103 protein-coding genes, 2 tRNA genes, 1 pseudogene and 1 riboswitch (1 of these 107 running past the window's edge) are annotated in these 111,572 nt (G+C 73.5%); of the genes and pseudogenes, 63 read left to right on the top strand and 43 right to left on the bottom strand.

The features are described from left to right. Window positions 1-101 precede the first annotated feature (101 nt). The 3 genes from ACZ6O2_RS09235 to ACZ6O2_RS09245 all read left to right on the top strand — a co-directional run bounded on the left by ACZ6O2_RS09235 (window position 102) and on the right by ACZ6O2_RS09245 (window position 2,635). Window positions 102-452, top strand: coding sequence for a hypothetical protein (locus tag ACZ6O2_RS09235; RefSeq protein ID WP_466022517.1), 351 nt, complete (start codon window positions 102-104; stop codon window positions 450-452). 107 nt (window positions 453-559) lie between these two features. Then, window positions 560-1,180, top strand: coding sequence for a TetR/AcrR family transcriptional regulator (locus tag ACZ6O2_RS09240; protein WP_350702372.1), 621 nt, complete (start codon window positions 560-562; stop codon window positions 1,178-1,180). Window positions 1,181-1,267: 87 nt separating this feature from the next. Further along, entirely contained in the window at window positions 1,268-2,635 is a 1,368-nt protein-coding gene (locus ACZ6O2_RS09245) for an acetyl-CoA carboxylase biotin carboxylase subunit (protein WP_466022518.1), read from the top strand. 89 nt (window positions 2,636-2,724) lie between these two features. Here ACZ6O2_RS09245 and ACZ6O2_RS09250 read toward each other — a convergent pair whose 3' ends face one another. The 6 genes from ACZ6O2_RS09250 to ACZ6O2_RS09275 all read right to left on the bottom strand — a co-directional run bounded on the left by ACZ6O2_RS09250 (window position 2,725) and on the right by ACZ6O2_RS09275 (window position 8,250). Then, window positions 2,725-3,906 carry an ABC transporter permease gene (locus ACZ6O2_RS09250; protein ID WP_350702716.1) on the bottom strand — a complete coding sequence of 394 codons (1,182 nt, stop codon included), beginning with the start codon at window positions 3,904-3,906 and terminating at the stop codon, window positions 2,725-2,727. 68 nt (window positions 3,907-3,974) lie between these two features. Next, a complete protein-coding gene (locus tag ACZ6O2_RS09255) occupies window positions 3,975-4,670 on the bottom strand; it encodes an ABC transporter ATP-binding protein (protein WP_466022519.1) in 696 nt (231 codons plus the stop codon). Continuing rightward, window positions 4,667-5,785: a peptidoglycan-binding protein gene (locus ACZ6O2_RS09260; RefSeq protein WP_466022520.1), complete on the bottom strand. Its 1,119-nt coding sequence runs from the start codon at window positions 5,783-5,785 to the stop codon at window positions 4,667-4,669. The genes ACZ6O2_RS09255 and ACZ6O2_RS09260 overlap by 4 nt, the downstream gene beginning before the upstream one ends. Beyond that, window positions 5,782-6,405 carry a hypothetical protein gene (locus ACZ6O2_RS09265; RefSeq protein ID WP_466022521.1) on the bottom strand — a complete coding sequence of 208 codons (624 nt, stop codon included), beginning with the start codon at window positions 6,403-6,405 and terminating at the stop codon, window positions 5,782-5,784. The genes ACZ6O2_RS09260 and ACZ6O2_RS09265 overlap by 4 nt, the downstream gene beginning before the upstream one ends. Window positions 6,406-6,469: 64 nt before the next feature. Next, window positions 6,470-7,717, bottom strand: a complete 1,248-nt coding sequence (locus ACZ6O2_RS09270) for a beta propeller repeat protein (RefSeq protein WP_466022522.1) — start codon at window positions 7,715-7,717, stop codon at window positions 6,470-6,472. Then, a complete protein-coding gene (locus ACZ6O2_RS09275; RefSeq protein WP_466022523.1) occupies window positions 7,714-8,250 on the bottom strand; it encodes a SigE family RNA polymerase sigma factor in 537 nt (178 codons plus the stop codon). The genes ACZ6O2_RS09270 and ACZ6O2_RS09275 overlap by 4 nt, the downstream gene beginning before the upstream one ends. Before the next feature lie 207 nt (window positions 8,251-8,457). On the opposite strand from ACZ6O2_RS09275, the gene ACZ6O2_RS09280 reads away from it, so the two are divergent. The 4 genes and pseudogenes from ACZ6O2_RS09280 to ACZ6O2_RS09295 all read left to right on the top strand — a co-directional run. Beyond that, window positions 8,458-9,378 carry a hydroxymethylglutaryl-CoA lyase gene (locus tag ACZ6O2_RS09280; RefSeq protein WP_466022524.1) on the top strand — a complete coding sequence of 307 codons (921 nt, stop codon included), beginning with the start codon at window positions 8,458-8,460 and terminating at the stop codon, window positions 9,376-9,378. 212 nt (window positions 9,379-9,590) lie between these two features. After that, window positions 9,591-11,123: an acyl-CoA carboxylase subunit beta gene (locus tag ACZ6O2_RS09285; protein WP_466022525.1), complete on the top strand. Its 1,533-nt coding sequence runs from the start codon at window positions 9,591-9,593 to the stop codon at window positions 11,121-11,123. Window positions 11,124-11,223: 100 nt separating this feature from the next. Beyond that, window positions 11,224-12,378, top strand: a complete 1,155-nt coding sequence (locus ACZ6O2_RS09290; RefSeq protein WP_350702355.1) for an acyl-CoA dehydrogenase family protein — start codon at window positions 11,224-11,226, stop codon at window positions 12,376-12,378. A gap of 245 nt (window positions 12,379-12,623) precedes the next feature. Continuing rightward, a pseudogene (locus tag ACZ6O2_RS09295) lies at window positions 12,624-14,904 on the top strand (ATP-binding protein); the annotation flags it as partial. A gap of 623 nt (window positions 14,905-15,527) precedes the next feature. Here the strand turns inward: ACZ6O2_RS09295 and ACZ6O2_RS09300 are convergent. Beyond that, window positions 15,528-16,037: a MarR family winged helix-turn-helix transcriptional regulator gene (locus tag ACZ6O2_RS09300; protein ID WP_350702351.1), complete on the bottom strand. Its 510-nt coding sequence runs from the start codon at window positions 16,035-16,037 to the stop codon at window positions 15,528-15,530. 103 nt (window positions 16,038-16,140) lie between these two features. On the opposite strand from ACZ6O2_RS09300, the gene ACZ6O2_RS09305 reads away from it, so the two are divergent. Both ACZ6O2_RS09305 and ACZ6O2_RS09310 read left to right on the top strand, forming a co-directional pair. Then, on the top strand, window positions 16,141-16,722 hold the full coding sequence (locus tag ACZ6O2_RS09305; RefSeq protein WP_466022526.1) for a YceI family protein: 582 nt from the start codon (window positions 16,141-16,143) through the stop codon (window positions 16,720-16,722). Between the two features lie 304 nt (window positions 16,723-17,026). After that, the gene (locus tag ACZ6O2_RS09310; protein ID WP_466022527.1) at window positions 17,027-18,505 is read left to right on the top strand and encodes a glutamate-cysteine ligase family protein; all 1,479 of its coding nucleotides are present in this window, start codon (window positions 17,027-17,029) and stop codon (window positions 18,503-18,505) included. Between the two features lie 78 nt (window positions 18,506-18,583). Here the strand turns inward: ACZ6O2_RS09310 and ACZ6O2_RS09315 are convergent, their stop codons facing one another. Then, on the bottom strand, window positions 18,584-19,810 hold the full coding sequence (locus ACZ6O2_RS09315; protein ID WP_466022528.1) for a hypothetical protein: 1,227 nt from the start codon (window positions 19,808-19,810) through the stop codon (window positions 18,584-18,586). A gap of 123 nt (window positions 19,811-19,933) precedes the next feature. On the opposite strand from ACZ6O2_RS09315, the gene ACZ6O2_RS09320 reads away from it, so the two are divergent. Together ACZ6O2_RS09320 and ACZ6O2_RS09325 are read left to right on the top strand one after the other, a co-directional pair. Beyond that, window positions 19,934-20,614, top strand: a complete 681-nt coding sequence (locus ACZ6O2_RS09320) for a PASTA domain-containing protein (protein WP_350702344.1) — start codon at window positions 19,934-19,936, stop codon at window positions 20,612-20,614. A 179-nt stretch (window positions 20,615-20,793) separates the two neighbouring features. Continuing rightward, on the top strand, window positions 20,794-21,600 hold the full coding sequence (locus ACZ6O2_RS09325) for a PASTA domain-containing protein (RefSeq protein WP_466022529.1): 807 nt from the start codon (window positions 20,794-20,796) through the stop codon (window positions 21,598-21,600). Window positions 21,601-21,672: 72 nt separating this feature from the next. On the opposite strand, the gene ACZ6O2_RS09330 is transcribed toward ACZ6O2_RS09325, so the two are convergent. Continuing rightward, on the bottom strand, window positions 21,673-22,116 hold the full coding sequence (locus tag ACZ6O2_RS09330) for a hypothetical protein (protein ID WP_466022530.1): 444 nt from the start codon (window positions 22,114-22,116) through the stop codon (window positions 21,673-21,675). 98 nt (window positions 22,117-22,214) lie between these two features. After that, the gene (locus ACZ6O2_RS09335) at window positions 22,215-22,502 is read right to left on the bottom strand and encodes a hypothetical protein (protein ID WP_466022531.1); all 288 of its coding nucleotides are present in this window, start codon (window positions 22,500-22,502) and stop codon (window positions 22,215-22,217) included. A gap of 632 nt (window positions 22,503-23,134) precedes the next feature. Here ACZ6O2_RS09335 and ACZ6O2_RS09340 point away from each other — a divergent pair. The 3 genes from ACZ6O2_RS09340 (at window position 23,135) to ACZ6O2_RS09350 (ending at window position 24,809) form a co-directional block, all read left to right on the top strand. Further along, window positions 23,135-24,016, top strand: coding sequence for a helix-turn-helix domain-containing protein (locus ACZ6O2_RS09340; protein WP_350702337.1), 882 nt, complete (start codon window positions 23,135-23,137; stop codon window positions 24,014-24,016). Continuing rightward, the gene (locus ACZ6O2_RS09345) at window positions 23,986-24,207 is read left to right on the top strand and encodes a DUF397 domain-containing protein (protein WP_350702335.1); all 222 of its coding nucleotides are present in this window, start codon (window positions 23,986-23,988) and stop codon (window positions 24,205-24,207) included. The genes ACZ6O2_RS09340 and ACZ6O2_RS09345 overlap by 31 nt, the downstream gene beginning before the upstream one ends. A 197-nt stretch (window positions 24,208-24,404) precedes the next feature. Next, window positions 24,405-24,809 (top strand): hypothetical protein, encoded by a 405-nt coding sequence (locus ACZ6O2_RS09350; protein WP_350702333.1) that lies wholly within the window; start codon window positions 24,405-24,407, stop codon window positions 24,807-24,809. On the opposite strand, the gene ACZ6O2_RS09355 is transcribed toward ACZ6O2_RS09350, so the two are convergent. Continuing rightward, window positions 24,777-25,376: a hypothetical protein gene (locus ACZ6O2_RS09355; protein ID WP_466022532.1), complete on the bottom strand. Its 600-nt coding sequence runs from the start codon at window positions 25,374-25,376 to the stop codon at window positions 24,777-24,779. The two genes, ACZ6O2_RS09350 and ACZ6O2_RS09355, sit on opposite strands and share 33 nt — an antisense overlap. 214 nt (window positions 25,377-25,590) lie before the next feature. On the opposite strand from ACZ6O2_RS09355, the gene ACZ6O2_RS09360 reads away from it, so the two are divergent. Continuing rightward, window positions 25,591-27,450, top strand: coding sequence for a S8 family peptidase (locus ACZ6O2_RS09360; RefSeq protein ID WP_466022533.1), 1,860 nt, complete (start codon window positions 25,591-25,593; stop codon window positions 27,448-27,450). Window positions 27,451-27,528: 78 nt separating this feature from the next. Here the strand turns inward: ACZ6O2_RS09360 and ACZ6O2_RS09365 are convergent, their stop codons facing one another. From ACZ6O2_RS09365 to ACZ6O2_RS09375, 3 genes are all read right to left on the bottom strand, one after another. Next, on the bottom strand, window positions 27,529-28,335 hold the full coding sequence (locus tag ACZ6O2_RS09365; protein ID WP_466022534.1) for a WecB/TagA/CpsF family glycosyltransferase: 807 nt from the start codon (window positions 28,333-28,335) through the stop codon (window positions 27,529-27,531). Beyond that, window positions 28,332-29,405: an NAD-dependent epimerase/dehydratase family protein gene (locus ACZ6O2_RS09370; protein WP_350702325.1), complete on the bottom strand. Its 1,074-nt coding sequence runs from the start codon at window positions 29,403-29,405 to the stop codon at window positions 28,332-28,334. The genes ACZ6O2_RS09365 and ACZ6O2_RS09370 overlap by 4 nt, the downstream gene beginning before the upstream one ends. Before the next feature lie 108 nt (window positions 29,406-29,513). Next, window positions 29,514-29,599: transfer RNA gene (locus ACZ6O2_RS09375), tRNA-Leu, on the bottom strand. A gap of 226 nt (window positions 29,600-29,825) precedes the next feature. On the opposite strand from ACZ6O2_RS09375, the gene ACZ6O2_RS09380 reads away from it, so the two are divergent. The 8 genes from ACZ6O2_RS09380 to ACZ6O2_RS09415 all read left to right on the top strand — a co-directional run bounded on the left by ACZ6O2_RS09380 (window position 29,826) and on the right by ACZ6O2_RS09415 (window position 39,603). Then, complete coding sequence (locus ACZ6O2_RS09380) at window positions 29,826-30,614, top strand: FhaA domain-containing protein (protein ID WP_091100240.1); 789 nt, start codon at window positions 29,826-29,828, stop codon at window positions 30,612-30,614. Between the two features lie 6 nt (window positions 30,615-30,620). Next, window positions 30,621-31,106 carry an FHA domain-containing protein FhaB/FipA gene (locus tag ACZ6O2_RS09385; protein ID WP_111134465.1) on the top strand — a complete coding sequence of 162 codons (486 nt, stop codon included), beginning with the start codon at window positions 30,621-30,623 and terminating at the stop codon, window positions 31,104-31,106. After that, entirely contained in the window at window positions 31,103-32,533 is a 1,431-nt protein-coding gene (locus tag ACZ6O2_RS09390) for a PP2C family protein-serine/threonine phosphatase (RefSeq protein WP_466022535.1), read from the top strand. Before ACZ6O2_RS09385 ends, ACZ6O2_RS09390 begins: the two co-directional genes overlap by 4 nt. A gap of 28 nt (window positions 32,534-32,561) precedes the next feature. Next, on the top strand, window positions 32,562-34,052 hold the full coding sequence (locus ACZ6O2_RS09395; RefSeq protein WP_466022536.1) for an FtsW/RodA/SpoVE family cell cycle protein: 1,491 nt from the start codon (window positions 32,562-32,564) through the stop codon (window positions 34,050-34,052). Then, complete coding sequence (locus tag ACZ6O2_RS09400) at window positions 34,049-35,554, top strand: peptidoglycan D,D-transpeptidase FtsI family protein (protein WP_350702321.1); 1,506 nt, start codon at window positions 34,049-34,051, stop codon at window positions 35,552-35,554. Before ACZ6O2_RS09395 ends, ACZ6O2_RS09400 begins: the two co-directional genes overlap by 4 nt. Window position 35,555: 1 nt before the next feature. Next, entirely contained in the window at window positions 35,556-36,974 is a 1,419-nt protein-coding gene (locus tag ACZ6O2_RS09405) for a serine/threonine-protein kinase (RefSeq protein WP_466022537.1), read from the top strand. Beyond that, window positions 36,971-38,764: a Stk1 family PASTA domain-containing Ser/Thr kinase gene (gene pknB, locus ACZ6O2_RS09410; protein WP_466022538.1), complete on the top strand. Its 1,794-nt coding sequence runs from the start codon at window positions 36,971-36,973 to the stop codon at window positions 38,762-38,764. Before ACZ6O2_RS09405 ends, pknB begins: the two co-directional genes overlap by 4 nt. Window positions 38,765-38,907: 143 nt before the next feature. Then, the gene (locus ACZ6O2_RS09415; RefSeq protein WP_466022539.1) at window positions 38,908-39,603 is read left to right on the top strand and encodes a SanA/YdcF family protein; all 696 of its coding nucleotides are present in this window, start codon (window positions 38,908-38,910) and stop codon (window positions 39,601-39,603) included. A 57-nt stretch (window positions 39,604-39,660) separates the two neighbouring features. On the opposite strand, the gene ACZ6O2_RS09420 is transcribed toward ACZ6O2_RS09415, so the two are convergent. The 4 genes from ACZ6O2_RS09420 to ACZ6O2_RS09435 are packed head-to-tail and all read right to left on the bottom strand — an operon-like array spanning window position 39,661 to window position 43,294. Continuing rightward, window positions 39,661-40,311: an aminodeoxychorismate/anthranilate synthase component II gene (locus ACZ6O2_RS09420; protein WP_350702313.1), complete on the bottom strand. Its 651-nt coding sequence runs from the start codon at window positions 40,309-40,311 to the stop codon at window positions 39,661-39,663. A gap of 8 nt (window positions 40,312-40,319) precedes the next feature. Beyond that, complete coding sequence (locus ACZ6O2_RS09425; protein WP_466022540.1) at window positions 40,320-40,601, bottom strand: hypothetical protein; 282 nt, start codon at window positions 40,599-40,601, stop codon at window positions 40,320-40,322. A gap of 3 nt (window positions 40,602-40,604) precedes the next feature. Further along, the gene (locus ACZ6O2_RS09430; protein WP_466022541.1) at window positions 40,605-42,491 is read right to left on the bottom strand and encodes a class E sortase; all 1,887 of its coding nucleotides are present in this window, start codon (window positions 42,489-42,491) and stop codon (window positions 40,605-40,607) included. Next, a complete protein-coding gene (locus tag ACZ6O2_RS09435; protein WP_350702308.1) occupies window positions 42,488-43,294 on the bottom strand; it encodes a DUF881 domain-containing protein in 807 nt (268 codons plus the stop codon). The genes ACZ6O2_RS09430 and ACZ6O2_RS09435 overlap by 4 nt, the downstream gene beginning before the upstream one ends. 228 nt (window positions 43,295-43,522) lie before the next feature. Between ACZ6O2_RS09435 and ACZ6O2_RS09440 the strand changes: the two genes are divergently transcribed. From ACZ6O2_RS09440 to ACZ6O2_RS09460, 5 genes are all read left to right on the top strand, one after another. After that, a complete protein-coding gene (locus ACZ6O2_RS09440; RefSeq protein WP_350702307.1) occupies window positions 43,523-43,786 on the top strand; it encodes a cell division protein CrgA in 264 nt (87 codons plus the stop codon). 299 nt (window positions 43,787-44,085) lie between these two features. Next, window positions 44,086-46,281 (top strand): (Fe-S)-binding protein, encoded by a 2,196-nt coding sequence (locus ACZ6O2_RS09445; protein WP_350702305.1) that lies wholly within the window; start codon window positions 44,086-44,088, stop codon window positions 46,279-46,281. A 156-nt stretch (window positions 46,282-46,437) separates the two neighbouring features. Then, entirely contained in the window at window positions 46,438-47,751 is a 1,314-nt protein-coding gene (locus ACZ6O2_RS09450) for a hemolysin family protein (RefSeq protein WP_466022653.1), read from the top strand. After that, window positions 47,744-48,787 carry a hemolysin family protein gene (locus ACZ6O2_RS09455; RefSeq protein ID WP_466022542.1) on the top strand — a complete coding sequence of 348 codons (1,044 nt, stop codon included), beginning with the start codon at window positions 47,744-47,746 and terminating at the stop codon, window positions 48,785-48,787. The genes ACZ6O2_RS09450 and ACZ6O2_RS09455 overlap by 8 nt, the downstream gene beginning before the upstream one ends. Before the next feature lie 131 nt (window positions 48,788-48,918). Further along, the gene (locus ACZ6O2_RS09460; protein ID WP_350702301.1) at window positions 48,919-49,932 is read left to right on the top strand and encodes a C40 family peptidase; all 1,014 of its coding nucleotides are present in this window, start codon (window positions 48,919-48,921) and stop codon (window positions 49,930-49,932) included. 94 nt (window positions 49,933-50,026) lie between these two features. Here the strand turns inward: ACZ6O2_RS09460 and ACZ6O2_RS09465 are convergent, their stop codons facing one another. Then, a complete protein-coding gene (locus ACZ6O2_RS09465; RefSeq protein WP_466022543.1) occupies window positions 50,027-52,048 on the bottom strand; it encodes an N-acetylmuramoyl-L-alanine amidase in 2,022 nt (673 codons plus the stop codon). A 239-nt stretch (window positions 52,049-52,287) separates the two neighbouring features. After that, window positions 52,288-52,424, top strand: a riboswitch (cyclic di-AMP (ydaO/yuaA leader). A 12-nt stretch (window positions 52,425-52,436) separates the two neighbouring features. Here ACZ6O2_RS09465 and ACZ6O2_RS09470 point away from each other — a divergent pair. After that, window positions 52,437-53,477, top strand: coding sequence for a C40 family peptidase (locus ACZ6O2_RS09470; RefSeq protein ID WP_466022544.1), 1,041 nt, complete (start codon window positions 52,437-52,439; stop codon window positions 53,475-53,477). Between the two features lie 70 nt (window positions 53,478-53,547). Here ACZ6O2_RS09470 and dcd read toward each other — a convergent pair whose 3' ends face one another. Continuing rightward, window positions 53,548-54,126 carry a dCTP deaminase gene (dcd, locus tag ACZ6O2_RS09475; RefSeq protein WP_350683119.1) on the bottom strand — a complete coding sequence of 193 codons (579 nt, stop codon included), beginning with the start codon at window positions 54,124-54,126 and terminating at the stop codon, window positions 53,548-53,550. Between the two features lie 78 nt (window positions 54,127-54,204). Between dcd and ACZ6O2_RS09480 the strand changes: the two genes are divergently transcribed. Then, the gene (locus ACZ6O2_RS09480; RefSeq protein WP_466022545.1) at window positions 54,205-54,756 is read left to right on the top strand and encodes a pyridoxamine 5'-phosphate oxidase family protein; all 552 of its coding nucleotides are present in this window, start codon (window positions 54,205-54,207) and stop codon (window positions 54,754-54,756) included. Window positions 54,757-54,875: 119 nt separating this feature from the next. Here the strand turns inward: ACZ6O2_RS09480 and ACZ6O2_RS09485 are convergent, their stop codons facing one another. Next, window positions 54,876-55,859, bottom strand: a complete 984-nt coding sequence (locus ACZ6O2_RS09485) for a zinc metalloprotease (protein ID WP_350702295.1) — start codon at window positions 55,857-55,859, stop codon at window positions 54,876-54,878. 400 nt (window positions 55,860-56,259) lie between these two features. Here ACZ6O2_RS09485 and ACZ6O2_RS09490 point away from each other — a divergent pair. Continuing rightward, a tRNA-Gly gene (locus tag ACZ6O2_RS09490) sits at window positions 56,260-56,333 on the top strand. A gap of 72 nt (window positions 56,334-56,405) precedes the next feature. Next, on the top strand, window positions 56,406-56,687 hold the full coding sequence (locus ACZ6O2_RS09495; protein WP_466022546.1) for an e9imm peptide: 282 nt from the start codon (window positions 56,406-56,408) through the stop codon (window positions 56,685-56,687). 25 nt (window positions 56,688-56,712) lie between these two features. Here the strand turns inward: ACZ6O2_RS09495 and ACZ6O2_RS09500 are convergent, their stop codons facing one another. After that, window positions 56,713-57,288, bottom strand: coding sequence for a GNAT family N-acetyltransferase (locus tag ACZ6O2_RS09500; RefSeq protein ID WP_466022547.1), 576 nt, complete (start codon window positions 57,286-57,288; stop codon window positions 56,713-56,715). Between the two features lie 616 nt (window positions 57,289-57,904). On the opposite strand from ACZ6O2_RS09500, the gene ACZ6O2_RS09505 reads away from it, so the two are divergent. Then, the gene (locus ACZ6O2_RS09505) at window positions 57,905-58,459 is read left to right on the top strand and encodes a hypothetical protein (RefSeq protein WP_466022548.1); all 555 of its coding nucleotides are present in this window, start codon (window positions 57,905-57,907) and stop codon (window positions 58,457-58,459) included. A gap of 42 nt (window positions 58,460-58,501) precedes the next feature. Here ACZ6O2_RS09505 and ACZ6O2_RS09510 read toward each other — a convergent pair whose 3' ends face one another. Continuing rightward, a complete protein-coding gene (locus ACZ6O2_RS09510) occupies window positions 58,502-59,596 on the bottom strand; it encodes a hypothetical protein (RefSeq protein WP_466022549.1) in 1,095 nt (364 codons plus the stop codon). Between the two features lies 1 nt (window position 59,597). Then, the gene (locus ACZ6O2_RS09515; RefSeq protein WP_466022550.1) at window positions 59,598-61,940 is read right to left on the bottom strand and encodes a FlgD immunoglobulin-like domain containing protein; all 2,343 of its coding nucleotides are present in this window, start codon (window positions 61,938-61,940) and stop codon (window positions 59,598-59,600) included. A gap of 290 nt (window positions 61,941-62,230) precedes the next feature. Here ACZ6O2_RS09515 and ACZ6O2_RS09520 point away from each other — a divergent pair, with 290 nt between their 5' ends. Beyond that, entirely contained in the window at window positions 62,231-63,028 is a 798-nt protein-coding gene (locus tag ACZ6O2_RS09520) for a DUF4253 domain-containing protein (protein WP_466022551.1), read from the top strand. A 141-nt stretch (window positions 63,029-63,169) separates the two neighbouring features. Here the strand turns inward: ACZ6O2_RS09520 and ACZ6O2_RS09525 are convergent, their stop codons facing one another. After that, complete coding sequence (locus tag ACZ6O2_RS09525; RefSeq protein WP_466022552.1) at window positions 63,170-64,267, bottom strand: hypothetical protein; 1,098 nt, start codon at window positions 64,265-64,267, stop codon at window positions 63,170-63,172. 176 nt (window positions 64,268-64,443) lie between these two features. Continuing rightward, on the bottom strand, window positions 64,444-64,764 hold the full coding sequence (locus ACZ6O2_RS09530) for a PadR family transcriptional regulator (RefSeq protein ID WP_350702708.1): 321 nt from the start codon (window positions 64,762-64,764) through the stop codon (window positions 64,444-64,446). 95 nt (window positions 64,765-64,859) lie between these two features. Here ACZ6O2_RS09530 and ACZ6O2_RS09535 point away from each other — a divergent pair, with 95 nt between their 5' ends. Continuing rightward, window positions 64,860-65,741 (top strand): LLM class flavin-dependent oxidoreductase, encoded by an 882-nt coding sequence (locus tag ACZ6O2_RS09535; RefSeq protein WP_466022553.1) that lies wholly within the window; start codon window positions 64,860-64,862, stop codon window positions 65,739-65,741. An 18-nt stretch (window positions 65,742-65,759) separates the two neighbouring features. Here the strand turns inward: ACZ6O2_RS09535 and ACZ6O2_RS09540 are convergent, their stop codons facing one another. Next, window positions 65,760-66,191 (bottom strand): ASCH domain-containing protein, encoded by a 432-nt coding sequence (locus tag ACZ6O2_RS09540; protein ID WP_466022554.1) that lies wholly within the window; start codon window positions 66,189-66,191, stop codon window positions 65,760-65,762. 55 nt (window positions 66,192-66,246) lie between these two features. Between ACZ6O2_RS09540 and ACZ6O2_RS09545 the strand changes: the two genes are divergently transcribed. Then, window positions 66,247-66,483, top strand: a complete 237-nt coding sequence (locus tag ACZ6O2_RS09545) for a hypothetical protein (RefSeq protein WP_466022555.1) — start codon at window positions 66,247-66,249, stop codon at window positions 66,481-66,483. On the opposite strand, the gene ACZ6O2_RS09550 is transcribed toward ACZ6O2_RS09545, so the two are convergent. Continuing rightward, window positions 66,461-67,009 (bottom strand): phosphoribosyltransferase family protein, encoded by a 549-nt coding sequence (locus tag ACZ6O2_RS09550; RefSeq protein WP_350702277.1) that lies wholly within the window; start codon window positions 67,007-67,009, stop codon window positions 66,461-66,463. The genes ACZ6O2_RS09545 and ACZ6O2_RS09550 overlap by 23 nt on opposite strands. Before the next feature lie 196 nt (window positions 67,010-67,205). Here ACZ6O2_RS09550 and ACZ6O2_RS09555 point away from each other — a divergent pair, with 196 nt between their 5' ends. From ACZ6O2_RS09555 to ACZ6O2_RS09570, 4 genes are all read left to right on the top strand, one after another. After that, window positions 67,206-67,835: a septal ring lytic transglycosylase RlpA family protein gene (locus ACZ6O2_RS09555; protein ID WP_466022556.1), complete on the top strand. Its 630-nt coding sequence runs from the start codon at window positions 67,206-67,208 to the stop codon at window positions 67,833-67,835. Between the two features lie 100 nt (window positions 67,836-67,935). Continuing rightward, complete coding sequence (locus tag ACZ6O2_RS09560; RefSeq protein WP_357449935.1) at window positions 67,936-69,069, top strand: PP2C family protein-serine/threonine phosphatase; 1,134 nt, start codon at window positions 67,936-67,938, stop codon at window positions 69,067-69,069. 163 nt (window positions 69,070-69,232) lie between these two features. Continuing rightward, window positions 69,233-71,089: an acyl-CoA dehydrogenase gene (locus ACZ6O2_RS09565; RefSeq protein ID WP_466022557.1), complete on the top strand. Its 1,857-nt coding sequence runs from the start codon at window positions 69,233-69,235 to the stop codon at window positions 71,087-71,089. A gap of 649 nt (window positions 71,090-71,738) precedes the next feature. Further along, complete coding sequence (locus tag ACZ6O2_RS09570; protein WP_043961115.1) at window positions 71,739-72,008, top strand: DUF6458 family protein; 270 nt, start codon at window positions 71,739-71,741, stop codon at window positions 72,006-72,008. A 141-nt stretch (window positions 72,009-72,149) separates the two neighbouring features. Here ACZ6O2_RS09570 and ACZ6O2_RS09575 read toward each other — a convergent pair whose 3' ends face one another. Further along, on the bottom strand, window positions 72,150-72,686 hold the full coding sequence (locus ACZ6O2_RS09575) for a SixA phosphatase family protein (protein WP_350702269.1): 537 nt from the start codon (window positions 72,684-72,686) through the stop codon (window positions 72,150-72,152). Between the two features lie 114 nt (window positions 72,687-72,800). Here ACZ6O2_RS09575 and ACZ6O2_RS09580 point away from each other — a divergent pair, with 114 nt between their 5' ends. Then, entirely contained in the window at window positions 72,801-73,088 is a 288-nt protein-coding gene (locus ACZ6O2_RS09580; RefSeq protein WP_350702267.1) for a DUF6458 family protein, read from the top strand. Window positions 73,089-73,178: 90 nt separating this feature from the next. Here ACZ6O2_RS09580 and trhA read toward each other — a convergent pair whose 3' ends face one another. Continuing rightward, entirely contained in the window at window positions 73,179-73,856 is a 678-nt protein-coding gene (gene trhA, locus ACZ6O2_RS09585) for a PAQR family membrane homeostasis protein TrhA (protein WP_350702265.1), read from the bottom strand. Between the two features lie 106 nt (window positions 73,857-73,962). On the opposite strand from trhA, the gene ACZ6O2_RS09590 reads away from it, so the two are divergent. The 3 genes from ACZ6O2_RS09590 to ACZ6O2_RS09600 are packed head-to-tail and all read left to right on the top strand — an operon-like array spanning window position 73,963 to window position 76,170. After that, window positions 73,963-74,580, top strand: coding sequence for a 5-oxoprolinase subunit B family protein (locus ACZ6O2_RS09590; protein WP_466022558.1), 618 nt, complete (start codon window positions 73,963-73,965; stop codon window positions 74,578-74,580). Beyond that, window positions 74,577-75,437 (top strand): 5-oxoprolinase subunit C family protein, encoded by an 861-nt coding sequence (locus ACZ6O2_RS09595; protein WP_466022559.1) that lies wholly within the window; start codon window positions 74,577-74,579, stop codon window positions 75,435-75,437. Before ACZ6O2_RS09590 ends, ACZ6O2_RS09595 begins: the two co-directional genes overlap by 4 nt. Beyond that, entirely contained in the window at window positions 75,421-76,170 is a 750-nt protein-coding gene (locus tag ACZ6O2_RS09600; protein ID WP_363705987.1) for a LamB/YcsF family protein, read from the top strand. The genes ACZ6O2_RS09595 and ACZ6O2_RS09600 overlap by 17 nt, the downstream gene beginning before the upstream one ends. A gap of 54 nt (window positions 76,171-76,224) precedes the next feature. Here the strand turns inward: ACZ6O2_RS09600 and ACZ6O2_RS09605 are convergent, their stop codons facing one another. The 7 genes from ACZ6O2_RS09605 to ACZ6O2_RS09635 all read right to left on the bottom strand — a co-directional run bounded on the left by ACZ6O2_RS09605 (window position 76,225) and on the right by ACZ6O2_RS09635 (window position 86,552). Beyond that, window positions 76,225-78,057, bottom strand: a complete 1,833-nt coding sequence (locus ACZ6O2_RS09605) for an NHL domain-containing thioredoxin family protein (protein WP_466022560.1) — start codon at window positions 78,055-78,057, stop codon at window positions 76,225-76,227. A gap of 122 nt (window positions 78,058-78,179) precedes the next feature. Then, complete coding sequence (locus ACZ6O2_RS09610) at window positions 78,180-80,867, bottom strand: LppU/SCO3897 family protein (protein ID WP_466022561.1); 2,688 nt, start codon at window positions 80,865-80,867, stop codon at window positions 78,180-78,182. 346 nt (window positions 80,868-81,213) lie between these two features. Further along, window positions 81,214-81,351 carry a hypothetical protein gene (locus ACZ6O2_RS09615; protein WP_165947779.1) on the bottom strand — a complete coding sequence of 46 codons (138 nt, stop codon included), beginning with the start codon at window positions 81,349-81,351 and terminating at the stop codon, window positions 81,214-81,216. Between the two features lie 222 nt (window positions 81,352-81,573). Then, window positions 81,574-83,070: a dihydrolipoamide acetyltransferase family protein gene (locus ACZ6O2_RS09620; protein ID WP_466022654.1), complete on the bottom strand. Its 1,497-nt coding sequence runs from the start codon at window positions 83,068-83,070 to the stop codon at window positions 81,574-81,576. A gap of 5 nt (window positions 83,071-83,075) precedes the next feature. After that, window positions 83,076-84,065, bottom strand: a complete 990-nt coding sequence (locus ACZ6O2_RS09625; RefSeq protein ID WP_350702254.1) for an alpha-ketoacid dehydrogenase subunit beta — start codon at window positions 84,063-84,065, stop codon at window positions 83,076-83,078. Continuing rightward, the gene (gene pdhA / locus ACZ6O2_RS09630; RefSeq protein WP_350702252.1) at window positions 84,065-85,240 is read right to left on the bottom strand and encodes a pyruvate dehydrogenase (acetyl-transferring) E1 component subunit alpha; all 1,176 of its coding nucleotides are present in this window, start codon (window positions 85,238-85,240) and stop codon (window positions 84,065-84,067) included. Before pdhA ends, ACZ6O2_RS09625 begins: the two co-directional genes overlap by 1 nt. 796 nt (window positions 85,241-86,036) lie before the next feature. Next, window positions 86,037-86,552 (bottom strand): hypothetical protein, encoded by a 516-nt coding sequence (locus tag ACZ6O2_RS09635; RefSeq protein WP_466022562.1) that lies wholly within the window; start codon window positions 86,550-86,552, stop codon window positions 86,037-86,039. 247 nt (window positions 86,553-86,799) lie between these two features. Here ACZ6O2_RS09635 and ACZ6O2_RS09640 point away from each other — a divergent pair, with 247 nt between their 5' ends. Beyond that, the gene (locus ACZ6O2_RS09640) at window positions 86,800-87,390 is read left to right on the top strand and encodes a phosphatase PAP2 family protein (protein WP_466022563.1); all 591 of its coding nucleotides are present in this window, start codon (window positions 86,800-86,802) and stop codon (window positions 87,388-87,390) included. 118 nt (window positions 87,391-87,508) lie between these two features. On the opposite strand, the gene ACZ6O2_RS09645 is transcribed toward ACZ6O2_RS09640, so the two are convergent. The 3 genes from ACZ6O2_RS09645 to ACZ6O2_RS09655 all read right to left on the bottom strand — a co-directional run bounded on the left by ACZ6O2_RS09645 (window position 87,509) and on the right by ACZ6O2_RS09655 (window position 92,369). Beyond that, entirely contained in the window at window positions 87,509-88,732 is a 1,224-nt protein-coding gene (locus ACZ6O2_RS09645; protein ID WP_466022564.1) for a hypothetical protein, read from the bottom strand. Between the two features lie 113 nt (window positions 88,733-88,845). Continuing rightward, a complete protein-coding gene (locus ACZ6O2_RS09650) occupies window positions 88,846-90,531 on the bottom strand; it encodes a GTPase (protein ID WP_466022565.1) in 1,686 nt (561 codons plus the stop codon). Further along, the gene (locus ACZ6O2_RS09655) at window positions 90,528-92,369 is read right to left on the bottom strand and encodes an ABC transporter (RefSeq protein ID WP_466022566.1); all 1,842 of its coding nucleotides are present in this window, start codon (window positions 92,367-92,369) and stop codon (window positions 90,528-90,530) included. The genes ACZ6O2_RS09650 and ACZ6O2_RS09655 overlap by 4 nt, the downstream gene beginning before the upstream one ends. Before the next feature lie 220 nt (window positions 92,370-92,589). Between ACZ6O2_RS09655 and dnaK the strand changes: the two genes are divergently transcribed. The 5 genes from dnaK to ACZ6O2_RS09680 all read left to right on the top strand — a co-directional run bounded on the left by dnaK (window position 92,590) and on the right by ACZ6O2_RS09680 (window position 97,401). Beyond that, window positions 92,590-94,452, top strand: a complete 1,863-nt coding sequence (gene dnaK, locus ACZ6O2_RS09660; protein WP_350702240.1) for a molecular chaperone DnaK — start codon at window positions 92,590-92,592, stop codon at window positions 94,450-94,452. Between the two features lie 46 nt (window positions 94,453-94,498). Continuing rightward, window positions 94,499-95,233, top strand: coding sequence for a nucleotide exchange factor GrpE (grpE, locus tag ACZ6O2_RS09665; protein WP_466022567.1), 735 nt, complete (start codon window positions 94,499-94,501; stop codon window positions 95,231-95,233). Window positions 95,234-95,316: 83 nt separating this feature from the next. Then, window positions 95,317-96,510 carry a molecular chaperone DnaJ gene (dnaJ, locus tag ACZ6O2_RS09670; RefSeq protein ID WP_466022568.1) on the top strand — a complete coding sequence of 398 codons (1,194 nt, stop codon included), beginning with the start codon at window positions 95,317-95,319 and terminating at the stop codon, window positions 96,508-96,510. Between the two features lie 46 nt (window positions 96,511-96,556). Further along, window positions 96,557-96,997 carry a heat shock protein transcriptional repressor HspR gene (locus ACZ6O2_RS09675; protein WP_350682760.1) on the top strand — a complete coding sequence of 147 codons (441 nt, stop codon included), beginning with the start codon at window positions 96,557-96,559 and terminating at the stop codon, window positions 96,995-96,997. 194 nt (window positions 96,998-97,191) lie between these two features. Next, window positions 97,192-97,401, top strand: a complete 210-nt coding sequence (locus tag ACZ6O2_RS09680) for a hypothetical protein (protein WP_466022569.1) — start codon at window positions 97,192-97,194, stop codon at window positions 97,399-97,401. A gap of 215 nt (window positions 97,402-97,616) precedes the next feature. Here the strand turns inward: ACZ6O2_RS09680 and ACZ6O2_RS09685 are convergent, their stop codons facing one another. The 3 genes from ACZ6O2_RS09685 to ACZ6O2_RS09695 all read right to left on the bottom strand — a co-directional run bounded on the left by ACZ6O2_RS09685 (window position 97,617) and on the right by ACZ6O2_RS09695 (window position 99,941). Next, window positions 97,617-98,048 (bottom strand): hypothetical protein, encoded by a 432-nt coding sequence (locus ACZ6O2_RS09685; protein WP_350702233.1) that lies wholly within the window; start codon window positions 98,046-98,048, stop codon window positions 97,617-97,619. A gap of 179 nt (window positions 98,049-98,227) precedes the next feature. Beyond that, entirely contained in the window at window positions 98,228-99,433 is a 1,206-nt protein-coding gene (locus ACZ6O2_RS09690) for a cation:proton antiporter (protein ID WP_350702231.1), read from the bottom strand. 7 nt (window positions 99,434-99,440) lie between these two features. Continuing rightward, on the bottom strand, window positions 99,441-99,941 hold the full coding sequence (locus ACZ6O2_RS09695) for a cation:proton antiporter regulatory subunit (RefSeq protein WP_350702229.1): 501 nt from the start codon (window positions 99,939-99,941) through the stop codon (window positions 99,441-99,443). A gap of 234 nt (window positions 99,942-100,175) precedes the next feature. Between ACZ6O2_RS09695 and clpB the strand changes: the two genes are divergently transcribed. From clpB to ACZ6O2_RS09760, 13 genes are all read left to right on the top strand, one after another. Beyond that, window positions 100,176-102,767 carry an ATP-dependent chaperone ClpB gene (gene clpB / locus ACZ6O2_RS09700; RefSeq protein ID WP_350702227.1) on the top strand — a complete coding sequence of 864 codons (2,592 nt, stop codon included), beginning with the start codon at window positions 100,176-100,178 and terminating at the stop codon, window positions 102,765-102,767. 112 nt (window positions 102,768-102,879) lie between these two features. Then, window positions 102,880-103,257, top strand: coding sequence for a hypothetical protein (locus ACZ6O2_RS09705; RefSeq protein ID WP_350702225.1), 378 nt, complete (start codon window positions 102,880-102,882; stop codon window positions 103,255-103,257). A gap of 69 nt (window positions 103,258-103,326) precedes the next feature. After that, complete coding sequence (locus ACZ6O2_RS09710; RefSeq protein ID WP_466022570.1) at window positions 103,327-104,232, top strand: hypothetical protein; 906 nt, start codon at window positions 103,327-103,329, stop codon at window positions 104,230-104,232. A 105-nt stretch (window positions 104,233-104,337) separates the two neighbouring features. Beyond that, complete coding sequence (locus ACZ6O2_RS09715; protein WP_350702221.1) at window positions 104,338-104,961, top strand: DUF4178 domain-containing protein; 624 nt, start codon at window positions 104,338-104,340, stop codon at window positions 104,959-104,961. Further along, window positions 104,961-105,467, top strand: a complete 507-nt coding sequence (locus tag ACZ6O2_RS09720) for a DUF2617 family protein (protein ID WP_350702219.1) — start codon at window positions 104,961-104,963, stop codon at window positions 105,465-105,467. The genes ACZ6O2_RS09715 and ACZ6O2_RS09720 overlap by 1 nt, the downstream gene beginning before the upstream one ends. Next, the gene (locus tag ACZ6O2_RS09725) at window positions 105,464-105,889 is read left to right on the top strand and encodes a DUF4247 domain-containing protein (RefSeq protein ID WP_350702217.1); all 426 of its coding nucleotides are present in this window, start codon (window positions 105,464-105,466) and stop codon (window positions 105,887-105,889) included. Before ACZ6O2_RS09720 ends, ACZ6O2_RS09725 begins: the two co-directional genes overlap by 4 nt. A gap of 37 nt (window positions 105,890-105,926) precedes the next feature. Beyond that, complete coding sequence (locus ACZ6O2_RS09730; RefSeq protein ID WP_357449859.1) at window positions 105,927-106,349, top strand: DUF350 domain-containing protein; 423 nt, start codon at window positions 105,927-105,929, stop codon at window positions 106,347-106,349. Between the two features lie 65 nt (window positions 106,350-106,414). Beyond that, entirely contained in the window at window positions 106,415-107,176 is a 762-nt protein-coding gene (locus tag ACZ6O2_RS09735; RefSeq protein WP_466022655.1) for a hypothetical protein, read from the top strand. Then, window positions 107,173-108,741 (top strand): polyamine aminopropyltransferase, encoded by a 1,569-nt coding sequence (locus ACZ6O2_RS09740; protein ID WP_466022571.1) that lies wholly within the window; start codon window positions 107,173-107,175, stop codon window positions 108,739-108,741. The genes ACZ6O2_RS09735 and ACZ6O2_RS09740 overlap by 4 nt, the downstream gene beginning before the upstream one ends. A 127-nt stretch (window positions 108,742-108,868) precedes the next feature. After that, complete coding sequence (locus ACZ6O2_RS09745; protein ID WP_466022572.1) at window positions 108,869-109,717, top strand: hypothetical protein; 849 nt, start codon at window positions 108,869-108,871, stop codon at window positions 109,715-109,717. Between the two features lie 72 nt (window positions 109,718-109,789). Further along, the gene (locus tag ACZ6O2_RS09750) at window positions 109,790-110,494 is read left to right on the top strand and encodes a hypothetical protein (protein ID WP_466022573.1); all 705 of its coding nucleotides are present in this window, start codon (window positions 109,790-109,792) and stop codon (window positions 110,492-110,494) included. Further along, window positions 110,491-111,300: an SDR family NAD(P)-dependent oxidoreductase gene (locus ACZ6O2_RS09755; RefSeq protein WP_466022574.1), complete on the top strand. Its 810-nt coding sequence runs from the start codon at window positions 110,491-110,493 to the stop codon at window positions 111,298-111,300. The genes ACZ6O2_RS09750 and ACZ6O2_RS09755 overlap by 4 nt, the downstream gene beginning before the upstream one ends. Before the next feature lie 168 nt (window positions 111,301-111,468). Further along, window positions 111,469-111,572: the 5' portion of an orotate phosphoribosyltransferase gene (locus ACZ6O2_RS09760; RefSeq protein ID WP_350685601.1), read on the top strand. It continues 436 nt past the right edge of the window; the window shows 104 of its 540 coding nt (coding positions 1-104); it begins with the start codon at window positions 111,469-111,471; the stop codon falls past the right edge of the window.

A 111,572-nucleotide genomic window follows, 5' to 3' on the forward strand; every position in this document is an offset into this window, starting at 1 on the left:
GGGGGGTGGGGGGGGGTGACGGGTCGATTGTCCTGTGCATTGGTGGGTTGGGGGGGGGGGGGGGGGGGGCCCCCCCCCCCCCCCCCGACGAGCCGCCGCCGGTGACGTACGAGCTGGCCCTGGCGGCCGAGGTCGGGGCGCGGGTGCTGACCGCGGAGGGACGGGAGGCCGAGGCGTACGACCGGCTGGTCGGGGTGCCCACCCGGCTCCGGTCGATCGAGGCGTTCGGCGAGGCCGCGCAGGTGGAGGTCTTCACCGGCGAGCTGCTGCTGCGGCTGGAACGGCCGGCCGAGGCGGAGCGGCTGCTGCGCGAGGTGCTCGGCGGCCTGCCGGCCGGATCCCGCCCGGTGCAGCAGGCCGCCTGGCTGCTGGCCCGGGCGTTGGACCTGCTGGATCGCCCGGCCGAGGCCGCCGCCCTGCGGGCCGAGTACGACCTCGACCCCGAGCACTGACGGTCGCGCCGTCCGGGCCGGGTTTCCCCAGGTGCCCGGCCCGGACGGAGGCGACCGGTGGGTAACCGAGCCTCCACGCCGCCCGCGACTCGGTCTACGCTTGCCCGGTGACGGTCGAGCAGCAGGCACGCAGGGCGAGCGGCACCGCGGGGTCGGGCCGGCGTCGGTCCCGCAAGGACGAGATCCTGGAGATCGCGGTCGGCCTCTTCGCCTCCCGTGGCTACCACGGCGTCTCGATGGACGACATCGGCGCGGCCGCGGGGGTCACCGGCCCGGCGCTCTACCACCACTTCGCCGGCAAGGAGGCGATGCTGGTCGCCGCGCTGATCCCGGTCAGCGAGGAGCTGCTCGCCGGCGGTCAGCAACGCTCCGCCGGCCACCCCGACGACCCGCGCGGCGCGCTGGAGTCGCTGATCGACTTCCACGTCGAGTTCGCGCTGGCCAACCCGGCGGTGATCGCCCTGCACCTGCACGAGCTGGACCGTCTCCCCGACGAGCCCCGCCGCCGGATCCGCCGGCTCCAGCGGCTCTACGTCGAACAGTGGGTGACCGTGCTGACCGCGCTGCACCCGGGCATGCCCGACGGCGAGGCGCGGGTGCTGGCCCACGCCGCGTTCGGCCTGATGAACTCGACGCCGTTCCTCGGCGGCGAGGTGGACCGGCGCCGCCGGGCCGAGCTGCTGCGCGCGGCCACCCTGGCCGCCCTGCTGGCCCACCTCGAACGGTGACCCCGGGCGTCCCGGGGGCGACTCGTCAGTAACCGGGCGGCCGTGGTTACCTGGCACCCGTCCCGATCCCGGATGCTGGGAGGAATAATGATCGAGTCGCTGCTGGTCGCCAACCGGGGCGAGATCGCCCGCCGGATCATCCGTACCGCCAGGCGGCTCGGCGTCCGCGCGATCGCGGTGCACTCCGAGGCCGACGCCGGCCTGCCGTTCGTGGCCGAGGCCGACGAGGCGGTGTGCGTGGGCCCGGCGAACCCGGCCCAGAGCTACCGCAACGTCGAGGCCATCCTCGCCGCCGCCAAGTCGACCGGCGCGCAGGCCATCCACCCCGGCTACGGCTTCCTGTCGGAGAACGCCGACTTCGCCCGTACGGTCGAATCGAGCGGGCTGATCTGGGTCGGGCCCGGCGCGGACGCGATCACCGCGATGGGCGACAAGATCAACGCCCGGAACCTGATGGCGGCGGCCGGGGTGCCGGTCGCGCCCGGCACCACCGACCCGGCGGCCGATCTGGACGCGGCCGTGGCCGCGGCGGCGGAGATCGGCTACCCGGTGATGGTCAAGGCCGCGGCCGGCGGCGGCGGCATGGGCATGGGCGTGGCGAACGACGAGGCCGCGCTCCGCACGGAGTACGACAAGGTGCGCTCGTTCGCCGAGCGGATGTTCGGCGACGGCTCGGTGCTGATCGAGCGCTACTTCCCCCGGGTACGCCACGTCGAGGTGCAGATCCTCGGCCTGGCCGACGGCCGGGTGGTGGCCCTCGGCGAGCGGGAGTGCTCGGTGCAGCGGCGCAACCAGAAGCTGGTCGAGGAGTCGCCGTCGCCGGCGGTCTCGCCCGAGCTGCGGGAGCGCTTTCTGGCCGCCGCCGTACGCGCCGGCGAGGCGGTCGGCTACCGCAACGCGGGCACGGTGGAGTGCCTGCTGGTCCCGCGTGAGCGGGACCTCACGGGCGATGGCCCCGCGTCCGAGGAGTTCTTCTTCCTGGAGATGAACACGCGGCTCCAGGTCGAGCACCCGGTCACCGAGCTGGTCTACGGCGTCGACCTGGTCGAGGAGCAGTTGCGGGTGGCCGCCGGCCTGGCGCCGACCTTCGACCCGGACGCGCTCGCCCCGCGCGGGCACGCCATCGAGCTGCGGATCAACGCCGAGGACCCGAAGCGCTTCCTGCCCGGCCCCGGCGTGATCACCGCGTGGACGGAGCCGACCGGCGACGGCGTCCGCGTCGACTCGGGCTACGTCGCCGGCAACACGGTCACCCCGTTCTACGACAGCCTGATGGCGAAGCTGATCGTCAGCGGCGCCACCCGCGCCGAGGCGATCGAGCGGGCCCGCGCCGCGGTGGCCGCCTTCGAGCTGACCGGCCCGAAGTGCAACCTGCCCTTCTTCGCCGAGCTGCTGGAGAACGACGAGTTCCTCTCCGGCGACTACGACACCGGCATCGTCTCCCGCATGCGCTGACCGCGTCCGGCGCCGGGGAACCCGGTCGACGTGAGGTTGGTGGTGCGTCCCCTCCCGGATCGCACCGCCAACCTCATGATCGTGCTCCGTCAGGGGCCGGCCAGGGCCGTGGTGGGTGGGAGCCGGCTGGCGCGGATCGCCGGGTAGAGACCGGCGGCCGTACCGACCAGCACCGTCGCGCCCAGGCCGCCGGCCATCGCCCAGGCCGGCACCACCGTGGGCCACTGCCGGCTGTACGCGTACAGCGCGGTGATCCCCGCCCCGAGCAGGGTGCCGCCGATCCCACCGAGGACGGAGAGCAGCAGCGCCTCGGCGAGGAACTGGACACGGATCTGGCCCCGGGTGGCGCCCAGTGCCCGCCGTAGCCCCACCTCCGCCCGCCGTTGCAGGACGGAGATGACCATCGTGTTGGCGATGCCGACGCCGCCGACCAGGAGCGCGACGGCACCCAGCCCGAGCAGCAGCCCGTTCAGCGCGGTGTCGGTGGCCTGCCGGGCGGCCAGCGCGTCCGAGGGGCGGGACACGACCACCTCCTCCGGTGCCGGCGGGTTCGCGGTCCGTCCCAGCACCGCGCGCACCGCCGCGACCTGGCTCTCCGTGGTGCGGACGTAGACCCGGGTCGGCCGGCCGTCGAACTGGAGATAGGACCTCGCCGCCGGCCAGCCCACCAGTGCGGCCGAGTCCAGTTCCTCGGCCAGCGGCACGGGCGCGAGCACGCCGACCACGGTGAACCACTCGCCGCCCAGCCACACCCGGAGCCCGACTCTCGGCACGTCGAGCCGCCGCGCCGCGGTGGCGCCCAGGACGACCGTCGGGTACTCCGCGGTCGCGGCGGTGAACCAGGAACCGGAGTCGACCGTCGCGCCGACCGTGTCGAGCAGTTCCCGCTGCGCGGCGAACACCGCGATGCTGCCCGTCTGGCCGGGCGGCACCCGGTCGGTGCGGTAGACGGCCCGGTCGAGGGCACCCGTCGCGCCGACCGACTCCACCGGTCCGATCCGGGCGATCATGCCCACCGACTGCTCGGGCAGGACGGCCTTCTCCCCGGCCCGGGTCTTCCCCGGCGTCACGGTGAGCAGGTTGGTGCCGAGCCGGTCCAGGGTCCGGTCCAGCTCGGCCCGGCTGGAGGTGGAGATGCCGACCACGGCCAGCATCGCGGCGATGCCGATGGCGATGCCCAGGGCGGTGAGCGTGACCCGCAGCGGGTGGGTCCGAAGCCCGACGGAGCCCACCCGCGCGATGTCGGCCGGGGAGAGCCGACCCGGCCGCAGCTTCCCGGGCCCACCCGCACCGGCGGTCGGCGGGCTGGTGCCGCGCGTCCCGACGCCGGCGCGCCCGGTCACGCCGGCACCGCCGGTGTCCGGCCCGAATCGTGCACGACCCGACCGTCCCGCAGCACGACCCGGCGCGGCAGGCCGGCCGCGACCTGCTGGTCATGGGTGATGACCACGACGGTGGTGCCCTGCTCGTGCAGGCCGTGCAGCAGCGCCAGCACCGATGTGCCGGAGGCGGAGTCGAGGTTGCCGGTCGGCTCGTCGGCGAGCAGCACGGCCGGTTCCCCGACCACCGCCCGGGCGACGGCCACCCGCTGCCGCTCGCCCCCGGACAGCTCGTGCGGCCGGTGGTCGAGCCGGTGGCCGAGACCGACCCGCCGCAGCGCGGCCTCGGCGCGCCGCCGTCGCTGCCGCAGCGGTACGCCCGCGTAGAGCAACCCGTCGGCCACGTTGTCCAGCACCGGCATCCCGGCGGCCAGGTGGAACTGCTGGAACACGAAGCCGATCCGGGTGCCGCGCAGGGCGGACAGTTGCCGGTCGGTGAGAGCCGAGACGTCGTGCCGGTCGATCCGCACCGAGCCGGACGACGGCCGGTCGAGCGTGCCGATCAGGTGCAGCATGGTCGACTTGCCCGAGCCGGACGGACCGACGACGGCGACCAGTTCGCCGTACCCGATGCGCAGGTCGACCTCGCGCAGCGCGGTCACCCCGCCCGGATAGGTCCGGGAGACGCCCGTCAGCTCGATGACGTACCCGCTCATCCCGGCACCCCCACCAGCAGCCCCTCGGCCAGGCCATCGCCCTGCACCTCGACCCGTCCCTCGGCGAACAGCCCCGCCCGCACCGGCAGGATCCGGGTGCCGCCGGGCCCGGTGACCTCGACGCCGTAGCCGCCCTCGGCAAGGGCGAGCAGCGCGTCGACCGGAACGGTGAGCACCTTCTCGCGCTGCTGCGCGACGTACCGGACGTCGACCGGTGTGCCGGTCAGCCCGCCCAGCGCCCGCTGGTCGGCGACGGCGATGGTGACCTGGACGGTGGCCGAGCCGGTGCCGGGCCGCTCCGGATCGGCCGGCCCCTGACCGCCGGCCGGCGCGGTCGGCGGGGCCACCGTCCCGACCTTCCCGGCGATCGAGACGCCGGTCGGCAGGGTCACGGTGACCCTGGTGCCCTTCTTCGCCCAGGCCGCCTCGCCGGTGCCCGCGGACACCGTCACGACCCGGGTGCTGCCGGTGTACGCCAACACGGTGCCGGTCGCGCTCGCGCCGACGGGCACCAGATGCTGGGAGACGCGGAGCGTGCCGGGGGCGTAGACCACCCGCTCCCGGTCCACCGTGCCGGTGTCCGGTATCCCGAGGTCGTCCTGCCACCGTTTCACGGCGGCGGTGGTGCTCGCGGAGAAGGTGTCGTCGACGGTGAAGCCGCCGTACCCGAGGGCCGCGAGGTTGCGTTCGAACTGCCGCACGTCCGAGCCGCGCACACCGACGGTCAGCGGCCGGTACATCGGCAGGGCACCGTACAGCAGCACCACCGGTTGCTCGTCGGCGCGCAGCAGGGCCTCGCCCCGCCGGACCGTGGCCCCCACCTCGGGTAGCCAGGTCACCGTGCCGGCGGCGAGCGAGGCGAGCGGGGTGGCCGCGCCGTAGCCGAGTTCGCCGGCCAGCGCCACGGACCGGACCAGGGTCTGCCGGGTGATCGGGGCGGTGGCGGCGGGTCCGGTGCGGGCCGGCGTCGGGGTGTCGCCGTGGCCACCCAGGCCGAGGGTCGCCGCGCCGGCCAGCGCGAGCGTCACCAACACGAGACCGGCGCCGGCCGCGGCCCGGAGCCGCCGCCGTGGTCGGCGGCGGCTCACCTCGGTCGGGTCCATCGGGTCGCTCACCCGCGGCCGGTGGCGTTCGGGTCGGGCGTGGTCGACGGTTGACCGTGGAGCACCGGCTCACAGATCTGGCCGGCCCGGTACTGGGCCGCCGCCTGCTGCTCGCTGACCGTGGGGCCACCGCCGTTGTCGTTGTCCTGCGGCCAGTAGCCGTCCGGGCCCGGGTCGGGGAAGTCCGCGACCCCGTTCTCGCGCATGCACCTGGCGTACGCCCGCCGGTGCCCGACCTCCTCCGCGGTCAGCGCCGGCGGCTTCTCCTCCAGCTCGTCCGGGATCGGCACGCTGTACTTCGCGCAGGTCTTCTGGGCCTCCGTCCACTTCGGGTCGCCCTTCTTCGGGACCCCGGGCGCCCGCAGGTCGACCCTGCCCCGGGGATCCGGGTCCGGCACCTGGAAGCCCCGCTCGCGCAGGCAGGCGACCCACTGCCGCTGCGCCTCCACGTACTCGGCGACGACTCCGGTGGCGGCCGCCGACGTCGACGGCGGGGTGCCCGGGCCGCCCGCGGTGGCGACCGCCGGCGGCTGGTCCTCCGCGCCGCAGGCGGCGAGCGCGACGACCAACGCGGTGGCCCCGAGGCCGACGAACCACGACCGTCGACGGCGGGATGGCATGGAACGGATCACCTGTTTTCCTATCTTTCAGGGCGGAAGAGGGGTGCAGTGGGTCGCCCCTCTGGGGGTGTGGGTGCTAGCGGCGGGTCACCGGCGACCAGCGCCAGCCGTCGGTGGAGCCGTACAGGGTGCCGTCGGCGTCGTCGGAGGCGTAGAACCAGCCGTCCGGAGTACGGCGGACCGGTCCGGCGGTGGTCGGCAGGCCCACGAGTTCGACCGCCTGGTACGCGCCGCCGTCCCGGGCCGCCCAGTAGCGGCGGGCGTCGGCGTTCCGGCCGTTCACGAGCTGGAACAGCACGTGGGTGCCGTCGGCGGTCACGAACGACCCTTTCGTGGCCGGCTCGTCCGGCAGGTGGGCGTCGGTGAGCCGCTGCCACCGTTCGCCGGTGCCGTCGGTGCGGTAGACGGCCCGGGCATCGCCGCCGGTGGTCGCGGCGTACGTCGTCGCCGTCCCGGTCACCGCCAGCAGCGGCGCCTCGCACCTCTCCTCCGGGCAGGCCGGCGCGTCGGCGAAGACGTGGGTGGACCAACTGCGGCCGGCGTCCGCGCTCGTCGAGACGGCGGGACGGCCCGTCGCCGGGTCGGTGCCCGCGACCCGGAGGCGACCAGCCGACTTCTCGACCCGCAGCTCGTCCGTCCACATCGTCAGCGGCGGCTGCTCGGCCAGTGGCGCCACCGTGCGGGTCGCCGGATCCACGGCGTGCAGGGTGCACGGCGTTCCGACCTGCGGCGACCAGCAGATCGGTGCGCCACCGGCCGGCACCGCATCGGCGGTACCGGCGGACCGGGCGGCGGCCCAGGTGCGACCGCCGTCGAGGCTGGCCAGCAGGGTCCGGTCGGCGCCTGGCCGGTTGCGGGGCACGGCCGCGACGAGCGTGTCGGGACCGAGCACCGCCAGCGCGCTGACGGTGATCGGCGTACCCCGGTCGCTCCAGGTCCGGCCGCCGTCCGTGGAGCCCACCAGGGCGACGGTCTGCTTCTGCTGGCACGGTCCGCCGGTGCACGTCGACAGGGACAGGTACAGGTGGTTGCGGTCGACGGCACCGGACCACTGGATTCGCCGTCCGGACGCCGGATCGGGGTCCCCGGTCGGGGCGGTCCGGCCGGCGGCGGGTGGCCCGTCGACCGGCGCAGGTACCGGCGCCAGCAGGTTCACGGCGGCGACGGCGACCACGGTGAGGGCGGTGGCCCCGGCCACGGTCGTCGCCGCGAGCCGTCGACGGTGCCGGCGTCGGCCGGCGTCGTACACCTCGTCCGCCGTCAGCCGGCTCGGCCGCGCCGACGAGCCCGCGGCATCCTCGAAGAGCTCACGCAGTCCGGTCATGGCCTTCCCTCCATGGCGCAGGCGAGGCTCGGAACGGCGTCGCCGAGGAGCTGGCGGAGCGTCGCGAGGCCGCGCGCCGTCTGGCTCTTGACCGTGCCCTCGGAACACTTCAGCGCCGCGGCCGTCTCGGCCACGTCGAGCCCCTGGTAGAACCGGCAGATCAGGGTCACCCGCTGGCGCGGTGGCACCTGCCGCAGCGCCTGGGCGAACGCCACCCGGCGGGCCGCCGCCTCGGCGTCGTCGTCGGGACCGGCCACGTCGGGCGGCTCGGCGACGGTCCGCTCGCGGCGCCGCCACACCCGCCGGGTCTCCGACAGGTACGCCCGGATCAGGCAGGTGCGCACGTACGCGTCCACCGCCTGCGGGTCCCGGATCCGGTGCCAGTTCGCGGCGAGCCGGATGAAGGCGGCCTGCGCCAGATCCTCCGCCCAGTGCCAGTCGCCGCACATCAGGTAGGCGGTACGCCGCACCAGCTCACGCCGGGCCGCGAAGTACTCGCTGAACCGGCGCCGCTCCTCGTCCTCGTCGCGCATCCCGCTCCCTTCACCGATAGGTGCTCAGCGGGGGGCCGACCGGTTGCACGGGTGGCCGAAGTATTTCCGACGGCCGTCGGCGACGACGGTAGACCGACCATCGGGCGGCTCCCGGCGCGTACGGTGCGCCCCCTCGCGGGGAGCGGTGTGCGGGTGGGAGGCTGGACGAACCCACCACTGCACCACGTCACAGTGAGGTGACCCCTTATGACGGAACTGCCAGGCTCCGTGTCGATCCGGGAGGTCGGGCCGCGCGACGGGCTCCAGAACGAGGACCCGATCCCGACCGACGCCAAGGTGCGGCTGCTCGACGCCCTCTCGGGCACGGGCGTGCGGCGGATCGAGGCGGTCTCGTTCGTGCACCCGAAGGCGATCCCGCAGATGGCCGACGCCGACGAGGTGTGGCAGCGGGCCGCGAAGGCCGACGGGGTGCGCTACTCCGCGCTGGTGCCGAACACCCGGGGCGCGCAGCGCGCCCTCGCCGCCGGGTTCACCGAGATCGAGGTGGTGGTCTCCGCCAGCGACACGCACAACCGGCGCAACGTCAACCGCTCCACGGAAGAGTCGCTGGACGACATCGCCGAGCTGATCGACCTGCTGCACGGCGCCGGCGCGCAGGCCGAGGTGATCATCGCGACCAGCTTTGGCTGCCCGTACGAGGGGGACACCGACCCGGCCCGGGTGGCCGCCATCGTGGACCGGGTGGTCCGCGACGGCGCCGACCGCGTGGCGTTCGGCGACACCACCGGCATGGGTACGCCCCGCCGCGTCCGGGAGCTGCTGACCGCCGTACGCGACCGCAACGCCCAGATTCCCGTGCTGCTGCACTTCCACAACACCCGGGGCACCGCGCTGGCGAACATGCTCACCGCGCTGGAGCTGGGCGTGACCGAGTTCGACGCCAGCGTCGGCGGCCTCGGCGGCTGCCCGTACGCGCCGGGCGCCAGCGGCAACCTCGCCACGGAGGAGGCGGTGCACATGCTGCACGACATGGGCATCGACACCGGCATCGACCTGGCCGCCCTGATCGAGGTGGCGGAACTGGCCGAGCGCCTCGTCGGCCGTCAGCTCCCCTCCGGCGTCCTCCGCGCCGGCCCCCGCACCCGCCTGACCCCCCACCCCGCCTGACCCCCACCCCTCCTCCCCCCACCCTCACCCCGCCTGTCATAAGTCACGAATGCCGCAAAAACGGGGCCGAAAAGTGCAAGATCGCGGCGCGACGGGCCGGGGTGGGGTTGAGGGGTGTCGGGGGCGGGCCGATGCGCTAGCCTAACGATCGTTCAGGTCGGTTCGGTTGCCCACGAGGCGGCGGGCCACGGTGGCGGCGGTAGGGGGTCGGCGTGACGCTCGACGGTGAGGCTCTGGAGCAGCTGCGCAAGCGGGCCCGGGCCGGCGGTGCGGACAAGTACCACGCGGCGAACGCCGCCAAGGGCAAGCTCTTCGCCCGGGAGCGGGTCGCCCTCCTGGTGGACGAGGGCTCCTTCGTCGAGGACGGCCTCTACGCCAACGCGATGGCCGAGGGCCTGCCGGCCGACGGCGTGGTCACCGGCACCGCCACCATCGACGGCCGCCAGGTCTGCCTCATGGCGAACGACTCCACGGTCAAGGCCGGCAGCTGGGGCGCCCGGACCGTCGAGAAGATCATCCGGATCATCGAGCGGGCCTACTCCACCGGCGTGCCGATGGTCTACCTGGTCGACTCGGCCGGTGCCCGGATCACCGACCAGGTCGAGCTGTTCCCCGGCCGACGCGGCGCCGGGAAGATCTTCTGGAACCAGGTCCGCGCCTCCGGCTCGATCCCGCAGGTCTGCGCGCTGTTCGGGCCGAGCGCGGCCGGCGGGGCGTACATTCCGGCGTTCTGCGACGTGGTCGCGATGGTCGACGGCAACGCCAGCATGTACCTCGGCTCCGACCGGATGGTCGAGATGGTCACCGGGGAGAAGACCACCCTGGAGGCGATGGGCGGGGCCAAGGTGCACTGCGCCGAGTCGGGCGTCGGGCACTTCCTCTGCAAGACCGAGGCTGACGCGCTCGACGTGGTGAAGCGCTACCTGTCCTACCTCCCGGCCAACTGGACGCAGGTACCGCCGGCCGCCGAGGCGGTGCCGGCGCCGGAGAAGGCCGACCTCGCCGCGCTGGTGCCGGCGAGCGAGCGGCAGGCGTTCGACATGCGGCGGTACGTCAAGGGCCTGCTCGACGACGGCTCCTTCTTCGAGATCCAGGCGCTCTGGGCCAAGGAGCTGACCATCGGCTTCGGCCGGCTGAACGGCGAGGTCGTCGGCGTGGTCGGCAACAACTCCATGTTCAAGGGCGGGGTGCTCTTCGTCGACTCGGCCGACAAGGCGACCCGGTTCGTGCAGCTCTGCGACGCGTTCAACGTGCCGCTGCTCTTCCTCTCCGACGTGCCCGGGTTCATGGTCGGCAGCGCGGTGGAGAAGCAGGGCATCATCCGGCACGGCGCCAAGATGATCACCGCGATCTCCGAGGCCACCGTGCCGAAGATCTGCGTGGTGGTCCGCAAGGCGTACGGCGCCGGCCTGTACGCGATGGCCGGGCCCGGCTTCGAGCCGGACGCCACGATCGCGCTGCCCACCGCCAAGATCGCGGTGATGGGCGCCGAGGCGGCGGTCAACGCGGTCTACGCCAACAAGATCGCCGCGATCGCCGACGAGGCCGAGCGGGCCGCCTTCGTCGCCGCCAAGCGCGAGGAGTACGAGCGCGACATCGACATCGTCCGGCTCGCCAGCGAACTGGTGGTGGACGCGATCGTCGAGCCGCACGAGCTGCGCGCCGAGCTGACCCGCCGGTTCGCCGCCGCCCGCACCAAGGAGCGGCACTTCTCCCGGCGCCGGCACGGCGTCACCCCGGTCTGATCCCGCCGCTGGCCCCACCCGGCCGGCGCGGGACCGACCCGCACCAGCGACCCGTCCCGGCGTCACGAGCGCCCGGCGGCCCGTCACACAGGAGGAATCCATGGACTTCCGGCTCACCGAGGAGCAAGAGGCGCTGCGGGAGAGCGTGCGGGAATTCGCGCGCGAGGTGGTGGCCCCGGTCATCGCGGAGCACTACGAGAAGCACACCTTCCCGTACGAGGTGATCCGGCAGATGGGCAAGATGGGCCTGTTCGGGCTGCCCTTCGGCGAGGAGCACGGCGGCATGGGCGGCGACTACTTCGCGCTCTGCCTCGCCCTGGAGGAGCTGGCCCGGGTCGACTCCAGCGTGGCGATCACCCTGGAGGCGGCGGTGTCGCTGGGCGCGATGCCGATCTACCGTTTCGGCACCGAGGAGCAGAAGGCGCAGTGGCTGCCGAAGCTGCTCAGCGGCGAGGCGCTGGCCGGCTTCGGCCTCACGGAGCCCGGCTTCGGTTCGGACGCGGGCGGCACGCAGACGCGCGCGGTGCTCGACGAGGCCACGGGCGAGTGGGTGATCAACGGCTCGAAGGCGTTCATCACCAACTCGGGCACCGACATCACCGCCCTGGTCACCGTCACCGCGGTCACCGGCATCCGCCCGGACGGCGCCAAGGAGCTGTCCACCATCATCGTCCCCTCCGGCACCCCGGGCTTCAGCGTCGCGCCGGGCTACTCCAAGGTCGGCTGGACCGCCTCGGACACCCACGAGCTGACCTTCGACGACTGCCGGGTGCCGGCGGCCAACCTGCTCGGCGAGCGCGGCCGGGGCTTCGCCCAGTTCCTGCGCATCCTCGACGAGGGCCGGATCGCCATCGCCGCCCTGGCCGTGGGCCTCGCCCAGGGCTGCGTCGACGAGTCGATCAAGTATGCGAAGGAGCGCCAGGCGTTCGGCCAGCCGATCGGCAACTACCAGGCGATCCAGTTCAAGATCGCCGACATGGAGATGAAGGCGCACACGGCCCGGCTGGCCTACTACGACGCCGCCGCCCGGATGCTCGCTGGCGAGCCGTTCAAGCGGCAGGCCGCCATCGCCAAGCTGCACGCCAGCACCGTCGCCGTCGACAACGCCCGGGAGGCGACCCAGATCCACGGCGGCTACGGCTTCATGAACGAGTACCCGGTGGCGCGCTTCTGGCGTGACTCCAAGATCCTGGAGATCGGCGAGGGTACGTCCGAGGTGCAGCGCATGATCATCGCGCGCGACCTGGGCATGTGACGTCGCCGGGCCCGGCGGCGTCGGGCAGTCGAACCCCCGCCGCCGGCCCGGCCCCGCGCTTCCGGCGACCGGCCCCGGCGAGCCCCCGGCCCCGCGCCCCCGTCGACCGGCCCACGGCCGGACGCGGTCCCGCGCCACCGTCAACCGGCCCACGGCCGGGCCCGCTGTCGGATATCCGCACCGCAGCGTCGGCAGGGCGACGCTCGGCTGCCGCCGGTCGCACCCCGTCCGTACTCTTCCTGCCCATGACTCCGGTGCATGATCGTTCGCGGCATCCGGGCGGTCCTACCGGTTTGCCGGAGCTGTTGCGCGGGCACCGGCTCGCCGCCGGCCTCACCCAGGCCGAGCTGGCGGCCCGGGCCGGCGTCGGTGTCCGCACCGTCCGTGACCTGGAGCGGGGCCGGTCGTCCCGGCCGCAGCGCACCACCGTCGAGCTGCTCGTCGGCGCGCTGGAGCTGACCGGTGCCGCCCGGTCGGCGTTCCTCGCCGCCGCCCGGGGGCAGGCGCCGGCTGCGCCGCCGGTCGCCCCGGTCGGTGCCCCGCCGGCTCGCCTCGACGCCGACCAGCACGTCGGTACGCCGGTCGCGCTCCCGCTCCCGGTCGCGCTGATCGGCCGGGACACCGACCTCGCCGAGCTGGTCGGGCTGCTCACCGACGGGCGCGGTCCCCGGCTGGTGAGCCTGGTCGGGCTGGCCGGCGTCGGCAAGACCGCGCTCGCCCTGTCGGTGGCCCACGCGGTCGTCGACCAGTACCCCGGCGGGGCGGCCGGTGTGCTCATCGGCGAGGGCTCCGACGCCGCCGACGTGCTCGCCGCCTCCGTGGCCGTCTTCGGGGTCGGCCGGATGCCCGAGCTGGCCGCCCGACTCGACGGCCGGCCGGCGCTGCTGCTCGTGGACGCGGCCGAGCGGGCGCCCGATGCCGTCGCCGAGACGGTGCACCGGCTCGCCGGCGCGGTGCCGTCGCTGCGGGTGCTGGTCACCGGCCGGCACCCGGTGGGCCTGCCCGGGGAGCGGGTGTGGCCGGTCTCCCCGCTCGACGTACCCCCGCCGGGGAGCGAGCGGGCCGGCCCGTCGGCGCTGGCCGACTACCCCGCGGTGGCGCTGTTCACCGCCCGGCTCGCCCAGGTCCGCCGGGAGCCGCCCTGCCCGGCCGAGCTGCCCGCCCTGGCCGCGCTGGTACGCCGCCTCGGCGGCCTGCCGCTGGCCATCGAGCTGATGGCGGCCCGGGGCCGGATCCTCGACCTCACCGAGCTGCTCGACCGGTACGGGGACCGCGTCCTCGACCTGGCCACCTCGTCGGGGGCGGCCGAGCGTCCGGGCTGGGACACGGCGGAGCCGAGCCGCGTGGAGGGCCCCCGGGCGGCGGTGGCCGAGACGCTGCGGGACGCGGTGGCCACCAGCTACCGTCTCCTCGCCCCCGCCGAGCGGGCCGCGTTGCGCCGGCTCGCCGCCTTCGGCAACCGCTGGTCGGTCGAGCTGGCCGAGGAGGTGCTCGCCGACGACGCCGACCGGGACGGCAGGGTCGCGGTGGACCCGGTCCCGCTGCTGGACCGGTTCCTGGAACTCGGCCTGCTGAGCGTCCGGGGCACCGGGCCGTTCCGGTTCCGCCTGCTCGACGCCGTACGGGACTTCGCCGCCGAGCAGGCCACCGCCGGCGAGCTGACCGCGATCCGGCGTCGGCACGCCCGGGTCGTCGCGCGCCTGGTGGCCCGGACCGCGCCGGAGCTGGCGGGCGCCGATCTGCCGGCCGCGGTGCACCGGCTGGACGAGGTGAGCGGCGACATCAGCTCCGCCCTGGCGCACGCCGCCGTCGACGACCCGTTGACGGCGCTCCGGTTGGCGGCGGCGCTGTCCCGGTGGTGGCGCTTCCGGGGGCGGGACGTCCCCGGCCGGCAGTGGCTGCGCCGGCTGCTGGCGGATCCGCGTACCGCCGACGCCGACCCGGTGCTGCGGGCCTGGGCGTCCCTGGGGGTGGCCCGGCTCGCCGCCGAGCACGGCGCCGGGGCCGAGGAGGTGCCGGCGGCGCTGGCGGCGCTGGCCGCGTTCCGGGACGCCGGCGACGTCACCGGGGAGGTGGAGGCACGGGCGGTGCTCTGCGCGCTGCTGGTCGCCGTCGGCCGACACGACGAGGCGCGGGAGCAGGCCGAGGCGGTGCTCGCGCTGGCCGGCCGGGGCGGCCGGGTCCGGGACATGGCGGTGGCGCAGAACAACCTCGCCTGGCACGACGTCCGGGTCGGCGACCTTGCGGCGGCCCGCCGCCGGCTGGCAGCGGTCGACCGGCTCGCCGCCCAGTGCGGGGAGCAGTGGCTGCGGGTGCTCGCGCGGGCCAACCTCGCCGAGGTGTCCCGCCTGGAGGGCCGGTACGCCGACGCCGTCGACCAGGGCCGGCGGGTGCTGGCGGCGCTGGCCGACCTCGGCGACCCCGGCCACCGTCACCGGGTGCTCGGCACCGTGGGCCTGGCGCTGGCCCGGGACGGGCGCCCCACCGAGGCGGCCGAGGTGCTGGCCGCGCTGCGCCCGACCGCGACCCCGGTGTCGCCGCGTCTCGGGGAGGCCGGGTGGCCCGGGGGTGCCCGCCGGGCGCCGGTGCGCGGGACACGCCCCGAGGACGGGATCTGCGCGTTGATCGAGGGGAACCTGGCCCTGCGCCGGGGCGATCGCGAGCTGGCGGCGGAGTGGTTCGCCGCCGCCGCGGAGGCCGGCGCCGAGGGCCAGAACCGGCGCGACGTGGTGGAGGCGTTGGTGGGACTGGCCGCGAGCACGGCGGACCCCACCGTGCTGGACCGCCTCGACCGGGCCTGCCGACGCAGCGGCATCCGACTGCTGCCGCAGGAGGAGGAACTGCTCTACGCGCTGACGGCGGGCCGGCGCGGCGGCAGCCCCGCGACCACGTAGACCGGCCACGGCTGGCCGCGCCGTGGCCGGGAGTGGGTGTGCCCCGCGGAGCGGGCCGGGGGTGGCGCGGGCGACGAAGCCCCTCTTGCTACCCCTCGCTCGTCGCCCGCGCCGTCACCCCCCGGTGCGTCCCCACTGCCCGAAGACTAGCCACCGCGCGCTCGCGACTCCGTCCGGTTTGATCGACTATCTCCCGTGGGCGCGGCACTTCTGCCGCTCTTTCTGCCGGTGCCCGGTAGCGCCCTGATCGACCGGTCAGGCCGGGGCGGTCGCGCCGTCCCCGGTCGGGGCCGACTCGCTGCTCCCGGCGGTGGCGCCCGGGTGGACGGCGTCCCGCACCCGGCGCAGGCCGTCGAGCAGGGCGTCCAGCGCCGCCGGCTCGAGCTGGCCGGTGAACCACTGCTCGATGATCCGCAGGTGCCCGGGCATGGTCTCGTCGAGCCGCTGCATGCCGGCGGCCGTGACCACCGCGTACGAGCTGCGCCGGTCGGAGGGGCAGGCGCGCCGGGTGAGCAGGCCGTCGCGCTCCATCCGGTCGACCACCCGGGTGACCCCGCTCGTGGAGAGGGAGGTCTGCGCGGCCAGGTCGGTCATCCGCAGCTGGTTGCCCGGCGAGCGGGCGAGCCGGGTCAGCACCTCGAACTCGACGGGCGAGAGGCCGTGCTCCTCGAACTGGGCGGCGAACCGGGCCGACAGCCCGGCGTGCGCCTCGTAGAGCAGGCCGACGGCGGTGATCCGGGGATCGTCGAACGCGTTCTGGTTCACCTGTTCATCCTAGCAGTACTTGACACAAGGAATATTGCTGGCTCTATAGTTGCTGAAGCAGTCGTTGAGCAGCTCAATCAAGCTTCCACGGAGGGCAGTTTCCATGACCAGCAGCACCGCACCGGTTACCCGCGACTGGGACGGCCTCACCATCCCGAGTGCCGGCACCTACGCGCTGGACGCGGCGCACAGGCGCGTGGGCTTCGTCGCCCGGCACATGATGGTCAGCAAGGTACGCGGTGAATTCGCGGACGCCTCCGCCACCATCACCGTCGCCGACGACCCGCTGCAGTCCTCGGTGACCGCGACCATCCAGGCCGCCAGCATCAACACCAACCAGGCCGACCGGGACGCGCACCTGCGCAGCCCGGAGTTCCTGGACGCCGAGGCGTTCCCGACGCTGGAGTACCGCAGCACCGGCGTCAAGTCCCGCGACGGCAACGAGTTCGTCCTCTCGGGCGAGCTGACGGTCAAGGGCGTCACCCGCCCGGTCGACCTGGAGGTCGAGTTCGAGGGCGTCGGCCGCAGCCCGTTCGGTCAGGACATCTTCGGCTTCTCCGCCTCGACCGAAATCGACCGCGAGGAGTTCGGCCTGACCTGGAACGTCGCCCTGGAGACCGGCGGCGTGCTGGTCGGCAAGAAGATCAAGATCGAGATCGAGGGCGAGGCCGTCCGCCAGGCCTGATCCGCCGTACCGCAGCCGGGCCCGCGCCGCACCACGGCGCGGGCCCGACGTGTGTCCACGGGCAAGAGCCCGGCCGGTGCGATTTGTCACGACTCATTCGCGGCCCGGTCCGCGTAGCGGGCCGTACGGGCTGGGTAGAGATGCCGCCGGGAGCGTGCTTGCCGGCCGGTTGCGGCCGTCCCGGCCGCTGGACAGCCGGGTTCCGCCTCTGGTCCCGGCGAGGTCGGCGCTCTTACCGTGATGGTTCACCACGCGCATTCCGGGCCCGGCGCGGTCCCGACTGCGCCTCGCGCCGGGAGGAAACATGGGCAGGGACGTCGAGCAGGGCGCCTTCTCCCGGGAGGACCGGGTCCGTTACCGGCAGAAGGTCCGGCGGTGCCTGGACGTCTTCGCCCTGATGCTGGACGACTTCGGCTTCGACGCCGACCGCCCCATGACCGGGCTGGAGATCGAACTGAACCTGGTCGACTCGTCCGCCGAGCCGGCGATGCGCAACGACCAGATCCTCGCCGACATCGCCGATCCGCTCTTCCAGACCGAGCTGGGGCAGTTCAACCTGGAGCTGAACGCGCCACCCCGGCTGATCGAGGGGTCGGGCTTCGCCGACTACGAGCGGGACCTGCGCAGCAGCCTCACCCGGGCCGACGAGCGGGCGACCCGGTCGGACGCGAAGATCGTCCTGGTCGGCATCCTGCCGACCCTCACCGAGCGGCACCTGGTGGTGGACAACCTCTCCACCGACGAGCGCTACCGGGTGCTCAACGACCAGATCGTCGGCGCTCGCGGCGAGGACATCGAACTCGACATCCGGGGTGTCGAGCGGTTGCAGACCCACACCGACTCGATCGCCCCCGAAGCCGCCTGCACCAGCCTCCAGTTCCACCTCCAGGTCGCTCCGGACAGCTTCGCCGACTACTGGAACGCCTCCCAGGCCATCGCCGGGGTGCAGGTGGCCGTCGGGGCGAACTCGCCGTTCCTCTACGGCCGGCAACTCTGGGCGGAGACCCGGATCGCCCTGTTCGAGCAGGCCACCGACACCCGGCCGGACGAGCTGAAGGCCCAGGGCGTACGCCCTCGGGTCTGGTTCGGGGAACGCTGGATCACCTCGATCTTCGACCTGTTCGAGGAGAACGTCCGCTACTTCCCGCCGCTGCTGCCGATCTGCGAGGACGAGGACCCGGTCGAGGTGCTGCACGGCGGCGGCGTACCGGAGCTGGGCGAGCTGCGCCTGCACAACGGCACCGTCTACCGGTGGAACCGGCCGGTCTACGACATCATGAACGGCCGCCCACACCTGCGGGTGGAGAACCGGGTGCTGCCGGCCGGCCCGACCGTGGTCGACATGCTGGCCAACGCCGCCTTCTACTTCGGCCTGGCCCGGGGGCTGGCCGAGGCGGACCGGCCGATCTGGAGCCAGCTCACCTTCAGCTCGGCGGAGGAGAACTTCCACGCCGCCGCCCGGCGCGGCATGGACGCCGTCCTGCACTGGCCCCGCCTCGGCGAGGTGCCGGTGACCAAGCTGGTCCTGGACGTCCTGCTGCCCAAGGCCGCCGCCGGGCTGGACCGGTTCGGGGTGGCGCCGGCCGAACGCGACCGGCTGCTCGGCATCATCGAGCAGCGCTGCCGGACGGGCCGCAACGGCGCCGTCTGGCAGACCGAGGCGGTCTGGGCGGCCGAGCGGCACCGGGGCATGGACCGGGACGCCGCCCTGCACCACATGGTGCAGCGCTACGCCGAACTGCAACGCGGCAACGAGCCCGTGCACACCTGGCCGGTCGACTGACCGACCCGCCGTGGCGGGACCCGGGCGGCCCGGTGGTGGCACCGCTGCCCGGCACCCGTGAGGTCCGCCCGCACTCCCTCAGCGGGTGCGGTGGCCGGAGCGGGGACGGCCGCCGTCGGGCCCGCGATCCTCCGCGTCGGGGTCCAGGGACGCGACGGGCTGCCCGTCGGACGTCGGCACCGCCGGGTCCGCCCCGGAAGCCGGTGCGGCGGGTTCCCCGGTCGGCGCGGCCGGTTCCCCGGCCCGCTCCGGAACGTCGGACGTCGGGCGAAGGGCACCGGTGTCGACACGGGCCGGGGCGCCGCGCTCCTCCGACACCAGGTCACCGGGCACGACGGTCAGCTCGCCGGTGCGCTGCCGGGGCACCGCCACCGGGCCGCGCCCCGCGGCCCGCTGGGCGAGCGCGGCGACCAGGACGGAACCGCCGACCCCGACGATCACCGCGTACGGGGCGGTCAGGTGTGCCGACACCTGCTCCGGGCTGATCGCGGTCACCCTCGGCACCGCCAGGAAGTACGCGATCGCGACCAACAGGGGACCGGCAGCGCCCGAGGCGGCCGCCCCGACCCGCCGGTCGGCGTGCCGGGCGCTGCCCCGAGCGGCCAGAGTCCCGATCACCAGCGCGGAGCCGAGCGACAGCAGCGCCCCGGGCCAGTAGAAGTAGTCCCGGATCCAGAACCGTCCGTCGTCGGAGCTGAGCTGCCAGATGCCGAGTTGGGCGCTGGCCAGCCCGCGTCCGGCCAGCACCCCGTCGAGCACGGCGACCACGGCGAGCAGCCAGAGCCAGCCCACGGTGGCGATCACGTTGTTGGCGGCGGCCCGTGAGCGCAGGGCCCAGACGGCCGTCGACACCCCGACCAGGACGCCGACCGCCGCGTACGTGGCGGCGACGTTCCGGGGGGAGCCGGTGTCCGCCGCCACGGCCGTCCGCGCCGGCACGGCCACCAGCAGCACGGTGACCAGCGCGCCCACCCCGGCGGCCACGGCGAGCGCGACGTGCCGGAGGACGCTGCCGCCGGGCCCGGCGTCGGGCTCGACCGCCGTCGCGGCGTCGGGGGCGCCGCCGGGCACCGGGGCGCGGTCGCGCAGCCGCTGGGCGCACACCGCGCCGAAGACCGTCGAGGTGGCCGCGATCCAGGTGGCCCAGACGAGGCCGGCCACCCAGGCGGTCGCGCCGGCGGTGGCGTCCGCCGGTGCCCAGTTGATGATGCCCAGCCCGTAGCCGAAGCCCAGTTGGGCCGCGCCCGTGCCGGCAGCGACGCCGACCGCGACCGCGATCGATCCTCCCCAGCCACGTCTGGCCATGCCGGGGAGCGTAACGTCCCGTGCTCGGCGCGGCGAGTCGTCACGGTTCCGTCGGGGTGACCGCGGCCGCGTCGGGCTTGGCGGGGCCGGGTACGGTCGCCGGTGATCGAGGCGGTGGACGGCATGACGGACGGGTACACGGGCGAGGGCGCCGGCGCGCGGGACGACGCCGGGGCGGGCCGGACGACCACGCTGCTCGGCGGCGGGCTGGTCGTCGTGCTGCTCGCCGCCGTGGGCGCGACGGGTGGCTGGCTCCTGGCCGGCGAGAACGACGGACCCACCCCGCCGGACGCGGCGGCGGCCGCTGCGCCCACCGGCACCCGGAGCGCCGCCCACCCGACGCCGGGGCGGTCGACGTCGTCGCCGGCGCGGACGAGCGCGCCGACCCGCCCCGCCGGCCTGACGGTCCCCGAGGTGGTCGGGGAGGACTTCGCCGACGCCCGTGACGAGTTGCGTGAGCGGCGGCTGGGCTGGCGACTGGTCTTCCTGGGCGGCGCGGGGCGGACGGTGGAGCGCACCTCCCCGGCGGTCGGGACGCAGGTGCGGCCGGGGCGCACCGTGACGCTCTACGTGAGCGGTCCGGCCCCGGCCGCGACGGTGCCGGACGTGGTGGGCGACGACTGCGACGAGGCGGGGGACGACCTCGTCGACGAGGGCTTCTACCCGCAGTACGGTTCGGGCCGGACCGGCACCGTCACCCGCCAGGACCCGCCCGGCGACAGCACGGGCAGGTGGAACGACCAGGTGTCGATCTGGTGCGGTGCGGCACCGGCGGGCTCGGGCTCCGCCACCCCGACGCCGTGACGGAGCGTCCGGCACGCTGATCCCGGCCGATGGCCGTCCGGACCGCTAGGTTGGCGGTCAGGGGCCACGACGCCCGCCCGGGCCGGGAAGGGACGCGCGATGAGCGAGCGTCAGCGAGCGAATGATCGGCGCAGTGCGTTGGTGTCTCGTGTCGGCACGCAGCGGAGCGGAGTGCCGGCATGAGCGACGACCGCCCGGAACCGCCCGCCGGGGGACCCGACGACCGGACCCGCCCGCTGCCCCCGTCCGGCGACGCGCCCGCCGGGCCGGAGCCGGCCGACCGCACCCAGCGGCTGCCCGGCCCGAAGGGCCCTCCGCCCGCCGGGGGCGACGCCACCCGGTCGATGCCCGTCGACCGCGCCGCCCCGCTGGACCGTACGGCCGCCATGCCGCCCGAGCGGTCCGGCCCGGCGGCCTGGTCCGGGCGCGCGGAGGTGCCGCCGCCCCGGCCGGCGGATCCCCGCGAGGCCGCCGAGTGGTACGCCGAGGAGCCCGGCGGCCGGCGCTGGTGGCTGCCGATCCTGTGGGGGGTGGTCGTGCTGCTGCTGCTCGGCCTGCTCGGGGTCGGGCTGTGGCTGGCCCTCCAGTCCGCGGACGACGACGAACCGGCCGTCCCGGGCCTGTCGCCCTCCCCGTCGGTCACCCGCGCGTCGCCGACGACTCCCGCGCCGACCTCGGCCGTCCCGACCACCCCCTCTCCCTCCGCGCCGCCGACCACCTCGGCGGCGGCACAGGTGCCGATGCCGCCCGTGGTGAACCTGCCGCTGGCGACGGCGCAGGCGATCCTGGACGACCTCGGGCTGGGTCACCGGGTGGAGTACCAGGAGTCCGACCGCCCCGAGGGCACCGTGATCCGCACCGACCCGGAGGCCGGGGAGCTCGTCCCCGACGGGGATGAGGTCACCCTGGTGGTGTCCCGTGGCGCGCCCTCGCCGTCCGGCGGCGAACCCACGCCGACGACGGCCGGGCCGACCGCCACCAGGTGAGCCGTCGCTGACCGGGCTGCCCGGGACCGTCACCGCTCCGGGTGGTGCACGAACGAGTGGTGGCCGGCCGGATCACCACATCCGGCGTCTGGTTCCGACCAGGCCGAGCCCGGCCAGCGAGATGGCCAGACCGAAGACCCCGGACCAGAAGAGGGAACGGTGGACGTCGTCCGGCGACTGTCGGGCGGCCTCGGCGGTGCCGCCCGACGATCCGACCGGCACGTCGGTCCCGACCGCGGTTCCGGGCTCGTCGGCGGCGCCGAGTGTGCCCGCTCCGTCCGGGGAGTACGGGGAGTCGGAGGCATCCTGCCCGTCGTCGCCGTCCGACGGGTCATCGGCCACGGTGATCTCCGGTGCGGGGACCGGGGTGGTCAGCCGGGTGGTGGACGACAGGGCGGGGTCGCGGACCACGACCACCAGTGCCGTGGCGGCGCCGATCAGCGCCAGGATTCCGAAGGCGTAGGCGATGCGGGAGCGGTGGTGCCGCCGCGCGGCGGACTGATTGACCATGGCCATCCCAGGTTCGGGGTCCTGGACGCGCGGGGTGGAACCTGCCGGGGTGGGCGTACCTCATTCTATGGCGGGGCACGCCCCCCGGCTGCCGATCGCGGAGCTCAGCCCACCCGGAGCGGGGTGCGGGTGACGGGCCGGCGTGGTGCCCGCACGGCGTGCGTACGGGGCTCGGGAGCTGCCCGCAGCTGGCGCAGACCCTCCCGCTGGACGAAGATCGACCGCCGGTTGACCGCGTCCCCCGAAGCGTTCAACTCGTAGCCGTCGAGCCAGATCCAGCCGTCGTAGGTCGGCCAGTCGAGCACCCGGATGACCCGGAACGTGATGGGACTGAGGAACTGGACACTCGCCGCGCGAGTCACGTGCAGTACGTCACCGGAGCGGGGAAGCACATTGGCTCCTGGGGAGGGTCGGCCGGCGGACGGGCCGGCGGGAGCGGGTCGGGGGACGTCTCGGTGGCCGGCCACGGGGTCGTGCCCCTCGTGGACCGGTGGTGCGGGCGGTGGTGGTCGGGCCGTGCCCGCTGGTGGCGAACCGCCACCCGACCATCACCCGGCTGCTCCGGGTACCGCTCCCGCCGCCACAGCCAACTGGCGTGCAGCGGCGGGGTCATCAACCCGGGGCAGGTCTGGTTGTCGAAGGCCGGGCGGCCCCACCGGCGCGCGTCCCGTAGCCCGTGGGGTCACCACGGCGGGGGAGCGGACGGAGACGGTGAGTAACCCGTGCCATACGCACAGAGTGCATCAGCGACGTGCTTCATGCAAGTTGCACGTCGACTTTTGCCGATACGCGAGCGGCTCGCGCAGGCGACGCTTGAAGCCGTTCACGTATCGGCGGCACACTGGGATCCGGTTTCGCCCGTCGCGGCCGGCCGATGACCGGCACCACCCCCTCGCCGCGAACGACGCCCGCCGTTCGACGGTCGCGCCCCCGGCGGGCGACGGCAGCGGCGCGCGTGACGCGGAGGTGGGCCGGTGAAGGCCGACAGCCGGTGGTTCCGACCAGCGGACGGGGTGGTGAGGCCGTGAGCGAGCGGCGCAGCCCGACCATCCGGCGCCGCCGCCTGGGCGCGGAACTGCGGCGGCAGCGGGAGGCGGCCGGGATCACCATCGAGGTCGTCGCCGAGCAGTTGGAGTGCTCGGCGTCGAAGATCTCGCGGATCGAGACCGGTCACACGACGGCGACGCCGCGCGACGTGCGGGACATGCTCCGGATCTACGGGGTGGTGGGCGCCGAGAGCGACGAGTTGGTGCAGATCGCCCGGGAGGCGCGGCAGAAGGGCTGGTGGCACCCGTACAGCACGGTGCTGGTCGGCGCGTACGTCGGCCTGGAGGCCGCGGCCAGTTCGATCCGCGCGTACGAGCAGCAGGTGGTGCCCGGCCTGCTGGAGACCGAGGCGTACGCGAGCGCGATGATCCGCGCCGCGCGGCCGGACTTCACCCCTGACCAGGTCGCACAACGTGTCCGTGTCCGGCTCGGCCGTCAGTCGTTGCTGACACAGGATGATCCGGTCGATCTGTGGGTGGTGCTCGATGAGGCGGTGGTGAGCCGTCCGGTGGGTGGGGACGCGGTCATGCGTGACCAGCTCAACCGGCTGGTCGAGGTGGCGGAACTGCCGAACGTGACGCTGCAGATCCTGCCGTTCGAGGTGGGGGCGCACGCCGGTATGGACGGGACCTTCACGATCCTCAGCTTCCCCGAGCCCGGTGATCCGGATGTCGTGTACGCGGAGAACGCCACGGGTGGGCTCTTCCTGGAGAAGAGCGACGAACTGCAGAAGTACAGCTTCATCTTCGATCACGTCCGAGCGGCGGCCATTCGTCCGGAGGAGTCCATCGCACACATCGCGAAACTGGCAGAGGAGCCGTTGTGGAAATGGCGACCAAGGGGTTCCCCGTGGACCTGACGCAGGCAACGTGGTTCAAGAGCTCGAAGAGCGGGCCGAACTGTGACAACTGCGTGGAGGTGGCGTACGTGACGGGGGCGGTCGGCGTGCGGGACTCGAAGGACAAGACGGGTCCGGCCCTGGTCTTCGCCCCGGGCGACTGGCACGCCTTCGTCGCCGGCGCCAGGGGCGGCGGCTTCGGCCGGGACTGACGCGACCGGGAGGTGACGCGGTGTCCCCGTCCGGCGGGCAGCCGGGCGGGGGCATCGCCGTGCCCGCGTCCGGTCCGGCCGCGAAGAAGCCTGGACATCCCGTCGCCACATCGGGCCCGTGTCGTTGTACCCCTCGATACGGCGCTGGTCGACAACCCGCCGCACGAATCGGCAACCGAACGAGGCAGGCGAGACGGATGACGACGATCGGGTCAGACAACCTCACCAACGGGCCGGGCAAGCCGGAGCGCTTCGGGGGCAAGTACCGCGGGGCGCGCCGGGACACCGTCCTGACCGAGGTGGTGTCGACCGACACGGAGGTCGGTGGCCGGGAGGCCACGACGGCCGCGCCGGAGCAGGCGGGGCCGCTCTCCCTGCCGTCGCTGGATCCGAACCCGTTGACCGAGCCGTCGTTCCCGCCGGGCGGCTGGTCGATGGAGCCGACCGAGTCGCTGGCCGACCACCCGCTGCTCCGCGGGCTGCTGATGGAGCTGCCGCCGAAGGGCAGCGTCCCGCCGCCCGGATGGCTCGACCGCTGGTTCGAGGCGACCCGGGCGATCCTGGAGCTGCTATACGTGCAGGGCTCCGGCCGCTCGCGGTGACGCCGGCCGGGGCGGCGCGGCCCGCTCGGCGAGGCGGCTGTGCCGCAGCGCGTGGCGTACGCCGATGGCGGCGACCGCCAGCACCCCGACGGTGATCGCCGGCCCGGTCACCCCGGGCCCGAACAGCGGTTCCGGGGCGCTCGCCGCCGCCACCGCGGGCAGGATCGCCAGGCCCGTGACCTGTAACGGAAGCCCGACCAGCGGGTGCGCCGCGGCGGCCCGCAAGCCGTGCGGGGCCGGGGTCCCGGGCGCCGCGGCGAACGCCCCCGCGCCCGCCCGCAGCCGGCGCACCCGGCGCACGGTGCAGGCGGCGACGACGAGCACGGGCGCGGCGGCGAGGGTGAGGCCGGCGGCGGCCCGGTCCGCCGGGGTCGCGCCGGCGCTGGAGAGCCCGGCAACCAGCACGGCGGCCGTCAGGCCCAGGCCGGTCAGGGTCAGGGCGAGCAACCATCCGGTACGCCGGTGCAGGGCGTGGGCGCGGTCCAGCCGGGGCATCCCGTCCGCCAGCCAGCCGGCGGCGAGCCAGACGGTGGCCAGCGGCGCCAGCACGGTGAGGTGACTCTCCATGACGGAGAGCATTGCCCGTTCCCGACGCGCGCGAATCCGGGGCCGGCCCCCGTTCCTCCCGTAACGGCGTCCCGTAGGGGGCATCCTCCCGGTGTTATAGGGAAGTCGACATGTTTGTATCCCGATGGCTCCGCTCTACCCTCAGCTCGATCGGCACTCATCGATTATCGCCACGGACGTCGATGATCGGGTGTCGGTCGGAGGGAGGTAGAAGATGGGTCTTCCACGTAGGTCCCTACTCGTCGGGGTGGCCACCATGGCCATGGTGGCCACCGCCACGCCCGCCATGGCCGCCGAGCCCGTCGGCACGATCCGGGCCGCGGGCGGCGCCACGGCCGTGGCCGACAGCTACATCGTCGTCTTCAAGGACACCGCGGTCGCCCGTACCACCGTCGGTGACACCGCGCAACGGCTGGTCGGCCGGCACGGCGGCACGGTGGCCCGCACCTACGGCGCCGCGCTGCGCGGCTTCGAGGTCCGGGTCGGCGCCGGGGCCGCCGCCCGGATCGCCGCGGACCCCGCCGTGGCGTACGTCGAGCAGAACCACACCGTGTCGATCGCCGGCACCCAGACCAACCCACCGTCCTGGGGCCTGGACCGGATCGACCAGCGGGCACTGCCGCTGGACAGCTCCTACACGTACCCGAACACGGCGAGCAACGTGCACGCCTACATCATCGACACCGGCATCCGGTTCAGCCACAGCGACTTCGGCGGCCGGGCCACCTCCGGCTACGACGCCGTCGACGGGGGCTCGGCCGACGACTGCAACGGGCACGGCACGCACGTCGCCGGCACCGTCGGCGGCTCGGCGTACGGGGTGGCGAAGGGCGTCCAGCTGGTCGGCGTCCGCGTGCTCAACTGCCAGGGCAGCGGCACGAACGCCGGCGTCATCGCCGGTGTCGACTGGGTGACCCAGAACGCGGTCAAGCCGGCCGTGGCCAACATGAGCCTCGGCGGCGGCGCGAACAGCACGCTCGACACCGCCGTGCGGAACTCCATCAACTCGGGCGTGAGCTACGGCCTGGCGGCCGGCAACGACTCGGGTGGGAACGCCTGCAACACCTCGCCCGCCCGGACCGCCGAGGGCATCACCGTCGGCTCGACGACCAACACGGACGCCCGGTCCTCGTTCTCCAACATCGGCACCTGCCTGGACATCTTCGCGCCCGGCTCGTCGATCACCTCGGCGTGGTACACCAGTGACTCCGCCACCAACACGATCAGCGGCACCTCGATGGCGACGCCGCACGTGGTCGGCGCGGCGGCCCTGGTGGCCAGCGCCAACCCGTCCTGGACGCCGCAGCAGGTCCGCGACTACCTGGTGAACAACGCCACCAACAACGTGGTGGGCAACCCGGGCACCGGCTCGCCGAACAAGCTGCTCTACGTCGTCAACGACGACACCCCGCCGACCAACGACTTCTCCGTCTCGGTCTCGCCGACCTCCGGCTCGACCGCGCCGGGCGGCTCGGTGACCGCCACGGTGGCCACCGCCACCACCAACGGCTCGGCCCAGTCGGTGAGCCTCTCCGCGAGCGGGCTGCCGTCCGGGGCGACCGCCTCGTTCAGCCCGGCCACCGTCACCTCGGGCGGTTCCTCGACGCTCACCATCAGCACCTCGGCGAGCACGGCGCCCGGCACCTACACCGTGACGGTCACGGGCACGGCGGCCTCCGGCAGCAAGAGCGCCACCTACTCGCTGACCGTGACCGGCACCGGCGGCGGCTGCTCCGGCACCAACGGCACCGACGTCGCGATCCCGGACACCGGTGTCACGGTGAGCAGCTCGATCCCGATCTCCGGGTGCGCCCGCAACGCCTCGTCGGCCTCGACCGTCGCGGTGAACATCGTGCACACCTACCGCGGTGACCTCGTCGTCGACCTGGTCGCTCCGGACGGCTCGTCCTACCGGCTGAAGAACAGCAACATCTGGGACGGCGCGGACAACATCAACACCACCTACACGGCGAACCTGTCGAGCGAGGCGGCGAACGGCACCTGGCAGCTGCGGGTGCGGGACGTCTACGCCGGCGACAGCGGCTACATCAACACCTGGACCCTGACCCTCTAGCCGAGTGCAAGGAAGGGCCCCTTCTCATCGCCTTGCGCGACAGGGAAGGGGCCCTTCCTGACGCCTGCCGGTTCCGGGTCAGACGGCGAAGGTGGACGGCCGCTCGGCGGCCGGGGGCGGCGGGACCGCCTTCCACAGGCCGGTCTTCTGCCCGGCGAGCCGGGCCAGGTAGGCCGGGTTGAGGATCACGTACCGGCGCCACAGCCGCTTCGGCTCCAGGCCGAGGCGCCAGAACCACTCCAGGCCGGCCCGCTGCATCCACGGCGGCGGCTGGCGCAGCAGCCCGGCGTGGTAGTCGAAGGCCGCCCCGACCGCCATCAGCGGCATGTCCAGCAGCGGCCGCATGGCGTACGCGAAGACCTCCTGGCGCGGGCAGCCCAGCCCGACCAGGACGAGCCGGGCCCCGCTGGCCTTGATCCGGTCGGCGATCTCGACGTCCTCGCCCGGCTGCACCGCCCGGAACTTGGACGGCTCCACGCCGGCGATCTTGAGTGCCGGGAACATCCGCTCGAGCGCCGGGATGAGCTTCGCCAGGGTCTCCTCCGTCGAGCCGTAGAGGTAGACCGGGAGGCCCTCGTCGGCGAACCGGGAGAGCACGTGCAGGGTCAGCGTGGGCCCGTAGACCCGGTCGGTGAGCCCCGCGCCGTGCAGCACGTTGAGCGCCCAGCGCACCGGCTGGCCGTCGGGGGTGACCACGTCGAAGGAGTTCAGCCGGGCGTTGTGCGCCGGGTCCAGCACCCCGGTCATCACCCCGTGCACGGCCAGCGCCGTCAGCGCCAGCGGGCGGCGCTCCTGCGCGGCCGCCACCACCTGCTCGGTCGCCGCGGCGTAGTCGGTGGCGTCGACCAGGACGCCGAGGACGTTCCGCTTGCCCCTGGCGGTCATGCTGCCGGCACCCACTTGTCCACGTTGGCCTCGTAGATCTCGCGCATGATCATGGGAACGTCGTAGACCTGCTTCCATTCCGGGTAGTCGGCCTGGAACGCCTCGTTCGAGCCGATCCACCACTTGTGGTCGCCGATCCGGTTGGCCTCGACGTACTCGGTGACCATCTCCTGGCCGGTGATCTGCTCGGCCAGCGCGAACGCCTCCCGGTTGGAGGTGTTGGAGTGTCGGCCGCCGCCGAGGTTGTAGACCGCCGCGGAACGCGGGTTGCGGAAGAACGCCTCGAACGCGGAGACCACGTCCGAGCTGTGGATCGCGTCCCGCACCTGCTTGCCCTGGTAGCCGAAGATCTTGTACGTCCGGCGCTCCATGTTGGCGCGCATCACGTACCCGAGGAAGCCGTGCAGCTCGGTGGCCGAGTGCGCCGGCCCGGTCAGCGTCCCGCCCCGGAAGCAGGCCGTCCGCATGTCGAAGTAGCGGCCGTACTCCTGCACCATGACGTCGGCCGCGACCTTCGAGGCGCCGAAGATCGAGTGCAGGCAGCCGTCGATGGACATGTCCTCGCGGATGCCCTGCTCGTACGGGTGGCCCGGCTCGATCTCCCACCGGGTCTCCAGCTCGACCAGGGGCAGGCTGTTCGGCCGGTCGCCGTAGACCTTGTTGGTGGAGCAGTGGATCACTGGCGCCTCGATGCAGTGCTCGCGCACGTTCTGCAGGACGTTGAGCGTGCCGGCGGCGTTGACGTCGAAGTCGGTGAACGGGTCGCGCACGGCCCAGTCGTGCGACGGCTGGGCGGCGGTGTGGATCACCACGGCGACGGCGCCCGCGTACCGCTTGAAGAGCTTGCCCAGCGCGGCCCGGTCCCGGATGTCGATGCTGTGGTGCGAGTACGCGCTCCCCAGCTCGTCGGTCAGGCGCCGCACGTTCCAGGCGGTCGAAGCCTCCTCGCCGAAGAACTCCTGCCGCATGTCGTTGTCGATGCCGACGACGTCGAGACCGAGGCCGGCGAAGTGCCGGACCGCCTCGGAGCCGATCAGCCCGCCCGACCCGGTCACGAATGCGACACTCACACGCCACTCCTGGTCCTCGGAGGCAGAATCCATCGGAGCATAGCGTGACGTACGGCACGGCCCCGATACGCCGCGAGGGCTCCGCATCGCTGCGGAGCCCTCGCGTATTGGTGGGGAAGGGGGGAGTTGAACCCCCACGCCCTTTCGGGCACACGGACCTGAACCGTGCGCGTCTGCCATTCCGCCACTTCCCCGTGGCCTGACCTCGAACACTGTAGTCTGTGCCGGTCCTGCTGTCTCCAGCGGGCCCCGGACATCCTACGTTGTCCGTGATCGTTGCGTCGATCGGTTACCGTCCGTCGAGGCGGTACCGTTCTCGGCGGACGAAAGACTAGCACGACGACAACGGCCCCACCGAACGGGCCGCCGCCAGCCGGCCGAGCGGCGTGTGAGCTGCGGACGCTCCGGCCGGATACCATCATGTCCTCGGGACCCGAGGAGGAGCCGGTGAGCGTGCTGCAACGCTTCGAGAAGCGTCTGGAAGGCCTGGTCGAGGGAGCCTTCGCCAAGGTCTTCAAAGGGGTGGTCCACCCCGTGGAGATCCTCAACGCCATGCAGCGGGAGGCCGAGGCGCACAAGGCGATCCTGGCCGGTGGGCGCACGTTGGTGCCCAACCGCTACGTGATCGATCTCTCGCCCTACGACCACAGTCGGCTGGCGCCGTACGCTGCCGCGCTGGCCCAGGAGCTGGCCCAGTCGCAGGCGGAGTTCATCGGCGAGCAGGCCTGGACGGTCTACGGCGACGTGATCGTCGAGATCGAACGCGGCGAGGGGCTGGACACGGGCATGTTCCGGGTCACCGCCGAGGTCTACACCGGCGGCGAGGTCGCCCCGGTCTCCGCGCCCGGCTACGACGCCGGCCCGCCCGCCTACCCGGCGTACGACCAGGGCGGCGGCTACGGCCCCCCGCCCGGCCACGGCGGCAGCCGCAACGTGCGGCTGGTCTCCGGCGACGGGCGCACCTATCCCCTCCAGATGGGCTCGACCGTGATCGGCCGTGGCGACCAGGCCAACCTGCGCCTGCCCGACGTCGGCATCTCGCGGCGACACGCCCGGCTGGACTTCGACGGCGGCCAGGTCGTGCTGACCGACCTGGGGTCGACCAACGGCACGATGGTCAACGGCCAGCGGGTCTCCGCCGTCGCGCTCAACCCCGGCGACATGATCCAGCTCGGCACCACGACGCTGACCTTCCGCGTGGACGGCTGATCCGCCTTGCCGGAACTCGTCATCACCGTCGCCCGGTTCGGGTTCCTCATCCTGCTGTGGATCTTCGTGTTCACGGTGGTCGGCGTGATCCGCCGGGACCTGTTCGCGGGGGCCCGGTCGGGCCGGCTGGTGGCCGCCCCGCGGGCGGTCGGGGCCTCGCTCGGGCAGGCGGCGAAACCGGCGAAGGCGAAGCGGGGCAGGGCGGCGCACCAGCTCGTGGTCACCGCCGGTCAACTGGCGGGCACGCGGATCACCCTTGGTGAAGCGCAGATCACCATCGGCCGGGCCGAGGACTCCACCCTCGTCATCACCGACGACTACGCCTCGGCGCGGCACGCCCGGCTGGTGCCGCGCGACGGGCAGTGGTTCGTCGAGGATCTCGGCTCGACTAACGGCACCTACCTGGATCGCGCTAAGGTCACCGGACCAACCCCCGTCCCCCTCGGCGTGCCGATCCGGATCGGCCGCACTTCTCTCGAATTACGGCCATGACTCTGACCCTGCGCTATGCGGCCCACAGCGACCGCGGTCTGATCCGAGACGGTAACCAGGATTCCGTCTACGCCGGACCGCGGCTACTCGCCGTCGCCGACGGCATGGGCGGCATGGCCGCCGGTGACGTCGCCAGCAACATCGTCATCGGTGCCATGGCGCCGCTCGACGAGGACGTCCCGGGTGACGCCCTCGTCGACGCGCTGCGTTCGGCCGTGGGCACCGCCAACCAGCAGCTCCGCGACACCGTGGACGCCAACCCCCAGCTGGAGGGGATGGGCACCACGCTCACCGCCACCCTCTTCTCCGGCAGCAAGCTGGGCATGGTCCACATCGGCGACTCGCGGGCCTACCTCCTGCGCAACGGCGAGTTCGCGCAGATCACCAAGGACGACACGTACGTCCAGATGCTCGTCGACGAGGGCCGGATCAGCGCCGAGGAGGCGAGCAGCCACCCGCAGCGGTCGCTGCTCACCCGCGCGCTCGACGGCCGCGACATCGACCCGGAATACAGCGTCCGCCAGGTGCTGCCGGGCGACCGCTACCTGATCTGCAGCGACGGCCTCTCGGGCGTGGTCAGCGCCGACACGATCGCCGAGACCATGCGCGAGTACGCCGACCCCCAGCAGTGCGTGGAGCGGTTGGTGCAGCTCGCCCTGCGCGGCGGCGGGCCGGACAACATCACGGTGATCATCGCGGACGCCACCGACCAGGACATCGTCGAGGCGAGCCCGATCGTCGGCGGCGCCGCGGCCCGGGACCGGGGCATGGCGACCTCCGCCGACGTCTCCACCCCGGCCGCCCGCGCGTCGGCGCTCTCCGCCCCCCGGCCCCCCGCCCCCGAGGAGCCCGCGGCCGGCGACGACGACGAGCCGGAACGCCCGAAGCGCCGGCCGGTGCGCGCCGCCGCGACGACGCTGGCGCTGCTGGTGCTGCTCGGCGGGGCCGTCTTCGGCGGCTGGAGCTACACCCAGCGGCAGTACTACGTCGGGGCGACGGAGGAGGGCCAGGTCGCGGTGTTCCGGGGCATCCAGGGCGAGATCGCCGGGATGGACCTCTCCACCGTGCACTCCACCAGCCCGGCCGACCTGGACGACCTGACCCTGGCCGCCCAGGAGCAGGTGAAGCAGGGCATTCCGGCCAAGAGCGAGCCGGACGCCGAGCGTCGGCTGGCCGAGCTGACCAGCGACAGCCCGACGAACCCGAACCTGAAGCCGATCTGCCCGCCCAGCCCGAGCGCGGCGGCTGTCACCACGACACCGACGCCGACCGCCGGCCCGGCGACCCCGCCGCCGTCGGCCAGCGCGAGCCCGGCCGCCAGCGGCCGTCCGACCACGTCGGCCTCGCCGACCACCACACCCGACGCCCTGCCCTCCGACACCGTCTCGCCGACGCTCGACCCGGCCACCTGCCGGTCGCCGGAGTGAGTGTCGGCTTCGAATCCGAGGACGATCCGTGACCGCAGCGGCCACCCCGGCACCCTCGCCCGCCACCACGGGCGAGCAGCCCGGCGTGCGCCTGGCCCGGTCCCGGCGTAACGCCGAGCTGTCGCTGCTGCTGCTGGCCATGGTGCTGGTGGCCGCGTACGGGGCGATGGTCGAGGCGAAGGTGCTCGACACCGTCACCGCCGACTTCTGGATGCCGGCCGCCGCGCTCACCGCGGTCTTCCTCGGCCTGCACCTGGTGATCCGGTTCCTGGCGCCCTTCGCCGACCCCGCCCTGCTGCCGGCGGTCGCGCTGCTCAACGGCATCGGGGTGGGCTTCCTGCGCCGGCTCGACCTGGGCAACGCCGCCCCCGCGGAGCGGGCGGACCTGGCCGTCTTCGCTGGCGACGGTGGCCGGCAACTGGCCTGGACGCTTCTCTCGGTGATCCTCGCCGCCGGGCTGCTGGCCATCATGCGCGACCACCGGTCGGTCTCGCGCTACGCCTACACCCTGGGGCTGGCCGGCATCGTGCTGGTGATGATCCCGGCGGTGCTGCCCAGCCGGTTCTCCGAGATCAACGGCGCCAAGCTGTGGATCAGGATCGGCACCTACTCCATCCAGCCCGGCGAGTTCGCCAAGCTGGCGCTGCTGGTCTTCTTCGCCTACTACCTGGTGCGCAAGCGCGAGGTGCTCTCGCTGGCCAGCCGCCGGTTCCTCGGCATCGACTTCCCGCGCGGGCGGGACCTCGGCCCGGTGGTCGTGGTCTGGCTGATCAGCCTCCTGGTCCTCGTCTTCGAGAAGGACCTCGGCACGTCGCTGCTCTACTTCGGCATGTTCGTGGTGACGCTCTACATCGCCACCGAACGGGTCAGTTGGCTGCTCATCGGCCTGGTGCTCTTCTTCGGCGGCGCCTACCTGGCGTACGTCCTCGGCGACATCGTCGGCGGGCCGTTCGCCAACTTCTACCTGCGGGCGCAGATCTGGCTGGACCCGTTCGCCGACCCCTACGAGGACGGCTACCAGTTGGTCCAGGGTCTGCTCGCGCTCGGCACCGGCGGCCTGTTCGGCGCCGGCCCGGGCGGCGGCCAGCCCGGCCTGCTGCCCGAGGTGCAGAACGACTTCATCTTCGCCGGCCTCGGCGAGGAGATCGGGCTGTTCGGCCTCTCCGCGCTGCTCGTCGTCTACCTGCTGATCGTCGAGCGGGGGCTGCGGGCGGCGCTGGCGGTCCGCGACTCGTTCGGCAAGCTGCTGGCCGGCGGCCTGGCATTCACGCTCGGGCTCCAGGTCTTCGTGATCGTCGGCGGGATCAGCAAGCTCATCCCGCTGACCGGCCAGACCACCCCGTTCCTCTCCGCCGGTGGCTCCTCGCTGATGGCCAACTGGCTGCTCATCGCGGTCCTGCTCCGGGTCTCCGACGGGGCTCGCCGCCCCGTCGCCGGCGGGGGCGGCAAGGCGGCCCGACCGTCCGGCGGCCCGCCGGAGCAGCTGCACGGTGCCCCCACGGAGGTGATCAGGCCGTGAACGCACCCCTGCGCCGCGTGGGCGTCGTCGTGATGGTCCTCTTCGGGTTGCTCTTCGCCAACCTGAACTGGATCCAGGCCTACAAGGCCGACGAATACCGCACCAGCGACTACAACGGCCGGGTCCAGGTCGCCGAGTACGAGCGCAAGCGCGGCAACATCGAGGCCGGCGGCACGGCCCTCGCCACCAGCAAGGAGACCACCGGCGAGCTGAAGTACCTGCGCACCTACCCGGGCGGCGCCAAGTACGCGCACGTGCTCGGCTACAAGCCGGTCAACCTCGCCGACACCGGCATCGAGAAGGTCGAGAACGACTTCCTCGCCGGCACCAGCGATCAGCTCTTCATCGACCGGTTCAAGGACATGTTCACCGGCGACAAGACCGGTGGCGGCAACGTGCTGCTCACCCTCTCCAAGCGGGCCCAGGACGTCGCGTACGAGCAGTTGCGCAACAACCGCAACGACGTCCCGAAGGGCGCGGCGATCGCCATCGACCCGCGTACCGGGGCGGTGCAGGCGCTGGTCTCCATGCCCAGCTTCGACCCGAACCCCCTGACCGGTCACAACACCAACGAGGCGACGGCCGCGTACAACGCGCTGGAGCAGAACCCGAACGGCCCGCTGAAGAACCGGGCCATCGGCGAGGTGCTGCCCCCGGGCTCCACCTTCAAGATCGTGGTGGCCGCCGCGGCGCTGGAGAACGGCATCGGGCAGGACACCAGGATCCCGGCCGGTTCCAGCTACACCCCGCCGACCTCGGGCACGCCGATCCGCAACGCGGCGTCGTCGATCTGCCCCGAGGACGAGGTCACCCTGATGAACGCGGTCACCGAGTCGTGCAACACGGGCTTCGCGCAGCTCGGCGTCCGGCTCGGCGCGGACAAGATCAAGGAGAAGGCCCGGCAGTTCGGCTTCGAGCAGGAGGACCTCACGGTCGGCCAGCTCGGGGAGGGCGGCCACCCGGTGGCGGCCAGCCGCACCGGCAGCATGGAGAACGCCGACGGCGGCGACGACCCCGCCGCGCTCGCCCAGTCCTCCATCGGCCAGCGCGACGTCCGGATGACTCCGCTGCAGGGGGCCCTGATCGCCGCCTCGGTCGCGAACGGCGGCAGCCAGATGCGGCCGTACCTGGTCCGCCAGCTCCTCGGCCCGGACCGCACCACCAGCTACTACACCGCCAACCCGCGGGAGCTGCGCCAGCCGGTCAGCGGCCAGGTCGCCGGCGACCTGCGGGAGATGATGGTCAGCGTCGTCGAGAACGGCACCGGCGAGAGCGCGCGGATCAACGGCTACACGGTCGGCGGCAAGACCGGCACCGCCCAGTCCGCGCCGGACCGGCCCGACCACGGCTGGTTCATCGGCTTCGCGCTCGACAAGAACGGGAACCCGGTCTCCGCGGTCTGCGTCATGCTGGAGCAGGCCGGCCCGGGCGGCAGCGCCGAGGCGGCCCGGATCGCCGGGCAGATCATGCGTGCCGCCATCGCGGATCCCGGGGGCCGCTGACATGCTCAGCCCCGGGGTGCAGCTCGGCAACCGCTACCGCCTCGACGAGCGGATCGCCAGCGGTGGCATGGGCGACGTCTGGCGCGGCACCGACCAGGTGCTCGGCCGGACGGTCGCCGTCAAGAGCCTGCTCCCCGCGCTGCTCGACGACCCCGACTTCGCCGAGCGGTTCCGCGGCGAGGCCCGCACCATGGCGACGATCAACCACCCCGGCGTGGTCGACGTCTACGACTTCGGCAACGACCAGCAGATCGCCTTCCTGATCATGGAGTACGTCGAGGGCGACGCGCTGTCGGCCACCCTGGCCCGGGTGGGCCGGCTCACCCCGGCCCGCACGATGGCGCTGGTCGCCCAGGCGGCCGACGCGCTGCACGCGGCGCACGTGAAGGGCATCGTGCACCGGGACGTGAAGCCGGGCAACCTGCTGGTCCGGCCCAACGGCACCCTGGTGCTCACCGACTTCGGCATCGCCCGGTCGGACCTGGTCGCCCAGCTCACCGCGGCCGGCTCGGTGCTCGGCACCGCCTCGTACATCTCCCCCGAGCAGGCCACCGGCGGCGTCGCCACGTCCGCGTCCGACGTCTACGCGCTCGGCGTGGTCGCGTACCAGTGCCTGGCCGGCCGGCGGCCGTTCGAGGGCGACAATCCCCTCGAGATCGCCATGCGGCACGTCCGGGAGGCCCCCCGCCCGCTGCCCGCCGACATCCCGCCGCAGGTCCGGGCCGTGGTGGAGCGGGCCCTGGCGAAGGACCCGGCGGCCCGCTGGCCCAGCGCCGCCGCGCTGGCCGGGGTGGCCCGGCAGCTGAAGGCCCAGCTCTCCCAGCAGGCCCGCGGCGGTGGTCAGCCGATCTCCGCGGCCCCGGCGTCGCCCGCCGCCCCGCCCGGCCGCGCCCAGGTGCCGGCACCGGCGGCGCACCCGCGGGTCGCCCCGCACCGGCCGCCGACCGTCGTCCCGCAGCCGCAGCCGCAGCGCCCGCCCGTGGCGGCACCCCGCCCGGCCGTCGTGCCGCACCGCCCCACGACTGTCGCGCCTGCCGTGTCGGTGCCCCGCCCGCCCGTGGCCCCGCCCGGCTACCCGCGCGGCGCGGCACCCGTGCCGCCGGCCCGTCCGATGGCGTACGCGGGGCAGGCCGCCCCTCCGACGCCCCAGCCCGGCGGCCGAGGGTCCCGGCCGGGGATGGTGTTACTCGCCATCCTCCTGGCCGTACTGGTCCTCGTCTGCTCCGGCGTGATTTCCTACAAGCTGCGGGAGCAGTCGCAGAAGTCCGGCGCAGCCGGCGCGGTCACCCCGCAGACGGTGACGTCCGGCGCGCTGCGGCCCGACGGACGCGACGATCCGGCCCGGACGTCGTACCGTCGACAGGAACTGCCCCGGCCGGGCGGCGACGAGACGACGAGCGAAGGACGACAGACGCGATGACAGCGCAGGCCCGCCTGCTCGGTGGCAGGTACCAGGTCGGCGAGCTGCTCGGCTACGGCGGCATGGCCGAGGTGCACCGCGGTCGCGATCTCCGGCTCGGTCGGGACGTCGCGATCAAGATGCTCCGGACCGACCTCGCCCGGGACGCCACCTTCCAGATGCGGTTCCGCCGCGAGGCACAGAACGCGGCGTCCCTCAACCACCCGGCGATCGTGGCCGTCTACGACACCGGCGAGGAGACCGCGCCGACCGGCGAGACGCTGCCGTTCATCGTGATGGAGTTCGTCAACGGGCGGACCCTCAAGGAGGTCCTCGGCGTCGAGGGGCGGCTCCAGCCGCGCCGGGCGCTGGAGATCTGCGCCGACATGTGCGCGGCGCTGGAGTTCAGCCACCGGCACGGCATCATCCACCGGGACATCAAGCCCGGCAACGTGATGCTCACCCAGACCGGCCAGGTCAAGGTGATGGACTTCGGCATCGCGCGGGCGCTGGCCAGCGGCGCCACCACGATGACCCAGACCAGCGCGGTGATCGGCACGGCGCAGTACCTGTCGCCCGAGCAGGCGCGCGGCGAGGCGGTCGACGCCCGGTCCGACGTCTACGCCGCCGGCTGCGTGCTCTTCGAGCTGCTCTGCGGCCACCCGCCGTTCGTCGGCGACAGCCCGGTCAGCGTGGCCTACCAGCACGTGCGGGAGGCCCCGCCGACGCCGAGTGACATCAACCCGGACGTCAACCCGGCCGTCGACGCGATCGTGCTCAAGGCGCTGTCGAAGAACCCGCTCAACCGCTACCAGAGCGCCGGCGAGATGCGGGCCGACCTGCTCCGCGCCGCCGCCGGCCGCCCGGTGCTGGCCACCCCCGTGCTGCCGCAGGACGAGACGACGCGGGTCGTCCCGGCCGGTGCCGGCTACCCGGCCGCCCCCGGCGCCCCGCAGACCCGGCAGATCCCGGCCCGGGTCGGCGATCCCCGCCGGCGCAGGGCGTCGTCCTGGCTGATCGCGACTTTCGCCGCGGTGGGCGTGCTCGCGGTGATCGCGCTCGCCGCCGCCCTGCTGAACCAGGGCGACGACAAGGTCACCGTTCCCACCGTGACCGGCCTGACGCAGCAGGAGGCGTTCGCCCGGATCCAGCAGGCCAACCTGGTGCCCAAGGAGGGCGAGCAGCACTTCGACGCCACCTGCAAGAAGGGCCAGGTGGTCAACCAGTCGCCGGCGGCCAACTCGGCCCTGGAGCCCAACCAGGAGGTCGTCGTCCAGGTCTGCGGCGGCCCGGCCACGAAGGCTATCCCGGCCAATCTGGAGGGCGCCACCTACGAGAACGCGAAGCAGCAACTGGAGGCTGCGGGCTTCGAGGTCAAGAAGGTCGATAAGGACAGCGCTTCCCAGGAGGGCATCGTCCTCGGCGTGTCGCCGGCCGAGGGGACGCGGGTGGCCGAGGGCGCCGAGGTCACCCTGACCGTCTCCAAGGGCAACGTCGGCCGGGTGCCGAACGTGGTCAACTCCACCGAGAAGGAGGCCAAGGAGGAGCTGAAGGCCGCCGGCTACGACGTCGACGTCGAGCAGGGCCGGGAGGTGCCGGCGGCCGAGGCCGGCCGGGTCCTCTCGCAGAACCCGCGACCCGGCATCAACCTTCCGAGGGGCAGGACGGTGACGATCGTTGTCAGCGTGCCGCAGGTCGAGCCGACGCCGTCCGACACGCCGAGCCCCACGCCCAGCAACACGCCCTCTGGCAGTGGCGGCGGCTTCCCGCTGTTCCCGACCACCCCACCGGCTCGGCTCTCCGAGCAGTGACCCCCGGCGGGTGACGCCCCGCCGGGATCCGCCGGCCGGGCGTTTGCGGGCGGCCGGGCAGGTACCCGCCCGGTACGGGCCGTCCGGCGCACAGAGAGGGCGAACAACGCGGTGGATGCGAGGGTTCCCGCCGGACGTTACTCGTGAGAGGGGCGACGGAGCCGGCGGGTCGGGCGAACCGGTGGCGGCGACGCCTGACCCGCGCGGCGGTTGTCGCTCTGGCCGCCCTGCTGCTCGCCAGTCTTCCGTGGCTGTGGACCACGGTCGCCGCCCGCGGCCACGTGTACGACGAGGCCGGGGCGCCGGCCGCCGATGTCGTGATCGTCCTGGGTACCGCGGTGGCGGCGGACCGACGCCAGCCGGGTGAGCGGCTCACCGGCCGCCTGGAGACCGCCGCCGAGCTGGTGCACAGCGGGCGGGCGCGGGTGATCCTCGTGTCGGGCGACGGGGGTGGCGCCTCCGGTGACGAGCCGGCGGTGATGACCTCCTACCTGACCGAGCGGCTGGGTGTCGATCCGCGCCGCGTCGTGGCCGACCCGTTCGGGCTGGACACCTACGACAGCTGCGCCCGGGCGCGCGACGTGTACGGGATCGAGCGGGCCCTGATCGTGACCCAGTCCTACCACCTGTCCCGGGCGGTCACGCTGTGCCGACACCTCGGCCTCGACGCCGAGGGAGTGACCGCTCGCTGTCCCGGCTGCGGGCCCGCCCTGCTCGTCGGGAAGACGGTCCGGGACTACTTCGCCAGCGGCAAGGCGGCATGGGACGCGGTGCGACACAGGCCGCCCGCGGTCCGCTCGCCGGCGGACCCGGCGGTGCGGGACGCGCTGAAGGGCTGACCGCGCCCTTCGCGGTTCCCGTCGGGGGTCGGGCTCGGCGCGGACAGTCCTGCCGGCTCAGCCGGCGGCGAAGGCGGCGCGGCGGCGCGCGTCAACCTCGGCGGCCAGCTCCGGGGCCCGCTCCAGCGCCTCCGGGTGACCGCAGGCGGCGAGCCAGTTCGCCAGCATCAGGTGGCCGCCCTCGGTGAGTACGGACTCGGGGTGGAACTGGACGCCCTCGATCGGCAGCGTCCGGTGGCGCATCGCCATCACCACCCCGGAGCCGGTCCAGCCGGTGACCTCCAGCTCCTCGGGCAGCGTCTCGGGCAGCACCGCGAGCGAGTGGTAGCGGGTGGCGGTGAACGGGTCCGGCAGGCCGGCGAGCACTCCGACGCCCTGGTGGCGGACCTCGGAGGTCTTGCCGTGCAGCAGCTCGGGGGCGCGGGTCACCGTGGCGCCGAACGCCTCGCCGATCGCCTGGTGCCCCAGGCAGACGCCGAAGATCGGCAGCTCGCCCGCGTACCGGCGGATGACGTCGAGGCAGATGCCGGCCCGGTCGGGGCTGCCCGGACCGGGCGACAACAGGACGCCGGCCGCGCCGGCCCTGCCCACCTCGGCGACCTCGATCTCGTCGTTGCGCCGGACCTCGCAGTCCACGCCGAGCTGGCCAAGATACTGCACGAGGTTGAACACGAACGAGTCGTAGTTGTCGATCACCAGGACACGCATCAGGGGGCTCACTCGTCCGGGGAGGGGGGCGGGGTGTTGTTCCGTTCGGTGTCGTACGGCAGGTCGTGCCCGTCGCCGGGCGTCGCCTCCCCGTCGCCGGGCACCACGCCGACGTCGCCGGGTTCGCCGGACTCCTGGGTGACCTGCACGTCGTCGAAGGGCAGCAGGGGCTCGGCCCAGGGGAAGACCACGTACCAGAGCAGGGCCACCATCGCGCTGGCGATCAGCAGGCTGCCGACGAGCCTGCCGGGCAGCCCGAAGGGGAGCTTGCGCCAGATCCAGCCGTACACCGCCTAGCCTCCCAGTTCCGCCGGGCGACCCGCCGACTTCGGCTGGGTACGCGCCAACTCGGCGTGGATGATCAGGCGCTGGTAGTTGTCGAACTTCGGGTTGCACGTGGTCAGGGTGAGCATCGACTTGGTCGGCTTCACCCCGGGCTTGCCCGGCACGGGTGCCACCACCTCGACCTGGGTGGGCCGGACGATCCGGCTCTGGCTCACCTTGTAGACGTACCAGTCGGTCTTGCTCTCCACCACGATGGCGTCGCCGTCGTTCAGCTCGTCCAGTCGCCAGAAGGTGGCGCGGTTGCGGTGCCCGGCGACGGAGAAGTTGCCCACCTGGCCCGGCAGGGCGCTGGACGGGTAGTGGCCGGGCGCGTACCGGATGTCCTTCTGGGTCACGCCCTCGACCACGACCCAGTTCTTGTCCAGCTTGGGGATGTAGAGCCCCGCCATCGGCTTGCCCTGCACGGGCGGATTCGGCTTGGTGGACGTGCTGGCCGACGGCGCCACGGTCGGGTCGCCCTCCGGCCCCCACGCCTGCGCCAACTGCTGGCTGAGGTCGGTCTGGTGGGCGTCGACGATCGCCGACTTGCCCCACACCTCGTAGCCGGCGAAGAGCAGCACCACCATGCCGAAGGTGATCAGCACCTCGCCGGTGATCCGGATGCCGGCGCGCAGCCGGGAGCCCAGCGACGGCCGGGTCAGCTCCGAGTAGACGCTCTTGTAGCCCTCGCCGGTCTGCTCCGGCCGGAGCTGGACGACCCGTTCGCCCCGGCGTGGCCGGGGCTGCTCGGCGCTGGCGTCGGGGAGGTCGGGTTCGTCCGTCTTCGGGGGGCGCGGCACGGCCCCCATCAGGGCGGTCGACTCGAACAAGGCTGCCGAGCCGGCCGGCGTACGCCCGGAGACGGCCGGGATCACGGCGGTGGCGCCGGGGTCGGCCGAGCGGTCGGGGGCGGTCGGCGAAGCCGGGGTGGACGGCCCCCCGACAGGCGCGCCGCTCTTCGGGAGGAAGGCGGTCGGCCCGTCGGTGGCCGGCCGGTCGCCCTGGGCGGCGGCGCGGTCCACGGGCGGACGGAGCGGCCGTTCGCCGCCCTGCCCGGACGCCCGGGTGGCGTCCGGCTGCCCGACGGGGCCGGCCGGCGGCGCCGGGTGCGGCGGGGCGGCCGGCCGGAGTTGGCCGGCGCCCGACCACGGTGGTGGGGCGGGGGCGCCACGGCCGGCGGCGCCGGTGGGCGGGCCGAAGTCCAGGGGACGGGCCGGCGAGTCGACGTCTGAGCGGCCGGTGGGTGGGCCGAATTCGCCGAGACCGGGTCGGCCGTGGTCGGGGGGGCCGGGGCGGCCGAAGCCGGCAGGGCCGTCGCCGGTGGGACCGGGGCGGCCGTGGTCGGTGGGGCCAGGGCGGCCGAAGTCGGTGGGACCGAAGTCCACGGGGCCGGGGCGGCCGAAGCCGGCGGGGCCGTGGTCGGCGGGGCCGGGGCGACCGCTCCCGGGGCGGTCCGGGTCGGCGGGCCGGGCCGGGTTGACGGTGGTGCGGGCCTGGTCGGCGCCGGGGACGAACCGGCCGGGGTTCGCGGGACGACCGGGCTCCTGCGCGGGGCCGCCCGGGCGCGCCGGGTCGCCGGGCCGGGCGGAATCGGCGGGGCGGGCGGGCCCGCCGAAACGGGCGGGGTCGGACGCGGCGCGCGCCCATTCGGCGGGTGGGCCGCCGGCCGGGCGGCCGTCGCCGACCGACGGGCCGGGACCGTGCGGGCGCGACGCCGGGGAGCGGGGCGGCAGCGCCGGCTCCGGCCAGGCTCCGGCCGGGGCGGGACGATTGACCTTGGGCAGGAACTCCGTCGGGCCGTCACCGTGGTCGCGGTGCCGGCCGTCGGGCTCCTCCGGCCAGTCGTCGCGGGTCACCGTGGCACCGCCGCCGACCGGAGCGTTGTCGAATCCTCGAACGCCGGCACGGCGACGGTGGAGACGGTCTCCTTGTAGCCGAGCTTGTAGTCGTCGACCAGGTCCCTGAACAACCGGACTCCCTCGGAGTCGGCGAGGGCCCGCTGAAGGGCGGCGGGATCGCCGATTGCTACGATCTTGAATGGAGGGGAGTACACCCGGCCGTGCAGCAGCAGGGTGTTACCGACGCAGCGTACCGCGCTGGTCGACAGCACGCGGACGTTCATGATGGACATGGCCTCGGCGCCACCCGCCCAGAGAGCGTTCACCACGGCCTGCACGTCCCCCTGGTGGACGACCAGGTCGTCGTTGGTGGCCCCGGCGGGCAGGGTCCCGTCGTTGCGGCGGGGCGCGTCGTTGAGTTCCACCGTCACCCCGGGGCCGCTGAGCGCGGTGAATCCGGCGGCCTCCCGGCTGGCGGCCGCCCGGTCCTGCTGCTCCTTGATGGGGCCGTCCGAGCTGGCCAACGCCGTGGTGCGGTCCTCGACCTCCCCGCGCAGCGCGGCGGCGCGTTGCTCGCCGGCCGCCACCTCCGCGCGGCGGTCCTCGATGAGCTGGTTGAGCTGGGGGCGCCGGTCCTCGCGTAGGGCGGTGCCGCCGGCAGTGGTCGCCGTGGTGGTGAAGAGCAGCCCGGCCGCGGCGGCGATCAGCGGCACCCCGATCGACCAGCCCGGTCGGCGCTGCCGCGGTCGCCGTGGCAGGAGGCCGGCGACCACCCGCCGGAGCACCTTCTGCCAGGATGCCGCGCCGGATGTGTACTCCACCGAGCGTTCCTTCCCCGTCGTCTGGTTCAGCCCGCGAGGTGGCGGGCCGGTGCGGCGACCCGAACAGTCCCGCCTTTTTCGGTCACTCCGAGCACCGGCCTGACCCCATTCGTGGCTTGGACGGGTCTTCGGGACTACGCTAGCTGTCGAACATTATTGGCCATGGACCGTCGCCCCCGCGCCCGGTTGTCAGGCCGGACGAGGTCGTCACCCCCTCTGGAGAGCGTCGTGCCCAAGTCTCAGGTCCGCAAGAAGAAGGTGTACACCCCGCCGACGGACGTCCGCCCGACGGCGACGGCGGCGACGCGCAAGCCTAGCCCGGTGTGGCTGCCGATCTCGGCGGTCAGCCTCATCGTCTTCGGCATCGGCTGGCTGGTGGTCTACTACCTCTCCGAGCAGGAGTACCCGGTCATGTCGTGGGGTTACTGGAACCTCGCGGTGGGCTTCGGCGCGATGGTCGCCTCCCTGATCCTGCTCTCCCGCTGGCGCTGAGCGGCCTCGTCGGGGCCGCCCGGGCGGGGCCGCGGGTGAGCGTGTCACTCGGCGGAGACCCTGCCCGGCGGTTTCGGGTCGGGCCACCTATGGTGTGCGCAGGGCGGCGCGGCCGGAGTGCGAGATGACTCACGTTACCGATGGGTAACCTTGCGCGTAGGCTGCATTGCATGACCGAGCGGAGCGAGGTCATCGACCGGTCCGGTCGAGGGTGCGGTGGCGGCGGCTCGCCGACCGCCCCCTGATCCGGCCCCGGTCGCCGAGCCGCTCGACAGGCAGCAGACCGGGAGGCCAACTCGATGGGCAGCGTCCAGATCGTCACCACGATCCTCGCGTTCGCCATCACCGCCGTGGCGGTGTGGCTTGCGGTACGCGCGGTCATGAAGATGGTGGCCGTCATCCGGCTGGGTCAGCCGGACCCGACCCGGTTCGGCGACAAGGGCACCCGCACGAAGACCATGCTGGCGGAGACCGCCGGCCACACCCGCATGCTCCGCTGGAGCGTGGTGGGCGCGGCGCACTGGTTCGTGATGGTCGGCTTCATCGTGCTGTCGCTGCTGGTGCTGGAGGCGTACTTCGAGGTCGTCTCCCCGACCGGCGGGCTGCCCCTGGTGGGCGGCTGGGCGCTCTACGGTGCGGTGACCGAGCTGATCGGCATCCTGGGCATCGTCAGCATCCTGGTGCTGATCGGGATCCGGGTCCGCAACCGGCCGACCCGGCCGGGCGGTCGCTCCCGGTTCACCGGCTCCACCATGTGGCAGGGGTACTTCGTCGAGGCCGTGGTCCTCGCGGTGCTGATCATGGGCTTCGTCATCCGGGGCTTCAAGGTCGCCACCGACCACTTCGAGTACCCGGTCTGGGCCGCCCCGCTCAGCCACGCGGTGGGCGCGGTGCTGCCGAACTGGGACGCGGGCGTCAGCATCGCCGCCCTGGTCAAGATCGCCATCTCGATGACCTGGCTCATCGTGATCGCGCTCAACGTCACCATGGGCGTGGCCTGGCACCGCTTCCTCGCCTTCTTCAACATCTTCTTCAAGCGCGACCCGGGCCGCGCCGGCTCCGGACTCGGCGCGCTGCGCCCCATGACGAGCCAGGGCAAGCCGCTCGACTTCGAGGAGGCCGACCCGGAGAAGGACCAGTTCGGCGTCGCCCAGGTCGAGCAGTTCAGCTGGAAGGGCCTGCTGGACTTCAGCACCTGCACCGAGTGTGGCCGCTGCCAGTCGCAGTGCCCCGCCTGGAACACGGGCAAGCCGCTGTCGCCGAAGTTGCTGGTGCTGAGCCTGCGCGACCACGCGTACGCCAAGGCGCCGTACCTGCTGGCCGGCGGCGGCAAGGACCTGACCGGCGAGGAGAAGGCCACCGCCGCGCAGCTCGCCCACGTCGACGTGCTCGCCCTGGCCGAGGGCGACAAACCGCTGATCGGCACGGCCGAGGAAGGCGGCGTCATCGACCCGGACGTGCTCTGGTCCTGCACCACCTGCGGCGCCTGCGTCGAGCAGTGCCCGGTCGACATCGAGCACGTCGACCACATCGTCGACATGCGCCGCTACCAGGTGCTCATCGAGTCGAGCTTCCCGTCGGAGGCCGGCGTGATGCTGCGCAACCTGGAGAACAAGGGCAACCCGTGGGGCGCCCCGCCGAACACCCGCGAGGACTGGACCAAGGGCCTGGACTTCGAGGTGCCGCGGGTCGGCGAGGTCGACGACTTCGAGTACCTCTTCTGGGTCGGCTGCGCCGGCGCGTTCGAGGACCGGGCCAAGAAGACCACCCGGGCGGTCGCCACGCTGCTCAACGAGGCGGGCGTCAAGTTCGCGATCCTCGGCGAGGGCGAGACCTGCTCCGGCGACCCGGCCCGCCGGATCGGCAACGAGTTCGTCTTCCAGATGCTCGCCCAGCAGAACGTCGAGACCCTCAACGAGGCGTTCGAGGGCCGGGAGAAGAGCAAGCGCAAGATCGTCGCTACCTGCCCGCACTGCTTCAACACCCTGGGCAACGAGTACGGCCAGCTCGGCGGCGAGTTCGAGGTGGTCCACCACACCCAGCTCCTGGCGCACCTGGTCGCCACCGGCAAGCTCACCCCGGTGCAGCCGGTCGACGGCGGCGTGACCTACCACGACCCCTGCTACCTGGGCCGGCACAACCGGGTGTTCGCCCCGCCGCGCGAGGTGCTGGGAACCGCCATCGCCGGCGAGCTCACCGAGATGCCGCGCAACAGCGAGCGCTCCTTCTGCTGCGGCGCCGGCGGCGCCCGGATGTGGATGGAGGAGAAGATCGGCAAGCGGATCAACGTGGACCGGGTCGAGGAGGCCATGTCCACCGGGGCGCGGACGGTCGCCGTCGGCTGCCCGTTCTGCTCGACGATGCTCAACGACGGGGTGAACGGCAAGGGCGCCGGCGAGCAGGTCGAGGTCGTCGACGTGGCCAGTGTGCTGCTCCGCTCGGTGAAGCCCGAGCAGGCGCCGGGCGACAGGGAGACGGCGCCGGTCGCCGGCTGACGCGTACCCCCTGAAACGCCCGTCGGCGGCGGCACCTCGCTGTGCCGCCGCCGACGTCGTTCAGGAGACGGCGGCGATCTCGGCCAGCCGGCGCTCGACGTGCGAGAATCGCGCCGAGGTGAGACGAGCATCGATGGCCTGCTGCTGACCACGCTGCTGCCCCTGGTCGGGTTCGTGCTGCTGACCGGCGGCAACGCGTTCTTCGTCGCGGCCGAATTCGCCCTGGTCACCGTGGACCGGCCCGAGATCGAGCGCCGCGCGACCTCGGGCGAGGGCCGGGCCGCGACCGTACGCCGGGCGCTGCGGGAGCTCTCCTTCCAGCTCTCCGGGGCGCAGCTCGGCATCACCCTCACCGCCCTGCTCACCGGCTACCTGGCCGAGCCGGCGCTGGCCCGGCTGTTCACCCCGCTGCTGCGGCCGGTCGCCGGGGACGCCGCCGGCCGGTTCACCCCGCTCCTCGCCCTGGCCCTGGCCACCCTGCTCTCCATGCTCTTCGGCGAGCTGGTCCCGAAGAACCTCGCGCTGGCCCGGCCGATGCCCACCGCGCTGGCCACCGCCGGCCCGATGCGTGCGTTCTCCCGCACCTTCGGCTGGCTGATCAGGGCGCTCAACGACTCGGCGAACCGCCTGGTCCGCGTGCTGGGGGTGGAGCCGCAGGAGGAGCTGGCCAGCGCCCGCTCGCCGGAGGAACTGGGCCTGCTGGCTGCCATCTCGGCACGGGCCGGCGCGCTGCCGCCGGACACCGCGATGCTGCTGCGCCGGACCATCCGCTTCGGCGACAAGCGGGCCGCCGAGGCGATGACCCCGCGGGTGGACGTCGTCGCGCTGCGCGCCACCGCCACGGTGGCCGAGCTGCTGGCGCTGTCCCGGCAGACCGGGCGCACCCGCTTCCCGGTGTACGAGGAGACCCTCGACCTCGTGACCGGCGTCGCCGGGGTGCCCGACGCGCTGGGTGTGCCGCCGGCCAGGCGGGGCTCGACCACGGTCGGGTCGGTGGCCCGCGAGCCGGTGTACGTCCCGGAGAGCCTGGACCTCGACGGGGTGCTCGCCGCGCTCCGGGTGGCCGGCGCCGACCTCGCCATCGTCGTCGACGAGTACGGCGGCACCGACGGGGTGGTCACCACCGAGGACCTGGTGGAGGAACTCGTCGGGGAGATCGCCGACGAGTTCGACCCGGACGCGGTGGACGACGCCGGCCTGGTCGAGCTGACCGTGCCGGGCGGGGAGCGGACCGTCCTCGTCGACGGGGTGCTGCGCTCCGACGAGCTGGCCGAGCAGACCGGTTTCCGGCTCTCCGAGGGGCCGTACGAGACGCTCGCCGGTTTCCTGATGGCCCGGCTGGGGCACATCCCGGTGGCCGGCGAGACGGTCGAGGAGTCCGGCTACGAGTTCACCGTCGTCGAGGTCGAACGGCACCGGATCGAGCAGGTCCGGGTGGTTCGCCCCGAGGAGCCGGGCGACGATGCCTGAGCTGCTGGTCACGATGGCGCTGCTGCTCGGCAACGCGTTCTTCGTGGGCAGTGAGTTCGCGCTGATCGCGTCCCGGCGCACGGTGGTCGAGCCGTTGGCGGCCACCTCGAAGCGGGCCCGCTGGGCGCTGTCGGCGATGAACCAGATCCCGCTGATGATCGCCGGGGCGCAGCTCGGCATCACCGTCTGCTCGCTGGGGCTGGGCGCGATCGCCGAGCCGGCCCTGGCGCACCTTTTGGAGCCGGCCTTCCACGCCGCCGGGCTGCCCGACCGGGCGGTCCACCCGGTGGCCTTCGTGCTCGCCCTCGGCGTGGTGGTCTTCCTGCACACGGTGGTCGGCGAGATGGTGCCGAAGAACATCACGCTGGCCGGGCCGGAGCCGTCGGCGCTCTGGCTGGGGCCGGCGATGCTGGCGTTCTGCCTGGCCACCAAGCCGCTGCTGCTGGCGATGAAGTGGGCGGCCCGCCGGGTGCTGGGGTTGTGGCGGATCGAGGCCACCGAGGCGGTGAAGACGGTCTTCACGGCGGAGGAGCTGGCCGGACTGGTGGCGCAGGCGCGTACGGAGGGGCTGCTCGACGCCCAGGAGCACGCCCGGATCACCGGCGCGCTGGCCCTGCACAGCCGGACCGCCGCCGACGCCCTGCAACGCTGGTCGACGGTGACCACCGTCGCCGAGGACGTCTCGCCCGCCTCGCTGGAGGTGCTGGCCACCCGGACGGGTCGGTCCCGCTTCCCGGTGGTGCAGCGGTCCACCCGCCGGGTGCTCGGCTTCGTGCACGTCAAGGATGTCCTCGGGTACGCCGGGGTGAGCCGACGCGCCCCGGTGCCGGCGGAGGTCTACCGGCCGTTGGCGGTGGTGCCGCCGGACCGTACGCTCGCCGACCTGCTGCTGTCGATGCGCCGCGAGCGGCGGCACATGGTGCTGGTCAGCGACGGCCGCCGCCCGCTCGGCGTGGTGACGTTGGACGACGTACTGACCGCCATCGTCGGCCACCGGGCCGACACCCTTGGTGCGCAAGCGGTCGCGCAGGCGTGATGTGGACGATGGTCGCCTTGATTCCGCTCCGCGCCTTCCCTAGTGTTGGGCACCGGCCGCTGTGTGGGTCGTCTGTCTCGCCCCTCTTTCCTCGCGCGAGGCGCCCGGCGGTCGGGTTGCAAAAGGAGTCGGTGCCGGTGGCAACCATGCCCCCTCATCGTCACGCACCGGGACGGTCTGCTCGTCCGGGTGGCCTGCGCCGGGCCGCCCACCGTCTGCTCACCCTTGTCGCCGCCGCGGTCGTCGGCGTCGGTGTGCTCGCCGCGCCCGCGTACGCCGAGCCCTCGGTCGACGAGATCGAGGCCGCGATCGACAAGAAGTGGGAGCAGCTCGAGCCCACCATCGAGCAGTACAACAAGGTGCGGGCGCAGCTGAAGGTCAACCGCAAGAAGTCGGCGGACCTGCAGAAGAAGATCCAGCCGTTGGCGCTGGAGACCGAGCTGGCGATGGACCGGGTCGGTGACCTCGCCGCCCGGTACTACATCTCCGGGCCGTCGCAGGAGATCGGCGCGCTGCTGGTCAGCGCCAAGCCGGACACGCTCACCGAGCAGCTGACCCTCCTGGACCGGCTGGCCGCTCAGGAGCGCAAGCAGCTCGAGGGCGTCACCAAGGTCCGCGACAAGTTCGACGCGGAGAAGCAGAAGCTCGACGCGCTGATCGTGGCGCAGACCAAGCAGCAGAACGACCTGGCGGCGAAGAAGAAGCAGATCGACGCCGACATCAAGAAGCTCGAGGCGTCGCTGCCGGTGACCACGGTCAAGACGGAGAAGTGCCCGACCATCAACGGCGTGGTCAGCGAGGCGGCCCGGACCGCCATCAAGACCGCCTGCGCCCAGGTCGGCGACCCGTACGTCTGGGGCGCCACCGGCCCCAACTCGTTCGACTGCTCGGGCCTGACCCAGTACGCCTACAAGGCGGCGGGCATCCACCTGACGCACTTCACCGGCGCGCAGTGGAACGAGGGCAAGGCCATCCCGCGCTCCGAGGCGCGCCCGGGTGACCTGGTGTTCTTCTTCAGTGACCTGCACCACGTCGGCCTCTACCTCGGCAACGACAAGATGGTGCACGCGCCCCGGGCCGGCAAGCCGGTCAACGTCTCCAGCATCAACACGATGCCGGTGGCCGGGTTCCGCAGGCCCGGCTGATCCCGCGCCACGCACGGAAGGGCCCCCGGTCGAGTAGACCGGGGGCCCTCGTCGTGCTCGGGAACGGCCTGCGCCGGTCCGGGCGAGCGGTGGGTCAGCGGGGCGCCTCCAGCGCGGAGGGCAGCACGTTCACGTCGTCCAGGTTGACGTACATGACCCGGTGGCCGAACTGGATCTGCACGTACCGGTTCTCGCCGCGGATCACCGTCCAGTCACCCGGCGACGACCCGTCGAACGTGACGGCCCGGTAGTACTCGCCGGGGAGCACCGTGCCGACGGCGTACCGCTGGCCGGCCGAGAGGGTGTACTGGAGCGGGGAGATCGGCTGGTACGGCACGCCGGCCGGGTAGGCCGCCTGCTCCGGGTACGCCCGGCCGTAGACCGGGATGGTGGCCCGGCCGTCCTTCGGGGTCACCACGAAGCCCACGGACCACTTCGCGGTCGGCTTCGAGGCGGGGTTGTGGAACCACGCCTTCTGGCCGAGGTACCAGATCGCGGTCCAGTCCCCCTGCACCTCGGCCAGGGCGTACGTCTGCCCGGCGGAGGCCCGGGCGCCGTGGTCGGAGATGTACATGGTGTTCGGGGTGCCGTCGGGCCGCAGCGCGATGTCGTTGACCAGTGGCGCGTCGTGGCTCGGCGCGCTGTGCAGGATCACCGCGGACGAGCCGCGCAGCGGGCAGGGAGCCACCGGCGGGGGCGGGTTCGGCACGCCGGGCGGCTGCCGGTTGCAGCCGGTGAACTGCGGCTGGTTGGTGGCGAAGTCCGGGTCGATGGTGACCAGCCCCGTGTGCGGCGTGCCGGTCGACGTGAACGGCGCCTTGAGCAGGTCGAAGTAGTGCGACCAGTCCCAGTACGGGCCCGGGTCCCAGTGCATGCCGCGCACGGTCGAGGCGACGGTGCCGGGGACGTTGTCGTGACCGATGATGTGCTGCCGGTCCAGCGGGATGTTGTACCGCAGCGCCAGGTGGCGGACCAGCTTGGCGGAGGTGCGGTACATCGCCTCGGTGTACCAGGTGCCGTGCCCCGCGAAGCCCTCGTGCTCCAGGCCGATGGACTTGGCGTTCACGTACCAGTTGCCGGCGTGCCAGCCGACGTTCTTGGTCTTGATGTGCTGGGCGATGTGGCCGTCCACCGAGCGCAGGGTGTAGTGCCAGCCCACCCGCCTCGGGTCCTTGACCAGGTTGACGCTGGGCCCGAAGTAGCCCTCGGTGTCGTGGATGACGATGTACTCGATCTTCTGCTGGGCCGGCCGGTCGGCGAGGTCGTGGTTGCCGTAGTCACCCACGGTCGGGCCGTACTGCGCGTAGGGCGCCGGGATCCACTCGCAGGAGATCGTGTCGGGGCACTCCAGCCCGTCGGGCCGGGCAACCTTGCGCAGGCCCAGCCGGTCCAGCCAGGAGCGTTCCGGCTGCACCGCGCGGGCGGCGAGGGTGACCTGCTGCCCGTCGTCGGTCAGCCGGCTGTCGCCGGCGGCGATGGCGGCGTACACCTCGTTGGCGAAGGCCGCCGCGGCGTCGGCGCTGTCCGCGCCGGAGTAGCGGGCCACCGCGCCGTACCAGGCCGCCGGGTCCGTGTCGGCGCCGACCGGGGCGCCGATCTCCTTCTGGTACGCGGCCAGCAGCGCCGCGCCACCCCGGATGTTGGCCGTGACGTCCGTGCGCAGCGCCTCCTCGCTGGCTCCGGTCAGCCCGGCGGCGGCGTCGAGCGTCCGCAGCGAGGCTTCGGCGGGGGGCTGGGCGGCTGGCGGCTCGTGCGCCCCGGCCAGGGACGGGCGGGAGTCGTCGCCCCGCGGGTCCTCGGTGCCCTCGTCGTGGTGGGTGCCCCCGGGCAGTGCGGCGACGTACTCGGCGTCGGTGAGGTGCATCGGTCCGAAGCCGCCGCTGGTGCTCGGCGTTCCGGCGTTGGTGTCCCAGCGGGACTGCAGGTAGGAGACTCCGAGCAGGACGCTCTCCGGCACGCCGTACTCCGCGGCCGCGGCGGCGTACTGCTGCTGCCGGTCGGTCGTCGGCGCGGCGGCGGCGGTTCCGGCGGCGGTGAGCGGCGTCGCCGCCAGGGCGGCCGCCACGGCGGCGGCCAGCAGGACGCGTCTGCTCCTCGATGTCGCTGACAGGTGCATCAGACCCCCAGGTCGGACGGGCGAATGTGGGGCCACCTTCGCCCCGGGCGCCACCTCCGGTCAATACCTTTCCATGCGTCACTTACTGAAGAAGGAAAATTTCGTCGACCGGAGTTACGCGCTCCCACCGGTCCACACGAATACGGTGTGTCACGGCGCGATGGGTTGCGGATCGATAACGACCGTCTCTACTCTGGTCATTCGTCGGCCGGCGACAGTCCGCCCATCCGGGCGGTAACGGTCCGACACCGCCGAGTCGCTCCCGAGCGAGCCGGGGACCCAGGTACCCCGGGGTGAATCCGCAGCACCTGCGGTAGGGCGTCCCCTTCCCGCCCGAACCCGTCAGCTAACCCGGTAGGCGGTACGGGAAGAAGGAGTACGGAGCCCGGTGGCACACCATGCCCCGCGGCCACCGTCGGCACGGTCGGCACCTGCCGGCCCGACGACGGCTGCGCCGCGCCCACGCTGGTACCGCTGCACCACCGCCCTCGCCGCCCTGGCCGCGTTCGCCGTCGTCCTGACCGGCGGCGCCACGGCGGCCCACGCCGAACCGACGGTCGCCGAGATCGAGCGCCAGATCGACGAGGACTGGAACAAGCTCGAACCGATCATCGAACGGCACAACGCCACCCGCCAGGACCTGGCCGCCAAACGCCGGCAGGCCGACGCCCTCGCCAAGCAGATCAAGCCCTTGGAACAGCAGGTCGAGCAGGCGATGGAGGAGGTCAGCGCGCTGGCCGTCCGCGCCTACAAGGGCGAGAACGTCTCCGCCGTCAACGCCCTGCTGGGCAGCCGCTCGCCCGACCAGATGATCGGCCAGCTCGAACTGCTCGACCGGTTCGCCCAGCACCAGCAGCAGGACGTGCGGCAGGTCGCCGAGCTGCGCGACCGGCTGGCCGAGAAGAAGGCCCCGCTCGACGAGATGGTCGTCCAACTCGGCCGGACGGAGGCCCAGCTCGCCGCGAAGAAGAAGCAGATCAACGCCGAGATCGACCGGCTGCAGAAGCTGCGGCTGCGGATCTACGGCAGCGGCGGCGGCGGTTCGCTGCGCCCCGCCCCCTGCCCGGCCAGCTACCCGGGTGGCGGGGCCGGCACCGCGGTCAAGTTCGCCTGCGCCCAGATCGGCAAGCCCTACGTCTGGGGCGCCGAGGGCCCGAACGCGTACGACTGCTCGGGCCTGATGCTCGCCGCCTGGGCGAAGGCCGGGGTCTCGCTGCCGCACAACGCCGCGCAGCAGCGCCGGGTCACCGCGACCGTCAGCCGGGGCGAGCTGCGTCCGGGAGACCTGGTCTTCTACTACAGCGACCTGCACCACGTCGGCATGTACGTCGGCGGGGGCTGGGTGGTGCACGCCTCCCGAGCCGGGGTGCCGGTGAAGATGAAGAAGGTCGACGACGGCCCGATCCACAGTTACGGCCGCCCCGGCTGAGTGGGTGAGGAACGGGCCCTTCCTGGCACACCCGGTGGCGGAAGGGCCCGTTCTCACGGCGACTGTCGGGTCAGCGGGTCGGCCAGGTACGCCAGTGCTGCCAGGAGCGGCTCGGGGTCGGGCCGCGCTGCCCCTGGTAGCGCGAGCCGTAGACGGCCGAGCCGTACGGGTGCTCGGCCGGCGACGAGAGCCGGAAGATGCAGAGCTGACCGATTTTCATGCCCGGCCAGAGGGTGATGGGCAGGTTGGCCACGTTGGACAGCTCCAGCGTCACGTGGCCGGAGAAGCCCGGGTCGATGAAGCCCGCGGTGGAGTGGGTGAGCAGGCCGAGCCGTCCCAGGCTCGACTTGCCCTCCAGCCGCCCGGCGAGCTGGTCGCCGAGGGAGATCACCTCCAGCGTCGAGGCGAGCACGAACTCGCCCGGGTGCAGCACGAACGGCTCGCCCTCGGGCACCTCGACCATCGACGTCAGGTCGTCCTGCTGCATCGCCGGGTCGATGTGGGTGTAGAGATGGTTGTTGAAGACGCGGAAGAGCTTGTCCAGGCGTACGTCGATGCTGGACGGTTGCACCAGCGTGGGCTCGAACGGCTCCAGCGCGAGCGTGCCCGCCTTGATCTCGGAGACCAGGTCGCGGTCGGAGAGCAGCATCGCACCACCTTAGCGAGCGATGTGCGTGACCTGCGTGTCGGACTACCTGTTCGTACACGTGTTCGATAGAATGTCGGCATGGCTTCCTGGTCCGAATTCGCCGCCGACGAGCCCCGCCTCGCCGACGGGATCCGCTCCCTCATGCAGCAGTACGGGCCGGGCTTCGGCTACCTGGCCACCGTCCGCGCCGACGGCGGGCCCCGGGTCCATCCCGTCTCTCCGGTGATCACCGACGAGGGGCTCTTCTGCTTCGTGGTCGACTCGCCGAAGCGGCGCGATCTGGAACGCGACGGCCGCTACGCCCTGCACTCCTTCCCGCCGGAGGAGAGTGACGACGAGGCCTACGTCGCCGGCCACGCCCGGCCGGTCACCGACCCGGCCCGGGTCGCCCGGCTGGCCCGCAGCCACCGGGCCGCGCCGCAGGTCGACTGGCGGCTGTTCGAGTTCACCGTCGACGTGGCGATGCTCGCCCGTCGGGAGCCGGGCGTCGCAGGCGGCGCCGGCGAGGGGCACGGCCGGCCCGCCGTCCAGGTCTGGCTCGACCCCGGCGCGACCGCCGCCGGCACCGCCGCGGTGCCCGAGACGCGGTCGGGGAGCGGCGACAGCCTCGCCGCCCGCCCGGCCGCCTGAGACGCGGTGCGGCGCCCCGGGCCGTCCCCGTCCGGGGGGCCGCACCGCCCCCCACCCCGCCCCGAAGACGACGGTGCCGGCCCCGTCGAGCGGAGCCGGCACCGGTCGTGCGGGGGGAACTATGCCGCGCGGTACGCGTTCCAGGCGGTCAGCATGCGGCTGGCCTGCCCGGCGGTGAACTGGTACATGCAGGAGTCGTAGGTGTAGTCCATGAAGTTGGTGATCGGGTCGACGCCCGGGGCGGTGCAGGTGTCCCGGCCGGTCGGGCACTGGAACGCCGGGGATGCCTCGGGCGCGGTGTCGCTGACGCTGTCACCCGAGCCGGAGCAGCCGCCCTGGAAGGTGTGGTAGAGGTTCAGCCAGTGGCCGACCTCGTGGGTGCCGGTGTCGCCCTGGTTGTAGTTGGTGGCCGTGCCGCCCGGCAGCGACTCGCTCAGCACGACGACGCCGTCCATGCTGCTCAGCTTCCGGGTCGGGAAGGTCGCCCAGCCGAGCAGGTCGTTGCTCAGCTCGCCCAGGTAGACGTTGAGGGTGTTCTTGCCGCCCTCGCGCAGCGAGGTCTTCATCTGCCGCTCGGCCGAGGAGCCCTGCACGATCGGGTACCACGAGGGGTTCGTCACCCGGTTGATCTTCTGCAGCTGGAAGCTGAACGCGGTGGCCGCGCCGCCGGTCGCCCCGCTGTATGACTGGTTCAGCACGTTGATCTGCGAGGCGATCATCGAGTCCGGGATGTTGCCGCCGGCCCGGGTGCCGTCCCGCTGGATCACGTGCACCACGACGGGGACGGTGACGGTGGCCGTGACGGAGGCGCCGGCGCCGGTGCGGAACCGGGCGCGCTCGCGCAGGGCGGCGGCCAGGTCGGCCTCGCGCTCGCGGGTCTCCGCCAGGGTCAGCTCGTTCGGCTCGTGCTTGGCCGCGCCGCCCGCCTTGATGCGGGAGTCCGAGTGGACGTCGGCCGGCTCGACGCAGACCTCGCTCGGGGCGGCGGAGAAGGCCGACGCGGCCGGTACGACGCCCACGGCGGCGGTGCTGAGCAGCAGCGCGAGGGTCGTCGACGCGACGCCGGCCGTACGCCGGGTCAGCAGGTTGGGACGGAGTCCCATGGGCCCACCTCTTTCTGGCCGGCGCGACAGGGGGTATGTCACGCCGTGGCTGAGAACGTTGGGCAGACGTTACAACCGATCGACGAATTTGAGAACGGCCATGTATTGCAGGGATGAAACTTTTTCCTGGCCGGCGCCGGCTCGTGATCGACAATTGGCGATGAAACGGTGATTCTCGGTAGCGACTCGCGCCGCCCGGCGGCGCGTTGGCGTCGATCTTCGGGTACCGGTCCGCCGGTGGGTGCCGGCCACGGCACAGAACAGATCATGGCCGCCGTGGCGGGCCAGCTCCCGGGCGGTGGCCGCGAGCCATCCGGGGGCCCGCCGCGCGACACGGTGCGGCATCGGAGGGGGTGCCTGGGTGCACCGGCGTGACGTCTCAGGTACAGTGGTGCCGCCTGCGGGTGTAGTTCAATGGCAGAACATCAGCTTCCCAAGCTGACAGTGCGGGTTCGATTCCCGTCACCCGCTCCAGCTCGAAGGCCTTGGCCAGGACGTGAGTCCCGGTCGGGGCCTTCGATGTTCCAAGGTCAAGGATCATGCCGCGTGCCACTGGCCCCGGTCGGAGGGGGCGGCTTGCCTGCGAAGCTGACCCGGGACGAGGCGATCCACCTCGTTGACCGGATCATGCGGCTCGACTACGCAGACGACGCCGAGTTGAACGACTGGCTGGACCAGCTCGAACGCGACCTGGGCTATCCGGACATCTCGGATCTGATCTTCACGGTTACGCCGGAGTTGACGCCGGCCGAGGTTGTCGATCGAGCCAGCGCCTATCAGCCGGTCGCGATGCGGTCCACACCATGGACGGAGCCGTCGACCACCTGAGGAGCGTGGGTCGGTAACGCAGCGGTCAGCCTTGCAGGCGGAAGTCCAGCATGTAGAAGACCTTGTCGTAGCGGCGTTCGCCGACGGCGACGAAGCCGGGCAGGCGGCCGTATTCGGTGAAGCCCAGCGACCGGTAGAGGTGCAGGGCATTGGTGTTGTCGCCACGGGCGTCCAGGGTGAGGACCTCGATAGCCGCCTCCCGGGCGTCAGCGATCAAGGCAGCGGTCAGCGCCCGGCCGACACCACGACCATGGGCAGCAGGATCTACCGCGATCTTCTCCAGATCGGCGTGTGGCCGATGCGTCGGTCGGGCGTAGCGGAGCCAGTACCCCAACCCGACAAGCCGACGGTCGAGGTAAGCGACCCGCAGGGCTGCGTCCCCGGCCTGCACCGCAGAGACGACGTGGCCGAGAAGTTCCGCCACCTCATCCCGCGAGGGTGGTTCGACCCACCCCAGCGCGGCACCTCCACTGACCAGGTCCGCCAGGATCTGGTGGGCCGACTCCGCAAACCGGGCCTTCAGCTCCGGATCGGAGGTCAGCTCCATGGCATCAACGATTGCGGGCTCGGTGGTCACACCGCTCGTCATGGCCGGATTCATGACCGGCAGGCTAGCCAGCCCACGGCCCAGCTGAGACCCCACGCTCCAGCCAAGCCGTTACTGGCCCACGCTCCTAGCCTCACTTGTGCCGCAGGTCGTCACGTGCAGCTCTGGCTGCGCCGAGGTCCGTCAGATGCCCCACCGGAGGCTCTTTAGCTCAGGGTGCCGTAGGCGAGTACTCAACGACCGGGACACCATGGGCCCGCATGTTACGCAACACAGCAGCAGCCAGATCATCGTCGCAGATCAGTGCGGCCACCCCGGTCCGGCGGTTATAGGGCAAGCCGCCATCGCCGTTCCCATCGCTTGGCAGGAGCACCCAGTCCGGGTCGCTCCCGTCCCACAAGTCGGAATACGCGTCGAGGCTTCCGGCATTCACCGGCTCATAGTGCCAGGAGTGACTTCGGGCAGATGCAACCCGCAGTGCGGCTAGCCGGCCGACAGCGGCCGAGCGGAGCAGCCCGGCGTGCCATTTGCGTGCCATTAGGGCCTCGATCGTTGCTGCCGCTTGACGTCGCGGGCCGGACGGCGGCCCGCTACGAGGAGGGCGGCCAACGGCGAACGGGGTGGCAGGAGATTCCTTACCGGTTCTTGCCGACTGCCCGACAATGAGCGCATGGCGGAGATGAGCCCGCACGTGGTTGGACGGTTGGGCCTGCTGTTCGTGCTGGCACTCCCGCTGTTCGGGTTTGCCGTCGATTTCCTCCTCCTTCTTGTGTCGTATCTGATGCTGGTCGCGATTGCTCCCGACGTGCTGGGTGAGGTGGCCGTGAGCCCTGCCAGGTTCGCTGCGTGGATCGCGCTGGTGAGGTTGCCGATGACGCTCGCCTACACGCTGACCGTTTCGAGGCGCGGCTGGATGGCAATGGTGACCACGGGCGAGGTTCCCGATCCTCCGGTACAAAAGGGTTGGCGTTTCACCCTGGTCAGGGTGCGCGACTGGGGGGCGGAAGTCGCTTGGTGGGTGATAGCGGCGCTGATCGTCTTCGACCATGTCGCCGATCCGGGCGAGGCACACGTATGGCAGCTCGTCGCCGTGACTGCTGTCGGACCGTTCCTGCTGCCGGAGTCCGTGAAGAGGTTGTTCCAGCTGCTGCGCCGGTGGTGGCGACGGAGGCACACATCCCACGCGCGGCCCCCGAAGCCCGACGAGGAGTCCGTCAATGCCTGAACCCTGGGCCGGGTGACCAACCGGGGATGAGGTGCCGCTGGCTCATTCGCCGTGCGGCAGGCTCCACAGATGGACGGCGGTCCCGTCCCTGGAGACCGTGTACCAGGCGCCCTGCCCCGCCGAGCGGGGAGATCCCGAGACGGAGAAGGGGTAGGCGACACGGCCGCGCAGGGCCATCGTGCGTGTGTCGACCAGCCAGTGGCGGGGCTCCTCCGCGTGGTACTCGGTGCCGACCACGGCGCTGTCGTCGTACGGGAATGCCGCCTCGTAGTCCCAACATGCGCGGTCGTTGTCCTTGCTTGACGGAGGGGGCACCGCTTCCTCGGCGTACAGCCGCCGCAGTTCCGTGCCGTCCTCCGCCCGGTGCAGGTAGAGGGACCACTGCCCCGGATCCGTGGTCAGGAAGTGTTCCCCGGACGGGCTCACGGCGAGGAAGACCTCCTCGGCGAACTGCTGGACCGTGAGCGTCGCGCCATTCCAGTGCCCCCACAGCACGGGCGAGTCCTCATCGCCCTCGGCGACAGTCAGCCCCATGTACGCCGGGTCCGGATGGGGGAAGTGGTAGGAGCCCGATGCCACGGTCGTCGTCTCGGCCCGGGTCAGCACCGTGCCGTCGGCGGGATCGAGGATCAGCCATTCCTCCTGGATGTCGCCCTCCGCGTTGTTGCGGATGTGGGCCCAGAGGAGCCTGCCGTCCGAGGAGAAGGCCGCCGAGCCGCTGTCCGCGTGGCCGTGGTGGTGGTCGTCGGCGTACTCGGAGAACGAGGCGTGGGCCTCGGTGCACACGGCGGCGGACCAACAACCGTGCCGGATCTCCCACCGCACGGCGCCGGCCGGATCCACCGCTCGCAACGCGTGAACGCCGACGAACACGGCGACGTCGCCCGTGGGAGAGACCGCCGTCGAGCCGTACCGGCGGGGCCAGGGCGCGGGGAAGTGGATCTCCGTCCCCTCTCCGTCCAGGTCGCGGACGGCCAGCTCGGTGTCCCCGCGCTGCACCAGCAGCCTGCGCCCCGGCCAGTGCAGCACCTGCGGGGCGTCCGCCGACGCGGGGTCGAGCGGAGCGGCGACGGTGGCCACGAGCTGGGCGGCGAACCGGGCGGAACGCCCGGGGACAGCATCGTCCGGCGCGGTCATGTCAGGAGCACCTGATCACGACCAGCTGCGGGCGGTCGCCGATGTGGCACTCGTGGCTGAGCCGCACCGTCCCCGACCTGGTGAGGGCCGCGCCCTGCCCGTCGGCCGGCGTGGCGGTCAGCGTCCACGTGTAGGTGCCGTTGGGCATCACGCGGCGGCGGTCGTCCTTGCCGTTCCATGCCGTGGCCACCATACCGCGCGTCAGCCCGCCGGAGAGGGTACGGACGACGGCGCCGCTGGTCTGACTCCTGATCACGAGCGTCCAGGAGGCGGCCGGCTTGGACAGCCACCACTTCGGGCTCCAGTGCCCGGTGGCGTCCTTGACGTGCGCCGACGTGGCGACGGTGGCGTCGAGCTGGGCGAGGGGCGAGACCGGGACGCCGCTGGGGACCAGATGGATGCCGTCGTCGGCGCCGAGGTGGGCGATGACGCCGGTGTACGGGTCGACGTCCCAGGGCCGCCACGACGCGAACGCCCCGGCGGTGTGCGACCTCGGCGTCCCGTCACGGACGTCGGTCACCTTCAGTTGCCCGTCCACCTCGGACGCGACGAAGCCGTCGCCGAGCTTGGCCCTCGACCAGTCGTCTCCGGACACGAGTCGCAGGTTCGTCCGCTTGACGGTGTCGTAGACGCCCTGACCCGACGCCGAGCCCACGCAGGTCCACAGCAGCCACCGCCCGACGGCCTGGAGGTCCTCCAGGAGGCACCCCTGGCCGAACCACACCTGAGCGCCCCGCTGCCCGGTCAGCACGTCGACGGGGGCCACGGCGTCGTTGCCGTCCCGCACCCACAGGGTGGTGCCCCACAGCGCCTCGACACCGGCCGTGGTCGTGAACACCGCCTTCCCGGTGTCGAGATCGACGACCCGGGTCTCCGTACCGGTGTCGCCGGCCGTCGTGAGTGCCGCGAAGCGGCCGCCGACAGCCGCGACGGAGTGGTAGGTGCGGGAGCTGTCGATCCGGGTTCCGGGCATGGGCTGGTTCGGCGCCAGCAGGTGGGGCTGCCGGTCGTCGTCCGTACGCCCGTAGCTGAGACCGGAGAGGACCGTCCGGCCGTCTCCGGTGTCGTGGAGGTCGGGGCACGCCGTGGTGTCGCAGCTCGCGGGACCGGGGCCCCGGGCGGTGCGCGCCCCGACCGTGAGCGCGCCGGCCACGCCGATCTCGCGGGTGTAGAGGTGGCGCCGCTTCTGCCAGGCGTTCTCCTGCTCCAGGGTGCTCAGCCGCCCCTGGGTGAGGGTCAGCCCGGACACCGCCTCGTACTTCCGCGGGTATGCCTCGGCGATCTTGCGGATCGCCACGTCGCCGCCGTCCACGGCCTCGACGACGGACACTCCCCACCGGTCCAGGTCGGGCCCGCCCTGCACCAGGAGCCTGCCGTCCGGGGTCGGCATCGCGAGCCCCTCCGACCTGGCCAGCAGCGTCTTGACCGTACGTCCGTCGAGGGCCACGGCCTCGACCCGCCAGACCGGATCCAGGAAGCTCCGGGGGCCCAGCGCGGGATCGTGCCGGCCCACGACGAGCGTTTCGCCGACCATGCCCAGCACCTGCGCGCCGCTGGCCAGCGGCACCGGCTGCGGGGTGGCGGTGAGGTCCGCGCGCGAGTGGACGGAGACGGTGCCGTCGTGCAACCACAGCAGGTGGGTGGAGGTGAGCACGACGGCGCCGATGCTTCCGTACGAGGTGTACGGGAGCGGGATCAACCGGCCCTGCTCGACGTCGAGGAAACCGGTGCGCGACGTGCTGCCCACCCGGTACTGCACGACCTGGCCGCGCGCGTCGCCCACCGGGGCCCAGACCGGGGTTGTTCCTACGATTCCGTCTGGGACGCCCGTGACGGCACGTTGGGTGACCGTGCTGTCGTCGTGGGAGTCGAACAGGTGCCACGTGTAGTTGGCGTCGAACAGGTTCCCCGTGGTTGTCACGACCGTCGAACCCAGCGTGCTGACGTACGTGTGGCCAACCGGGATCATGACCGTGTGTGATCGGCCGGTTGTCATGTTCCGGAGCGTCACGGACCGGGGGTAGTCGAGTTCCGCGACGATGTCCGAGCCGGCGCCGAAGTCCAGGACCCTGTTCCCGTCCGGGGCGTACCCGTCGAGCTTCGTGTCGACGCCGGCATAGCTCGTCCACAGGTAGCCCAGCGTGGGCTCGCGACGGAGAAACCCTGAGGGCCCCGCGCTGAACAGGTCCGTCTGGGGGTCCAGGAGGTAAGTGGCCGGGATGACCACCTCTCCCGGGACCGGTTCGGCCTGCGCGGTACCGGCCGACAACGGGGTCAGGCCCATGGTGAGCGTGAACGACACGGCGGCGGCGATGCCGGCGCGGATGAGCGAGCCTCGGACCACGCTCGTCCTCCCTGTGGGACAGAGGATGAAGGGGTTCCGGCCACGGGCCGGACGACGGCTCGCCGGGAGGCTGTTCCTGCGGCGCATCGATGCGGTGGCAGGTCACACATCAGCGATCCGCGCCGGCCTGAAGCCCCGGGCAAGTGGCGGGAGCTTAGCAGTTGCAGCCGCGTCGGGACGGCCCCATCCACTACGGATCCCGTGCCGTGCAGGTGGCAACCCCGACCCGGCCCGCGTCACCCGCCGCGGCGGGTCGGAAGTTCGTCGTACGGGCCTTCTACGCTCCCGCCATGATCACGGACCTGCCGCGCCTGCTCGGATCGTTCCCACCGAGGACGTTGCCGCCCGGCCGCCTCGTCGAGCCAGGAGACGGCGGATCGCCGCCGTACTGGTTGAGCGAGGCCCCGGTCGGAGCCGCGCTCTGGTCGCGGCTGCGGTCACAGCACCGGCAATCCGGGCTGTGGCCGCTGCTGCTGAGTGGGCTGTCGAGCGAGGAGACTCGTCCGTGGGCCGACGGGGAGGTGTTCCCGGCCGGCATGTCCTCACCGGACCGCCACGACGCAGCCGAGTTGCTGGCCCGGTGGTGGACCGCGCACACGAGGCCCGATCGGGAAGACATGCGGCCAGCGGCCGAACGCGCCTCCGTCACCGCCCCCTTCGGTGACCGCTGGCCCGGCCTCGCCGTGCCCGGTGACGCCTCCGCGTCACCCGATGAATTCGCCGACCAGTACGCGGAGTTCCTCCTGTTCAAGCCGGCACGTCTCGGGCTCGTGCCGGCCGCTCGTGGCGCGGACACACTCGCCGTCAGCGGCTGGTCCGGTCCCTTGAACTACACCAACGACTCGGGCGAAATCTCGGCGGTGGTCCGGAGCTGGGAGGATCGCTTCGGGGTCCGAGTTGTCGGCGTCGGATTCGACACCCTCCACCTCAGCGTCGCCGCCCCACCGACCTCGATCGAGCACGCCTGCCAGGTGGCGGCCGAGCACTTCGCCTTCTGCCCCGACAACATCTGGCAGGGCGCCGGAACGCTGACTGCCTACGCCGAGAGAATCCGGGGCGCGCACTCCTGGTCGTTCTGGTGGGACTGAAGGCGGCCCCGACCCAGCGGGCCGGCATGAAACGAGGCTGCGCCTTCCACTGACGGTTGCGGATTCGGCCAGCTGCGGTCCGTACGGGTCAGGCTGATGCGACCGGACGGCTACTGCCGTCTGTCGCCGGGCCGCAGCCGGTCAGCCGACGGCGGTCGTGGGCAGGGGGTCGCGGCGGGGCGCGGCGGCCAGCGCCAGCCCGAGCAGTGCGGTCGCCGTACCGGCCAGGAACAACAGCAGGGCCGCCGGCTGGCCCAGCCACTCCCACAGCGGGTGCCACGTCGGGTGCGGTTCGTCGAGGTGGTGGCGGAGCAGGGTCGGCACGGTCAGCAGGACGGGTGCCCACCACAGGACCATGGTGAGCGCGTACAGCACGGTGACCGCGCCCCGGGCCGGGTGCGACGCCTCGGTGCGGCGACTGGCCCAGCCGAACGCCAGCCAGCCGAGGCCCACGCCGAGCAGGCCGCCGACGACGCCGGCCGGCAGCACGGCCGGCGGGGTCGTCCGGCGCAGATTCAGCCAGAGTTGGACGGTGTCGCCGGGGGACTCGGCGCGGACCTTGAGGGTGAGTTCGGTGTCGCCGCGCCGGGCCGGCACCGCCGTCTCGGTGGTGTCCGTGATCCGGGAGCAGAACTTGTCGGCGCAACCGGAGTACCGGCCGACCGTCGGCTCGTACAGCTGCCAGCCGGTCTCGCGCAGGCGCCGCTGCGCGAGCGCGAGCGTCTCGTCGGCGGACATCGGCGGTGACGCGGTCACCTCGGCCACGACGCTGCTCGCCTGGTACTCGCCGCCGTCCCCGAAGACCAGGTTGTCGATGTTCCGCGCGGTGAGCCGCTGGGTGTAGAAGGTGAAGAGCGCGGGCGCCAGGTCGACGTCGCCGAGGTCGTGGCCGGGTAGCACGGCGGCGACGACGGCGGCGGTCTCGGCGCGGTCCGGCAGCGGCCGGGAGGTCTCCCACGCGCCCCGGGTGGCGAGGGCGGCGGTGAACAGCCCGCAGACGACGGCGGCGAGGGTGGCCCAGACGCCGACCGTGCGGCTTGCCGGCCGTCCCAGCCGGCAGCGCAGGCCGTGTCGGATCAGGTTCCCGGCCTCCCGGGCGGTGGGCCGGGTGCGGCCGGCCGGCGCCGCGTCCAGCAGGACCCCGACCATCTCGTCGGCCCGGTCACGCCGGTAGGCGCGTGGATGGCAGAACAGCAGTCGCCGGTAGCGGCGGGCGAGCGGGTCGCCGTTCGTCGGCATGGCCGTCCTTTCGTCGGTACGCGCGGATCCGGCGGTGCGATCGCGCGAGCGGTTCGGGTGGGAGCGGCGGTGCGGTGGTGCGGAGCTGGCGCGGTGGTGTGGAGCTGGCTCGGCGGCGGTGCTGGGGTGCGGAGGCGTGCGGAGGCGGTGCGGTGGTGTCGAAGGCGTGCGGGCGGTCAGGCGGTTCTGGGGCGCAGGGCGCGCAGCCGGGTCTCGGCGGCGGCGGCGAGCTGGCGCAGCCGGGCGGTCTCGGCGTCGAGGGCGTGGACGCCGTCCGGGGTGAGGCGGTAGTAGCGGCGGAGCCGGCCGTCGACGGTCTCCTCGCGGTCGGGCGCGACGAGCCCCTGCGCGTGCAGCCGGTCGAGCGCGGCGTAGAGGGTGCCGGGCAGCAGGGTGACGCGCTGCGCGGAGAGGGCGGTGACGTCCCGGATGATGCCGTAGCCGTGCCGGGGGCCACCGGCGAGCGCGGTGAGGATCAGGAACGTCGGCTCGCGCATCGCGGTCACGGGCGTACCATATTCAGATCATCGATACATGGCAAGCGCCCCGCGTGGTGCGGGCCGGGCCGGCGCCGGCCGTTAGGCTGGCGATCATGCGGATTGGCATCGTGATCCTTCCCGACCAGCGCTGGTCCGACTCGCAGCGCCGTTGGCGGCAGGCGGACGAGTGGGGCTTCGACCACGCCTGGACGTACGACCACCTGGGCTGGCGGGACCTGGTCGACGGGCCGTGGTTCGACTCGATGACCACGCTGACCGCCGCCGCGACGGTGACCACCCGCATCCGGCTCGGGACGCTGGTCGCCTCGCCGAACTTCCGGCATCCGGCGGCGTTCGCCCGGCAGGTCACCGCGCTCGACGACGTCTCCGGCGGGCGGCTGCTGCTCGGCCTCGGCGCGGGCGGGATCGGCTTCGACTCGGCCGTGCTCGGCGGGGAGACGCTGCCGCCGCGCCAGCGCGTCGACCGGTTCGCCGAGTTCACCGAGCTGCTCGACCTCATCCTGCGCGAGGACGGCACCACCTGGCGCGGGGACTGGTTCACGGCGGTCGACGCGCGCAACAACCCGGGCTGCGTCCAGACGCCCCGGGTGCCCTTCGTGGTGGCCGCCAACGGGCCCCGGTCGATGCGGCTGACGGCCCGGTTCGGTCAGGGCTGGGTCACCACCGGCCCCGGCGGGGACGACCTGGAGAGCTGGTGGGACGGGGTGGCCGAGCTCTGCGCCCGGATGAACAAGACGCTCGCCGCGGCCGGCCGCGACCCGGGCACCCTGGACCGCTACCTGTTACTGGACTCGGCGCCCGTCTTCTCGCTGCACAGCGCCGAGTTCTTCGCCGACCAGGTCGGCCGGGCCGCCGCCCTGGGCTTCACCGACGTGGTCACGCACTGGCCCCGGGCCAGCAGTTGGTACGCCGGTGACGAGGCCGTCCTGGTGGACGTGGCCACCCGCCTGCTGCCCGAGCTGCGCCGGGGCTGACGTTCCCGGCGCGCCCGTTCAGGTGCCGAGGTCCCCGGTGGGGACGCCGCCGTCGCCGGCCGAGACCAGCCGGAACCGGATGCAGACGACCTCGCTGTCGTCGGTGACGGGGGTGCCGGCCCGCGCCCAGTAGGCGGCGTGCCCCTCGCGCCACTCCTCGATCGAGCGGTCACCCTCGCCCTCGGACCGGGCGAAGTCCCAGGTCACCTCGGCGAAGCGGACCACCTCGACGCCGGTGACCTCGACGACGCCGACCAGCGAGTCCCCGTCGTCCACGAGGGCCAGCCGCTCGCCGACGCGCTCCAGTTCCTCGCCCTCCTCGGCGTACTCGGTGAGCAGGCCGGCGGTCGCCGTCTTCACCCCGCCGAGCACGAGGGTGTTCAGTCGCCTCCGCAGGTCGCCGGGGGTGCCGAGGGCGAGGGTGCGCAGTTCACCGATCCGAGGCCACATCCTGCCGACGCTACCGCCGTCGTTGATCTCGTGCGTGCGCATTTGTCGCCCGCCGGTGACCTTGGCCGGTACGGTCGGCGCCACCGTGCCGTTGCTGCTGGTGGACGGCACGGGCGACCGATCCTGGGGAGGGCTCCGTCGCCCGCCGGTTCACCCGCACGTGCTGGAGAGCGAGCAGGCCGGTCACGCGCTGACGGTGCCCGGCCCGATGGCCCGCTCGGCGGAGGTGCTCGGCCGGGTCCGCGCGGCGGTCGAGGAGTTCGTCCGGGTCACGTCAGGTCGTCGCCGCTGACCAGCCCCCGGATCCGCAGCTCGGCGGCGACCGCCGGCGGGCAGTCGAGCACGACGGTGGCGGTGCCGACCGGTTCGGCGCCGCGCGCGGCGCAGATCTCGTAGAGCGCACGGACCTGGGCTCCGGTGGCGACCCAGTCGTCCACCACCAGCACCCGGTCGCCGCGGTCGAGGCCGTGGTCCCGGACGGCCAGGTCCACCCGCCTGCCGCGGAAGTCCGGCGGGCTCTGCGCCCAGGTGAGCGGCCCGGCGGGCAGCCGGCCGTCGCCCGGTTTGTGGGCCGGCACGAAGCCGACCCCGAGCGCCGTGGCGGCGAGCGGACCGAGCAGGAACCCCGTCACCGCCGGCGCGACGACCACCGTGGGCCGTGCGGCCCGGAACGGCTCCACCAGGGCCGGCCCGAGCCGGGCGAGCACCTCGGGGTCGCGCCACCAGCCGGAGACGTCGCTGACCAGGTGACTGGCGCCGGGGCCGGGATCGATCCACCGGACCAACTCGGCGAGGCGTCCGCTCAGCTCGGGGGGCATGCCACCCATCCTGCGGCAACCGGCGCGGCCCGCGCAGGCCGTGGCTCGCCCGGGCCGCCCGGCCCACCCCGGGTCGGATGATCGGCTACACGTATCGCCGCAATTGCGGGCAAAACCATATGATCACGTTGACTTCGGAAGTGTTTCTCTCGTTATGGTCCGACCCGGTTTGTCAGATGACGAAAGGACCGGACCGGTGGCTGGCAGGCACTCCCGTACCCGCAGGTTCTCCTCGCCGGCCGCCATCGCGGCCACCGCGGCGGTCGGGGTGGCCCTCGCCGTCGGCGGCACGGTCGGCGCCGTCCAGCTGACCTCCGGTTCGGAGTCCGCGCGGCCGGCCGCCGTGGACCTGTCACCCACCGGCGTGCCGAGCAGCGTGGCCCCCAGCTCGCCGGCCGCCTCGCCGAGCGCCAGCGCGTCGCCGAGCGTGGCCGCCAGCCCGACGGCGACCCGGTCGCCCCAGGCTCCCTCCCGGAGCAAGCCGCGCACCGCCGCGCCGAAGCCCACGGCGACGAAGAAGACCAGCACCGCCCGGCCGGTGGTGGACAGCGGCTCGTGCGGCGCCTCCTTCTACTCCGAGGGGCAGCTCACCGCCAACGGCGAGACCTTCGACCCGTCGGAGCTGACCGCCGCCCACAAGACCCTGCCGTTCGACACGAGGGTCCGGGTCACCAACCCGGCGAACGGCAAGTCCGTGACGGTGCGGATCAACGACCGCGGCCCGTTCGTCGAGGGGCGCTGCCTGGACCTGTCCCGGGCCGCGTTCGCCGAGATCGCCTCGTTGGACGCGGGTCACGTCGAGGTCCGTTACGAGGTGCTCGGCTGAGCCCTCGCCGGGCCGCGATCGGCCCGCCGGGGTGATCCGCGCGGCCAGAACATCCTCGGACGACGGGCCAGCTTCATTCACCCGTTCACGTCCATCAGGCATGCTGTCCCTCGTACGCACGAAACCCTTCCAGTCGGGCCGCGGCCCACTGAGCCCCGGATCCCGCGCCGGCCTCGGCGCGGCCGTCGTCCTGCTCGCGATCGTCTCGGCGGTCGAGCTGGCCGACGGGCGGTCGGCGAACTACATCGCGCTCATGGTCGCCGCGCCCTTCCTGGCCGCCGCGCTGGCGTCGTGGCGGATCGTGCTCGGGGTGGGTGCCGCCGCCACGGCGCTCGGGGCGGGCTTCGCCCTCGGCGAGCAGACCGTGTCGCTCTCCACCGCGGTAGCCGTCACGTGCATCGCGCTGGGCACCGGGATCGCGGCGGCAACGGCGGCCGTACGGCAACGGCAGGCCGAGCAGATCGCCGAGTTGTCCCGGCTGGCGGCGGTGGCGCAGCAGGCCGTGCTGCGCCCGCTCGGGCCGCAGGTCGGCAGTCTCTCGGTCGCCGCCCGCTACATCTCCTCCACCGCCACGGCCGAGATCGGCGGGGACCTGTACGAGGCGATCGACACGCCGTACGGGGTGCGGATGATCATCGGCGACGTGCGCGGCAAGGGACTGGACGCCGTCCGGCTGGCAAGCATCGTGCTGGGTTCGTACCGGCACGTGGCGTACGAGCGGGCCGACCTGCGGGCGATCGTGACCGACCTGGACCGGGCGGTGGCCCGGAGCGTGGGCGACGAGGACTTCGTCACCGCCGCGTTGGTCGAGGAGCGGGGCGGCACGCTCACCATCGTCAACTGCGGTCACCCGCCGCCGCTGCTGCTGCGCCGAGGCGCCGTCATCCCGCTCGAACCGCCGGCCCCGGCCCCGCCGCTGGGCTTCATGCCGGTGGTCCGGCCCCGGGTCGAGCGGCTGGAGCCCGGCGACCGGCTGCTGCTCTTCACCGACGGGCTCGGCGAGGCACGCCGGGACGGGGAGTTCTTCCCGACCGCCGACCGGGCCTGGCGGCTGCTCGGCCACGGCACCGTCGCCGACGGGCTCGCCTCGCTGGAGACCGCTCTGAAGGAATGGGTGCACGGCCGGCTCGACGACGACATCGCCCTGGTCCTGATGGAGTACACGGGCTCGCGCGGCGGCACGGCCGCGACCGCGGCCGTGCCGAGCTGGGAGGTCGGCGCGGCCGAGAGCTGAGGCAGGCGGCCGTTGCGGGAGGGTGTCGGGGTGGTCTCGGCAACCTGAACGGGACCTGTGTAATCGCTGTCACTTCCGAGATCGGCTTGTCGCTTCCTACCCGCGAGTAATAGAGTCGGGGTTACTGATCGGTAACACCTGTCCGGAAGCGGGGCCAGCGAGCATGACCCACTACAAGAGCAATCTTCGGGACCTCGAGTTCAACCTCTTCGAGGTCTTCGGGGCGGACCGGGCGTTCGGCCAGGAGCCGTACACGGAGCTGGACGTCGACACCGCGCGCGACATCCTCGCCGAGGTCGACCGCCTCGCCCGGGAGGACCTGGCCGCCAGCTACCTGGACAGCGACCGCAACCCGCCGGTCTTCGACCCGGCCACGCACACCGCGCCGCTGCCCGAGTCGTTCAAGAAGTCGTACCAGGCGTTCATGAACTCCGAGTTCTGGCGGCTGGAGCTCCCGGCGGAGCTGGACGGCAGCAACGCGCCGCGGGCGCTGGTCTGGTCCCTCGCCGAACTGGTGCTCGGCGCCAACGCCGCGGTCTGGATGTACTCCTCCGGCCCGTCCTTCGCGCACGTGCTGCACGTCGAGGGCACCGAGCAGCAGAAGAAGTGGGCCAAGCTCTTCGCCGACAAGCAGTGGGGCTCCACGATGGTGCTCACCGAGCCGGACGCCGGCTCGGACGTGGGCGCCGGCCGGGCCCGTGCCATCCCGCAGCCCGACGGCTCCTGGCACATCGAGGGCGTGAAGCGCTTCATCACCTCGGCCGAGCACGACCTGAGCGACAACATCATCCACTACGTGCTGGCCCGCCCGGTCGGCGTCGAGGGTGTCGGCGGCCCGGGCACCAAGGGCCTGTCGCTGTTCGTGGTGCCGAAGTACCACTTCGACGAGAACACCGGCGAGCTGGGCGAGCGCAACGGCGTCTTCGCCACCAACGTCGAGCACAAGATGGGCCTCAAGGTCTCGAACACCTGCGAGGTGACCTTCGGTGAGCACGGCGTACCGGCCAAGGGCTGGCTGCTGGGCGAGAAGCACGAGGGCATCCGGCAGATGTTCATGATCATCGAGAATGCCCGGATGATGGTCGGCACCAAGGCGATCGCCACCCTGTCGACCGGCTACCTCAACGCCCTCGAGTACGCCAAGAGCCGGGTGCAGGGCGCCGACCTGACCCAGATGGCGGACAAGACCGCGCCGCGGGTCACCATCACCCACCACCCGGACGTGCGCCGCTCGCTGATGCTGCAGAAGTCGTACGCCGAGGGCCTGCGCGCGCTCGTCTGCTACACGGCGAGCTGGCAGGACAAGATCATCCTGGCCGAGACGGCCGGTGACGAGAAGGCCGCCAAGACGGCCAAGCGGGTCAACGACCTGCTCCTGCCGCTGGTCAAGGGCGTCGGCTCGGAGCGCGCGTACGAGCTGCTCGGGCACGAGTCGCTGCAGACCTTCGGCGGTTCCGGCTTCCTCCAGGACTACCCGCTGGAGCAGTACGTCCGCGACGCGAAGATCGACACCCTGTACGAGGGCACCACCGCGATCCAGAGCCTCGACCTGATCTTCCGGAAGATCGTCCGGGACAACGGCAAGGCCCTGATGGTCGTCGCCGGTGAGATCCAGGAGTTCATCGCCACCGAGGGCGGCAACGGCCAGCTCAAGGAGGAGCGGCAGGCGCTCGGCAAGGCGCTCGTCGAGATCCAGAACATGCTCGGGGTGCTGACCGGCTGGCTCGGCGAGGCGCAGGGCGGCGACGCCCGGGCGCTCTACAAGGTCGGACTGGCCAGCCGCCGGTTCCTGCTGGCGGTCGGCGACCTGGTCGTCGCCTGGCTGCTGCAGAAGCAGGCCGACGTGGCCCTCAAGGCCCTGGCGGGCGAGGTCTCCGCCGCCGACAAGGCGTTCTACACCGGCAAGGTGGCCGCCGCCCGGTTCTTCGCCCGCGAGGTGCTGCCCCGCATCGGCGCCGACCGGCGGATCATCGAGGGCACCGACCTGGACATCATGGACCTCCCGGAGGAGGCCTTCTGAGTCACGCCACGCCCGCGCTGCGGCGCGGCGATGGGGCCGGGTGACGACCCGGCAGAGGTCAGCACGACGGCCGGCGGGCAGCAGCCCGCCGGCCGTCGGCGTCCCCGGAGGTGCCGTGCCCGCCGATCGGCCCGCGGTCACCACATCGATCATGCAGCGTTGCGGTCAGCGTGCCGACGAGGGACGCCCTCCTCCGCCCTTTGCTCTGCACCCACGGAGGCGCCAGACACTCTCGGTGTCCGTCGCGTCCGTGGGTGCAGAGCAAAGGCGACGCGGAGGCGTGGTGCTGGCGGCGGCGAGCTGTACCGGTCTCGTCCTGTTGTTCCGATTCGTGCCGGCCTCGGGTTGGGTGACGGGCGGCCTGATCATGACTCTCCGTGAAGCTCTCAAATTCTTCCGGGTCCGTCACGCTCCGCAGTCGGGCGCGACGTGGTCGGCCTCGACGTCATGGGCGAGCTGGCATGCCCGGGTGTCCGGATGGCGATTGCCACTGGGAAGGGCGAGCCCTCGCCCGAAGAAGCTTCCGGAAGAGGGGGCGCCTCGGCTATTCGGTGGCCTCAGTCAGGTAGCCGGGCGGTGTGGCGGGTAACCGTCGCAGGACCACGGCAGAGAACGCCCAGAAGCCATCGCACGGGGGAGTGCAGCGCACATGGGCATTGGTAGCGGGATCTTCCTGATCGCGATCGGCGCGATCCTCACCTTCGCCATCAGGGCCAACGTCTGGTGGGTCGACCTGCGCGCGGTCGGCTGGGTGTTCATCCTGGCCGGGCTCGCCGTACTGCTGACCACGCTCTGGTTCTGGCAGGACCGCCGCAAGCGGGCGCGGACCCTGATCGTGGAGGAGAACCGGCTCTCGCATCCGACCGCGATGATGCCACCGCCGCCCGATCCGCCGCCGCCGACGGCGCCACCGTCCTGAGTCGGCGCCACCGTCCTGAGCCGGCACCGTCGTCCTGAGCCGACGCCGTCGTGCCGCCAACCTGAGCGGCGGTACGACGACCGGCGGCACGACCGGCACCTAGAGCGGCCCCTCAGCCATCCGCCAGCACCGGCGGATGGCTCAGCCGCGTGCGGTGTGGTGGTCGGTGATCGGAGCCCGTCCCCGGTCGAGGTCGGCCCACCCGACCTCGGGCCGGTGCACGACGACGTCGCTGGTACGCATGCCGTCCTGGTCCGCGCGTAACGGGTCCAGAAGGGCGGAGAGCAGCGAGATGCCCGGGTTGTGGGCGACCAGCAGGACCGTGCGGGCGGCCGGATCGACCCGCCTGACCAGCGTCAACAGGTCCTCCATGTGCGCCTCGTACGCCTCCGCCTCGTAGCGTACGACCGGGGCGGGGCCGGCCGAGCCGCCCTCGGGGGGTGACCCGGTCATGCCCATCGCCACGCCGTGCCAGGTCTCCCGCGTGCGCCGGGCGGTCGAGCAGATGACGACGTCCGGCAGCAGGGCGTGCTTGGCGAGCCAGGCGCCGGCCGCCGCCGCGTCGGCGTGCCCCCGGGCGGCCAGTGGGCGGCGTTCGTCCGGCACATCCCCCGGCTGCTCGGCCTTGGCGTGCCGGAGCAGCACCAGTGTCCGTCCTGCGGCGTGAGCGTCCGTCATGGCCCCAGCTTGCCCGATTGGCGATCAGAGCGCCTGGGTAAGTCGATGGATGCCGCACCCTCACCGATGGCCGCGGCGGAGGCAAACGCCAGGGACAGCCGAGGAGGCGACGACATGGGTTTTGGTGGCAGCATCTTCCTGATCGCGCTGGGTGCGATCTTCGCGTTCGCCGTGGAGGCGGATCTGGGTTGGCTCAACCTGGCGGTCGTCGGCTGGGTGCTGATGCTCGCCGGCCTGGCCGGCCTGCTGGTCACCCTCCACTTCTGGAACACGCGCCGGCGTACCGTCGTCGCCCGCCCGGTGGCCGAGGACCGGGTCGTCGCCGAGCGGGTCGTGCCGGTGCAGGACGACCGGGTCGTCGAGGAGTACCGCGAGGTGCGTCGGCCGCGCCGCACGGTCTGACGTCCCGACGCCGATCGAGGGGCTCCGCGGCGTGGCGGGGCCCCGTCGTCGTGTGCAGCCGGGAGCGCGGGTGGTGCGTCGATCGGTGGGTCAGGCGAAGAGGGCGAAGTAGATGGCGATGTGGTGGCAGAGCGCCGCCACCAGCGTGCAGGCGTGGAAGAACTCGTGGTGGCCGAAGACCGTGGGCCACGGGTTGGGCCGGCGTAGCGCGTAGAAGAACGCGCCGACGCTGTAGATCGCCCCGCCCACGATGAGCAGCACCAGGGCGGTGACGCCACCCTGGTGCAGGATGTCGGGCAGCATCGCGACCGAGACCCAGCCGAGCGCCAGGTAGAGCGGCGCGGAGACCCAGCGCGGGGCGTGCGGCCAGACCAGCTTGAGCGCCACCCCGGCGAGCGCGCCGCCCCAGACCAGCGACAGCATGATCGTGGCCGGCCGGGGCTCCAGCAGCAGCACGCAGAACGGCGTGTACGTGCCGGCGATGAACACGAAGATCATCGAATGGTCCATCCGGCGCATGACCTGGTAGCCGCGCTCGGACCACACCCGCCGGTGGTAGAGGGCGCTGGTGCCGAACAGCCCGCACACCGTCAGGCTGTAGATCACGCAGCTCACCAGGGGTGCCCAGCCGGGCCGGGAGGCGGCGATCGCGCTGAGCACGATCCCGCAGACCAGGGCGACGAAGAACGCGTACGTGTGGAGCCAGCCCCGCATCCGGGGCTTACCGATGTCGACCGGCTTGAGTCGAAGCGGGGCGGAGGTGGTCACGACATCAGGTTACGGCACCGTAGGTTACCTGTAAGTAGTGCGTCCGGTCACGCGAGATGGCGACCGGCGACCCTGGTGCCCCGGGTCGGTCGTGGAGTATGGCGGGATGCGGATCCGACCCGTCGGGGCGCACGCCCTGCTGATCGACTGTGACGACGCCGACCAGGTGGAGGGATGGCGGGCAACGCTGTGGCGGCGGCGCGAACGCGGCGAGCTGAGCGCCGTCGAGATCGTGCCGGCGGCCACCACCGTCCTGCTCGACGGCGTGCCCGACCCTGCCGCGACCGCCGCGCGAATCGCCACCTGGGCACCCCGCCCACCCGCCCCCGCCGGCACGGCCGCCGGCGAAACGGTCGAGGTCCCCGTCACGTACGACGGGGAGGACCTGTCCGTCGTCGCCGGCCACTGGAGCGTGGACGTGCCGGCGGTGGTCGAGCGGCTGACACGTACCGCCTTCCGGGTGGCCTTCTGCGGCTTCGCCCCCGGGTTCGCCTACCTCACCGGGCTCCCCGCCGCGCTGGCGGTGCCCCGGCTGCCCACCCCGCGCCCCCGGGTGCCGGCCGGCTCCGTCGCCCTGGCCGGCCCGTACGCGGGGATCTATCCGGCGGCCTCGCCCGGCGGCTGGCTGCTGGTCGGGCGGACCGGCGCGGCCCTCTTCGACGTGCACGCGGACCCGCCGGCCCGGCTCACCCCCGGCACCGAGGTGCGCCTGGTGGCCGCGTGACCGGGCCGGCGGTCGAGGTGCTCCGCGCCGGGGCGCTGACCACCGTCCAGGACCTCGGCCGGGCCGGGTGGGCGCACCTGGGCGTGCCCCGGTCGGGCGCGCTCGACCCGGCGGCGCTGCGGCTGGCCAACCGCCTCGTCGGCAACCCGGAGTCCGCCGCCGGCCTGGAGATCACGTTGACCGGCTGCGAGCTGCGGTTCCCCCGCGCCGCGACGGTCGCGGTGACGGGGACGGCCACCGCCGTCCGGGTCGGCCGCCGTTTCGGGGACGTGGGACGGCCGCTGTCGGTGCCGGCGGGCGCCGTGCTGCGGATCGACCCGCCCCGCGACGGCCTGCGCAACTGGCTCGCGGTCGGCGGCGGGATCGCCGTCGAGCCGGTGCTCGGCAGCCGGGCCACCGACACGCTCTCCGGGCTCGGCCCGCCGCCGCTGCGCGACGGCGACCTGCTGCCCCTGGGCGCGCCGACCGGGCCACCCGCCCCGGTCGACATCACCGTCGTGGCGCCGGCGCCGACCGAGCTGCGGCTGACGCTGCGGCTCGGCCCCCGCGACGACTGGTTCACCCCGGCGGCGCTGGACCGGCTGTTCGGCACCGCGTACGCGGTGAGCCCGGTGAGCAACCGGGTCGGCGCGCGACTCACCGGCGCGGTGCTGCCCCGCGCGGTGGCCGGGGAACTGCCCAGCGAGGGAATCGTGCTCGGCGCGGTGCAGGTGCCGGCGGACGGCCAGCCGCTGATCTTCCTCGCCGACCATCCGACCACCGGCGGGTACCCCGTCGTCGGGGTGGTGGACGACGTGACCCCCCTCGCGCAGGCGCGCCCAGGGACTACGGTCAGGTTCCATGGACCTCAACGCTGACCTCGGCGAGGGATTCGGCATCTGGCGGCTCGGCGACGACACCGCGCTGCTGGACCTGGTCACCTCCGCCAACGTCGCCTGCGGATTCCACGCCGGCGACGCGTCCACGATGCGCCGGGTCTGCGAGGCCGCCACCGGACGCGGGGTCGCCGTCGGCGCCCAGGTCGGCTACCGCGATCTTGCCGGCTTCGGCCGGCGACACATCGCGTACGCCTTCGCGGAGCTGCGCGACGAGGTCACCTACCAGCTCGGCGCCCTCGACGCGTTCTGCCGGGTGTTCGGCAGCCGGGTCCGTTACCTCAAGCCGCACGGGGCGCTCTACCACGCCGCCGCCTGCGACGAGGCCCAGGCGGCGGCGCTGGTCGCGGCGGTCGGCGACTACGACGACCGGTTGCCGCTGCTCTGCTCGCCCGGCTCGGTCCTCGCCCAGCTCGCCGCCGGGGCGGGCCTGCGGGTGGTCGCCGAGGGCTTCGCCGACCGGGGCTACCTGCCCAACGGCTCGCTGGTGCCGCGCACCGCCCCCGGCGCGCTGGTCACCGACCCGGAGGAGGTGGCCGCGCGGGCCGTCCGGATGGCCACCGAGCGGACCGTCGTCGCCGTCGACGGCAGCGTCGTCCCGTGCCCGGTCGAGTCGATCTGCCTGCACGGCGACGCCCCCGGCGCGGTCCGTTGCGCCGAGCTGGTCCGCGCCGCCCTGATCGACGCGGGGGTGCCGCTCACCCCGTTCGCGTAGCAGCCGTACGCCTGCCTCAGCGGGAAGGCCGTCCTGACGCCGAGCGCGACCGGGTCAGGCGTCGAGGCCGCGGAGGACCAGCGGGAGCCGGGCGGCGGCGCCGTCGACCACCCGGACCGGGACACCCCAGTCCTGGCGGGTCAGGTGGCAGGCCGCGTGCTCGACGTCCGCGTCGCAGGTCGCCGCCTGGGCGGTCACCTGGAGCACGCCGCCGGCCACGTCGCCGTTCACCACCAGCCGGCGGGACAGCTCCGTGCCGGTGCCGGCGCCCTCCAACAGCAGCTCGGGCGGGGACGCGGAGACCACCAGCCGCGTCGACGGGCCGTACGTCTCGTCCAGCTTCTGCCCCGGCGCGGGGGTGAAGACGACGTCCAGCGTCACCTCGCCGGCGGCCAGGTCGGTGGGCTTGCGCTCGGTGCGGTGCCGAGGGCCGTCCACGGTGCTCGCCCCCGCGGCGGAGAGCGCGCCCGGCGCCAGCCGGGTCAGCCGGTGCGCGGCGGACTCCACCACCAGCACCTCGCCGGCCGGCGTCAGCACGAGGTCGCTCGGCTCGGCGAGCCCGTCGGCGACCGTCGAGACCCGATCGTCCTCCGGGTCGTAGCGGCGGACCGCCCCGTTGTACGTGTCGGCGATCAGCACGGAGCCGTCCGGCAGCGCGCACACGCCCAGCGGGTGCTGGAGCAGCGCCGAGGACGCCGGCCCGTCCACGTGGCCGAAGTCGAAGAGCCCCTGCCCGACGGCGGTGCCCATGACGTCGTTCTCGACGTACCGGATCGCGCTGGTCTCGCTGTCGGCGATCCAGAGCCGCGCGCCGTCGGCCGAGACCGAGAGGCCGGACGGCTGCGCCATCCACGCCTCGGCCAGCGGGCCGTCGCGCAGCGCCTCCACCGTCGTGCCCGCGTACATGCCGGCGGTGCGCTTCACCGGGTCGAACCACCAGAGCTGGTGGATGCCGGCCATCGCGATGACGACCCTGTCGTCGTACCAGGCCAGGTCCCAGGGGGAGGAGAGGTCGACCGAGAGCGCGTCGTGCGCGTGGTCGTCGACCGTGGAGCGCCACTGCCGACCGGTGCCCGCGACCGTGACCACCTCCCCGTCCGCCAGGCGTACGCCCCGCAGCAGGTGGTTGACCGTGTCGGCGACGACCAGGTCGTAGCCGGCCACCTCGGCGGCGTGCGCGGGCAGCAGGCAGAGCCCCTGCGGTTCGGAGAAGGTGGCCGCCCCGGCCGGACCGTCGGCCCGCCCCCGGGTGCCGGCGCCGATCCGGCGGACCAGCGTCTCCCCGTCCGGGGCCAGCTCGGCCAGCGAGTGCCGGGCCGAGTCCGACACCAGCAGGTTGCCGTTCTCCAGCAGCACCGCCTTGCCGGGGAAGCGCAGCGTGGTCTCCGGCTCGGCCGGCGGCACGTACGGGCCGTCGCCCCGGTGCAGGGTGCCCTTCGCCTCGTGGGTGGCGATCAGGTCGTCGATGAGACGCGCGAGCCCTTCGGCGTGGCCCTCGCCGGCCATGGTCGCCACCACGTAGCCCTCGGGGTCGATCACCGACAGGGTGGGCCAGGCGCGGGCCGCGTACTGCTGCCACATGTCCAGCTCGGGGTCGTCGAGCACCGGGTGGTGGACGCCGTACCGCTCCACGGCGGCGGCCAGCGCGTCCGGGTCCTTCTCGTGCTCGAACTTGGGCGAGTGCACGCCGATCACGACGAGCACGTCGCCGTACTTCTCCTCGAGCGGGCGCAACTCGTCGAGCACGTGCAGGCAGTTGATGCAGCAGAAGGTCCAGAAGTCGGCGATCACGATCTTGCCGCGCAGATCGGACAGCCTCAGGTCCCGCCCGCCGGTGTTCAGCCAGCCTCGACCGCGCAGCTCGGGGGCCCGTACTCGTGCGCTCATGAGCCCAGTCTGCCGGACGCGGCGGGTCGGGCCGGGCGGCACCCCGCGCGGGCTCGATCACATCCCACCGGCGAAACGGGGGCGGGACCACGGTCTCCCGTGGCCCCGCCCCCGTGCTGTGGCTACTTGCCGGCCGGCTTCAGGCAGAGCACCCGGTTCGCCCCGTCGCCGGGGAGCACCACGTGCGGCTGGGCCGGGTCGGCGCACTTGTCCTTCGCGTCCACCTTGGAGACCACGGTGAAGGCACCCGCCTCACCGCAGTTCGCCGCCGCCGCGCCCTCGCCCGACTGCTTGACGCAGCTGCCGACCGCCGGGTCGAAGGCCGGGGCCTCCTCCGTGCCGCCGACCTTGCCGAGCAGCATGAGCAGGCCCAGCGGCACCGCCAGGATCAGCACCGCGGCGACGAGCACCGCGGCGAGCACCCGCCCGTTGCGTACCTTGGGCGTGGGCGCCTCGGTCTTCGGCTCCGCGATGGGCTTGAACGAGTCGAACCGGCCCTGGTCCTGTTCCGGAGCGCCCTGGTCCCAGGAGGACGGGCCGGGCTGCTGCCCGGGCGGCGGGAACGCCGGCGGGAAGGCGTCGCCTGGTGCGGAGTCGGCCATCGGGGCGGGCCCGTAGCCGGGTGCCGCGCCGCCAGCGGCGCCGGCGGCCGGGGCGCCGAAGTGCTCGGCGGGGCGGTCCGCGCCATCGTGCGGCCGGACCCCGTTGACGGGCCGGCCGTTGGCCGGCGCGTCGACGAAGGACGGCACGCCCGGCGGGAAGGCCGGGGGCGCGGCCGGCGACGCGGGCGCGACGGGAGTGGCGGCGCCGAAGGCGGCAGTTCCCTGGTCCCGGTCGTCGAAGCGGGGCTCCGGCCCCTGGTCGAAGCGCGGCTCCGGAGCCCGGTCGAACCGCGTGTCCTGGTCGAACCGGCCGTCGGGACCCTGGTCGAACCGGGCGTCCGGGCCCTGGCCGAATCGCGTGTCCTGGTCGAACCGGGCGTCCGGGCCCTGGCCGAACCGCGCGTCCGGGCCCTGGCCGAATCGCGTGTCCTGGTCGAACCGCGTCTCGGGCCCCTGGTCGAACCGCGGCGGCGGCGCCTGCTCCGGCCGGTGCCCGTGCGGCTCGTCCTGCGCCGGTTCGTCCGCTGGCTCCGGGCGAGCCGGCCGGCCGTACACCCGAGGCTGCGGCGCGGGGGTGCCACCCGACTGCAGGGGCTGGTCGGCCGGCGGCATCACCCGGCTGGCCAGCGGCACCGCGGCGCTCGCCGAGACGCTGCCGGCCGCCCCCTCGGCACCCTCCGGCGAGGTACGCGGAGCGGGCACCACCGGCCCGGCGGTGGACTGCGGCTCCTCGTGCCGGGAGCCGGCCTGCGCCCAGCCCGGCTGCTCCTGCCCGTACGCCGGCACACCGCCCTCCCGGGCGGACTGCTCGGGCGCGAACTGGGCCGGCGGAACGTAGTCGGCCGGCGGGGCGGCGGCCAGGCTGGCGCCGGGCACCCGCTGCTCCTGGGGCGGCAGCGGCACCGCGTTGGCCGGCGAGATGCCGGGGCCCGGAGGGGGCTGGTAGATCGGCGGCTCCTCGGCGCGGTCCGTCTCCCAGCCGTTGCCGGCCCGGTTGGCGGCGGGCTCGCCCGCCCCGGCGCGGCCCCACGCCTCGTCCGCCGACCACGGCTCGACGTCCGGTACGGCCGGGCCGCCGACCCGCTGCGGCAGGCTCTCGGCCGCGGGACCCCACGGCGGCGTCCCGCCGTCGCCGGACGCGGGAACGCCCGCCCGGCCGGGTGGGGTGGAGGTCGGTGCGGAGGTGCCCCAGCCGTTCGGGTCCTCGGGCTGCTGCGGCACCGAGGCCGCGCCTCGGGTCGAGGCCGGCTCGTCCCGGCCCGGCCACTCGTCGCCCTGCTGCTGCCCGGCGGTCCAGCCGCCGGAGCGGGTGGGGTCCTGCGGGGGTTCGGTGTTCCAGCCGCCGGAGCGGGCGGGGTCGTCCTGGGCGGGCCAGGGCTGCGGGGCCGGGGCGGCCTGCGGGACCTGGGCGGCGCCGCGCGCGGCGGGCTCGGGCTGCGCCCACGCCGGGGACGCCTGCTCGTCCTGCGGGACGCCGCCCACCCAGCCACCGGAACGGTTCGGGTCATCCTGCTGGGCGGCCCAGCCGTCCTGCCGGGGCCGGTCGTCGGGGGTGGCGTCGTCGGCCCAGCCGCTGGAGCGGGCCTGGTCGTCCTGCTGTCCGGCCGTCCAGCCGCCGGAGCGGTTCGGGTCGTCCTGCTGCTGCCCGGCGGTCCAGCCGCCGGAGCGGGTGGGGTCCTGCGGGGGCTCGGTGTTCCAGCCGCCGGAGCGGGCGGGGTCGTCCTGGGCGGGCCAGGGCTGCGGGGCCGGGGCGGCCTGCGGGACCTGGGCGGCGCCGCGCGCGGCGGGCTCGGGCTGCGCCCACGCCGGGGAGGGCTGCTCGGCCTGGGCCCAGGCGGGCTGGTCGGGGGCGGCGTGCGGCGGGGCGGCGGCGGCCCATGCGGGACCGGGCTGCTCTCCCGGCGCGCCGGCCCACGCCGGCTGTGGGGACCCGCCGGGGGGTCCCCAGGAGGCGGGCGGGGCGGGGTCGGCCTGCTGCGGAGCCTGGCCGGTGCCCCAGGCGGGGGCCGCCTGCTGCTCGTTCTGGTTGGCCCAGGCGGGAGGGTTCGGCTGCCCGGACGGTGGCGGGGGCGCCCAGCCCAGGTCGGGGGCACCGCCGTAGCCGTTGCCCTGCTGCGCCGGGCGGTCGCCGTACGGCGCCGGTCCGCCGGCGCCCGGCGACACCTCGTCCGGCTGCTGGCCGGGGTGGTGCGTGCCCTCGGACGTCATGCGTGTGCGCCTCCTCCATCACCTGTCGGCCGCCGCTGCCGATCGGTCTGCTCGGCATGGTGGCCGGCGTCGCCGGTGTGCCGACCGTGCCGGCTCCCCGCACCGTATCCGGTGACTGCCCGAGGGCTTCCGGGGAGCACCGGCCGTCACTCCCTGTGGCCGGGCGGTGTCGAGCGGCTTCTATCGACTCGACCTGCTCCCGGTCGGCGGACGACGACCGAAGCCCACCGTACCGGGCGCTGCGGCGAGGTGGAATCCCGGTGTCAATGGGTGTGAAACGCCGATGGCCCGCCCGGGCGGACCGGGCGGGCCATCGATCTGGAGGAGGTGAGGAACGATCTGGGCGTCAGCTCATGTGACGCTGGGCGATGGCGAGGATCTCTTCGCGGACCGCGGGCGAGTTGGCGGAGCGCAGCGCGTGCTCGATGGCACGGGCGCGGCGGTTGGCGTCGCGGCGGTTACGGATTCGCTCGATCATGCTCATGGTGGTCTCTCCTCCTGGCTATTCGGTTGTCAGCCCCTTGATGTCTCTATTGAACCTCAGAACGGCCCCAACTTCCATCGATTATTAGGTGAGCTGGGACACGAGCCGAACAATCGAAGGTCAAACCGCCCCGGGAGCCGATGTTTCTGTATCCCAACGGACACGGCCGGTGTGCCGGGCGTTCACCCGAGGCACACCGGCCGTGGCTGGTGTCGAGACCCGTCAGGTCCAGGCGAGCAGCGCCGCCTCCGGGTCGGCCAGGAAGTCCCCGATGTCACGCAGGAACTTCGAGCCCAACTCGCCGTCGATGATCCGGTGGTCGAACGACAGGCCCAGCGTGGTGACCTGGCGCGGGCGGACCTTGCCCTTGTGCACCCAGGGCATCTCGCGTACGGCGCCGAAGGCCAGGATCGCCGACTCGCCCGGGGGCAGGATCGGCGTGCCCGTGTCCACGCCGAAGACACCCACGTTGGTGATCGTCAGCGTGCCGCCGGACATGTCGGCCGGGGAGGTCTTCCCCGCCTTGGCCGTCTGCACCAGGTCGGTCATCGCGTCCGCCAACTCGCGCAGCGAGAGCCGGCCGGCGTCCTTGATGTTCGGCACGATCAGCCCCCGTTCGGTGGCCGCCGCGATGCCCAGGTTGACGTAGTCCTTGACCACGATCTCGTCGCCGGCCCAGGTCGAGTTGACCATCGGGTGGCGCCTGACCGCCAGCAGCACCGCCTTGGCGACCAGCAGCAGCGGCGAGACCCGCACGTCGCGCCACTCCCGCCGGCCGCGGAGCCGGTCCAGGGCCTTCATCGCCCGGGTCACGTCGACGGTCAGGAACTCCGTCACGTGCGGGGCGGTGAACGCCGAGCGGGACATGTTCTCAGCGGTGAGCTTGCGTACCCCCTTGACCGGGATGCGCTGCTCGCGGTCCGCGCCGAAGCTCGCCGCCGCCGTGGCCGGGGTCGCCACCGTCAGCGGCTCGGCCGCCGCCGGGGTCCCACTCGCCGCCCGCTGCACGTCCTCCCGGGTGATCGAGCCCAGCGGGCCCGAGCCGGTCAGCGCGGACAGGTCGACGCCGAGGTCCTTGGCGAGCTTGCGGACCGGAGGCTTGGCCAGCACCGGGCCGCCGGCCCGGCCGTGGCCGTTCGACGGCGCGATCGGCGCCGGCGCGACCGGAGCGGCCGGAGCCACCGGAGCGGCCGGAGCCACCGGAGCGGCCGGGGCCGGCGGAGCGGCCGGGGCCGCCGCCTGCGCCGGCACCGGGGTGCCGCCCTTGCGCGGGCGCCGCTTGGCGGCCGTGGTCCGCGGGCCGTAGCCCACCAGCACGGCGGTACGCCCACCCGGGGCCGGACCGCCGATCAGGCCCGGCTCGACCGCGCCCTCGGCCGGCGCCACCTCGACCGCGGCCAGCGACGCCGCCGATGGGGCGGGCAGGTCGGCGGCCGGCGCACCGGTCGTCGACGCCTCGATCGGCCCGGCGCCCGGGTCGGTGTCGATCGCGATGATCGGCGTGCCGACCTCGACCGTGGTCCCCTCCGGGTGGAAGATCGCCTGCACCTGGCCGGCCCACTTCGCCGGGATCTCGACGGCCGCCTTGGCCGTCTCCACCTCGACGATCGGCTGGTTCAGCTCGATGACGTCGCCGACCTTGACCAGCCAGGCGAGGATCTCGCCCTCGGTCAGGCCCTCGCCCAGGTCGGGAAGGTTGAACTCCTTGATCCGCGACATGCCGCTCACCAGCCGAAGGTGCGGTCGACGGCGTCGAGCACCCGGTCGAGGTCGGGAAGGTACTCCTCCTCCACCCGCGAGGCCGGGTAGGGAGTGTCGAAGCCCGTCACCCGCAACACCGGGGACTCCAGGGAGTAGAAGCACTCCTCGGTGATCCGGGCCGCGATCTCCGAGCCCAGGCCCAGGTTGCCCGGGGCCTCGTGCACGACCACGCAGCGGCCCGTGCGCTTCACCGACTCGTACGCGGCGGTCAGGTCCAGCGGGGAGATCGTGCGCAGGTCGATGACCTCCAGCTCGCGGCCGTCCTCGGCCGCGGCCGTCGCCGCGTCCAGGCAGGTCCGCACCATCGGCCCGTACGCCAGCAGGGTGGCGTCAGTGCCGGCCCGGGCGACCCGGGCGGAGTGCAGCGGGTACGCCTCGGCCAGCGGGGCGTCCAGCTCGACCGGACCCTTCTCCCAGTAGCGCCGCTTCGGCTCCATGAACACGATCGGGTCGTCCGAGGCGATGGCCTGCTGGATCATCGTGTACGCGTCCTGCGGGCTGGCGCAGCTCACCACCTTGAGGCCGGCGGTGTGGGCGAAGTACGCCTCCGGCGACTCCGAGTGGTGCTCGACCGCGCCGATACCGCCGCCGAAGGGGATCCGGATGACCATCGGGATCTTGACCTTGCCCTGCGAGCGGTAGTGCATCTTCGCCACCTGCGACACGATCTGGTCGTACGCGGGGTAGACGAAGCCGTCGAACTGGATCTCGCAGACCGGGCGGTAGCCGCGGATGGCGAGGCCGACCGCGGTGCCGATGATGCCGGACTCGGCGAGCGGGGTGTCGATCACCCGCTGCTCGCCGAAGTCCTTCTGGAGGCCGTCGGTGATCCGGAAGACGCCGCCGAGCTTGCCGACGTCCTCGCCCATGATGACGACCTTCGGGTCGTTCTCCAGGGCCTTGCGCAGGCCGGTGTTGAGGGCCTTGCCGAGGGTGAGCGTCTCCGTGGCCATCAGTGGGCGCTCCCCTCGAACGACTCCATGTACCTGCTGAACTGCGCCCGCTGCTCGTCGAGCTCGGGGGACCCGGTGGGGTAGACGTGGTCGAACATCGTCACGGGCTCCGGGTTGGGCATGGCGAGCACCCGCTCGCGCAGGTGCACCGACTCGGTGCGGGCCTGCTCGTCGACGTCGGCGAAGAAGTCCGCGTCGGCGATCTGCTGCCGGGTCAGGAACGCCTTCATCCGGGCGATCGGGTCCTTGGCCTGCCAGGCCTCGACCTCGCTGGCGATCCGGTAGCGGGTCGGGTCGTCGGAGGTGGTGTGCGCGCCCATCCGGTAGGTGTAGGCCTCGATCAGGCTGGGGCCCTGGCCGAGCCGGGCGTTGTCCAGCGCGTGCCGGGTGACCGCGTACGACGCGAGCACGTCGTTGCCGTCCACCCGCACCCCGGGGAAGCCGAAGCCGCCCGCCCGCTGGTAGAGCGGGACACGGGTCTGCCGCTCCAGCGGCTCGGAGATGGCGTACTGGTTGTTCTGGCAGAAGAACACCAGGGGGGCGTTGAAGACGCTGGCCCAGACGAACGACTCGTTGACGTCGCCCTGGCTGGTGGCGCCGTCGCCGAAGTAGGCGATCACCGCCTCGCCGTCCTCGGTCCCGGTCTTGCCGTCCATGCTGACGCCCATGGCGTACCCGGTCGCGTGCAGGGTCTGTGCCCCGATCACGATCGTGTACATGTTGAACTTGAACTCGTTCGGGTCCCAGCCGCCCTGGTCGACGCCCCGGAACAGGCCGAGCGGCATGATCGGGTCGATGCCCCGGCAGTAGAGGACGCCGTGCTCCCGGTAGGTCGGGAAGGCCATGTCCTGGGTGCGCAGCGCACGCCCCGAGCCGACCTGCGCGGCCTCCTGGCCCAGCAGGCTCGCCCACAGGCCCAGCTCGCCCTGGCGCTGCAACGCGGTGGCCTCGGCGTCGAGCTTGCGTACCAGCACGAGGTCGCGGTAGAGCCCGCGGTACTCCTCGTCGGTGAAGTCGACGCGGTACTCCGTCCCGTCCGGGCCGGTCGCGCTCTCGATCCGCTCACCCTCCGGGGTGAGCAACTGCACCAGCTGCGGGTCGCCGGTCGCGCCCTTCCTGGAGCGGGGTGCGGCCCGCCGGCCGCGGCTGGAGACCCCGGGGTCGCCCTTTGCCATCCGTCTCTCCCTGTCTGTCTGCGTCGGCACCGGGGGGTCACCCGGCCGCGCAACTCGTGCGCCTGTCCGGCTGGTGCCGGACCGGTTCCTGGCGGCCGCGCCTAGCCCCGGTGGGGGTTGCCGCGCGGCGTGAAGCCGGATTCTTGGCCGAACCCGGTTCGGGAGCGCCGGCGCCCAGCCGCGCCTGCCGCGGGGGTGCGCGGAGGTCGAGGCTGCGTTGCCGTCGTGGTCCATATTCGCATCACACGTGAGCGCGCCCACAGTACGCCCGCCCCGCACCGGGAGGGCGGCCCGCTTCGTTACACGAAGCGCCGGGTGTCCGTTCCATTGGCGCGCGGCCGATCCGGCGATGGTTCGTCACCGTTCGGGCAGATACGCGTGTCGACACGCGGTAGGGGGTTGGCTGACGGTGCGTCACTGGGCAGGCTGATTGGCGGGAGGATGGCCCAGGTCGGGCGGTTTGCCGGTTCCTCTCGGCGATGTGGGTGCCGCCGGGCGGATCGGGTCGGACGCCGTCGCGGTGTCCCGCTGATCGTCGGGCCGGCGAACGGTCGCGAAGCCGACGGTCGTCCAGCAGGTCGTCGTGGGTGCCGGAGTCGACGATGCGGCCGTGGTCGCGGGCGGAGTGGGGCGGCCGCTGGCCCGGTCGGCGGGAGGCCAACGAGGAGGAGTGCGCGGTGTCCGATCCAGTCGAAGGCCCCGGTGCCCCGTTCCTCGGTCGGCACCGTGCGGCCGGTGGCTACCGCCGACTGGTGGGCGCCCACCGGGCGCCCGGGTCCGGCGGGCCGCCCCGGGGCTACCTGTTCACCGTGGCGCTGCTCGCCGGCACCGCGTCGATGCCGATCCTCGCCGCGATCAGCACCGGCTCCGCCACGGTCGGCAGCAGCGCCCTGCCCGACAGCGGCACCCCGTTCCTGCCCACGCCCTCCGTGGGCCCGGTGGTGATCCCGGTGCCGGCGACGAACCAGCCGGCGGTCGCGTCCCCCGCGGTGGCGACCCCGAGCACCTGGCGGCCCGCCGCGCCGGCCCCGCGTACGCCGGTCGTGGCGGCGCCGGGCCCGGGGTCGGTGGTGCGGCCCGCGCCCCCGCCCGCGGTGGTCCCGTCGCGCCCGCCGGGCGGCCGGCCGGTTCCGCTGCCCTCACCGAGCCCGTCCCCTTCCCCGTCCACGTCGCCCTCGCCCGAGCCGACCCTCTCGCCGAGTCCGTCCTCGGTGATCACGGCGACCGGCTCGCCGACCCCGGGACCGTCGACGGCGCCCACGAGCACGGGCTCGCCGCCGCCCACCGACCCCACGCCGACCCCCGGTCCCACGCCGACCTCGTCCCCGACCGGCGTGGCTTCCCGCCTTACGGTCGAGCCCGCCGGAGTGCGGGCCGGCGCCGGGCGGCCACGGGTACGGTGACGGCCGACGGCAGGTGAGCCGCCCGACGGCGCAGCGCGGGTCGGGCCGCCGGTGGGTGGACGGGGTGGCTCCGGGCGCGGCCCGGGGCGGAGCAGAGGCGGAGCGCTGAGCGGAGCGGACGGCACGGGCGCAGGGCCCTCGACCCGCCCGGACGCCGTGCCGCGTCCCGGCCCCACACTGCGGCTCGCCCGGCTCGTCACCGAGCTGACCGCGCCCGCGGTGCTGGTCTCCCTACTGACCGTGGCGGTCGGCTGGCACAGCACCCGGGGCGCGCACGGGCTGGCCTGGGGGCTGCTCGCCACGCTCTTCGTCAGCGGCATCCCGTTCGCGTACATCGTCGGCGGGGTGCGCCGGGGCCGGTTCACCGACCACCACGTGGGCGTCCGCGAGCAGCGCCGCGTCCCGCTGCTGTTCGGCCTCTGCTCGGTCGCTGCCGGCCTGGCCCTGCTCGCGGTCCTCGGCGCGCCCCGTCCGGTGCTGGCCCTGGCCGCCGCCGGGCTGCTCGGCCTGGTGGTCGCCGTGGCCGTCAGTCACTGGTGGAAGATGTCGATCCACTCGGCGGTGGCCGCCGGCACGGTGGTGGTGCTGGTGCTGACGTTCGGCGCCGCGCTGCTGGCGACCGCGCCGCTGCTCGCGCTCGTCGGCTGGTCCCGGGTCCGCCTGCGCGACCACACCGTGCCCCAGGTGGTCGCGGGAGCCCTGCTCGGCGCTCTGATCGCGGGCGTCGTCTTCGCGCCCCTCCGCTGACCCGTCCTCCGCCCACCGCCCGGCCCCCACCCGGCCGTCCGCCACGAGGTCGGTGGCGGGGTGGATCGTCCCGACCGCCGCCGACCTCACGATCAACGCGGACTTTGCGCGGAATCGGTCAGGCGCCCTCGTCGGCCAGGCGGTGGCGGTTGGCCTCGATCCAGGCGTCCAGGGCGGCCGGGTCGTCCGGGTCGACGCCGTCGGCCATCAACTGCGCCACGGCGGCGGTGGCGGGGCTGCGCCGCTCACCCGTGCTGTAGAGGCGGGCGAACTCCGGCACCATCTCCTCGATCGCCGTGTCGGTCTGCGCCGCCGCCCGCTCCGGCAGACCGCGCTTGCGGGCGGCATACGCGGCCCAGCCGCGCAGCACCCGGGGCAGCAGGGCGGCGTCGTCCATGTCCAGCACCGCCCGCCGGTGCACCCAGTCCAGCAGGAACAGCCCGGACACGGTCGGGCTCCACCGCATCGGGTCGGCGTCCGGGAAGCTGGCCGCGTGGTCCAGCAGCAGGCTGAGGCAGAAGTGCAGCGAGGCCAGCTCCGCCCCGTCGACGGCGTCCAGGCCGAACCGGGCCGCCTCCGGCGAGGCGAGGAACCGGCGGACCAACTCCGTACGCTCGGCGGCGGAGAGCGGCTCGACGGCGGGCGCGGGCACGGCGCGGATGGGGTGGGGCAACCGCGCCAGCCGGGCGCCGAGCAGGGCGCGGTCGGTGGCCAGCGAGCCCTCCCCGGGCAGCTCGCTCAGGCCGTCGGTGATCGTCAGGTGCCGGCCCACCTCGGCGTGCATCCGGGCCGGCTCCTCGTCGCGGAACCAGGTCAGCTCGTCCCCGGCGCACATCTGCCGCACCTGGTCGAGGATCCGGTCGGGCGGCCCGCCGACGAAGACGTCCTTGGTGATGCCGATGTTGTGGTCGAGCAGCGTCACCACCGCGTGCGCCGGCCCGCCGGCCGGGTCGTCGTACGCGAAGGTCGCCAGGTAGGAGGTCTGGTCGCCGTACACGTCGCCGTAGGACCAGCAGCCGGTGAGGTGGACCCGGCCGAGGTGGGCGGCCCAGGCGGGGGTGGCGGCGCCGGGGCGGACCCGGGCGGCACCCTCGGCGTCGGGCACCAGCGCGGCGAAGACCGAGCGGACGGTGGTCGCGGCGGCCGAGCGGCGACGGGAGGTGGCGGCCAGGAAGCCGGCCACGAACTCCCGCACCGCGCTGTCGCGGTCGGTCTCCGCGACCGCGTAGACGCTGCCGAGCAGGGCCGCGCCGAGCATCTCCGCGTCGAGGGCGTTCTCCAGCTTGGCCACGTCGCGGGCGGCGTGCAGCACCGCGTCGTACGGGGTCTGAGGCGTTCCCATCCACCGACCCTACGCTGCCGCCCGGCTCCGGACGGCACGAGCGACCCGAGCATCGCCCGCGTCGTGGACACCCACCACCGCCGACCTGCGGCTGCCGCCGACGTGTGCCCGGGTCAGCGGCCGGCGGCGTCCCGCAGGGCGGCCCGGGCCTCGGCGTAGGAGGCGAGCACCGCCCGCACCGGGGCCAGCACCTGCTCCTCGCCGACCGTCGTCACCCGCTCGGTGAGCCGGTGCTCGGCGCGGCGGCGGGCACGGCGGGCCGCCCACCGGACGGCCGGCCTGGTCAGGGCCGCCACCAGCAGCCCGGCGAGCAGGCCGCCGAGGAACAGCAGGGTGGGCAGCGGCACCTCGCCGACGGTCGGGTCGGCCAACTCCGGCAGGCCCAGCGCGCGCAGCCCGTAGCCGAGCGCCAGCCAGGCGAGCCCGGCCAGCGCGGCCAGGGTCACCAGCCACTGGAGGCCGCCGACGATCCGCCACCAGAGCGGCCGCCGGTCCATGCCGAGGTCGGTGCCGGCGACCGCGCGGTCCAGCGCGTCCGGCAGGTCGCCGAGGCGGGACCGGGCGGCGGCGGTCACCGCGGCGGGCCAGGAGGCGGGCAGTTCCGCCCCGGCCCGGTCGGCCACGGACCGGATCGCCAGCCCGAGCGCGGAGCGTTGCGCGGCGGTGGGGTCGGGCACCGAGGTCGCGGCGACCAGGCTCTCCGCCGGCTCGTCGCGCTCGCCGGCCGGGCCGGCCAGGTGCAGCCGGCGCAGCGGGTCGGGCCGCAGCCGCCGCCAGCCCCGGACCAGCGGCCAGCCGGTGGCGGCGGCGCCCCGGTGCCGGTACGCCTGCTCGACCGCCTCGGCGACCGTCGGCACCCCGGCGGCGCCGGCCAGCGCCCGGTGCAGCGCGGCGACGGCGGCGTCGTCCGGCCCGGCGGCCGGCGACCCGCCCCCGACCAGCTCGTCGAGCCCGGCCACCACCGTGTCCACGTCACCCTGGAGCCGGCGCAGCGCGGCCTGCCGCCCGGCCACCGTCCGTTCCAGCGCCTCCCGGAGCCCGACCATGCCCGCCGGTTCCACGGCGATGGTGGCCTGCAGCGGGACGCCGGCCAGGCCGTCCGCGTCGAGCAGGCGGCGCAGGTCGGCCAGCACCCGGGGCAGCTCGGCCGGGGGCAGCCGGTCGGCCTGGTTGAGCACGACCAGCGTGACGTCCCTGTGCCGGTGGAACTCGCGCAGGTAGCTGGTGTGGATGACGCGGTCGGCGTACTTCTGCGGGTCGACCACCCAGACCACGAGGTCGACCAGGCCGAGCAGGCGGTCCACCTCCAGCCGGTGGGACCGCTGCACCGAGTCGAAGTCGGGCAGGTCGAGCAGGATCAGCCCGTGCAGGGCGGACTCGTCGTCGCCGTCGAGCACGCTCTCCCGGACGAACCGGTGCCGGGGCAGCACGCCGACCCAGTCGAGCAGCCGGTTGCCGCCGTCGAGCGGCCCCCAGACGCAGGCGTGCGTGACGCCGGTGGTGGGGCGGCGCACCCCGACCGGGGAGAGCTCCATCCGGGCGAGCGCGTTGAACAGGCTGGACTTGCCGCTGCCGGTCGCGCCGGCGAGGGCCACCACGGTGTGGTCGCGGGAGAGCGCCAGCCGGGTGCCGGCCCGCTCGACCAGGGTGTGCGCCGGCACGAGTCGCGAATCCGGCAGGTGGCCGTCGACGACCGCGAGGAACCGGCGTACGGCGTCGAGGCGGGCGATCAGCGCGTCGGCGTCCACCTGTCGGTCACCACGGAGCGCCTCGCGCATCCGCCCGACGATGTTCGTCATGATCCTCCGCCCTCGGTGCCGGGGAGGCGCGCGGCGTCCGCGTCGGCGAGGCCGCTGCGGTGCCGGGCCATCTCCACCCCGTTGCCGGCCCGGCGCAGGGCCTCCGCGGTGTCCGCGGCGGGCCGGGCCTCCGTCGTCCGGGCCAGGTAGCGGGCGGCCTCGTCGTCCAGCAGGGCCCGCACCCGCTCCAGCAGGTCGGCCCGGGCCTTGGCGGCGAGCGTACGCACGGCCTGGTCGCCGAAGACCGCCTGGAGCACGGTCTGCGCGGCGACCGTGGTGCCGGCCCCGGTGGCGACCTCCAGCCCGGTCGGGATGAACGCGGTCGAGGCGAACACGGCGATCATCACGGCGAGCCCGGTGGCGTTGACGGCGTACGCGGCCGTGCGGGCCACGAAGCGCCGGTCGCCGCCCTCGACCCGCACCAGCTCCAGCACGCCGCGCTGCCACTCCCGGACCAGGCGCTCGGCTCGTTCGGGCAGGTCGCCGGCGGGGTGGGCGAGCCCCGGTTCGAGCAGCGCCGCCCCGGCGGGATGCGCCTTCCACCCGGTGTACGCGTTCTCCGCCGCCTCGGCGGCGACGCCGCGCAGCAGGGTCACCAGCTGGGACTCGATCGCCTCGCGCAGCTCGGAGGCGGGCGCGGGACGGCCGGTGACGGCGGCCACCATCCGGTCGCGGAGCCGCCCGATCCGGGCCTCCAGCGTGCGGAAGAACTCCCCGGTGCCGACGAACTCCTGCCAGCGGGCGAGCACCTCGCCACGGAGCAGCCGACCGTCCTTCAGCCCCTGCTCGACGGTCCGGTGCGCCCCCCGGTACGCCGCCCGCACCCGCTCGTCGAGCGCGTCGGCGGCGGTCACCTGCTCGTCGGCGGCGTCGGCGAGACCCTCGACCGCCGGGCGCAGCGCGGCGAGTGCGCCGTCGAGGGTCTGCCGGACCACGGCCGCCCGGACGTCGGCGTCGGCGGCCAGCCGGGCGAACCAGGCGGAGAGCGGCGCGGTCACCCGGTCGGGCAGCAGGCCCTGCCCGTCGACCCAGGTCTCCGGCAGCACGAACAGCGGGGCCGCGCCGAGATCCTGCGCGGCGAGCATCTCCGACAGGTGGGCGGCGATCTCGTCGGCCGCCTCCGGGGGCACCCGGTCCAGCACCATGGCGATCACCGCGCCCCGGGCCCGGGCGCCGCGCAGCAGCTCCCAGGGGACCGCGTCGGCGTAGCGGGCGGCGGTGGTGACGAAGAGCCAGAGGTCGGCGGCGGCCAGGAGCTGGCCGGCCAGGGCCCGGTTGGCGTCGACCACCGAGTCGATGTCGGGGGCGTCGAGGAAGGCCAACCCGGGCGGCAGGGCGGGGGCGGTGACCAGTTGCAGGGTGTGCGGGTCCTCGCTGGGCTCGTTGGTGCGGGTGAGGCCGGGCAGCAGCTCGCCCTGACGGAACCAGCCGGAGTCGGCCGGGCTGCACACCAGCACCGGGGAGCGGGTGGTGGGCCGGAGCACCCCGGCCGCGCTCACCCGCGCCTGCACAAGGCTGTTGACGAGGGTGGACTTGCCCGCGCCGGTGGACCCGCCGACCACCACGAGCAGCGGCGCGTCGAGCCGGCGCAGCCGGGGCAGCAGGTAGTCGTCGAGTTGGTCGGTGAGGCTCCCGGCGGCCCGTCGGGCGGGCTCGGCGGAGGGCAGCGCCAGCGGGAACCGGGCCGCCCCGATCGCGGCGCGCAGGCCGGCCAGCGCGGCGGGCAGGCTGTCGTCCCCGGTGGTGGCGGGCCGGTCCTCCCCGGCGTCCGCGGAGCCGGTGCGGGCTGCGACGGTGGGCGCGTCGGCCTGGGTGGCGGAGTCGCCGTGCGTCGTCACCGCTAAAGCGTGCCCGACCGACGCAAGCGAAGACAACCGGCCGGTAGTACCCGTGACTTGCGTCGGGTCGGCTCAACCTCGACTTGACGATTTCCGGGGGCGTGGCACTATTGAGTCAAGTTCACTCAACTTGTGGTGGGGTCGCTGCGGGCGACGCCCGCCACGCAGCTCAGGGCGGTGCCCACGAGCGCTCACAACGTCACGAAGCGAGGAAGCGAAGATGGCACGTGCGGTCGGTATCGACCTCGGCACGACGAACTCCTGCGTCAGCGTCCTGGAGGGCGGTGAGCCCACCGTCATCGCCAACGCTGAGGGCTCGCGGACGACCCCGTCGATCGTCGCGTTCGCCCGCAACGGCGAGGTGCTCGTCGGTGAGGTCGCCAAGCGCCAGGCGGTGACCAACCCGGACCGGACGATCCGCTCGGTCAAGCGGGAGGTCGGCACCAACTGGTCCGTCGACATCGACGGCAAGAAGTACACCCCGCAGGAGATCTCGGCCCGCACGCTGATGAAGCTCAAGCGGGACGCCGAGGCGTACCTGGGCGAGCAGATCACCGACGCGGTGATCACCGTCCCGGCCTACTTCAACGACAGCCAGCGCCAGGCCACCAAGGAGGCCGGCGAGATCGCCGGCTTCAACGTGCTGCGGATCGTGAACGAGCCGACCGCGGCGGCCCTGGCGTACGGGCTGGACAAGGGCTCCAAGGAGCAGACCGTCCTGGTCTTCGACCTCGGCGGCGGCACCTTCGACGTGTCGCTGCTCGAGCTGGCCGAGGGCGTCATCGAGGTCAAGTCGACCAGCGGTGACAACGACCTCGGTGGTGACGACTGGGACCAGCGCATCATCGACCACCTGGTGAAGACCTTCCGGGGCGAGCACGGCATCGACCTGGCCCAGGACAAGATGGCCCTGCAGCGGCTCCGCGAGGCGGCCGAGAAGGCCAAGATCGAGCTGTCCGCCGCCACCACCACCAACATCAACCTGCCGTACATCACGGCCGGCGCGGCGGGCCCGCTGCACCTGGACGTGACGCTCAGCCGGGCCGAGTTCCAGCGGATGACGCAGGACCTGCTGGACCGCTGCAAGGGCCCGTTCGAGCAGGCCGTGAAGGACGCCGGCATCAAGGTCTCCGACGTCGAGCACGTCATCCTGGTCGGCGGCTCGACCCGCATGCCGGCCGTGACCGACCTGGTCAAGCAGCTCACCGGCAAGGAGCCCAACAAGGGCGTCAACCCGGACGAGGTCGTCGCCGTCGGCGCCGCCCTGCAGGCCGGTGTGCTCAAGGGCGAGGTCAAGGACGTCCTGCTGCTCGACGTGACCCCGCTGAGCCTGGGCATCGAGACCAAGGGCGGCATCTTCACCAAGCTGATCGAGCGCAACACCACCATCCCGACCAAGCGCTCCGAGGTCTTCACCACGGCGGACGACAACCAGCCGTCGGTGCTGATCCAGGTGTTCCAGGGCGAGCGGGAGATCGCGGCCTACAACAAGAAGCTCGGCACCTTCGAGCTGACCGGCCTCCCGCCGGCGCCGCGCGGCGTGCCGCAGATCGAGGTCACCTTCGACATCGACGCCAACGGCATCGTCAACGTCCACGCCAAGGACCTCGGCACCGGCAAGGAGCAGAAGATGACGATCACCGGCGGCTCCTCGCTGCCGAAGGACGACATCGAGCGCATGCGCCGCGACGCCGAGGAGCACGCCGAGGACGACAAGCGTCGCCGCGACGAGGCCGAGACCCGCAACCTGGCCGAGGCGCTCCAGTGGCAGACCGAGAAGTTCCTGGCCGAGAGCGGCGACAAGCTGCCGTCGGAGTCCCGTGACCAGATCAACGAGGCGCTCGGCGAGCTGCGCGGCGCCCTCGGTGGTCAGGACATCGAGAAGATCAAGTCGGCGCACGAGCGGCTGGCGCAGGTCTCCCAGCAGGCCGGTTCGCTGCTCTACAGCCAGCAGGGCGAGCAGCCGGGCGAGGCCGGTCCGGGTGCCGCGGGTGCGGCGGGCGCCGGGGCGACCGGTGGCGCGCAGGCCGGCGGCGCGGACGACGTGGTCGACGCGGAGATCGTGGACGAGGACAAGAAGTGACGGTCCGTCCCGGACACGGCACCACGGCAGAGGATGAGGTAACCCCATGACGGAGAAGCCACGAGCCGCCGACCCGGGTGCGACCGGGTCGACGCCGGGTGGCTCCGCGCCCGCCGAGCAGGCCGGCGACGGGCCGCGGGTCGTCATCCGCAACAACCGCAAGATCAGCGAGACCAGCGAGCCGGCCGCGACCGCCGCCGACGCCGGGTCGGACGCCCCGGCCGAGGGGCTGGTCGAGGAGGCCGAGGTCGTGGTCGACGAGATCGAGGTCGAGGCGGCCGAGGTGGCCGGCCCGCCGGTGGTGGACGCCCCGGCACAGCCGGCCGACGGCGGCGGGACGGCGCTCGGCGCCGAACTGGAGGCGCTGCGTAAGGACCTCGACGAGCGGACCCGGGACCTGCAGCGGGTGACGGCGGAGTACGCCAACTACCGCAAGCGGGTGGACCGGGACAAGGGTCTGGTCACCGAGCAGGCGACCGGGGCGATGCTCGCCGCGCTGCTGCCGATCCTCGACGACCTGGACCGGGCCCGCGAGCACGGCGATCTGGTCGGGCCGTTCGGCACGATGGCCGAGCAGCTCACGGCGGCGCTCGGCAAGTTCGGGCTGACGGCGTTCGGCGAGCAGGGCGACCCGTTCGACCCGACCCGGCACGAGGCGGTGGCCCACCAGACCTCGGCCGACGTCACCGAGCCGACCTGCGTGCAGGTGATGCGTCGGGGCTACCAGGTCGGGGAGCGGCTGCTGCGGCCCGCCATGGTCGCGGTCGCCGACCCGGAGTAGTGCGCAACGACGACCGGATCGTCCCGCCCACCCCGAACGGGTGGGCGGGACGGTCGGTCCCCAGGTAGGGAGGGGGTGGACCGGTGAGTTCCAAGGACTGGATCGAGAAGGACTTCTACGCCGTGCTGGGCGTGGACAAGGCCGCCTCCGGCGACGACATCAAGAAGGCGTACCGGAAGCTGGCGCGGGATTCGCACCCGGACCACAACCCCGGTGACCCGAAGGCCGAGGAGCGTTTCAAGGCCGCCTCCGAGGCGTACGCGGTGCTCGGCGACGACGCCAAGCGCCGCGAGTACGACGAGCTGCGCTCGCTGTTCGGCTCGGGCGCGTTCCGGCGCAACGCCCGTGGCGCCGGCCAGCCCGGCGGCATGCCGTTCGACGTCTCCGACCTGTTCGGGGGCGCGGCCGGTGGGGGTGGCGACCGCCGCTTCGGCGGGGCCGGCTTCCAGGACCTGTTCAGTTCGATCTTCTCCGGCGGCGCCGCTGGTCCCGGCGGCGGGCCGGCGACCCGTGGCCCGGCGCGGGGGCGGGACGTCGAGGCCGAGGTGGCCCTCGACTTCGACGACGCCGTACGCGGGGTGACCGTCCCGTTGACGCTGCGCGCGCCGGGTGTCTGCGACACCTGCCACGGCAACGGGGCCAAGCCCGGCACCCAGCCGCGCACCTGCCCGGTGTGCCATGGAGCCGGGGTGACCACCCGCAACCAGGGGTCGTTCAGCTTCTCCGAGCCGTGCCGCAACTGCCAGGGCGTGGGCACGATCGTGGAGGAGAAGTGTCCGGAGTGCCAGGGCACCGGCGGGGTCACCAAGACCCGCACGCTGAACGTCCGCTTCCCGGCCGGGGTGGCCGACGGCCAGAAGATCCGGCTGGCGGGGCGGGGCGAGCCCGGCCCGCGGGGCGGCCCGGCCGGCGACCTCTTCGTACACGTCAAGGTGCGACCGGACGAGCTGTTCGGGCGTACGGGCGACGACCTCACGCTGACCGTGCCGATCACGTTCGCGGAGGCCGTGCTCGGCACGGACCTGCGGGTGCCCACCCTCGACGGCGCGGTGACCCTGCGGGTGCCACCGGGCACGCCGAGCGGCCGGATCCTGCGGGCCCGCGGCAAGGGGGTGGTCCGCCGTGACGGGCAGGCGGGTGACCTGCTGGTGACCCTCGACGTGGTGGTGCCCGCGCGGGTGTCCGACGAGGCGCGTACGGCGTTGGAGAGCTTCGCCGCGCAGACCCCGCCGGCCGCCCGGGAACATCTCGACGCGCGGGTGCGTCGATTCAGTTGACCCGGTGTTCAGTCGGCTCGGTGGAGTGCACGCGGAGGTGAGCGGGATGTCGGACGAGTTCGTCGGTTCGGGTGACCCTGCCTACGAGGCCAAGGTGCTGATGATCTCGGTGGCGGCACGGATGGCGGGGATGCACCCGCAGACCCTGCGCCAGTACGACCGGCTGGGCCTGGTCCAGCCGGGTCGGGCGGCCGGCGGCGGCCGCCGCTACAGCGTGCGGGACGTGGTGCTGCTGCGCGAGGTGCAGCGGCTCAGCCAGGACGACGGCATCAACCTGGCGGGGGTCAAGCGCATCATCGGGCTGGAGCGGCTGCTGGAGCAGGCCCAGCAGCGGGTGGCCCGGCTGGAGGCGGAGCTGGACGCCGCGTACCGCCGGATCGCCGAGCTGGAGTCGTTGGCCCGCTTCCCGGGCAGCGACCTCGTCCCGACCAACCGCACCTCCACCGCGCTGGTGGTCTGGCGTCCCCGGCGGGGCCCCGACCGCTGACGACACCTCACCGCGCCCGGCCGCCCTCCCGCGGCCGGGCGCGGTCGTCTTTCCGCCCCCGCCACCGCCCGGGACGTGCGTCGTTTCGGCAAGGCCCCCCGGTTGCCGGTTTGCCGGCGGGGACGACGCCCGGTCCGCTAGCCTCAAAATCAGGTCCAACCATCTCAATCCGGACTCCGATGGCAGGGGGAGCCATGACGGAAGCGGCGAGGAAGGTTGCCCAGCAGACCGAGGAACGGCTCGAAGAGGTGGCGAAGAACGTCCGGGAGAGATTCGACCGGTTCACCGAGAGCCGCTTCACCGACGAGATCAAGAACGGCAGGTTCGCCGACCAGGTCGACCACGGCATCGACCAGGGACGCGACGAGGCGAGACGCCGCGAGCAGGGCGGATCGGAACGCTGACGATCCGCCGACGTGCGGGCCGGGACCCACGGGGGGTCCCGGCCCGTTCGCCGTCCAGAGGCGGGCCGGGACGCCAGGGGTCCCGGGCGGGGGTCCCGGCCCGTTCGCCGTCCAGAGGCGGGCCGGGACGCCAGGGGTCCCGGGCGGGGGTCCCGGCCCGTTCGTCGTTGCGGAGTGCGGGCCGGGACGCCGCGCCGTGCGGGTGCGTGGGGCGCTCAGGCGATGCGGCGGTTCTCCCGGACCAGGCCGCCCTCGCACCAGTCCCGGTAGACGAAGAGCTCCGGCCGGGCCAGCAGCACCCGGCTGTTGTACGCCCAGGTGCGCATCAGGTCGTCGCCGTTCCGCTCGGCCTGCTCGACCAGCTTCCGGAAGCGCCGCTTCGGGTGGGCGCGGAATTTCGTCCGGATGCCGTCGGCGGCGTAGATGTAGAGGCAGTGCAGGGCGAACCGGCGGGCCGGGCAGGTCGCGTCCATCGCCAGGTCGAAGAGCACCGCCACCAGCCGGTCGCCGGAGACCAGCAGGTCCCAGTCCGGCGGCATGGAGGTCAGCGGCACGGAGTCGGGCTGGAAGGCCCACGCGCGCAGCTCGGCGGGGGTCGGATCGACGGGGTTGGCGAAGCCGTGGAACGTCGACTCCTGCACGCTCACCGGCCAACCTTCCGCTCTCGTCCGCGGGGGCTCAGGCCGTCCGCGAGCTCTGGCTGCTGGGGCGAAACGGTAACCCGGCGCGTTGACCGGCGGTAGACCCCGCCGGAGGCAATTCGACAACCGTTGGGCGAGGGCCGGGCCGACCGTACGGTCGACCCGGCCCTCGACGGTGACGTCGGTCAGTCGTGCGCCGGCACCGGTTGGGCCCGCTGGGCCGCGCCGCGCTTCCGCAGCCACCGCTTGAACCACGCGAAGTCGGGCAGCCGCGCCAGCATCGGCCCGGTCACGACCGTGATCAGCACGTACGCCGTGGCGAGCGCGGCCAGCTTCGGGTCGACGCTGCCGGCGGCAACCGCGAGTCCCGCGATGACGATGGAGAACTCTCCCCGGGGCACCAGGGTCAGGCCGGCCCGCCAGCGACCGGGCTCGGCGATGCCGACCCGGCGAGCCGCCAGGTAACCGGTGAGCGTCTTCGTGGCCATGGTGATCACGGCCAGCGCGAGCGCGGGCAGCAGCACCGGCGGGATGTCCCGCGGGTCGGTGACCAGACCGAAGAAGACGAAGAAGACCGCCGCGAAGAGGTCCCGCAGCGGGGTGAGCAGCTCGGTCGCGTGGTGCGCCACCGGTCCGGACAGCGCGATGCCGACCAGGAACGCGCCGACCGCTGCCGACACCTGGAGCTTCGCCGCGATGCCCGCCACCAGCAGCGTCATCCCGAGTACGCCGAGCAGCAGCGCCTCCGGGTCCTTCGCCGACATGGCGGTGGAGATCAGGTTGCCGTACTTGATCGCGACCACCAGCACCAGCAGTACGGTGCCGACCGCGACACCGAGCGCGATGCCGCCGCCCAGCAGGCCGCTGCCGGCGAGCACCGCGGTCGCCAGAGGCAGGTAGAACGCCATCGCCAGGTCCTCGATCACCAGGACCGAGAGGATCACCGGGGTCTCCCGGTTACCGAGGCGGCCCAGGTCGGCGAGGACCTTGGCGATGACCCCCGAGGAGGAGACCCAGGTGATGCCGGCGAGCACCAGGGCGGCGACCCAGTCCCAGCCGAGCAGCAGCGCGAACGCCGCCCCGGGCAGCGCGTTCAGCAGCCCGTCGATCAGGCCGGCCGGGGCCGCGGCGCGCAGGTTGCCGACCAACTCGTTGGCCGAGTACTCCAGGCCCAGCATGACCAGCAGCAGGATCACGCCGATCTCGGCGCCGACCGCGAAGAACTCCTCGCTGGCGGCCAGGGGCAGCAGGCCGCCGTGCCCGAAAGCGAGCCCGGCGAGCAGGTAGAGGGGGATGGGCGAGAGACCGATCCGGCGGCTCAGCCGGCCGAGGAGGCCGAGCAGGAAGAGCAGTGCACCGACTTCGATGAGTAGTGTTGTCGTTTCGTGCATCCGCGCCTCAGCCGTCCGGGTCGCTGTCGGCAAGGATGGCTGTCACCCCGTCGAGGCCCTGACGGGTCCCGACCACGACCACCACGTCACCGGCGGCGAAGCGGAAGGAGGGCTCCGGCGAGACGATCACCTCGCCGTGGCGCAGCACGGCCACGATCGAGGCGCCCGTGCGGGAACGTGCCTGCGTGTCCCCGAGCTTCCGGTTGACGTACTTCGAGCCGGCCGGAATGGCGATCTGCTCGGTGAGCAGGCCGGCGGCCTGCTCCCGCAGCCCGGACAGCTGACCGAGCATCAGCGACGCGCCGAGGATGTCGGCGAGCGCCTCCGCCTCGTCGTCCGTCAGCGGTATGTCGTGCTGACATGAGTCGGGATCGTCCGGGTCGTACAGGACGAGGTCACGGCGGCCATTGCGGTGGGAGACCACACCGAGGCGGCGACCGGACTCCGTCAGCAGATCGTGACGGACCCCGATTCCCGGCAGGGCGGTCTGTTCAACACGTACGCGCACACGGCCAGGCTACCCCTGGTCGGCATGCGCAGATCTTGGCAGCGAGCGCCGTTCCGCTGTGTGGTCGCTCAGCGCTTCTCCGCCACGGGAACGGCCCGTCCAATCGATCACTCGGGCACCTCTGGGCACGGCCGGGACGGCGAGAGTGATCCAGCTCACACGTGCAGGGTTGAGCGGAATAGGCTCAACTCTGGTTGTGTCCTTCCCAGTGGACACGCCGATCCGGGGGAGCCCATGAACACGGAACGACTCACCACCAAGAGCCGCGAGACCATCACCGGTGCCGTCGCGACGGCGAACCAACGCGGTCACGCCACCGTGGAGCCCTGGCACCTGCTGCTGGCGCTGCTGGACACCGAGGGCTCGACCGCCGCCGGCCTGCTGCGCGCCGTCGGGGCCGACCCCGCCGAGCTGCGCCGGGTCGCCCAGCGCTCGGTCGACGCCCTGCCCGCCGCGCGCGGCTCCAGCATCGCCGAGCCGACCCTGGCCCGCGAGTTCGTCAACGCCATCGGGGCCGCCGAGCAGATCGCCCGGCCGCTCGGCGACGAGTACACCTCCACCGAGCACCTGCTCGCCGGCCTGGCCCGGGTGGGTGGCGCGGTGTCGGGCGCGCTGAAGTCGGCCGGCGCCACCGAGGAGAACCTCGTCGCCGCCTTCCCGACCGTGCGCGGCGGGGACCGGCGGGTCACCACCGCCGACCCCGAGCAGACCTACCAGGCCCTGGCCAAGTACGGCGTGGACCTGACCGCCAGCGCCCGCGACGGCAAGATCGACCCGGTCATCGGCCGGGACTCGGAGATCCGCCGGGTGATCCAGGTGCTCTCCCGGCGTACCAAGAACAACCCGGTGCTGATCGGCGAGCCGGGCGTCGGCAAGACCGCGATCGTCGAGGGCCTGGCCCAGCGGATCGTCGCCGGTGACGTGCCCGAGTCGCTGCGCGACAAGAAGCTGGTCTCGCTCGACCTCGGCGCGATGGTCGCCGGCGCGCAGTACCGGGGCCAGTTCGAGGAGCGGCTGAAGTCCGTGCTGGAGGAGATCAAGAACTCCAACGGACAGGTCATCACCTTCCTCGACGAGCTGCACACCGTCGTCGGCGCCGGCAAGGGCGAGGGCTCGATGGACGCCGGCAACATGCTCAAGCCGATGCTGGCCCGCGGCGAGCTGCGGATGGTCGGCGCGACCACCCTCGACGAGTACCGCGAGCACATCGAGAAGGACCCGGCCCTGGAGCGCCGCTTCCAGCCGGTGCTGGTCGGCGAACCGACCATCGAGGACACCATCGGCATCCTGCGCGGCCTCAAGGAGCGCTACGAGGTGCACCACGGCGTACGCATCACCGACGCCGCCCTGGTCGCCGCGGCGTCGCTGTCGGACCGCTACATCACCGACCGGTTCCTGCCGGACAAGGCGATCGACCTGGTCGACGAGTCCGCCTCCCGGCTCCGCATGGAGATCGACTCCCGGCCCGTCGAGGTGGACGAGATCGAGCGGGCGGTACGCCGGCTGGAGATCGAGGAGATGGCGCTGGCCAAGGAGCCCGACGCCGCCTCCGCCGAGCGGCTGGAACGGCTGCGCAAGGAGCTGGCCGACAAGCGCGAGCAGCTCACCGCCCTCGCCGACCGCTGGAAGCTGGAGAAGGACCACATCACCAAGCTCTCCACCGCCAAGGAGGAGCTGGAGCGGCTCGGCGGCGAGGCCGAGCGGGCCGAGCGCGACGGCGAGCTGGAGCGCGCCGCCGAGCTGCGCTACGGCCGGATCCCCGCCCTCAAGACCGAGCTGAAGCAGGCCGAGGAGGAACTGGCCCGGCTCCAGGCCGACGGCGCGATGCTCAAGGAGGAGGTCGGCGCCGACGACATCGCCGCCGTCGTCGCCTCCTGGACCGGCATCCCCGCCGGCCGGCTGCTGGAGGGCGAGACCGCCAAGCTGCTGCGGATGGAGGAGTCGCTGGGCGCCCGCGTGGTCGGCCAGGCCCAGGCCGTGGGATCGGTCTCCGACGCGGTCCGCCGCGCCCGGGCCGGGGTCGCCGACCCGGACCGCCCGACCGGCAGCTTCCTCTTCCTCGGCCCGACCGGCGTCGGCAAGACCGAGCTGGCCAAGGCGCTCGCCGAGTTCCTCTTCGACGACGAGCGGGCCATGGTCCGTATCGACATGAGCGAGTACGGCGAGAAGCACTCCGTCGCCCGCCTGGTCGGCGCCCCGCCCGGCTACGTCGGCTACGAGGAGGGCGGCCAGCTCACCGAGGCGGTGCGCCGCCGGCCGTACTCGGTGATCCTGCTGGACGAGGTCGAGAAGGCCCACCCGGACGTCTTCGACGTCCTGCTCCAGGTGCTGGACGACGGCCGGCTCACCGACGGGCAGGGCCGCACGGTGGACTTCCGCAACGCCATCCTGATCCTCACCTCCAACCTCGGGTCGTCGGTGATCGGCGACCTGACGCTGGCCGAGGAGCAGCGCCGGGAGGGCGTCCTCGCGGTGGTCCGGTCGCACTTCAAGCCGGAGTTCCTCAACCGGCTGGACGACATCGTGGTCTTCGCCGCGTTGCACGGTGACGACCTGCGGGCCATCGTGGACATCCAGCTCGACCGGATGCGCAGGCGGCTGGCGGACCGCCGCCTCGGCCTGGACATCACCGACGCCGCCCGGGGGTGGCTCGCCGAGCACGGCTACGACCCGATCTACGGGGCCCGGCCGCTGCGCCGCCTGGTCCAGACGGCGATCGGTGACCAGCTCGCCAAGGCCCTCCTGGCCGGCCGGATCCGCGACGGCGACACGGTGCGCGTCGACCTGGCGGACACGAAGGACGCCCTCTCGGTCTCGACGGCCTGACCCCCGCCCGACCCGCATCGATCATGAGGTTGGCGGCGAGTTGGATCTCGGCGACTGCCGCCAACTCATGATTCAAGGAGTCGCGCGGGGCGCGGCGGGGAAGGAGATGGGCATGTTCGGGATCGGGAAGAGGGACCGGGAGGTCGAGGCGGCCCTCGACGAGCTACGGCAGGCCGACACGGTGGCGTTCGGCGGAGTCGGGATCGCCGGCACGCTGCTGCCGGTGACCGAGGCGTACCGGCGGGTCGAGGCGGCGCTCGCCGACGACCCCGAGGGCGTCCGCGGGCAACTCGACCGGCTGCTCGCCGAGGGCACCCCGGCGGGCCGCGTCTACGCCGCCACGCTGCTGGAACGGCTCGACCCGGCGGCCGGTCGGGCGGCCTGGACGGCGCTGCGGGACGACCCGGCCGAGTTCGGCACGTTCACCGGCTGCGTCATGGGCCGCGCCACGCTGGGCGGCTACGCGTCGGAGCGGCTCGCCGGAGCATGATCCGTTCGCCGGCCGACCCCGCCCGATCGGCCCTGCCGGCCGGCGTCGGCCATCCGTAGCTTCCGTCCCATGACGCCGCCCGCCGACGCGCCGGTACGCCCGCCCCGTCCCGCCACCGTCACCATCGCCTTCTGGTTGCAGCTCGTGACCGTGCTCGTCCTCCTCGGGCTGGTGGCCCTGGTCGTCACCCAGGCCATCCAGTGGGACGGCCAGATCGACCGCGCGGTGCGGGCGGTCCCGGACGCCGATCCCGACGAGGTGAGCGGCGAGCGCTGGAGCAACGTCGTCGGGGCGGTGGTGCTCGGTCTGCCCGCCCTGCTGCTCGCGCTCTGGCTGGCCGCCACGGCGCTGCCGGTGCGGCGCGGCGGCAACGTCGCCCGGATCCTGGTCTTCGTGGCCGGCGGCGTCCAACTGGTCGTCTGCTGCGGCCAGAGCTTCGCCGGCATGCTCCTGTTCCCCCTGCTCTTCGGCCTCGGCCTCAGCGAGCCGTACGCGGAGGGGGAGTATCCCGACGAGGGGCCGGTCGACCCGGAGGCCGACTTCTGGGCGGAGTCGAAGTTCATCGAGACCCTCTACTCGGAGTCCGACCCCTTCGACGCGGTGCTGTTCCCGCTGGCCGGCCTCGGGGTGTCGACCGTGCTGCTGCTCACCCTCGCGGTGGTGCTGTTGCTGGCGCTGCCGCCCGCCCACCGGTGGTTCGTGCCCCGGGCCGCCTCCTCCGCCGCGCCGCCACCGCCGGCCGGCTACGCCCTAATCCCCGTCGCCTACGCCCCGCCGGCCGGGCCCGGCGCCTATACCCCGGCGGCCTGGCCCGGTGCCCACGTCCCGTCGGCCTGGCCTGGTGCCCACGTCCCGCCGGCCGGGCCCGGCGGTCACCAGACCGTCCCGCCCGGTCACCTGATCTGTCCCGATCCGGCGGCACACAAGGCCCCGACCCGGCCGGGCGACGCCGAGACGGGGACGGCGGACGACTGAGCGCCCGGCACGCCGCGTAATCGGCCTCTCACTCGAACGACAGCAGGTTTCCCCAGGTGCGCGGGGTTGTTACCGTCTCCGCCGACGTACCTGGGGAGGTGGTCGGTGGACGGGTCGGTGGCGTACCTGCTGACGGCGACGGGCTGTCTGGTGGGGGTGGCCGGAGTGGTGGTCGCCGTGGTGGCCCTGCGCCGGGGTCGGTCCCGGCCGCAGCGCCCCAAGGACCCGGGCGATCCGCTGCGGGACCGGGACGCCGACGCGCTGCGCGGCGACCCCCGCCGCCTGAAGCCTGGCGACATCGTCGAGATCCGCGGGACGTCGTACGCCGTCCGCGGCTCGATCCGCCTGGTCGAGGGCGGCTGGAGCTGGGCCGAGCACCTGCTCGACGACGCCGCGGGCGTGCGCCGTTGGCTCTCCGTGGAGGAGGACCCGGAGCTGGAACTGGTGCTCTGGGCCGCCGAGCCGGGCGCCACCGTCACCCCGGGCGCCCCGACGATCGACTTCGCCGGCCGTCGCTACAACTGGGACGAGTCCGGCCAGGCCCGCTACACCGCGACGGGCACCACCGGCCTCGACCCGACCGGCACCATGCGGTACCACGACTACCAGGCACCCGGCGGGGCCCGGCTCTCCTTCGAGGCGTACGGCGAGGCGGGCTGGGAGGTGGCGCTGGGCGAGGTGCTGCACCGCGCCGACGTGATGATCTACCCGCAGTCCGAGGTGGACTGATGCTCGTCACCCTCGACGCCCCGTACGTCGACACCAGCGCCGCCGACCTCAGCCTGGCCCTCGGCGACGACGAGCTGCCCGCGCTGCACGTGCTCGACCTCGACCTGCCCGGCGGCGTCCGGCTGCGGCTGCGCCTGCTCGGCGCCTCGCACCAGGTGGTCCTGCGCGCCGGCGGCGCCACGCTGACCGAGACGGTCGCCTGCCTGCCCGGCCGCCCGCCCGAGCTGCCTCACGCGGTGCAGGACGAGGCGAACGGCTACCGCTTCACCGCGACCGTGCTGCGGCCCGCCGGCACCGGGCTGAGCGACCGGGTGGCCGCCCTGCGTGCCGACCTGGCCGACGACCCGTACGCGCTGGTGGGGGTCTTCCCCGGCGACGCCGACGCGGTGACCGCGCTGTCGGTGCGTCCCGACCCGCCGGACGGCGCCCTCGGCTGGCGCACCTGGCACGCGTATCCCCAGACCAACGAGCTGGTCCTGACCGAGACGGTGGTGGCACTGCGATGACGTACCGACGCTGGTTCGTAGTGGGGGTGGCGTTCGCCGTCATCGGCGCGCTGGTCGCCGCCTTCGCCATCTTCTACGGCAACTTCTCGCCCCGCGGCTTCGTCGAGGACAGGTACACCCGGGCGGCGAGCCAGGACATCGGCCGGGACGCCGTCGCCTACACGTCGAACCGGTCGCCCAGCCAGGTGGCGAAGGAGGTCACCGACGCGTGGCGGCCGGCCGACCAGTACGTCGACGGCAGCGGCGTCTACCTGCGCTACGACGACGACTCGGTGGTGATCCTGCCGATCGCCGCCGGCTCGGTGATCCTGTTGGAACGCCTCGGCACGGCGTACCCGCGCTACCACTCCACCGTGGGCAACCACTGGGGCTGGGGCCGGGGCAGCACCGTGCGCGGCGGCGGCCCGGGCTCCGGCAAGTAGCCCATCCCCTCACCCCGACGAAACCCCTGGAGTCCCCTTGCAGACGCTGGTCACCGATCTGCTGGTCACGCTCGCCTACGGCGTGGTCGGTGTCGTCCTGATGGCCGTCGGCTACGCCCTGGTCGACGTGGCCACTCCCGGAAAGCTCCACGAGCTGATCTGGGTCGAGCGCAACCGCAACGCCGCGCTGCTGCTCGCCTCCAACCTGGCGGGCGTCGGCATCATCGTGGTGGCCGCCATCGCCGCCAGCGCCGACGACTTCGTGCTCGGCATCGTCGGCGCGGCGGCGTACGGCATCCTCGGCCTGGTCATCATGGCGGCGGCGTTCCTGCTGCTCGACGCGGCCACGCCGGGCAGGCTCGGGGAGATCCTGGTCGACCCGCAGCCGCACCCGGCGGTCTGGGTCTCCGCCGTCGTCCACCTGGCCACCGGCGCGATCATCGCCGCCGCCATCAGCTGATGGCCGGCGCGAAGACACCCGCCGCGCCGGCCGCGAAGAAGTCGTCGCCGAAAGCGGCGGTGGTCATCTGGCTGGTCAGCGGCATGATCGTCCTTGGTTGCGTGGTGGCCGGGATGGTCAACAGCGGTTCGGGAGACGACGACGTGCCGTCGCCGACCGCGCAGGAACGCGCTGACACCGTGCCGATCCTCCAACGCTCCGCCGACAGTCAGGGCATCTGCTACGGCTGGGTGCTCCAGGACTACTACAGCTACAGCGACCCGCTGAGTGTGGGGTCGAACCTCGGCGACGGGGTCGCGGTCGAGGAGAATCCGGCCTGTCCCCGATGGGTGCAGGTGGACGCCATCGTCGCCTACACCTCGGAGAGCAGCGAGAGCAACGACTTCGCGCGTGTCGACGTGACGGGTTCCGCCGACGTCACCACCAGTCAGCTGCTGCGTATCGAGCAAGGGCTGGAGCGGTTCGGGCTGACCGATGAGGTCTTCATCGACGATCCGGGTTGGGCGGTCACCCGGGCCGCCGTGACGCTGCCCCTGCTCGCCGCCGAGGCGGGACTGGTGGAGCCGGCCGCCGCCCCGGCTGCCGGCGCGGCCACCCCCGCGCCGCTGCCGGACGCCGGCAACGACCTGTGGCGGGACCGCTGGGGCTACCTGCTGGCCGCGCTCGGCCTGCTGCTGCTCACCGGGCTGCTGGTCGCCGTCGGCCTGTGGCAGCGCCGCCGCCAGCTCCGCAAGGAGGCCGAGGGCGGCAAGGCCAGCGGGCGGACGCCCACGGCTCCCCGGCAGTCCGGCAAACCCGACGCACGGCGTACGCCGGAGGGTCGGTGACCGTCGACGCGCCGGCGCCCGCGCGGTGGCGGCTGTCCCGCGCGGCGGTGCTCGTCGCGGTCTTCGTCTGCGCCGCCTGTGGCCTGGTCTACGAGCTGGCCCTGGTCGCCCTGGGCAGCTACCTGATCGGGGACACGGTCGGGCAGGCGTCGATCGTGCTGGGCGTGATGGTGTTCGCGATGGGCGTGGGCGCGCTCGCCGCCAAGCCGTTGCAGCCGCGCGCCGCCGCCGCGTTCGCCGCGATCGAGCTGGCCCTGGCCCTGCTCGGCGGTCTCTCCGTCCTCGGCCTCTACGCGGCCTTCGCATGGCTGGACCTCTACGGCCCGGCGCTGGTCGGCACCGCGTTCGTGCTGGGCCTGCTGATCGGCGCGGAGATCCCGCTGCTGATGGTGCTGCTGCAACGCATCCGGGAGCAGTCCGCCGGCAGCGCGGTGGCGGACCTGTTCGCCGCCGACTACGTCGGCGCGCTGCTCGGCGGGCTGGCCTTCCCGTTCCTGCTGCTGCCGGTCTTCGGGCAGCTCAAGGGCGCTCTGGTGGTCGGCGCGGTGAACGCCGTGGCCGGGCTCGCGCTGGTCTGCACGGTCTTCCGGCGCGAGCTGAGCCGCCGGGCCCGCGTCGCGCTCGGCGCCGGCACCGCCGTGGTCTTCCTCAGCCTCGGGTACGCGTGGGTGACCGCGCACGACTTCGAGCTGACCGCCCGCCAGCAGCTCTACCGGGACCCGGTGGTGCACGCCGAGCGCAGCCGCTACCAGGAGATCGTGCTCACCCGCTCGGTCGCCGAGACCGGGCGGGCCGGCACCGACCTGCGGCTCTTCCTCAACGGCGACCTACAGTTCAGCTCCGTCGACGAGTACCGCTACCACGAGGCGCTGGTGCACCCGGTGCTGAACGGCCCGCGCGGCGAGGTGCTGGTGCTCGGCGCCGGCGACGGCCTCGCCGTACGCGAGCTGCTGCGCTACCCGGACGTCCGGCGGGTCACGGTGGTGGACCTGGACCCGGCGGTGGTGGCGCTGGCCCGCAGCGAGCCGCAGCTGCGCCGGCTGAACGGCGGGGCGTTCGACGACCCCCGGGTCCGGGTGGTGCACGCCGACGCGTTCTCGTGGCTGCGTACCGCCACGGACCGGTTCTACGCGGTGGTGGCCGACCTGCCCGACCCGGACGAGACGGCCACCGCCAAGCTCTACACGGTCGAGTTCTACGCGCTGGTGCGCGCGGTGCTCGCCGAGGGCGGCCGGCTGGTCGTGCAGTCCGGCTCGCCGTACTTCGCGCCCCGGTCGTACTGGTCGATCGAGGCGTCGCTGCGCGAGGCCGGCTTCGCCACCACGCCGTACCACGTGGACGTGCCGTCCTTCGGCGACTGGGGCTTCCTGCTCGCCGCCCCCGGCGCCACCGCGCCCGCCCTGGCCCTGCCGCCGGACGTACCGGCGCTGCGCTTCCTCGACGCGGCGACGCTCTCCGCCGCCGGGGCCTTCCCCGCCGACCGCCGCCGCGTGGACGTGCCGGCCTCCACCCTGCTCCAGCCCCGGGTGCTGGAGTACGCGCGGGCGGAGTGGCGCGGCTACTGACGCGCCCCTTCCGTCGCGCCCGTCGCGGGCGAATGTATCGATGCGTACGGCGGGTCGGTGTCCGCCTGCCGTGCCCGACTGGCCCGATCTCGATACGGTGTGACCGCGATCTTAGGGAGGGAGAATCATGGTCGATCCCCACAACACGCCGGCCCGCACCCGGCCGGGTGTGGTGACCATTTCCACGTATCTGCTGTGGCTGTTCGCGCTCACCCAGCTCATCGGCGTCATCATCACGCTGTCCACCCTCGGCACCGTCTCCAGGGTGCTCGACGAGGCCTACCGGGGCACCGAGGCCAACGGTGTGCAGAACCTGGCGGACATCACCAAGGTCATCACCACCGTCAGTGCCGCCATCCTGCTCCTGCTCGCGGTGGTGCTCGCCGTACTGGGCGTGTTCAACAACCGGGGCAGCAACGGGGCCCGGATCACCACCTGGATCATCGGCGGCATCATGGTCTGCTGCACGGGCGGCGGCCTGGCCAGCGGCCTGGCCGGCGGCGGCTTTGGCGGGACCGGCCAGACGACCGGCAACGGGCCGAGCCCCGAGGAGATCCAGCGCCGCCTGGAGGAGGCGCTGCCCGGCTGGGTCAACCCGGTCTCCACGCTGGTCGGCGTGATCGGGCTGCTCTCGCTGCTCGCCGCGCTGATCCTGCTGGCGCTGCCGAAGGCCAACGAGTTCTTCCGCAAGCCGAAGCAGGCGTGGGAGCCGCCGGTCCCGGGCGCGGCCTACCCGGGCCACCCGCAGACGCCCGGCGAGCCCGGCTACCCGCAGACGCCGGGGTATCCGCAGGCACCCGGCCAGCCGTCGGCGCCGGGCCAGCCCGGCTACCCGGCTCCGGGCGGCCAGCCGCCGTCCTCTCCGTACGGCGGGCAGCCGGGTCAGCCGGGTCAGCCGGGTCAGCCGGGGGCGACCCCGGGTGGCGAGCAGCCCGGCTCGGACCGCCCCGGTCCGCCGCCGCCGCCGGTGAGTTGACCGGTCGATAACAGCGACGCCGACGGTCCCTCCGAGTAGGTTGCATCCCGACGCCTACCGGAGGGACTCGTCGTGTCGTACCCCGATCGGGCACCGGCCCGTCGCCCGGTCGTGGTCACGCTGGCCGTGGCGGCGCTGGTGCTGATGGCGGTCGCCGCCCTGGCGTACGCCGCCGCCGGCGCGGCGACCCTCGGGGGCACCGTGGACCGGTTCCGCGACGCGGCCGGTGGCACCTCGGCGGGCCCCGAGCAGGTCGACCGCATCGTCACCCTGCTGCGCGTGTCCACCGTGCTCACCGTGGTGGTGAGCCTGCTGGCGGGGCTGCTCCTCGCCGGCCTGGCCCTCGGCCTGCGGGCCGGCCGCTCCGGCGCGCGCACCGCGACCTGGGTGGTGTGCGGCCTGGGCCTGATCCTCGGCTGCTGCGCGCTGGCGGCGCTGGTCGGCCAGCGCGCCGCCCCGCTGCGACTCGGCGAGGACGACCGGGCGACGGGGGAGTTGCTGGGCCTCGTCGACGACGCCCACCCGTCCTGGTGGATTCCGTTGGGCGCGGGGCTTTCGGTCGGCCAGGTGCTCGGTTACCTTGTGGTAGCAACGCTGCTGGCCCTGCCGGCGGCGAACGCCTGGTTCCGCCGCCGACCAGCACCGCAAGCCCCGCAGCAGCCCCCCACGCAGCCCGCACCGCCCGCCGACCCGCAGCAGCCCGCACCGTCGCCCGCCCAGCACCCGTGGCACCAGCCGCCCGCGCCTTCGTACCCGCCGAGTGAGGATCGCCTGTGACGCTCGACCAGCCGACCACCGGGCGGCGGGCCCTGATCACCGGCGGGACCGCCGGCATCGGCGCCGCCTTCGCCCGCCGGCTGGCGTCGGACGGCTGGCATCTGGTGCTCGTGGCGCGGGACGCCGCCCGGCTGACCGAGACGGCGGCCGAGCTGACCGCGCGGCACGGCCGGGAGGTCGAGACGATCGCGGCCGACCTGTCCACCGACGACGGTTGCGCGGCCGTGGAGCGGCGGCTGGCGGAGGGGTCGCCGGTCGAGTTGCTGGTCAACAATGCCGGCATCAGCCTGAACACCCCGTTCCTGCGGTCGTCCGCGGAGGACGAGGCGCGGCTGCTGCGGCTCAACGTGCACGCGGTGATGCGGCTGACCCTCGCGGCCCTGCGTCCGATGACGGAGCGGCGTCACGGGGCAGTGATAAATGTCTCTTCCGTGGCGGGTTTCGGGGCGGTCATGCCGGGCTCGACCTACTCGGCCAGCAAGGCGTGGGTCACCAACTTCAGTGAGTCCGTCGGCCAGTCCGCGCGGCCGTTCGGCGTCCGCGTGATGGCGCTCTGCCCCGGCTACACACGGACGGAGTTCCACGAGCGGGCCGGCATCAACATGTCGAAGACACCGGAGTGGATGTGGCTGCGGGCCGACGACGTGGTCGACGAAGCGCTGCGTGACCTGCGCAAAGGCAAGCTGGTCAGCGTCCCCGCGTGGAAGTACAAGCTGGCCGTCGCCGGTTTGCGGCACGCGCCCCGGCGGCTGCTGGAGGCGGTGGCCCGCGACACCCGGGGCCGCATCGGTCGCGACAACGGCTGACCGCCGCAGCGGGGCCGCGCCGCGCCGCCGGCCGGCGGCGATCGCCCGCCTCGCCGGCTGAACGGTCGCTCAGCGTAGCCGGCCATCGCCATCCATCGGTCGCTCCCATGGCTGATCCGGGTGGACCCGGCACGCGGCTCCCAGACTTGCGCAGTACCCTCTACCCCCATGGGGGACCACGACGACCTGCGTAAATTCATTACCGACCTGGCGGTGGTCCACGGCCGGGTGGTGCTCTCCTCCGGGCGCGAGGCGGACTGGTACGTCGATCT

It is taken from the genome of Micromonospora sp. NPDC048040, assembly GCF_055587185.1.

Excerpts from the sequence above, each read along its gene's own strand:
- ACZ6O2_RS09625 (WP_350702254.1), bottom strand. The coding sequence starts at position 84,065 with ATGGCCACGGAGACGCTCACCCTCGGCAAGGCCCTCAACACCGGCCTG.
- ACZ6O2_RS09500 (WP_466022547.1), bottom strand. The coding sequence starts at position 57,288 with ATGAATCCGGCCATGACGAGCGGTGTGACCACCGAGCCCGCAATCGTT.
- ACZ6O2_RS09505 (WP_466022548.1), top strand. The coding sequence starts at position 57,905 with ATGGCGGAGATGAGCCCGCACGTGGTTGGACGGTTGGGCCTGCTGTTC.
- ACZ6O2_RS09610 (WP_466022561.1), bottom strand. The coding sequence starts at position 80,867 with ATGACGTCCGAGGGCACGCACCACCCCGGCCAGCAGCCGGACGAGGTG.
- ACZ6O2_RS09275 (WP_466022523.1), bottom strand. The coding sequence starts at position 8,250 with ATGCGCGACGAGGACGAGGAGCGGCGCCGGTTCAGCGAGTACTTCGCG.
- ACZ6O2_RS09520 (WP_466022551.1), top strand. The coding sequence starts at position 62,231 with ATGATCACGGACCTGCCGCGCCTGCTCGGATCGTTCCCACCGAGGACG.
- ACZ6O2_RS09255 (WP_466022519.1), bottom strand. The coding sequence starts at position 4,670 with ATGAGCGGGTACGTCATCGAGCTGACGGGCGTCTCCCGGACCTATCCG.
- ACZ6O2_RS09270 (WP_466022522.1), bottom strand. The coding sequence starts at position 7,717 with ATGACCGGACTGCGTGAGCTCTTCGAGGATGCCGCGGGCTCGTCGGCG.
- ACZ6O2_RS09615 (WP_165947779.1), bottom strand. The coding sequence starts at position 81,351 with ATGAGCATGATCGAGCGAATCCGTAACCGCCGCGACGCCAACCGCCGC.
- ACZ6O2_RS09605 (WP_466022560.1), bottom strand. The coding sequence starts at position 78,057 with ATGAGCGCACGAGTACGGGCCCCCGAGCTGCGCGGTCGAGGCTGGCTG.
- grpE (WP_466022567.1), top strand. The coding sequence starts at position 94,499 with ATGACGGAGAAGCCACGAGCCGCCGACCCGGGTGCGACCGGGTCGACG.
- ACZ6O2_RS09480 (WP_466022545.1), top strand. The coding sequence starts at position 54,205 with ATGGCTTCCTGGTCCGAATTCGCCGCCGACGAGCCCCGCCTCGCCGAC.
- clpB (WP_350702227.1), top strand. The coding sequence starts at position 100,176 with ATGAACACGGAACGACTCACCACCAAGAGCCGCGAGACCATCACCGGT.
- ACZ6O2_RS09280 (WP_466022524.1), top strand. The coding sequence starts at position 8,458 with ATGACGGAACTGCCAGGCTCCGTGTCGATCCGGGAGGTCGGGCCGCGC.
- ACZ6O2_RS09305 (WP_466022526.1), top strand. The coding sequence starts at position 16,141 with ATGACCAGCAGCACCGCACCGGTTACCCGCGACTGGGACGGCCTCACC.
- ACZ6O2_RS09580 (WP_350702267.1), top strand. The coding sequence starts at position 72,801 with ATGGGTTTTGGTGGCAGCATCTTCCTGATCGCGCTGGGTGCGATCTTC.
- ACZ6O2_RS09710 (WP_466022570.1), top strand. The coding sequence starts at position 103,327 with ATGACGCCGCCCGCCGACGCGCCGGTACGCCCGCCCCGTCCCGCCACC.
- ACZ6O2_RS09350 (WP_350702333.1), top strand. The coding sequence starts at position 24,405 with ATGACGACGATCGGGTCAGACAACCTCACCAACGGGCCGGGCAAGCCG.
- ACZ6O2_RS09525 (WP_466022552.1), bottom strand. The coding sequence starts at position 64,267 with ATGCCGACGAACGGCGACCCGCTCGCCCGCCGCTACCGGCGACTGCTG.
- ACZ6O2_RS09540 (WP_466022554.1), bottom strand. The coding sequence starts at position 66,191 with ATGTGGCCTCGGATCGGTGAACTGCGCACCCTCGCCCTCGGCACCCCC.
- ACZ6O2_RS09575 (WP_350702269.1), bottom strand. The coding sequence starts at position 72,686 with ATGACGGACGCTCACGCCGCAGGACGGACACTGGTGCTGCTCCGGCAC.
- ACZ6O2_RS09530 (WP_350702708.1), bottom strand. The coding sequence starts at position 64,764 with ATGCGCGAGCCGACGTTCCTGATCCTCACCGCGCTCGCCGGTGGCCCC.
- ACZ6O2_RS09355 (WP_466022532.1), bottom strand. The coding sequence starts at position 25,376 with ATGGAGAGTCACCTCACCGTGCTGGCGCCGCTGGCCACCGTCTGGCTC.
- pknB (WP_466022538.1), top strand. The coding sequence starts at position 36,971 with ATGACAGCGCAGGCCCGCCTGCTCGGTGGCAGGTACCAGGTCGGCGAG.
- ACZ6O2_RS09390 (WP_466022535.1), top strand. The coding sequence starts at position 31,103 with ATGACTCTGACCCTGCGCTATGCGGCCCACAGCGACCGCGGTCTGATC.
- ACZ6O2_RS09720 (WP_350702219.1), top strand. The coding sequence starts at position 104,961 with ATGCTCGTCACCCTCGACGCCCCGTACGTCGACACCAGCGCCGCCGAC.
- ACZ6O2_RS09510 (WP_466022549.1), bottom strand. The coding sequence starts at position 59,596 with ATGACCGCGCCGGACGATGCTGTCCCCGGGCGTTCCGCCCGGTTCGCC.
- ACZ6O2_RS09550 (WP_350702277.1), bottom strand. The coding sequence starts at position 67,009 with ATGCCCCCCGAGCTGAGCGGACGCCTCGCCGAGTTGGTCCGGTGGATC.
- pdhA (WP_350702252.1), bottom strand. The coding sequence starts at position 85,240 with ATGGCAAAGGGCGACCCCGGGGTCTCCAGCCGCGGCCGGCGGGCCGCA.
- ACZ6O2_RS09725 (WP_350702217.1), top strand. The coding sequence starts at position 105,464 with ATGACGTACCGACGCTGGTTCGTAGTGGGGGTGGCGTTCGCCGTCATC.
- ACZ6O2_RS09565 (WP_466022557.1), top strand. The coding sequence starts at position 69,233 with ATGACCCACTACAAGAGCAATCTTCGGGACCTCGAGTTCAACCTCTTC.
- ACZ6O2_RS09345 (WP_350702335.1), top strand. The coding sequence starts at position 23,986 with ATGGCGACCAAGGGGTTCCCCGTGGACCTGACGCAGGCAACGTGGTTC.
- ACZ6O2_RS09320 (WP_350702344.1), top strand. The coding sequence starts at position 19,934 with ATGACGGACGGGTACACGGGCGAGGGCGCCGGCGCGCGGGACGACGCC.
- ACZ6O2_RS09245 (WP_466022518.1), top strand. The coding sequence starts at position 1,268 with ATGATCGAGTCGCTGCTGGTCGCCAACCGGGGCGAGATCGCCCGCCGG.
- ACZ6O2_RS09675 (WP_350682760.1), top strand. The coding sequence starts at position 96,557 with ATGTCGGACGAGTTCGTCGGTTCGGGTGACCCTGCCTACGAGGCCAAG.
- ACZ6O2_RS09645 (WP_466022564.1), bottom strand. The coding sequence starts at position 88,732 with ATGGGAACGCCTCAGACCCCGTACGACGCGGTGCTGCACGCCGCCCGC.
- ACZ6O2_RS09600 (WP_363705987.1), top strand. The coding sequence starts at position 75,421 with ATGGACCTCAACGCTGACCTCGGCGAGGGATTCGGCATCTGGCGGCTC.
- ACZ6O2_RS09690 (WP_350702231.1), bottom strand. The coding sequence starts at position 99,433 with ATGCACGAAACGACAACACTACTCATCGAAGTCGGTGCACTGCTCTTC.
- ACZ6O2_RS09325 (WP_466022529.1), top strand. The coding sequence starts at position 20,794 with ATGAGCGACGACCGCCCGGAACCGCCCGCCGGGGGACCCGACGACCGG.
- ACZ6O2_RS09445 (WP_350702305.1), top strand. The coding sequence starts at position 44,086 with ATGGGCAGCGTCCAGATCGTCACCACGATCCTCGCGTTCGCCATCACC.
- ACZ6O2_RS09405 (WP_466022537.1), top strand. The coding sequence starts at position 35,556 with ATGCTCAGCCCCGGGGTGCAGCTCGGCAACCGCTACCGCCTCGACGAG.
- ACZ6O2_RS09365 (WP_466022534.1), bottom strand. The coding sequence starts at position 28,335 with ATGACCGCCAGGGGCAAGCGGAACGTCCTCGGCGTCCTGGTCGACGCC.
- ACZ6O2_RS09360 (WP_466022533.1), top strand. The coding sequence starts at position 25,591 with ATGGGTCTTCCACGTAGGTCCCTACTCGTCGGGGTGGCCACCATGGCC.
- ACZ6O2_RS09560 (WP_357449935.1), top strand. The coding sequence starts at position 67,936 with ATGCTGTCCCTCGTACGCACGAAACCCTTCCAGTCGGGCCGCGGCCCA.
- ACZ6O2_RS09590 (WP_466022558.1), top strand. The coding sequence starts at position 73,963 with ATGCGGATCCGACCCGTCGGGGCGCACGCCCTGCTGATCGACTGTGAC.
- ACZ6O2_RS09570 (WP_043961115.1), top strand. The coding sequence starts at position 71,739 with ATGGGCATTGGTAGCGGGATCTTCCTGATCGCGATCGGCGCGATCCTC.
- ACZ6O2_RS09330 (WP_466022530.1), bottom strand. The coding sequence starts at position 22,116 with ATGGCCATGGTCAATCAGTCCGCCGCGCGGCGGCACCACCGCTCCCGC.
- ACZ6O2_RS09680 (WP_466022569.1), top strand. The coding sequence starts at position 97,192 with ATGACGGAAGCGGCGAGGAAGGTTGCCCAGCAGACCGAGGAACGGCTC.
- dcd (WP_350683119.1), bottom strand. The coding sequence starts at position 54,126 with ATGCTGCTCTCCGACCGCGACCTGGTCTCCGAGATCAAGGCGGGCACG.
- ACZ6O2_RS09420 (WP_350702313.1), bottom strand. The coding sequence starts at position 40,311 with ATGCGTGTCCTGGTGATCGACAACTACGACTCGTTCGTGTTCAACCTC.
- ACZ6O2_RS09620 (WP_466022654.1), bottom strand. The coding sequence starts at position 83,070 with ATGTCGCGGATCAAGGAGTTCAACCTTCCCGACCTGGGCGAGGGCCTG.
- ACZ6O2_RS09380 (WP_091100240.1), top strand. The coding sequence starts at position 29,826 with ATGTCCTCGGGACCCGAGGAGGAGCCGGTGAGCGTGCTGCAACGCTTC.
- ACZ6O2_RS09705 (WP_350702225.1), top strand. The coding sequence starts at position 102,880 with ATGTTCGGGATCGGGAAGAGGGACCGGGAGGTCGAGGCGGCCCTCGAC.
- ACZ6O2_RS09650 (WP_466022565.1), bottom strand. The coding sequence starts at position 90,531 with ATGACGAACATCGTCGGGCGGATGCGCGAGGCGCTCCGTGGTGACCGA.
- ACZ6O2_RS09465 (WP_466022543.1), bottom strand. The coding sequence starts at position 52,048 with ATGCACCTGTCAGCGACATCGAGGAGCAGACGCGTCCTGCTGGCCGCC.
- ACZ6O2_RS09535 (WP_466022553.1), top strand. The coding sequence starts at position 64,860 with ATGCGGATTGGCATCGTGATCCTTCCCGACCAGCGCTGGTCCGACTCG.
- ACZ6O2_RS09745 (WP_466022572.1), top strand. The coding sequence starts at position 108,869 with ATGGTCGATCCCCACAACACGCCGGCCCGCACCCGGCCGGGTGTGGTG.
- ACZ6O2_RS09290 (WP_350702355.1), top strand. The coding sequence starts at position 11,224 with ATGGACTTCCGGCTCACCGAGGAGCAAGAGGCGCTGCGGGAGAGCGTG.
- ACZ6O2_RS09310 (WP_466022527.1), top strand. The coding sequence starts at position 17,027 with ATGGGCAGGGACGTCGAGCAGGGCGCCTTCTCCCGGGAGGACCGGGTC.
- dnaK (WP_350702240.1), top strand. The coding sequence starts at position 92,590 with ATGGCACGTGCGGTCGGTATCGACCTCGGCACGACGAACTCCTGCGTC.
- ACZ6O2_RS09485 (WP_350702295.1), bottom strand. The coding sequence starts at position 55,859 with ATGGGACTCCGTCCCAACCTGCTGACCCGGCGTACGGCCGGCGTCGCG.
- ACZ6O2_RS09315 (WP_466022528.1), bottom strand. The coding sequence starts at position 19,810 with ATGGCCAGACGTGGCTGGGGAGGATCGATCGCGGTCGCGGTCGGCGTC.
- ACZ6O2_RS09455 (WP_466022542.1), top strand. The coding sequence starts at position 47,744 with ATGCCTGAGCTGCTGGTCACGATGGCGCTGCTGCTCGGCAACGCGTTC.